The organism is Campylobacter ureolyticus ACS-301-V-Sch3b, from assembly GCF_000413435.1.
Taxonomy (GTDB): domain Bacteria; phylum Campylobacterota; class Campylobacteria; order Campylobacterales; family Campylobacteraceae; genus Campylobacter_B; species Campylobacter_B ureolyticus_A.
The window spans coordinates 71667-187009 of the sequence record NZ_KE340327.1 but is presented as its reverse complement, the minus strand read 5'-3'; the positions used below and the strand labels follow the sequence as shown (position 1 = coordinate 187009).

At 29.3% G+C, this 115343-nt stretch carries 118 protein-coding genes and 2 tRNA genes (1 of these 120 only partly in view); 54 read left to right on the top strand and 66 right to left on the bottom strand.

From position 1 onward, the window contains the following. Positions 1-1186 carry the 3' portion of a replicative DNA helicase gene (locus tag HMPREF9309_RS06105; RefSeq protein ID WP_414526229.1) on the top strand. The gene continues 215 nt to the left of window position 1, outside the view, so 1186 of the gene's 1401 nt are visible here — the last part of the coding sequence; its start codon lies off the left edge, out of view; its stop codon occupies positions 1184-1186. Between the two features lie 321 nt (positions 1187-1507). Here HMPREF9309_RS06105 and rpsR read toward each other — a convergent pair whose 3' ends face one another. From rpsR to HMPREF9309_RS06080, 5 genes are all read right to left on the bottom strand, one after another. Beyond that, positions 1508-1768: a 30S ribosomal protein S18 gene (rpsR, locus tag HMPREF9309_RS06100; protein ID WP_016647048.1), complete on the bottom strand. Its 261-nt coding sequence runs from the start codon at positions 1766-1768 to the stop codon at positions 1508-1510. Between the two features lie 24 nt (positions 1769-1792). Next, entirely contained in the window at positions 1793-2371 is a 579-nt protein-coding gene (locus tag HMPREF9309_RS06095; RefSeq protein ID WP_016647047.1) for a single-stranded DNA-binding protein, read from the bottom strand. 11 nt (positions 2372-2382) lie between these two features. Continuing rightward, the gene (rpsF, locus tag HMPREF9309_RS06090; RefSeq protein WP_016647046.1) at positions 2383-2808 is read right to left on the bottom strand and encodes a 30S ribosomal protein S6; all 426 of its coding nucleotides are present in this window, start codon (positions 2806-2808) and stop codon (positions 2383-2385) included. A 104-nt stretch (positions 2809-2912) separates the two neighbouring features. Then, a complete protein-coding gene (locus HMPREF9309_RS06085; RefSeq protein WP_016647045.1) occupies positions 2913-3893 on the bottom strand; it encodes a hypothetical protein in 981 nt (326 codons plus the stop codon). Beyond that, on the bottom strand, positions 3886-5814 hold the full coding sequence (locus HMPREF9309_RS06080) for an RNB domain-containing ribonuclease (protein ID WP_016647044.1): 1929 nt from the start codon (positions 5812-5814) through the stop codon (positions 3886-3888). Before HMPREF9309_RS06080 ends, HMPREF9309_RS06085 begins: the two co-directional genes overlap by 8 nt. A 90-nt stretch (positions 5815-5904) precedes the next feature. On the opposite strand from HMPREF9309_RS06080, the gene ilvC reads away from it, so the two are divergent. The 13 genes from ilvC (at position 5905) to HMPREF9309_RS06020 (ending at position 14112) form a co-directional block, all read left to right on the top strand. Then, complete coding sequence (gene ilvC, locus HMPREF9309_RS06075) at positions 5905-6927, top strand: ketol-acid reductoisomerase (protein ID WP_016647043.1); 1023 nt, start codon at positions 5905-5907, stop codon at positions 6925-6927. Positions 6928-6943: 16 nt separating this feature from the next. Next, the gene (locus tag HMPREF9309_RS06070) at positions 6944-8122 is read left to right on the top strand and encodes a divergent polysaccharide deacetylase family protein (RefSeq protein WP_016647042.1); all 1179 of its coding nucleotides are present in this window, start codon (positions 6944-6946) and stop codon (positions 8120-8122) included. Further along, a complete protein-coding gene (locus HMPREF9309_RS06065) occupies positions 8109-8903 on the top strand; it encodes a DNA-processing protein DprA (RefSeq protein WP_016647041.1) in 795 nt (264 codons plus the stop codon). The genes HMPREF9309_RS06070 and HMPREF9309_RS06065 overlap by 14 nt, the downstream gene beginning before the upstream one ends. A 25-nt stretch (positions 8904-8928) precedes the next feature. After that, a complete protein-coding gene (ruvX, locus tag HMPREF9309_RS06060) occupies positions 8929-9315 on the top strand; it encodes a Holliday junction resolvase RuvX (protein ID WP_016647040.1) in 387 nt (128 codons plus the stop codon). 99 nt (positions 9316-9414) lie between these two features. Continuing rightward, positions 9415-9918: a hypothetical protein gene (locus HMPREF9309_RS06055; RefSeq protein WP_016647039.1), complete on the top strand. Its 504-nt coding sequence runs from the start codon at positions 9415-9417 to the stop codon at positions 9916-9918. Continuing rightward, the gene (locus HMPREF9309_RS06050; protein ID WP_016647038.1) at positions 9918-10754 is read left to right on the top strand and encodes a Fic family protein; all 837 of its coding nucleotides are present in this window, start codon (positions 9918-9920) and stop codon (positions 10752-10754) included. The genes HMPREF9309_RS06055 and HMPREF9309_RS06050 overlap by 1 nt, the downstream gene beginning before the upstream one ends. Further along, a complete protein-coding gene (locus HMPREF9309_RS06045; protein ID WP_016647037.1) occupies positions 10751-11074 on the top strand; it encodes a hypothetical protein in 324 nt (107 codons plus the stop codon). The genes HMPREF9309_RS06050 and HMPREF9309_RS06045 overlap by 4 nt, the downstream gene beginning before the upstream one ends. Then, positions 11062-11877 carry a nucleotidyl transferase AbiEii/AbiGii toxin family protein gene (locus HMPREF9309_RS06040; protein WP_016647036.1) on the top strand — a complete coding sequence of 272 codons (816 nt, stop codon included), beginning with the start codon at positions 11062-11064 and terminating at the stop codon, positions 11875-11877. Before HMPREF9309_RS06045 ends, HMPREF9309_RS06040 begins: the two co-directional genes overlap by 13 nt. Then, positions 11874-12176, top strand: a complete 303-nt coding sequence (locus HMPREF9309_RS06035) for a hypothetical protein (protein WP_034907898.1) — start codon at positions 11874-11876, stop codon at positions 12174-12176. The genes HMPREF9309_RS06040 and HMPREF9309_RS06035 overlap by 4 nt, the downstream gene beginning before the upstream one ends. Beyond that, positions 12173-12835 carry a nucleotidyl transferase AbiEii/AbiGii toxin family protein gene (locus HMPREF9309_RS06030; RefSeq protein ID WP_016647034.1) on the top strand — a complete coding sequence of 221 codons (663 nt, stop codon included), beginning with the start codon at positions 12173-12175 and terminating at the stop codon, positions 12833-12835. The genes HMPREF9309_RS06035 and HMPREF9309_RS06030 overlap by 4 nt, the downstream gene beginning before the upstream one ends. After that, positions 12832-13008: a hypothetical protein gene (locus tag HMPREF9309_RS09160; RefSeq protein WP_016647033.1), complete on the top strand. Its 177-nt coding sequence runs from the start codon at positions 12832-12834 to the stop codon at positions 13006-13008. The genes HMPREF9309_RS06030 and HMPREF9309_RS09160 overlap by 4 nt, the downstream gene beginning before the upstream one ends. Before the next feature lie 99 nt (positions 13009-13107). Continuing rightward, on the top strand, positions 13108-13608 hold the full coding sequence (locus tag HMPREF9309_RS06025) for a hypothetical protein (protein WP_016647032.1): 501 nt from the start codon (positions 13108-13110) through the stop codon (positions 13606-13608). 18 nt (positions 13609-13626) lie between these two features. Further along, positions 13627-14112 carry a hypothetical protein gene (locus HMPREF9309_RS06020; protein WP_016647031.1) on the top strand — a complete coding sequence of 162 codons (486 nt, stop codon included), beginning with the start codon at positions 13627-13629 and terminating at the stop codon, positions 14110-14112. 4 nt (positions 14113-14116) lie between these two features. Here the strand turns inward: HMPREF9309_RS06020 and queA are convergent, their stop codons facing one another. From queA to hemW, 4 genes are read right to left on the bottom strand one after another with little or no spacing between them, the layout of a single operon-like run. Beyond that, positions 14117-15136 carry a tRNA preQ1(34) S-adenosylmethionine ribosyltransferase-isomerase QueA gene (gene queA, locus HMPREF9309_RS06015; protein WP_016647030.1) on the bottom strand — a complete coding sequence of 340 codons (1020 nt, stop codon included), beginning with the start codon at positions 15134-15136 and terminating at the stop codon, positions 14117-14119. Then, positions 15133-15867, bottom strand: a complete 735-nt coding sequence (gene tatC / locus HMPREF9309_RS06010; RefSeq protein ID WP_016647029.1) for a twin-arginine translocase subunit TatC — start codon at positions 15865-15867, stop codon at positions 15133-15135. Before tatC ends, queA begins: the two co-directional genes overlap by 4 nt. Further along, the gene (tatB, locus tag HMPREF9309_RS06005; RefSeq protein WP_016647028.1) at positions 15860-16327 is read right to left on the bottom strand and encodes a Sec-independent protein translocase protein TatB; all 468 of its coding nucleotides are present in this window, start codon (positions 16325-16327) and stop codon (positions 15860-15862) included. The genes tatC and tatB overlap by 8 nt, the downstream gene beginning before the upstream one ends. Before the next feature lie 46 nt (positions 16328-16373). Continuing rightward, positions 16374-17438: a radical SAM family heme chaperone HemW gene (hemW, locus tag HMPREF9309_RS06000; RefSeq protein ID WP_016647027.1), complete on the bottom strand. Its 1065-nt coding sequence runs from the start codon at positions 17436-17438 to the stop codon at positions 16374-16376. Positions 17439-17559: 121 nt separating this feature from the next. Here hemW and HMPREF9309_RS05995 point away from each other — a divergent pair, with 121 nt between their 5' ends. Genes HMPREF9309_RS05995 through HMPREF9309_RS05945 form a run of 11 tightly spaced genes read left to right on the top strand, consistent with a single transcriptional unit; the run spans position 17560 to position 26581 of the window. Next, complete coding sequence (locus HMPREF9309_RS05995; RefSeq protein ID WP_016647026.1) at positions 17560-18024, top strand: RNA pyrophosphohydrolase; 465 nt, start codon at positions 17560-17562, stop codon at positions 18022-18024. Further along, a complete protein-coding gene (locus tag HMPREF9309_RS05990; RefSeq protein ID WP_016647025.1) occupies positions 18024-19223 on the top strand; it encodes an aspartate kinase in 1200 nt (399 codons plus the stop codon). The genes HMPREF9309_RS05995 and HMPREF9309_RS05990 overlap by 1 nt, the downstream gene beginning before the upstream one ends. Further along, positions 19223-19765 carry a HobA family DNA replication regulator gene (locus HMPREF9309_RS05985; protein ID WP_016647024.1) on the top strand — a complete coding sequence of 181 codons (543 nt, stop codon included), beginning with the start codon at positions 19223-19225 and terminating at the stop codon, positions 19763-19765. Before HMPREF9309_RS05990 ends, HMPREF9309_RS05985 begins: the two co-directional genes overlap by 1 nt. Continuing rightward, positions 19762-20376, top strand: a complete 615-nt coding sequence (locus HMPREF9309_RS05980; RefSeq protein ID WP_016647023.1) for a DNA polymerase III subunit delta' — start codon at positions 19762-19764, stop codon at positions 20374-20376. Before HMPREF9309_RS05985 ends, HMPREF9309_RS05980 begins: the two co-directional genes overlap by 4 nt. 3 nt (positions 20377-20379) lie before the next feature. Continuing rightward, entirely contained in the window at positions 20380-21516 is a 1137-nt protein-coding gene (folP, locus tag HMPREF9309_RS05975) for a dihydropteroate synthase (protein ID WP_016647022.1), read from the top strand. Positions 21517-21538: 22 nt separating this feature from the next. Continuing rightward, complete coding sequence (ligA, locus tag HMPREF9309_RS05970; protein WP_016647021.1) at positions 21539-23488, top strand: NAD-dependent DNA ligase LigA; 1950 nt, start codon at positions 21539-21541, stop codon at positions 23486-23488. 9 nt (positions 23489-23497) lie between these two features. Beyond that, positions 23498-24196: a 23S rRNA (cytidine-2'-O)-methyltransferase TlyA gene (tlyA, locus tag HMPREF9309_RS05965; RefSeq protein WP_016647020.1), complete on the top strand. Its 699-nt coding sequence runs from the start codon at positions 23498-23500 to the stop codon at positions 24194-24196. Further along, a complete protein-coding gene (locus tag HMPREF9309_RS05960) occupies positions 24165-24698 on the top strand; it encodes a lipocalin family protein (protein ID WP_016647019.1) in 534 nt (177 codons plus the stop codon). Before tlyA ends, HMPREF9309_RS05960 begins: the two co-directional genes overlap by 32 nt. Continuing rightward, the gene (locus tag HMPREF9309_RS05955) at positions 24680-25498 is read left to right on the top strand and encodes a bifunctional riboflavin kinase/FAD synthetase (RefSeq protein WP_016647018.1); all 819 of its coding nucleotides are present in this window, start codon (positions 24680-24682) and stop codon (positions 25496-25498) included. Before HMPREF9309_RS05960 ends, HMPREF9309_RS05955 begins: the two co-directional genes overlap by 19 nt. Then, positions 25495-26202, top strand: a complete 708-nt coding sequence (gene cmoA, locus HMPREF9309_RS05950) for a carboxy-S-adenosyl-L-methionine synthase CmoA (protein ID WP_016647017.1) — start codon at positions 25495-25497, stop codon at positions 26200-26202. Before HMPREF9309_RS05955 ends, cmoA begins: the two co-directional genes overlap by 4 nt. Before the next feature lie 40 nt (positions 26203-26242). Beyond that, positions 26243-26581, top strand: a complete 339-nt coding sequence (locus HMPREF9309_RS05945; RefSeq protein ID WP_016647016.1) for a hypothetical protein — start codon at positions 26243-26245, stop codon at positions 26579-26581. A 44-nt stretch (positions 26582-26625) separates the two neighbouring features. Here HMPREF9309_RS05945 and rpsO read toward each other — a convergent pair whose 3' ends face one another. Continuing rightward, the gene (gene rpsO / locus HMPREF9309_RS05940) at positions 26626-26898 is read right to left on the bottom strand and encodes a 30S ribosomal protein S15 (protein WP_016647015.1); all 273 of its coding nucleotides are present in this window, start codon (positions 26896-26898) and stop codon (positions 26626-26628) included. A 158-nt stretch (positions 26899-27056) separates the two neighbouring features. Here rpsO and HMPREF9309_RS05935 point away from each other — a divergent pair, with 158 nt between their 5' ends. Beyond that, positions 27057-27455: an Rrf2 family transcriptional regulator gene (locus HMPREF9309_RS05935; RefSeq protein WP_016647014.1), complete on the top strand. Its 399-nt coding sequence runs from the start codon at positions 27057-27059 to the stop codon at positions 27453-27455. Then, positions 27452-28501, top strand: a complete 1050-nt coding sequence (locus HMPREF9309_RS05930) for a DHH family phosphoesterase (RefSeq protein WP_016647013.1) — start codon at positions 27452-27454, stop codon at positions 28499-28501. The genes HMPREF9309_RS05935 and HMPREF9309_RS05930 overlap by 4 nt, the downstream gene beginning before the upstream one ends. A 660-nt stretch (positions 28502-29161) precedes the next feature. Here HMPREF9309_RS05930 and hypA read toward each other — a convergent pair. The 20 genes from hypA to mltG form a co-directional block, all read right to left on the bottom strand. Then, the gene (hypA, locus tag HMPREF9309_RS05925) at positions 29162-29503 is read right to left on the bottom strand and encodes a hydrogenase maturation nickel metallochaperone HypA (protein ID WP_016647012.1); all 342 of its coding nucleotides are present in this window, start codon (positions 29501-29503) and stop codon (positions 29162-29164) included. 56 nt (positions 29504-29559) lie between these two features. After that, a complete protein-coding gene (gene hypE / locus HMPREF9309_RS05920; RefSeq protein WP_016647011.1) occupies positions 29560-30555 on the bottom strand; it encodes a hydrogenase expression/formation protein HypE in 996 nt (331 codons plus the stop codon). 13 nt (positions 30556-30568) lie between these two features. Next, positions 30569-31654, bottom strand: a complete 1086-nt coding sequence (hypD, locus tag HMPREF9309_RS05915; protein WP_016647010.1) for a hydrogenase formation protein HypD — start codon at positions 31652-31654, stop codon at positions 30569-30571. Between the two features lie 3 nt (positions 31655-31657). Beyond that, positions 31658-31942, bottom strand: coding sequence for a HypC/HybG/HupF family hydrogenase formation chaperone (locus HMPREF9309_RS05910; RefSeq protein ID WP_016647009.1), 285 nt, complete (start codon positions 31940-31942; stop codon positions 31658-31660). Then, positions 31942-32637, bottom strand: a complete 696-nt coding sequence (gene hypB / locus HMPREF9309_RS05905; protein WP_016647008.1) for a hydrogenase nickel incorporation protein HypB — start codon at positions 32635-32637, stop codon at positions 31942-31944. The genes HMPREF9309_RS05910 and hypB overlap by 1 nt, the downstream gene beginning before the upstream one ends. Continuing rightward, positions 32630-34882, bottom strand: coding sequence for a carbamoyltransferase HypF (gene hypF / locus HMPREF9309_RS05900; protein ID WP_016647007.1), 2253 nt, complete (start codon positions 34880-34882; stop codon positions 32630-32632). Before hypF ends, hypB begins: the two co-directional genes overlap by 8 nt. Then, positions 34883-36388, bottom strand: coding sequence for a hypothetical protein (locus HMPREF9309_RS05895; RefSeq protein ID WP_016647006.1), 1506 nt, complete (start codon positions 36386-36388; stop codon positions 34883-34885). Continuing rightward, entirely contained in the window at positions 36385-36933 is a 549-nt protein-coding gene (locus HMPREF9309_RS05890; protein WP_016647005.1) for a HyaD/HybD family hydrogenase maturation endopeptidase, read from the bottom strand. Before HMPREF9309_RS05890 ends, HMPREF9309_RS05895 begins: the two co-directional genes overlap by 4 nt. 1 nt (position 36934) lies before the next feature. Next, positions 36935-37618 carry a Ni/Fe-hydrogenase, b-type cytochrome subunit gene (gene cybH, locus HMPREF9309_RS05885; RefSeq protein WP_016647004.1) on the bottom strand — a complete coding sequence of 228 codons (684 nt, stop codon included), beginning with the start codon at positions 37616-37618 and terminating at the stop codon, positions 36935-36937. A gap of 12 nt (positions 37619-37630) precedes the next feature. After that, on the bottom strand, positions 37631-39349 hold the full coding sequence (locus HMPREF9309_RS05880) for a nickel-dependent hydrogenase large subunit (RefSeq protein WP_016647003.1): 1719 nt from the start codon (positions 39347-39349) through the stop codon (positions 37631-37633). Positions 39350-39351: 2 nt separating this feature from the next. Continuing rightward, complete coding sequence (locus HMPREF9309_RS05875; RefSeq protein ID WP_016647002.1) at positions 39352-40503, bottom strand: hydrogenase small subunit; 1152 nt, start codon at positions 40501-40503, stop codon at positions 39352-39354. 473 nt (positions 40504-40976) lie between these two features. Then, a complete protein-coding gene (locus tag HMPREF9309_RS05870) occupies positions 40977-41525 on the bottom strand; it encodes a 2-oxoacid:acceptor oxidoreductase family protein (RefSeq protein WP_016647001.1) in 549 nt (182 codons plus the stop codon). Then, complete coding sequence (locus HMPREF9309_RS05865) at positions 41522-42367, bottom strand: 2-oxoglutarate ferredoxin oxidoreductase subunit beta (RefSeq protein WP_016647000.1); 846 nt, start codon at positions 42365-42367, stop codon at positions 41522-41524. Before HMPREF9309_RS05865 ends, HMPREF9309_RS05870 begins: the two co-directional genes overlap by 4 nt. Next, positions 42367-43503, bottom strand: a complete 1137-nt coding sequence (locus tag HMPREF9309_RS05860) for a 2-oxoglutarate synthase subunit alpha (protein ID WP_016646999.1) — start codon at positions 43501-43503, stop codon at positions 42367-42369. The genes HMPREF9309_RS05865 and HMPREF9309_RS05860 overlap by 1 nt, the downstream gene beginning before the upstream one ends. Beyond that, entirely contained in the window at positions 43500-43805 is a 306-nt protein-coding gene (locus HMPREF9309_RS05855) for a 4Fe-4S dicluster domain-containing protein (protein WP_016646998.1), read from the bottom strand. The genes HMPREF9309_RS05860 and HMPREF9309_RS05855 overlap by 4 nt, the downstream gene beginning before the upstream one ends. Before the next feature lie 12 nt (positions 43806-43817). After that, positions 43818-44693: a succinate--CoA ligase subunit alpha gene (gene sucD / locus HMPREF9309_RS05850; protein ID WP_016646997.1), complete on the bottom strand. Its 876-nt coding sequence runs from the start codon at positions 44691-44693 to the stop codon at positions 43818-43820. After that, positions 44690-45874 carry an ADP-forming succinate--CoA ligase subunit beta gene (gene sucC, locus HMPREF9309_RS05845; RefSeq protein WP_016646996.1) on the bottom strand — a complete coding sequence of 395 codons (1185 nt, stop codon included), beginning with the start codon at positions 45872-45874 and terminating at the stop codon, positions 44690-44692. Before sucC ends, sucD begins: the two co-directional genes overlap by 4 nt. 9 nt (positions 45875-45883) lie before the next feature. Next, a complete protein-coding gene (locus tag HMPREF9309_RS05840) occupies positions 45884-46729 on the bottom strand; it encodes a lactate/malate family dehydrogenase (RefSeq protein WP_016646995.1) in 846 nt (281 codons plus the stop codon). A gap of 4 nt (positions 46730-46733) precedes the next feature. Beyond that, on the bottom strand, positions 46734-48893 hold the full coding sequence (locus HMPREF9309_RS05835; RefSeq protein ID WP_016646994.1) for an NADP-dependent isocitrate dehydrogenase: 2160 nt from the start codon (positions 48891-48893) through the stop codon (positions 46734-46736). Positions 48894-48981: 88 nt separating this feature from the next. Further along, positions 48982-49941 (bottom strand): endolytic transglycosylase MltG, encoded by a 960-nt coding sequence (gene mltG / locus HMPREF9309_RS05830; protein ID WP_034907892.1) that lies wholly within the window; start codon positions 49939-49941, stop codon positions 48982-48984. On the opposite strand from mltG, the gene HMPREF9309_RS05825 reads away from it, so the two are divergent. Next, positions 49892-52447: a YhdP family protein gene (locus tag HMPREF9309_RS05825; protein WP_016646992.1), complete on the top strand. Its 2556-nt coding sequence runs from the start codon at positions 49892-49894 to the stop codon at positions 52445-52447. The two genes, mltG and HMPREF9309_RS05825, sit on opposite strands and share 50 nt — an antisense overlap. Before the next feature lie 45 nt (positions 52448-52492). After that, the gene (locus HMPREF9309_RS05820; RefSeq protein ID WP_016646991.1) at positions 52493-53560 is read left to right on the top strand and encodes a tyrosine-type recombinase/integrase; all 1068 of its coding nucleotides are present in this window, start codon (positions 52493-52495) and stop codon (positions 53558-53560) included. Positions 53561-53680: 120 nt separating this feature from the next. Here the strand turns inward: HMPREF9309_RS05820 and HMPREF9309_RS05815 are convergent, their stop codons facing one another. Further along, on the bottom strand, positions 53681-53968 hold the full coding sequence (locus HMPREF9309_RS05815; protein ID WP_155827357.1) for a DUF3298 domain-containing protein: 288 nt from the start codon (positions 53966-53968) through the stop codon (positions 53681-53683). A 715-nt stretch (positions 53969-54683) separates the two neighbouring features. Here HMPREF9309_RS05815 and hcp point away from each other — a divergent pair. Continuing rightward, complete coding sequence (gene hcp, locus HMPREF9309_RS05805) at positions 54684-56012, top strand: hydroxylamine reductase (RefSeq protein WP_016646988.1); 1329 nt, start codon at positions 54684-54686, stop codon at positions 56010-56012. An 83-nt stretch (positions 56013-56095) separates the two neighbouring features. Here hcp and HMPREF9309_RS05800 read toward each other — a convergent pair whose 3' ends face one another. The 3 genes from HMPREF9309_RS05800 to groES form a co-directional block, all read right to left on the bottom strand. Next, positions 56096-56665: a phosphoesterase gene (locus tag HMPREF9309_RS05800; RefSeq protein ID WP_034907890.1), complete on the bottom strand. Its 570-nt coding sequence runs from the start codon at positions 56663-56665 to the stop codon at positions 56096-56098. A gap of 94 nt (positions 56666-56759) precedes the next feature. Continuing rightward, on the bottom strand, positions 56760-58400 hold the full coding sequence (gene groL, locus HMPREF9309_RS05795) for a chaperonin GroEL (RefSeq protein WP_016646986.1): 1641 nt from the start codon (positions 58398-58400) through the stop codon (positions 56760-56762). Positions 58401-58414: 14 nt separating this feature from the next. Next, the gene (gene groES / locus HMPREF9309_RS05790; RefSeq protein WP_016646985.1) at positions 58415-58684 is read right to left on the bottom strand and encodes a co-chaperone GroES; all 270 of its coding nucleotides are present in this window, start codon (positions 58682-58684) and stop codon (positions 58415-58417) included. Between the two features lie 211 nt (positions 58685-58895). Here groES and HMPREF9309_RS05785 point away from each other — a divergent pair, with 211 nt between their 5' ends. Continuing rightward, a complete protein-coding gene (locus HMPREF9309_RS05785) occupies positions 58896-61472 on the top strand; it encodes a hypothetical protein (protein ID WP_016646984.1) in 2577 nt (858 codons plus the stop codon). 85 nt (positions 61473-61557) lie between these two features. Here HMPREF9309_RS05785 and tgt read toward each other — a convergent pair whose 3' ends face one another. Beyond that, a complete protein-coding gene (tgt, locus tag HMPREF9309_RS05780; RefSeq protein WP_016646983.1) occupies positions 61558-62679 on the bottom strand; it encodes a tRNA guanosine(34) transglycosylase Tgt in 1122 nt (373 codons plus the stop codon). A 36-nt stretch (positions 62680-62715) separates the two neighbouring features. On the opposite strand from tgt, the gene HMPREF9309_RS05775 reads away from it, so the two are divergent. Genes HMPREF9309_RS05775 through mog form a run of 6 tightly spaced genes read left to right on the top strand, consistent with a single transcriptional unit; the run spans position 62716 to position 70254 of the window. Beyond that, positions 62716-64131: a hypothetical protein gene (locus tag HMPREF9309_RS05775; RefSeq protein ID WP_016646982.1), complete on the top strand. Its 1416-nt coding sequence runs from the start codon at positions 62716-62718 to the stop codon at positions 64129-64131. Positions 64132-64142: 11 nt separating this feature from the next. After that, positions 64143-65165: a 3-dehydroquinate synthase gene (gene aroB, locus HMPREF9309_RS05770; protein WP_016646981.1), complete on the top strand. Its 1023-nt coding sequence runs from the start codon at positions 64143-64145 to the stop codon at positions 65163-65165. Continuing rightward, on the top strand, positions 65162-66826 hold the full coding sequence (locus HMPREF9309_RS05765) for a mechanosensitive ion channel family protein (protein ID WP_016646980.1): 1665 nt from the start codon (positions 65162-65164) through the stop codon (positions 66824-66826). The genes aroB and HMPREF9309_RS05765 overlap by 4 nt, the downstream gene beginning before the upstream one ends. Further along, a complete protein-coding gene (gene mtaB / locus HMPREF9309_RS05760) occupies positions 66826-68070 on the top strand; it encodes a tRNA (N(6)-L-threonylcarbamoyladenosine(37)-C(2))-methylthiotransferase MtaB (protein WP_231370851.1) in 1245 nt (414 codons plus the stop codon). The genes HMPREF9309_RS05765 and mtaB overlap by 1 nt, the downstream gene beginning before the upstream one ends. Beyond that, positions 68033-69709 carry an AAA family ATPase gene (locus HMPREF9309_RS05755; protein WP_016646978.1) on the top strand — a complete coding sequence of 559 codons (1677 nt, stop codon included), beginning with the start codon at positions 68033-68035 and terminating at the stop codon, positions 69707-69709. The genes mtaB and HMPREF9309_RS05755 overlap by 38 nt, the downstream gene beginning before the upstream one ends. An 8-nt stretch (positions 69710-69717) precedes the next feature. Further along, positions 69718-70254: a molybdopterin adenylyltransferase gene (gene mog / locus HMPREF9309_RS05750; protein ID WP_016646977.1), complete on the top strand. Its 537-nt coding sequence runs from the start codon at positions 69718-69720 to the stop codon at positions 70252-70254. A gap of 94 nt (positions 70255-70348) precedes the next feature. On the opposite strand, the gene HMPREF9309_RS05745 is transcribed toward mog, so the two are convergent. The 3 genes from HMPREF9309_RS05745 to HMPREF9309_RS05735 are packed head-to-tail and all read right to left on the bottom strand — an operon-like array spanning position 70349 to position 72769. After that, positions 70349-71080 (bottom strand): arginyltransferase, encoded by a 732-nt coding sequence (locus tag HMPREF9309_RS05745; RefSeq protein WP_034907887.1) that lies wholly within the window; start codon positions 71078-71080, stop codon positions 70349-70351. 2 nt (positions 71081-71082) lie between these two features. Continuing rightward, positions 71083-71298 (bottom strand): hypothetical protein, encoded by a 216-nt coding sequence (locus tag HMPREF9309_RS05740; RefSeq protein WP_016646975.1) that lies wholly within the window; start codon positions 71296-71298, stop codon positions 71083-71085. 4 nt (positions 71299-71302) lie between these two features. Next, positions 71303-72769: an acetyl-CoA carboxylase subunit A gene (locus tag HMPREF9309_RS05735; RefSeq protein ID WP_016646974.1), complete on the bottom strand. Its 1467-nt coding sequence runs from the start codon at positions 72767-72769 to the stop codon at positions 71303-71305. A gap of 134 nt (positions 72770-72903) precedes the next feature. On the opposite strand from HMPREF9309_RS05735, the gene HMPREF9309_RS05730 reads away from it, so the two are divergent. The 4 genes from HMPREF9309_RS05730 (at position 72904) to HMPREF9309_RS05715 (ending at position 74432) form a co-directional block, all read left to right on the top strand. After that, positions 72904-72980: transfer RNA gene (locus HMPREF9309_RS05730), tRNA-Arg, on the top strand. Between the two features lie 79 nt (positions 72981-73059). Then, a complete protein-coding gene (locus HMPREF9309_RS05725) occupies positions 73060-73788 on the top strand; it encodes a YaaA family protein (RefSeq protein ID WP_016646973.1) in 729 nt (242 codons plus the stop codon). A 170-nt stretch (positions 73789-73958) separates the two neighbouring features. After that, complete coding sequence (locus tag HMPREF9309_RS05720) at positions 73959-74255, top strand: HU family DNA-binding protein (protein WP_016646972.1); 297 nt, start codon at positions 73959-73961, stop codon at positions 74253-74255. A 90-nt stretch (positions 74256-74345) separates the two neighbouring features. Continuing rightward, positions 74346-74432: transfer RNA gene (locus HMPREF9309_RS05715), tRNA-Leu, on the top strand. 106 nt (positions 74433-74538) lie between these two features. On the opposite strand, the gene HMPREF9309_RS05710 is transcribed toward HMPREF9309_RS05715, so the two are convergent. The 7 genes from HMPREF9309_RS05710 to HMPREF9309_RS05680 are packed head-to-tail and all read right to left on the bottom strand — an operon-like array spanning position 74539 to position 81291. After that, positions 74539-75561: an NnrS family protein gene (locus HMPREF9309_RS05710; RefSeq protein ID WP_016646971.1), complete on the bottom strand. Its 1023-nt coding sequence runs from the start codon at positions 75559-75561 to the stop codon at positions 74539-74541. Continuing rightward, a complete protein-coding gene (locus HMPREF9309_RS05705) occupies positions 75554-76252 on the bottom strand; it encodes an ATP-binding cassette domain-containing protein (protein ID WP_016646970.1) in 699 nt (232 codons plus the stop codon). The genes HMPREF9309_RS05710 and HMPREF9309_RS05705 overlap by 8 nt, the downstream gene beginning before the upstream one ends. Next, entirely contained in the window at positions 76249-77055 is an 807-nt protein-coding gene (locus HMPREF9309_RS05700) for an ABC transporter permease (RefSeq protein ID WP_016646969.1), read from the bottom strand. The genes HMPREF9309_RS05705 and HMPREF9309_RS05700 overlap by 4 nt, the downstream gene beginning before the upstream one ends. Then, a complete protein-coding gene (locus HMPREF9309_RS05695; protein ID WP_016646968.1) occupies positions 77052-78014 on the bottom strand; it encodes an ABC transporter substrate-binding protein in 963 nt (320 codons plus the stop codon). Before HMPREF9309_RS05695 ends, HMPREF9309_RS05700 begins: the two co-directional genes overlap by 4 nt. 10 nt (positions 78015-78024) lie before the next feature. Continuing rightward, positions 78025-79890 carry a TonB-dependent receptor gene (locus HMPREF9309_RS05690; RefSeq protein WP_016646967.1) on the bottom strand — a complete coding sequence of 622 codons (1866 nt, stop codon included), beginning with the start codon at positions 79888-79890 and terminating at the stop codon, positions 78025-78027. 15 nt (positions 79891-79905) lie between these two features. After that, complete coding sequence (locus HMPREF9309_RS05685; RefSeq protein WP_016646966.1) at positions 79906-80544, bottom strand: cupin domain-containing protein; 639 nt, start codon at positions 80542-80544, stop codon at positions 79906-79908. 3 nt (positions 80545-80547) lie between these two features. Continuing rightward, positions 80548-81291 carry a class I SAM-dependent methyltransferase gene (locus tag HMPREF9309_RS05680; protein ID WP_016646965.1) on the bottom strand — a complete coding sequence of 248 codons (744 nt, stop codon included), beginning with the start codon at positions 81289-81291 and terminating at the stop codon, positions 80548-80550. Positions 81292-81375: 84 nt separating this feature from the next. On the opposite strand from HMPREF9309_RS05680, the gene HMPREF9309_RS05675 reads away from it, so the two are divergent. Beyond that, the gene (locus HMPREF9309_RS05675; protein WP_016646964.1) at positions 81376-82011 is read left to right on the top strand and encodes a Crp/Fnr family transcriptional regulator; all 636 of its coding nucleotides are present in this window, start codon (positions 81376-81378) and stop codon (positions 82009-82011) included. Positions 82012-82020: 9 nt separating this feature from the next. Here the strand turns inward: HMPREF9309_RS05675 and HMPREF9309_RS05670 are convergent, their stop codons facing one another. Further along, complete coding sequence (locus HMPREF9309_RS05670; protein WP_016646963.1) at positions 82021-83211, bottom strand: ABC transporter permease; 1191 nt, start codon at positions 83209-83211, stop codon at positions 82021-82023. Positions 83212-83221: 10 nt separating this feature from the next. Beyond that, the gene (secA, locus tag HMPREF9309_RS05665) at positions 83222-85858 is read right to left on the bottom strand and encodes a preprotein translocase subunit SecA (RefSeq protein WP_016646962.1); all 2637 of its coding nucleotides are present in this window, start codon (positions 85856-85858) and stop codon (positions 83222-83224) included. Positions 85859-85945: 87 nt separating this feature from the next. On the opposite strand from secA, the gene lolA reads away from it, so the two are divergent. From lolA to HMPREF9309_RS05620, 9 genes are all read left to right on the top strand, one after another. After that, the gene (gene lolA, locus HMPREF9309_RS05660; RefSeq protein WP_016646961.1) at positions 85946-86467 is read left to right on the top strand and encodes a LolA-like outer membrane lipoprotein chaperone; all 522 of its coding nucleotides are present in this window, start codon (positions 85946-85948) and stop codon (positions 86465-86467) included. A gap of 69 nt (positions 86468-86536) precedes the next feature. Then, positions 86537-86965: a nickel-responsive transcriptional regulator NikR gene (nikR, locus tag HMPREF9309_RS05655; protein WP_016646960.1), complete on the top strand. Its 429-nt coding sequence runs from the start codon at positions 86537-86539 to the stop codon at positions 86963-86965. A gap of 119 nt (positions 86966-87084) precedes the next feature. Next, the gene (gene napA / locus HMPREF9309_RS05650) at positions 87085-89868 is read left to right on the top strand and encodes a nitrate reductase catalytic subunit NapA (protein WP_016646959.1); all 2784 of its coding nucleotides are present in this window, start codon (positions 87085-87087) and stop codon (positions 89866-89868) included. Between the two features lie 4 nt (positions 89869-89872). Then, positions 89873-90610, top strand: coding sequence for a ferredoxin-type protein NapG (gene napG, locus HMPREF9309_RS05645; RefSeq protein ID WP_016646958.1), 738 nt, complete (start codon positions 89873-89875; stop codon positions 90608-90610). Next, positions 90610-91392 carry a quinol dehydrogenase ferredoxin subunit NapH gene (gene napH / locus HMPREF9309_RS05640; protein WP_016646957.1) on the top strand — a complete coding sequence of 261 codons (783 nt, stop codon included), beginning with the start codon at positions 90610-90612 and terminating at the stop codon, positions 91390-91392. The genes napG and napH overlap by 1 nt, the downstream gene beginning before the upstream one ends. Further along, positions 91389-91877 carry a nitrate reductase cytochrome c-type subunit gene (locus HMPREF9309_RS05635; RefSeq protein ID WP_016646956.1) on the top strand — a complete coding sequence of 163 codons (489 nt, stop codon included), beginning with the start codon at positions 91389-91391 and terminating at the stop codon, positions 91875-91877. The genes napH and HMPREF9309_RS05635 overlap by 4 nt, the downstream gene beginning before the upstream one ends. A gap of 12 nt (positions 91878-91889) precedes the next feature. Then, a complete protein-coding gene (locus HMPREF9309_RS05630) occupies positions 91890-92327 on the top strand; it encodes a 4Fe-4S binding protein (protein ID WP_016646955.1) in 438 nt (145 codons plus the stop codon). Beyond that, positions 92324-93232: a WD40 repeat domain-containing protein gene (locus tag HMPREF9309_RS05625; protein ID WP_016646954.1), complete on the top strand. Its 909-nt coding sequence runs from the start codon at positions 92324-92326 to the stop codon at positions 93230-93232. The genes HMPREF9309_RS05630 and HMPREF9309_RS05625 overlap by 4 nt, the downstream gene beginning before the upstream one ends. Beyond that, positions 93229-93549 (top strand): chaperone NapD, encoded by a 321-nt coding sequence (locus HMPREF9309_RS05620; protein ID WP_016646953.1) that lies wholly within the window; start codon positions 93229-93231, stop codon positions 93547-93549. Before HMPREF9309_RS05625 ends, HMPREF9309_RS05620 begins: the two co-directional genes overlap by 4 nt. Here HMPREF9309_RS05620 and HMPREF9309_RS05615 read toward each other — a convergent pair whose 3' ends face one another. The 18 genes from HMPREF9309_RS05615 to HMPREF9309_RS05530 form a co-directional block, all read right to left on the bottom strand. Further along, complete coding sequence (locus HMPREF9309_RS05615; RefSeq protein ID WP_016646952.1) at positions 93550-94884, bottom strand: ATP-dependent DNA helicase; 1335 nt, start codon at positions 94882-94884, stop codon at positions 93550-93552. It abuts the gene before it with no gap. After that, entirely contained in the window at positions 94881-95894 is a 1014-nt protein-coding gene (gene murG, locus HMPREF9309_RS05610; RefSeq protein ID WP_016646951.1) for an undecaprenyldiphospho-muramoylpentapeptide beta-N-acetylglucosaminyltransferase, read from the bottom strand. Before murG ends, HMPREF9309_RS05615 begins: the two co-directional genes overlap by 4 nt. 9 nt (positions 95895-95903) lie before the next feature. Beyond that, on the bottom strand, positions 95904-97067 hold the full coding sequence (locus tag HMPREF9309_RS05605) for an FtsW/RodA/SpoVE family cell cycle protein (protein WP_016646950.1): 1164 nt from the start codon (positions 97065-97067) through the stop codon (positions 95904-95906). A 4-nt stretch (positions 97068-97071) separates the two neighbouring features. Then, entirely contained in the window at positions 97072-99213 is a 2142-nt protein-coding gene (locus HMPREF9309_RS05600; RefSeq protein WP_016646949.1) for an FtsK/SpoIIIE family DNA translocase, read from the bottom strand. A gap of 170 nt (positions 99214-99383) precedes the next feature. Beyond that, the gene (locus HMPREF9309_RS05595) at positions 99384-100631 is read right to left on the bottom strand and encodes a type II secretion system F family protein (RefSeq protein ID WP_016646948.1); all 1248 of its coding nucleotides are present in this window, start codon (positions 100629-100631) and stop codon (positions 99384-99386) included. After that, the gene (locus HMPREF9309_RS05590) at positions 100631-102391 is read right to left on the bottom strand and encodes a GspE/PulE family protein (RefSeq protein ID WP_016646947.1); all 1761 of its coding nucleotides are present in this window, start codon (positions 102389-102391) and stop codon (positions 100631-100633) included. Before HMPREF9309_RS05590 ends, HMPREF9309_RS05595 begins: the two co-directional genes overlap by 1 nt. A 7-nt stretch (positions 102392-102398) precedes the next feature. Next, on the bottom strand, positions 102399-102938 hold the full coding sequence (locus HMPREF9309_RS05585) for a hypothetical protein (RefSeq protein ID WP_016646946.1): 540 nt from the start codon (positions 102936-102938) through the stop codon (positions 102399-102401). After that, positions 102935-103777 (bottom strand): CDC27 family protein, encoded by an 843-nt coding sequence (locus HMPREF9309_RS05580; protein WP_016646945.1) that lies wholly within the window; start codon positions 103775-103777, stop codon positions 102935-102937. The genes HMPREF9309_RS05585 and HMPREF9309_RS05580 overlap by 4 nt, the downstream gene beginning before the upstream one ends. Next, positions 103770-104582, bottom strand: coding sequence for an ATP-binding protein (locus HMPREF9309_RS05575; RefSeq protein ID WP_016646944.1), 813 nt, complete (start codon positions 104580-104582; stop codon positions 103770-103772). Before HMPREF9309_RS05575 ends, HMPREF9309_RS05580 begins: the two co-directional genes overlap by 8 nt. Continuing rightward, entirely contained in the window at positions 104575-106167 is a 1593-nt protein-coding gene (gene mshL / locus HMPREF9309_RS05570; RefSeq protein WP_016646943.1) for a pilus (MSHA type) biogenesis protein MshL, read from the bottom strand. The genes HMPREF9309_RS05575 and mshL overlap by 8 nt, the downstream gene beginning before the upstream one ends. Continuing rightward, positions 106151-106540: a hypothetical protein gene (locus HMPREF9309_RS05565; protein WP_155827354.1), complete on the bottom strand. Its 390-nt coding sequence runs from the start codon at positions 106538-106540 to the stop codon at positions 106151-106153. The genes mshL and HMPREF9309_RS05565 overlap by 17 nt, the downstream gene beginning before the upstream one ends. Further along, positions 106537-107172, bottom strand: coding sequence for a type 4a pilus biogenesis protein PilO (gene pilO / locus HMPREF9309_RS05560; protein ID WP_016646941.1), 636 nt, complete (start codon positions 107170-107172; stop codon positions 106537-106539). Before pilO ends, HMPREF9309_RS05565 begins: the two co-directional genes overlap by 4 nt. Beyond that, on the bottom strand, positions 107169-108737 hold the full coding sequence (locus HMPREF9309_RS05555; RefSeq protein WP_016646940.1) for a coiled-coil domain-containing protein: 1569 nt from the start codon (positions 108735-108737) through the stop codon (positions 107169-107171). Before HMPREF9309_RS05555 ends, pilO begins: the two co-directional genes overlap by 4 nt. 75 nt (positions 108738-108812) lie before the next feature. Then, entirely contained in the window at positions 108813-109697 is an 885-nt protein-coding gene (gene era, locus HMPREF9309_RS05550; RefSeq protein WP_016646939.1) for a GTPase Era, read from the bottom strand. After that, entirely contained in the window at positions 109697-111016 is a 1320-nt protein-coding gene (gene hslU, locus HMPREF9309_RS05545) for an HslU--HslV peptidase ATPase subunit (protein ID WP_016646938.1), read from the bottom strand. The genes era and hslU overlap by 1 nt, the downstream gene beginning before the upstream one ends. Then, positions 111016-111558: an ATP-dependent protease subunit HslV gene (gene hslV, locus HMPREF9309_RS05540; protein ID WP_016646937.1), complete on the bottom strand. Its 543-nt coding sequence runs from the start codon at positions 111556-111558 to the stop codon at positions 111016-111018. Before hslV ends, hslU begins: the two co-directional genes overlap by 1 nt. Next, the gene (rplI, locus tag HMPREF9309_RS05535; RefSeq protein ID WP_016646936.1) at positions 111559-112002 is read right to left on the bottom strand and encodes a 50S ribosomal protein L9; all 444 of its coding nucleotides are present in this window, start codon (positions 112000-112002) and stop codon (positions 111559-111561) included. A 12-nt stretch (positions 112003-112014) separates the two neighbouring features. Further along, entirely contained in the window at positions 112015-113235 is a 1221-nt protein-coding gene (locus HMPREF9309_RS05530) for an argininosuccinate synthase (RefSeq protein ID WP_016646935.1), read from the bottom strand. 73 nt (positions 113236-113308) lie between these two features. Between HMPREF9309_RS05530 and HMPREF9309_RS05525 the strand changes: the two genes are divergently transcribed. The 3 genes from HMPREF9309_RS05525 to lptB are packed head-to-tail and all read left to right on the top strand — an operon-like array spanning position 113309 to position 114678. Next, on the top strand, positions 113309-113554 hold the full coding sequence (locus HMPREF9309_RS05525) for an RNA-binding S4 domain-containing protein (RefSeq protein WP_016646934.1): 246 nt from the start codon (positions 113309-113311) through the stop codon (positions 113552-113554). Then, positions 113538-113960, top strand: a complete 423-nt coding sequence (gene tsaE / locus HMPREF9309_RS05520; protein WP_016646933.1) for a tRNA (adenosine(37)-N6)-threonylcarbamoyltransferase complex ATPase subunit type 1 TsaE — start codon at positions 113538-113540, stop codon at positions 113958-113960. The genes HMPREF9309_RS05525 and tsaE overlap by 17 nt, the downstream gene beginning before the upstream one ends. Continuing rightward, positions 113953-114678: an LPS export ABC transporter ATP-binding protein gene (gene lptB, locus HMPREF9309_RS05515; RefSeq protein ID WP_016646932.1), complete on the top strand. Its 726-nt coding sequence runs from the start codon at positions 113953-113955 to the stop codon at positions 114676-114678. Before tsaE ends, lptB begins: the two co-directional genes overlap by 8 nt. A 269-nt stretch (positions 114679-114947) precedes the next feature. Here lptB and HMPREF9309_RS08785 read toward each other — a convergent pair whose 3' ends face one another. Continuing rightward, a complete protein-coding gene (locus HMPREF9309_RS08785) occupies positions 114948-115169 on the bottom strand; it encodes a DUF5698 domain-containing protein (RefSeq protein WP_051115721.1) in 222 nt (73 codons plus the stop codon). Positions 115170-115343 lie beyond the last annotated feature (174 nt).

The window sequence follows — 115343 nt, the reverse complement described above, 5'->3', positions numbered from 1 at the left end:
CAATGAGCAAATTTATAATGAAATTTTAGCAACAAATTCTATCATTGATATAGTAAAATATGCAAAGGAATTAAAAGAAAAAAGCATAAAAAGAACACTAGTTAAAATCGCTCATAAAATACCTCAAAAAGTAAATGAAGATAGCAACTCAAAAGATATGGTTGATGAGATAAGCTCTGAATTATATGCCTTAGTTGAAAATACAGGTGGTTCTGAAATAAAAGAATCTCCACAAATAGTTCATGAGCTTTTAGAAGAAATAAAAAAGCAAAAAGAAAATGAGGGTAAAGAAATCGTTGGGCTTGATACTGGCTTTAGGTATTTAAACGAATATACAAAAGGCTTTAAAGAAGGGGAGCTTATCATTATTGCTGCTCGCCCTGGTATGGGAAAAACAGCTTTTGCACTAAATGTTATACAGCATACTCTTGATATTAATGAAGGAGTTGTGTTTTTTTCACTTGAAATGCCAGCAAGCCACTTGATGATGAGAATGATAAGTGCAAAAACTTCAATACCTCTTTCAAATATCTTAACTGGAAAAATGGATGATGATGAACTTAGTCGTTTTGGTGATGCGTGTGACTATATGATGAGTAAAAAGCTTTTTGTTTACGATAACTCGTATGTAAATATCCACCAGATACGAACTCAACTTAGGAAGCTAAAATCAAAACATGAAGAAATTAGCCTTTGCGTGATTGACTATATCGGTTTGATGATGAGTAGTAGTAATTTTACTGAAAGGCACTTGCAAATTGCAGAAATTTCAAGAGGATTAAAGCTTCTTGCAAGAGAGCTTAGTATCCCAGTTATTGCACTTTCACAACTTAATAGAGGTTTAGAAAGTAGGGCAAATAAACGACCAATGTTAAGTGATTTAAGAGAAAGTGGAGCTATAGAGCAAGATGCGGATATTATTTTATTTGTTTATAGGGGTGATCACTACGCACAAATTGAAGAAGATGAAAGAAAAGAAAAATGGCTTAATGATGGCAAGGCTATTGAAAACTATGAGCCAAAATTTCAAAAAAATGCGAACGAGGAAAAAGCTGAGATAATAGTAGGAAAAAATAGAAATGGCGCTTTAGGAACTGTGGAAGTTATGTTTCAACAAAATTACACAAGATTTATTGACGCAAGTACAAATCCAATTAGTGAAACTGAGTTTAAAATATCTGAGTAATTTAAAATTTAAATAGTAAAATTTAGATAGTAAATTTTACTATTTTTTTAATGAATTTATTTATATTTAATTGTTCAATATAGTTGATAAAAAGTTATTACTGCTATAAATTTTTTTTAGATTTAAGTTTTTCATATATTTTATTTGGTTGCAATCAAAAGCTTTAAGGCACTACAAAATTTTAAAAACATATGAATTAAAAATAAATGTAGTTATTTAGCCATCAATTTTTAAATTTAGAATACAAAGAATAAAAAATTGTAAATGGTATAAGTTAAAAGATAAAATTTTCCGGTTTTAGACCGGAAAATTTAAAGTATATTAAAGAATTTCAAATGGATTTACAGCAACATTTTCTCTATCAACTATATAAGGGATAAGTGCTGCATGTCTTGCTCTTTTTATAGCTTTTTCAACCATTTCTTGATATCTTTTTGATGTTCCTGTTAGCCTTCTTGGCATAATTTTAAATCTTTCTGATAGACAATATTTTAAAAGTTGTGTATCTTTATAGTCTATAAACTCAATTTTTGCTTCTGTATATCTGCAATATTTTCTTGCATATTTTCTTTTTTCTGCCATATTTTTTCCTTTATTAATTATATTTTAAAACGGCAACTCATCGTCGCCATCCATCCCCATATCATCAATATCAACATCTGGTATATTTTCATAACTATCATCATTGAAGTTATTTTGATCTTGTTGAAAATTTTTGTTTTGAGGTGATTGTTGTTTTTGGTAAGGATTATTGTTTGGTTTGAAATTTTGCTGACGATTGCTTTGTCCGTAACCACCACTGTTTTGTTGATAGTTGTTTTGACCATATCCACTATTTTGTTGGTGAGTATTATCTTGATTTGGTGCTCCGCCAAGCATTTGCATATTTTCAACTGTTATGCTATGTTTGCTTCTGTTTTGGCCATTTTGATCTTGCCAAGTTTCAAACATAAGTCTTCCCTCGACTAAAACTTGACTACCTTTTCTAAGATATTGGTTTGCTATCTCAGCAAGTTTTCCCCAAAAAGTAATATCTATAAAGCAAACTTCTTCTTTTTTTTCGCCATTTGCTGTGTATTTTCTGTTTGTAGCTATGCCTGTTTTTCCCAAAGCAGAGCCTGTGTTTAAATATCTAAGCTCAATATCTCTTGTAAGTCTACCTACTAATATTACTTTATTAAACATAATCTATCCTTTTACTCTTGTACTTCTTCCTCTTCTTTTTGTGAGGCTTCTATATTTTCTTCAACTCTTGGTTTTCTTGGTTTTCTTGGAGCTCTTGCAGGTGAAAACTTAATACCTTTGCTTAATTTTTCCCATGCAGCAACTTCTTTTTTATTCTCATATTTAACAGTTAAAAATCTAATAACATCTTCATTGTATCTTAAATTTCTAACAAGTTCTTCGATTAGTGATGTTGGAGCTGTGAAGTATATAACAAAATAAACTCCTCTTTCGTATTTATCGATTGTATAGGCTAGTTTTCTAGCACCCATTTCGATAACAGAAGCAACTTCGCCACCATTTTTTGTAATGATTTCTTTTACAAAATCAACTCTTTCTTTTATCTCATCTTCTGTAAGCGTTGGCTTTAAGATGAATAAAACCTCGTAATGTTTCATAAATTCTCCTTATGGTTTTATAGCTTATAGACACTTTTAAAGGCTACAAGCAAGGATTGCACTAAGCAACTTATGATTTTACTAATTATTTGCTTAAAGTTTCATTATTTCTTGGATAATATCCTTTGAAATTCCAAAAGTCCAGATAAAAGAAGATAAGTTTTATTAATATTTGTCTTTGTTTTTAGGCTATATTCTGTTTTATTTATGGAAATAAACATCTCTTTAAATTTTTCAGTGCTAAATTGAAGTGCTAAAGTTTTTAGGTTGTTTTGAATTTGTATTGGTGGCAAATATCCCAAAACCTGCCTAAAATCAATTTTTCCATTTATTTTTATAAAAGTATGTATGCTAAAAATTCTAAAAATTGATGAATAAAAATAGCCTATAAGTTCACTCTCATTATAAGATCCACTTTGCGTGTAGGTAAAAAAATCATCTCTAAAATCTTTTAAGCTTATAATTTTTTCAAAAAGATCTTCAAAACTAACCTCACTTAGGCCAGAGACATTTTCTTTTACATTTTCTAAATTTAGCTCCAAATTTAAACTTTTAAATTTTTTAAGTTCAGCCACGCAAAGACTTAAATTTTCATTGTGTATTTTGTAAATTTCAAGTAACGCTAGGCTGTTTGGAAAAAGTTTTAAAATTTGAGAAATTTGAGTTAAAATTTGCAAAGCTTCGTTTTGTGAATTTGGTTTAAAAACTCTTAAAAAATTTGTTCCAAAAGCTTTTAAAAAGTCATTATTTAACCTATTGCCACATTCATAAATTTCATATAAAACATAGTTATTTTCATCTTTTTTACATTTTTCAATAATTTCTTTTATCTCTTTTGTTGATGTGGTTTTGTCATTTTTAATGTATATAATATTTTTATCACCAAACAGTGATGGCTCTAAAAAACTCATTGCCTCGTTAAAATTATACTCTTCAAAATACTGCTCTAAAACATTTTCACTATTCCATAAATTCAGTAGTTGTTTGGCACAAAATGCATTTAAAAACTCATCATTTCCTCTGATTAAAAAGAAATTTGGAGCTTTTTTTGAAGCTATTAAACTATCAAATTCTCTTTTATACATCTAGTTTTTTTACCACTCTTCCATAAATTTTAGCAGATATTATATCAGCATCGGTGATTTTAACAAGTACTTTTGTAAGAACATCGCAAGTATAATTTGTGATAAAAATCCTAGCTCCTTTTAGTTTATCATCAAGTCTTGCGGTTGTTATGTTTGTATTTTCATCAATATAACAAATAAAATTTTGCCCGATATTTTCTACTGCCCATCTAGCAAATTTACGATCTATAAAATCATACGCAACTTTATCGGCTTCTCTTTCAAGTTTATTTAAGCTAATGCAGGTTTCATCGATATTTAAAAGCAAATAGTTGATTAATTTTTCATCATTTTCTAAATCGGCTTTTAAAAGTCTGTGTAAGATAAGATCACTATAACGTCTAATTGGGCTTGTAAAATGGGTATAATCATCAAATCCAAGACCAAAATGTCCTTCAGGAAGTGGGGCGTATTCAGCTTTTTTTTGAGCTTTAATGATAAGTTTATCAACTTCTTCTCTTATTTTCATCTCATCAGCTATATTTTGTATATTTGAAACCATCTTTACTATATTTTTATCAAATTTTGCATCAATTCCAATGCTTGCTAAATCCATTAGTAAAAATTCTATTTTTTTATTATCTATTGCTGCGTGATTTCTAAAAATTCCTTTTTCTATTCTTTTGGCAGCAGCTTGATTTGCTAATAACATGCAATCTTCTATTAAATCATGGCTTGGAGTTGATGTTTCAAATCTAGTTGATTTTAAATTTCCATCTTCATCAAGTGTTATTCGAAGCTCTTTTGTGTGAAAATCAAACCCTTTTTTTAGCCTTATTTTTCTTAAATTTAAAGTTGTTTTATGTAAATTTAAAAGCATGTTTAAAATATCTTTATTTTCATATTTTTTTGTTTTTAAAATTTCATCAACTTCATCGTAGTTAAATCTTACTTTTGAGTTAATTATAGCTTTAAAAAGTTCTTCTTTTATGGCGCTAAAATTTTCGTCCAAAGTTATTTTAAAGCAAAATGCAAGACGATCTAAATTTGGTTTTAAAGAGCAGATATTTTCACTTAAATTTCTTGGCAACATTGGCACACTTTTATGTGGAAAATAGATAGAAAATCCTCTAAATTTAGCCTCTTTATCAATGGCTGAGTAGGGCGCTACATACTCGCTTACATCAGCTATTGCTACATATAAAGTTCTATTTTTACTATCAAAATAAACAGCATCATCAAAGTCTTTTGCATCAACTGGATCAATAGTGCAAAAATCTAGTTCTGTTAAATCAACTCTGTCTTTATACATAGACTTATCTACAGCATCACCATAGCTTTTAGCCTCATCTTCACAAGTGCTTGAAAAAGTATCGTTTTTATCATATAGGGCAAGTGAGATTTTTTCATCAACCCAAACATCATCTATACTTCCCAAAACTTCTACAATTTCATCAGTTTTATTATCTATTTTTAAAAGTGTTCCAAGACTTAGGCTTTTAAGTGATTTTTGTGTTGCTTTTAGCTTTGAAGTAAGCCCACTTTTTATATTTACACCTACAATTTCTTTGCCAACTTTTTTTGTGTAAACCACACTTGTTGCAAAGGCTGGCTCAATCATCATTAAAATTTTAGCTTTTTTTCTTGATTTTTTTGTTTTTAAAAGTTTTGCTAAAACTATATCTCCTTGCTTTGCACCTTGAATATCTTTATTTTCCACTAAAACATCACTGGTAAATTTTTTGTCAAATACACTAATATAGCCTGTTCCTTTTAGCGAAATATCTAGCTTTCCACAAATAAATCCATCATTTAAAAGGTAGTGATCTTTATATAAACTTACAGCATTTAACATCTTTAAATTTCTAATTAACTCTTTTTGTTTTGAGTTCAACTCATTTTTTGGAATTCCTTTTAAGAGTTGTTCTAAAAATAGTTTCAAAGTCACACCTTTTTATTAAAATTTTCATATTTTGGAACTTTTAAGTTCGTTTTTAGTATAATACCCTAATTTTTTTTAAAGGAATGTTATATGGCAATAAATGTTTATTATGACAAAGATTGTGATTTAAACCTAATCAGAAGCAAAAGAGTTGCTATGATAGGTTTTGGAAGTCAAGGTCACGCCCATGCAGAAAACCTAAGAGATAGTGGAGTTCAAGTTATAGTAGGTCTTAGAGAGGGTGGCGGAAGTTGGAAAAAAGCAGAAGCAAAAGGCTTTAAGGTTATGAGTGTTGCAGATGCTACAAAAGAAGCTGATTTCATAATGATTTTAACTCCTGATGAGCTTCAATCAGATATCTTTTACTCAGAAATCAGACCAAATTTAAACGAAGGCGATACAATTGCTTTTGGTCATGGTTTTAATATACATTTTGGTCAAATAGTTCCTCCAAAAGGTGTTGATTGCGTTATGATAGCACCAAAAGCTCCTGGTCATACCGTAAGAAGTGAGTTTATAAAAGGTGGCGGAATTCCTGATTTAATAGCTGTAGCCAAAGATGAAAGCGGTCATGCAAAAGATCTTGCATTAAGCTATGCAAGTGCAATAGGCGGGGGCAGAACTGCGATAATCGAAACAACATTTAAGGATGAAACAGAAACAGATTTATTTGGCGAACAAGCTGTTTTGTGTGGTGGTGTTACAGCTTTGATTCAAGCTGGTTTTGAGACATTGGTTGAGGCTGGATATGAGCCTGAAATGGCATACTTTGAATGTTTGCATGAGATGAAGCTTATAATTGATTTAATATATCAAGGCGGAATTGCCGATATGAGATATTCTATTTCAAATACAGCTGAATATGGTGATTATATAAGTGGTCCAAAGATCATAACAAATGAAACTAAAAAGGCTATGAAAGATATCTTAAAAAATATTCAAGATGGCTCTTTTGCAAAAGATTTTATCTTAGAAAGAAAAGCTGGATATACAAAGATGAATGCCCAAAGGCTTAATATGAAAAACTCTTTAATAGAAAAAACAGGTAAAGAGCTAAGAGATATGATGCCTTGGATATCTCAAAATAAGATTATTGATAAAGATAAAAACTAAAAAAATAGTTTAAAATTTGAAAAAAAATATCAATAAAAAAATAGGGCAAAGCATTAAAAAGCGTTTTGGAAGTAGTAAAAAATCTTCTAAAACGCAAAAAACTTCAAATCGCCCTTTCTTAGGACTTTTTATACTCTTAATAATGTGTTTTTGTGCTGGTTTTTTCACATATAAAGGTCTTGATTTTATTTTTAAAGATAGCGTTGATAAAAAAAGCGAACTTACCAATTTAGCAAACCTAGAAATTAAAGAAAGCAATAACGCAAAAAATTTAAATTTGCAAAAAAACAGATCTAATTTAGAAAATAAAAGTAAAAATTTAAAAGAAAAAAACAATTACAAAGAGGTAATTTCTGCATCTATTAACACAAATAAAGAAGATATATCTATAAACTCTAATATAAAATTAGATAATAATTTAACTGAAATTTCAAAAAATAGTTTAGATGAAAACTTTAAAAATATTAATTCAAGTGAAAAAAATAAGCAAAATACACAATATTTTACGCATAATTATACACAAATTGGAAAATTTAGAGATAAAATTCCAAAATTAGTTATTATAATTGATGATGTTGCATCATATAACCATATCAGTGAGATAAAAAAAATAAATTTAAAACTAACTCCATCTTTAATGCCAGCAAGTAGTGATTTTCCAAATACTCCAAAAATAGCTAAAAATTTGGATTTTTATATGATTCACTTGCCACTTGAAGCACTAAAATACAACTCAAATTCGATTAAAACTTTAAAAGTAAATGATAGTTTTGAAGAAATTTCAAAAGAAATTTATAAAATCAGACAAGATTTCCCAAATGCAAAATTTATAAATAACCACACAGGAAGCAAATTTACTTCCAACAAAAAGGCCGTTATAAAGCTATTAGATGTGCTTGATAAATACGGTTTTATTTTTGTTGATTCTAAAACTATATCTAACTCAAAAGTAGAAGAAGTGTTAAAATCAAAAAACCAAAAATATATTTTTAGAGATGTGTTTTTAGATAATACTCAAAATTTAAAAGATATTGAAAATGAGCTTAACAAAGCTGTCCAAATAGCTAAAAAAAGGGGTTTTGCAATAGCCATAGGTCATCCAAAAAAACAGACTTTAAAGGTTTTGAAAAACAGTGGTGATATTTTAAAAGGTGTTGAAGTTGTCTATTTAAAGGATATTTATGAAAGGTATTGATACAAAGGAGCTCTTCATTAGCTCATTAGACGAACTTAAATGCCTAAAAAAAGTAAAAAATCCACCTAATAAGCTTTTTTATAAAGGGGATTTATCACTTTTAAAAAAACGAAAAATCGCAATAGTTGGGTCTAGAAAAATGACAATTTACACTAAAAATTTAATTTTAAACCTCTCTTCTAGGCTTAAAAATATTGATTTTTGTGTAGTAAGTGGATGTGCCTTGGGATGTGATGCGGCCGCTCACAAAGGAGCTTTTCCAAATACAATAGCTATTTTTGGAAACGGTCTAAATCAAATTTATCCAAAAACAAATGAAGCTTTAATAAACCAAATTTATAACTCATCACTTGCATTAAGCGAGTATGAGCCAAATACACCGGCAAAAGGATATCAGTTTTTAGAAAGAAACCGCATAGTTGTAGGACTTTGTGAGGCTTTGATAGTTGCTCAAGCTGATTTAATAAGTGGATCACTTCAAAGTGCAAGACTTGCAAATGAGATGGGAATTCCTGTGTTTGTTTTTCCACACCGTATAAATGAAAGTAGAGGAACAAATGAACTTTTAGCAAAAAATAAAGCAAATTTAATAGATGATATTGATAAATTTGTTGCAAAATTTGGCGGTGAAATTTCAAAAAATAGCGATGATGAGCTTATAAATTTTGTAAAGTCAAACTCAAATTTTGATGAAATTTACGCTAAATTTGGCGATAAAATTTACGAATATGAGTTTGATGGAAAGATTGAAATTTTAGGCACAAAAGTGCTTGTAAAATAACAATTGTATTTAAAAAGGCTAAAAAATGATTGCTTGTATAGATGTCGGACTTAAAAGAATTGGCATTGCTCTTGGGTATAAAAATGGTGTTATAGTCCCCATAAATGCAGTTTTAAGACAAAATAGAAACCAAGCAGCAAAAGATGTAAAATATATACTTGATGAATGGAGTGTAAAAAAGCTCGTTGTTGGTATCCCGCTTGGTGGAAGTAGCGAAGATGAGATGAGAAGACGAATTAATCATTTTGTAAATTTGCTTGATTTTAATGGTGAAATTGTGTTTTTTGATGAGAGCTTTTCAAGCATTGAGGCAGGGGGGTTTGGCGTGGCAAATCATAAGAAAAAAGATGGCAAGCTTGATAGTCTTTCAGCAATGGTGATTTTACAAAGATATTTTGATAGTTTAAAATAATTAATAGTTATAATTTAATATAAATTTAAGTTGATATGGTTTTTAAGTTTGAGTGTTGTATAATTTTATACAACAAAGTAATTATATAAAGGATAGAAAATGTTTAAATTTAACAAAGCAATAGGTATTGTAAGTGATACAAACATAGAAAATATTACAAATGTTACAGGAAATAGAAGAAATATAAAAACAGATAATCATAGTAATTTAAATTTTTATATTGATGACAAAAATTATACTTTAAGCTTTATGAAGTCAAAAATAATAGACGATAAAGACAGAATAAAATTATTATATGTAAATTTACCTTTTGGAAGAAATGAAGTTTTAACTATAAGAAATTTAACTAAGAATAGAAATGATTTTAATTCGAGATTTTTAAAAATATTTTTTACAATAATATCTTTATGTATTCCAACATTTTTTTTAATTCTCATATTTTTTTTAATGTGTTCTAGTGAAGATATTAGCAAATTTTTTACTATTTTATTGTTTTTATCTATAGTTTCTTTGTTACTTATAATGTTTATTATGGCATATTCATTATTTTTTATGAAGAAAAATAAAAAATGGCTTTTAGAAGATGATTTTAAGGATAAGTAATGAAAAATATAGTTAGCTATAAAATAGACAATGAATTAGAAGAGCTTAAAAAAGAATTAGATAGCTATAGACCTTTGCCTAAGGAAACAGCTATTTCTTTAGAAAAACATTTAATGCTTCTATACAACCAAGAAAGCAATGCAATAGAGGGAAATTCTTTAACTTTGTCAGAAACTAAGGTTTTACTTGAAAGTGGCATAACTGCAAAAGGAAAGCCATTTAAAGACCACTTAGATATAATTAATCATCAAAAGGCAATAGAGTTTTTAAAAGATTTAATTAAAGAAAAAACACCATTATCAAAAAGAGATATTTTAGATTTTCATTACCTACTTTTAAAAGGAAGTGAGAATGAAAAATATGCAGGAATTTTTAGAAATGTCCCTGTTTTTATTACAGGCTCAACCCATAAAACAACTCCACCTTATTTGCTAGAAAAAGAAATGGAAGATTTATTAATTTGGCATAATGAAGCCTTAAAAGAAAATTTAAACCCTGTGATAAGAAGTGCAATCTTACATACAAAATTTGCAAGAATTCACCCCTTTATAGACGGAAATGGTAGAACAGCAAGACTGTTATTAAATACTGAATTATTAAAAGTTGGTTATCCTATGGCAATCATTAAAAAAGAGGATAGGGCTGATTATTACGAAGCTTTGGAAAATGTAGGAAACAACGAAGATTTTTCTGATATTGTGGCTTTTATACAAAAAGAAGTAAAAGAAACAGCAAAATTTATTTTAGATGTAGTAAATCAAACAAAACACAAAGAAGATGACAAAGAACAAACAACTAAAAACAGGTCAAATGATATAAGAAAGAATAGACAATGAAACAAGAAATTGCAAATAACATTTTAAAAACTTGCTATTGGGGAAATATCAATCTTACACCTGAGAGTTTATTAAAAGAAATAGACAATAAAGACTTTGCAAGAATGATTTTTAGTGCAATTTTTCAAAACTCTACCTCTTTGCTTATAGATTTGTCTATTATCAAAGATGAGTATATTGTGGAGTTTATAAAAGAAAAAGAAACTAAGTTAAAAAGCAGTAGCTTTAACCATAGATTTTTAAAAAGACGACTTGACTGCCTAATAAATTTATATATTGATAATTCACACGATATAAGGGCTAGAAATTGGAACTTTTAGATAAATATAAAGCTTTGTATAATGCTCAAGATAAAATACTTAACTTACTTGCTAAAAGTAGAATAGGTTTGTATTTAACAGGTGAAACTGCATTAAATAGATTTATTTTCAACGATTATAGATACTCAGATGATTTAGACCTTTTTACAGTAGAACAAAGTGTAAGTGCAAGAGCTGAAATCAATGACTTTGTCTCTTTTTTAAAAGAAAATGGAGTTAAATTTGATATTTTAATCGATAGTTTTGGTTTTAAAAGATTAATAACTGATGAAAATTTAAAAATAGACCTAGTTTATGACAGCACTAAGCATATTGGTAAATTTATAGAAGAAAATGGTTTTTTGATTGATAATATAGAAAATATTTTTATAAATAAATTAGACGCTAGTTATAGCAGAGATGAAATAAGAGATTATTTTGATTTATATTTGATTTTGAAAAATTTCGATATAAATTTGTATGAGGGATATAAAAATCTACAACTCAAAAGTGCAACTACATTAGAAGAAATTTGTGCCAATATGATGAGTTTTACGAAGCTTAATATTACAAAAATAAATATCCATAATTTACCAGTAAAATCAAATAAAATTTTAAATGATTTTAAGAAAAATTCACAAAGTTTTTTTAAAAATTATTTTTCACTTGAAAATATAAAATCAGAATACAACAATACAAATTCTTTAAAAGACAATTTAGAGGATATCAAAAATTTAAGCAGTGATTTTAATAAAATCTTTGAAGATGACAAAGAACAAACAACTAAAAATAAATCAAATAATATAAGAAAGAATAAACAATGAAAAAGATAGCCTTAAAAAAGAGAACTAAAATGTCTGAAAAAGAAAAAATTGAATATCTTTCTAAATATATTTGGTATGACAAAGAGTATTTAATAAAAAACAATCCCAATAAAATAATAGCTTATGCTATGAGATATGCTGATATCAATGACTATGCAGTAATTTTATCCTTAAAAGATAGATTAAAAGATGTTTTAAATAGTGCTGAAGCTGGGTGGTTTGATAAAAAAAACTGGGTATTTTGGCATACTTTTTTAAAGCTAGATATTAAGCCATTTCCTACAAGGAATATAAAATGATATATTATGAGATTCTTCCACAAGAACAAAAAGAAATATATAAAAATCTATCTTTTTTAAAAAATAAGGGATTTATTTTATTTGGTGGAACCGCTATTGCCTTACAGTTAGGACATAGACAGTCAATCGATTTTGATTTTTTTACTTCAAATAGGTTAGATGAAAAATTAAAAGATGAGATTTTAAAAAATTTAAAATCAGACACTATGTTACAAAATGAAGAAAATACTCTAGTATTTTTAAAAAACGAAGTAAAACTATCTTTTTTTGGAGATATAGATTTTGCAATCAAAGAAAATAGCTTAATTTTAGATGATGTATTGGAAGTTGCAAATTTAAAAAGCCTATTGGCTACAAAATTAAAAGCAACCTTTGATAGGGCTGAGTATAAGGACTATATAGATATAGTTGAAATCCTAAAAACAGGACAAATAACTATTGAAGAAGGAATAAATAAAATGTTTGATTTTTTTGGGACTGATTTTACAGCGTCGCAAGTTCTTAAAAATTTAACATATTTTGAAGATGGGAATCTGTATAGGCTTGAAACAAAAGACAGAGACATATTAATACAAAGTGTATTAAATTTCAAAAATAATATGTTTGAGACCGATAAAAAAGATAACAAAAACCTAAATATAAGAAAGAATAAACAATGAAAAAGATAACTTTATTAATGATTTTACCATTTTTTTTATTCGCACATTCGCCTAGTGTTTTAGAATATTTAGCAGGGGGGTTTGGCGTGGCAAATCATAAGAAAAAAGATGGCAAGCTTGATAGTCTTTCAGCAATGGTGATTTTACAAAGATATTTTGATAGTTTAAAATAATTAATAGTTATAATTTAATATAAATTTAAGTTGATATGGTTTTTAAGTTTGAGTGTTGTATAATTTTATACAACAAAGTAATTATATAAAGGATAGAAAATGTTTAAATTTAACAAAGCAATAGGTATTGTAAGTGATACAAACATAGAAAATATTACAAATGTTACAGGAAATAGAAAAAATATAAAAACAGATAATCATAGTAATTTAAATTTTTATATTGATGACAAAAATTATACTTTAAGCTTTATGAAGTCAAAAATAATAGACGATAAAGACAAAATAAAATTATTGTATGTAAATCTACCTTTTGAAAAAAATGAAGTTTTAACTATAAAAAATTTAACTAAGAGCAGAGATGATTTTTCAAGTAGATTAGCATTAATTTCAGCTTATGCTTTTTATATGTTTTTAGGTATGGCTATATTTTTTATATTTGCTTTTTTTATTTCTTTTGGTGATGGCATTTTTATAATAATTCCTATTTTATGTATATTGGTATTTCTTATATCTTTTATTATTTTAACTAAATCAATTATTTTTATGAAGAAAAATAAAAAATGGCTTTTAGAAGATGATTTTAAGGAAAATGGGCAATAAAAATTTAGGAGATAAAAAATGAAAAAAATAGTATTAATTAGTTGCTTTTTAGCATTTAGTTTATATGGTGCAAATTTGGATATAAAATCTAATTCAGAAGTTTTTAATAAAAATTTAGTAGAGATCAAAAATATAAAAGAAAGCATAAACTCTAGTAGTGGTAGAGAGGGAGCTGAACTCAATAAATATTTTCATTGGGAAATTTTGCCTAACGCTTTTAGTGATGTTATAAAAATAGATGATGATGAGGGCTTTAAATCAATGTTAAAAGTATTAAACGAGCTTAATATAGATATAAACAGCTTTTCAGAAGAAAACAGCATTTACAGCATTGCAAAAGAGATTATAGACAACAACTCAATAAATTGTATGAAAGCTCTAAAAATATCAAATTTTAACTTTAAAAACAAAGTTTTAGATAAAAATTACAATCAAGTAAGCTTGTTAGATTATGCTAGAAATAATGGAGCAAGTAAAGAGATGATTTCTTTACTTGAAAAATAGATTTTTAAAGTATCAACATCGCATCGCCATACGAGTAAAATCTATATTTCTCATCTACTGCAACTTTGTAAATTTCCATAGTCTTTTCATATCCTATAAACGCAGTTACAAGCATAATTAAAGTCGATTTAGGTAAGTGAAAATTTGTCAAAAGATAGTTTTGTCTAATTGGGCGATTTTTATAATTTAAAAACAGTTTACATTCTCCATTTAAAACATGGTTTCTAGCGTAGTCTTCTACAACTCTTGTTACTGTTGTTCCAACACCTAAAATAGGGCGATTGCTTTTTAAAATTTCAGCTGTATTGTTTGGAATATTAAAATATTCTGAATGCATAATATGTTTATTTATATCTTCAAACTCAACACCTTTAAAAGTTCCAGCTCCAACATGTAAAGTAAGATAGTAAATTTCGTGCTGTTTTCTTAAAATTTCTAACATTTCATCACTAAAATGAAGCGATGCAGTAGGGGCTGCAACAGCTCCTGAGTGTTTTGCAAAAACACTTTGATACCAAATTTCATCATCTTTGGTATCATCTCTTTTTATATATGGCGGAAGTGGGATATGACCAATTTTATTTAAAATTTCAAAAACTTCACTCAAATTTAAAATTTTATTACCACTATAAAACTCAACTATTCTACTTCCATCATCGAATATTTCAAGTACTTTTGCAATTAAATTTTCATTAAAATAAAGCTTATCAAAAGGCTTAACCTTGCCTTTTATATAAACACTAAATTTTCCATCACTTAAAGGACGATTAATTAAAAGCTCGATTTTTCCACCACTTTGTTTTGTGCCGTAAATTCTTGCTTTTATAACTTTTGTATCATTAAAGATGATGTCACATTGTGGTAAAATTTCAGGTAAATCACCAAATTTATGATGCGATATAGAGTTATTTTTCCTATCATATACTAAAAGCTTTGCTTCTTCTTTTGGCATTATCGGAGTTGTTGCTATCAGCTCATTTGGTAAATAATAATCATACGAATTTATATTATCAAGCTTATTCATTTTTTTTCATCTTCAAAAAGTGGTTTTTGTGGATTTACTGTTTTTGCTATAAAAATAGAAACACCATAAAGTAAAATTAAGGGCACTGCAAGCATAAACTGACTAAATATATCAGGTGGTGTCATAATTGCAGCAAAAATAAAAATTATAACTATTGCATATCTAAAAAATCCTGCTAAATCTTTATCTGTAATAAGCCCTATTAAAGCTAAGAAAAATGTAATAATTGGAAGTTCAAAACTAATTCCAAAAGCTAAAATAAGTTTTATAAAAAATCCTATATACTCACCAACTCTTGGAAGCGCGGTAAAGGTATCTCCACCAAAGTTTATTAAGAAATCAAACGCCGTAGGAAGTACTATAAAATAACAAAATGATGAGCCAATTAAAAACATAATAGTAGCACTTGCAACAAATGGAAGTATATATTTTTTTTCATTATCATAAAGACCTGGAGCTATAAAAAGCCAAAGTTGCCAAAAAATAACTGGCAAAGAGAGTAAAAACCCTGCAAAAAATGATACTTTCATAGCTGTAAAAAAAGCTTCTGCTGGATGAGTAAAGATAACATTGCTACTAGGAGGTAAAACTCCCTCAAGTGGAGCAAGTAAAAAATCAAGTATATTTTCCCAAAATAAAAAGCATACTACAAAGCCTACTACAACGCTCATAGCTGCTATAAATAGTCTTTTTCTAAGTTCAACTAAATGTGGGATTAAATCTTCAAACATTTTCATCCTTTTTTAAATCGCTATTTTTTTCTTCTATATTATTTTTTGTCAAATTTTCACTTTTATTATCATTTGAGTTTTCAGTTTTATTTTCAAATATATTTTCTGGCATTTTTTTAACTTCATCAATTTCATTTTTAATATCAGATAAGCTTGTTGTAACCCCTGTTTTTACTTTATTTATACCACTTTTAAGCTCTTCAAGTTCTTCAAAAGTAAGCTTTTTTTTGATATCATCTTTTGTTTTTGCGATACTTTCTTTATATTTTTTTGCATCTTCTTTAAGTTCTGCAATTCTTACTTCTTGGTCAAAACTTTGTTTTGCATCATTTATTGTTTTTCTTATAATTTTTAGATATTTGGCGATTTCAACCATTGCTTTTGGCAGTTTTTGCGGACCAAGTGCTAAAACAGCGATTATGGCAATGACTAAAATTTCAGGAAAACTTATTCCAAACATAATTTAGTCCTTTAAAAAAATAATTTGTTATTTTATCAGTTTTTCTTTAATTTAGTGTAAAACTATCATTTATAAAAAGGGCTATTTCATCAGCTAATAAATAATTTTTATTATAAAAAACTCCATTTTTTAAGAAAAGTTTATTTTCATCAACTAAAATTTGAGCTTTTTTAAGTTCAGTTTTGTTTAGCAAATTTTCATTTACCCCAACAATTGATCTAAATCCTAGAAATAGTCTTTCAAGTTTTAAATCATTATTGTTTAAACTCTCAACATCTCTAAAATTTGGATTTTTTATATATGATTTTGTATCTTTTAAGGCATAAAATCTTTTATTGTCTTTAAACCCAACACTATAAGCACCAAAACCTATATAATTTTTTCCTTGCCAATAAGCAAGATTATGTTTACAAACTCCACTTGGATTTACTTTTGCAAAATTTGAAATTTCATACTGATTAAAACCAATCTCTTCAAGTTTTTTAAATAAAAATTTTGCTAAGTTTACACTATCTTTTTGATAGCTTTTTTTATCTTCAAATTTAGTATTTTTTTCTAAAATAAGAGAATATGCGCTAATATGAGAAAGTTCTAGTTGTTTTAAATTTAAAATTTCATCTTCAAGTAGTTTTTTAGAATCAAATTTAGTTGCATAAATTAAATCTACATTTATATTCTTAAATCCAGCTAGTTTAGCGTTTTCAACAGCTTTTATAGTATCAAATTTCGTATGATTTCTTCCCAAAAAAATTAACTTCTTTTCATTAAAGCTTTGCGTTCCAAAGCTTATTCTATTTACCCCAATGTCTTTTAAATCTTTAAGCCATTTCAAATTTGCCGAGTTTGGATTTGCTTCAAATGTTATTTCACTATCATCATCCAAGAACTTCTCAAATAACTTAAAAATTTTGGCATAATAGCTTGATTTTATAACACTTGGTGTTCCACCACCTACAAAAATTGTTGAAATTTTACTTAAAGGTCTGTTTTTTATCTCAAAACTTAAAGCATTAAAATATTCATCTACTAGATTAAATTCTTTATCGCTTGAGCCAAAAGCACAATAAGGACACTTTTTAGCACAAAATGGAATATGTATATAAATGTGCAAAATTTACTCTTTTTTAAAATTTTTTTAAAAAAAATTATATAAAAATTTAGTAAATTTAGTAAATTTAACATAAATCTAAACAAACACTAGCTAAAATCTATAAAAAATTTTAGGATTGTAAATGGAAAAAAACTATAGACCTAATGTCGCAGCTATTATAATGTCATCTTTATATCCTTTTGAAATGAAATTTTTTCTAGCAAAAAGAGTTGATATAAAAGATGCTTGGCAGTTTCCACAAGGTGGAATTGACAAAGGTGAAACTCCTAAAATGGCACTTTTTAGAGAGTTAAAAGAAGAAATAGGAACTGATAAAGTGGAAATTATTGCAGAATATCCAAAATGGCTTAGTTATGATTTTCCAGAAGATGTTTTGGAAAAAATGAAACCATATAGCGGTCAAATTCAAAAATATTTCTTAGTAAGACTTAAAAAAAATGCTAAAATCAAACTAAATACCGAAATTCCCGAATTTAATGATTATAATTTTGTGAGTTTTGATGAAATTGATAAGAATGTAAGATCTTTTAAAAGAGAGTCTTATTTAAAGGTTTTAAACTATTTTAAAGATAAAGGTTATATATAATGCTAATAGTCCAAAAATATGGTGGTACAAGCGTTGGAACACTTGAAAGAATAAATTTGGTGGCTAAGAGAGTAGCCAAGAGAAAAGATGAGGGAAACGCAATTGTTGTTGTTGTTTCAGCAATGAGTGGTGTTACAAATAAATTAATTGATTATGCTGAGTTTTTTAGCAAAAATCCAAGCAGTAGAGAACTTGACATGCTTTTAAGTGCTGGAGAAAGAGTTACAAGTTCGCTTTTAGCTATTGCACTCCAAGAGCTAGGCTATAAAGCAGTAGCTTTTAGTGGAAGACAAGCAGGTTTAAAAACAGATAGTTTTCATACAAAAGCTAAAATTGAACTAATTGACCCAACCTCTATAAATGAAGCTTTAAATGATGATAAAATAGTTGTAATAGCTGGTTTTCAAGGAGTTGATAAAAACGGAGATGTAACAACTTTGGGTCGCGGGGGAAGTGATCTTTCAGCTGTTGCAATAGCTGGAGCTATAAAAGCTGATTTATGTGAAATTTATACTGATGTAGATGGTGTTTATACTACAGATCCAAGAATTGAGCCAAGGGCTAGAAAGCTAGATAAAATAACCTATGATGAGATGTTAGAGCTTGCAAGCTTAGGTGCTAAAGTTTTACAAAATAGATCAGTTGAGTTAGCAAAAAAATTAAATATAAATTTAGTTACAAGAAGTAGTTTTAATGAAAACGATGGAACACTTATAACAGGAGAGAAAAAGATGGAAGGCGCTATAATAAGCGGAATTGCACTTGATAGAAACCAAGCAAGAGTTACAATTAGAAATGTTGATGATAAACCTGGCGTTGCAGCAAAAATTTTTAAAATTCTTTCAACTCAAGAGATAAATGTTGATATGATAATCCAAAATATAGGAACTGATGGTGTTGCAAACATAGGTTTTACTGTGCCTGAAAACGAACTTAACCAAACATTAAAAGCTTTATCAAATTTAGATGATAGTTTTAGTGTAGAAAGTGATAGCAATATAGTAAAAGTTTCAATTGTTGGAATTGGCATGAAATCACATAGCGGAATTGCTGCTTTAGCTTTTGAGACTTTAGCAAAAAATGGCATAAATATACAGATGATCTCAACAAGTGAGATAAGAATTTCAATAATTGTTGAAGCAAAATATGGCGAACTTGCCGTTAGGATACTTCACGAAGCTTATGAGTTGTATAAATAATGCAAGATCTTTATAAGTGGAGCTTAACAAAAATTAGAAAAGACGCCTTGATGTCGGCGTGGATGGAGGATAGAAGAGAAGAGTGGTCTCCATTAACCGCATCAAGGATAAGATTTTTACTCGATGGAGTTGCTTTTTTAGTTTTTTGTGATGAGCAAAGAAGTTGGTTTGAAAGATATCTTTTAACAAATATTAATAAAAGTGATAATGAAAGACCAATTTTGCCGTTTTTCTCACTTCGTTCAATGTTTGCAAATTTAAATGAGATAAATACGAAAGAGGGCGTTGAACTACTTGATGATATGTTAAGCCTTGCTTTTCCAAAAGGTTATCTGTTTTTTTATATAGGTCGTGGTGGAACATCTTTTTCACAAATTGCAAAAAGCAATGAAAGTAGCTATATGTGGTTAATTGATGAGCATAGTGAAAATGCTTTTTATCTTGATGGCAAAGATGAAAATTTAGATATTAAGTTAATTCAACTTTTTAAACTTTTTAACTCAAGTATTAGTGCGGCTTTATTTGATGAGATAGTGCTTTGAATAAAATCATAATTTGTAGAGATTTTGAACTTATTAAATCAAATTTAATTAATAAATTTGGAAGAAATAATTTAAGAATATTTGAAAAAAGTGAAATTTTACTAGAAGATACAAATGCCGCAAAAGATGAAGCCTATATAGCTGAAAAAAATCAAAAAATTATAGTTTTAATAGGGCATAAATTTAGAGTTGAAGCACAAAATTCACTTCTTTTAATTTTAGAAAATACTCCTAAGAATATTGAGTTTATTTTAGTTAGTAATAGCAAAAATGTATTTTTACCAACTATTAGATCAAGGCTTATTATAGAAAATCATTTTATAAAACAAGTTTTGCCTAAAACAGGACTAAATTTTAAAAGCTTAAGCCTAAATGATATAAATAATTTTTTAAATAAACAAATAGAACTTGAAAAAGAGGGCACTCTTGATAAAATAGCCTTACAAAATTTATTTTGTGCTATTGTAAGGGAGTGTTTTGAAAGTGGAATAAAATTTAACGAAGAAGAGCTTAATCATATAAATAAACTTATGATTTTAATTAATTTAAATACTAAAACAAGAGCAGTTTTAACACCACTTTTACTTATGATAATGGATACTAGGAGATAGATTTTGAAGATATTTAAGATAGATAATAAAACAAATTTTAATAAAATTTGCAAATTTATTAAACCTGAAAAAACTGGCGAAAAACTTATGGAAAAAAAGGCAAGTTTAAGCTTTTTTTATATAAAAGATATTAAAGATCCAGCTGCAAATATATTAAAGCAAGATGCTTTAAGTATTGGCGCGGAGCTTGTTTGTCAAAGAAGTGCGATTTTAGGGCAAGGTGCTGGGAATGCACTTTTAATGGCTAATGATAAGCAACTTGCTAGTTTGGCTAAAAAAGAAGCTTTGCAAGATTTTGGTTTAAAAGATCTATCTAAATTTATAAAAAAAGATTTTATAAAACCGAAAAAACCTGAAATAATGGGTGTTGTAAATATAAATGAAGATAGTTTTAATAAAGCAAGTAGGGTAAATACAAAAACTGGAATACAAAGAATCGAAAAACAAATTAATGATGGTGCAAGCTATATTGATTTAGGGGGAGTTTCTAGTAGGCCAGGAAGTAAATATTGTGGAAGAGATGAAGAATTTAGAAGAATAAAAGATATTATTAATGAAATTTACAGACTGAATTTATATGAAAAAGCAAAATTTAGCCTTGATAGTTTTGATGAATACTGCCTTGAATATGCACTAAATCACGGTTTTACTTTTATAAATGATATAAGTGCGGATTTAAGTCTTTGTAAATTGGCAAAAAAATACAACGTAACTTATTCTTTAATGCATATGAAGGGTGATCCTACAAATATGCAAAAAGATCCTAAATATGATGATTTGATAGATGAAATTGATGAATTTTTTAAAGTTAAATTAGATGAAATTTATAGTTATGGTGTTAAAGATATTGTGCTTGATCCAGGTATTGGTTTTGGCAAAAGCGCAAGTGATAATCTTTTTTTAATCAAACATTTAGAGCATTTTTTACATTTTAATTTGCCACTTTTTGTAGGGGCAAGTAGAAAAAGTGTAATAAATTATTATTCTAAAAGCGAAGTTGATGAGCGACTTGCAGGAAGTTTATATCTGCACCTAAAGGCTTATGAAAATGGTGCAACCATAATAAGAACACATGATGTTTTTGAACATTCTCAAATGTTTAAATTACATGAAGCGATGAATAAAATATCTATTTGGTAAAAAATTATTTTTTGGTGATAACATGACAAGAGATGAGTATATAAAAGCAATTGATTTGCTTAATTTATGGGCTAGGGCATACTATACAGAAGATGCCCCTTTGGCAAGTGATGAAGAGTATGATAGTCTTTATAATAAAGTTTTAGAGTATGAATCACAAAACAAAAATGAAATTTTAGAGTATTCTCCAACACAAAAAATAGGCGGAGCTATAAGTGATGGGTTTGAAAAACTAGCTCACATTAATCAAATGTGGTCTATGGAGGATATTTTTAACGATGATGAGCTAATATCTTGGCTAAAAAGAGGTGAAAAAGCTGGATTTGAGTTTTATTGTGAGCCAAAATTTGATGGAGCAAGTCTAAATTTACTCTATGAAAATGGCATTTTAAAAAGTGCTGCAACAAGAGGTGATGGGATAATTGGCGAAGATGTAACACAAAATGCAAAAGTTATAAAAAGTATTCCATTAAAGATTGATTATACAGGAAAAATAGAGATAAGAGGTGAAGTTGTAATATCAAAAAGTGATTTTGACGAGTTAAATTTAGAGCGTTCAAAAAATGGTGAACTTCCATTGGCAAATCCTAGAAATGCAGCAGCTGGAAGCCTAAGACAACTTGATAGCAGTATCGTTGCTAAAAGAAAACTTAAATTTATTCCTTGGGATGCAGGCTATAATGAACTAGGTTTTAAAACTCATTTTGAGATTATGAGTTTTATAAGAAATCTTGGTTTTTTACAAGATAGTTTTATAAGAGTTTGTAAAACTAAAAATGAAATTGCTAAAGCTTATGATGATTTAGTCGCAAAAAGAGATGATAAAGAGATCTTAATGGATGGAATGGTCATAAGAATAAATCTGCTTTCAAAATGCCAAGAGCTTGGATATACTGTTAAATTTCCAAGATTTATGGTGGCTTATAAATTTAAAGCAGTTGAAAAAGTAACAAGACTAAAAGATATTGCTTTGCAAGTTGGAAGAAGTGGGGTGGTAACTCCAGTTGGAGTTTTGGAGCCAGTTGAAATAGATGGCGCTGTTGTAAAAAACGCAACTCTTCATAACTTTGATGAGATAAAACGCCTAGGACTTATGAAAAATGATTTTGTAAATATCATAAGAAGTGGCGATGTAATACCAAAAATAACAAGTGTTTATAAAGATAGGCGAGATGGAAGCCAGATAGAAATTTCACGCCCTACAACTTGTCCAGTTTGTGGCTCACATTTACTTGATGAGGGTGTGTTTGTAAAGTGTCAAAATCTTGATTGTAAAGCAAGAGTTATAAACTCACTTATTTATTTTGCTTCCAAAAAGTGCATGAATATAGACGGACTTGGTGAAGCTATCGTAAAAACACTTTTTGAAGAGGGAAAAATAGCAAAAATTCCAGATATTTATAATCTAAAAAAAGAAGATTTAGAAAATTTAGAAGGCTTTAAAGATAAAAAAATTGCAAATTTACTAAATGCCATTAATAGCTCTAAAAATTCTCCACTTTATCGTTTTATGACTTCTTTGGGGATTGAACATATAGGCGAAGTTGCAGCAAAAAAACTGGATGAAAGTTTTGGATTAAAGTGGATTGATGCTAAAAAAGATGATTTTTTAAATCTTGATGGCTTTGGGGAAGCAATGGCTGAGAGTTTGGTTGAGTTTATAGAAACAAATATGGAAAAAATTATAAATTTAACCAATATCATAAACCCTAAACCATCAGTTTTTGAAACTAAAAATAGTGTATTTAGTAATAAAACTGTTGTTATAACTGGAACTTTAAGTAAAAGCAGGGATTATTTTAAAGATTTACTTTTAGAAAATGGTGCAAAAGTTACAAACTCAGTTTCTAAAAAAACTGATTTTTTGCTTTGCGGAAATGAAGCTGGAAGCAAATTAGAAAACGCATTAAAACTTGGTGTTAAAGTTATAGATGAGAGTGAGTTTTTAAAGCTTTTAGAAAGTGAGTTTTAAAGAGTAAAAATGAGAGCTGATTTGTATGTAGCAAATGCTTTAAATATAAGTAGAAACAAAGCAAGTGAATTTATAAAAGATAAAAAAATTTTAATAAATGGTGAGCTTTTAGAAAAAAACAGCTTAGATATTGATAATGCAAAAGTTGAAATAATGAGTGAAATTTATGTCTCTCGTGCAGCTTTTAAGCTTAAAGAATTTCTAAAAGATACTGATTTAGATTTAAAGAATAAAACAGTTATTGATGTTGGCAGCTCTACTGGAGGTTTTATACAGATTTTACTTAAAAATGATGTTAAAAAAGTTGTTGGTGTTGATGTTGGAACAGACCAACTAGATGAAACATTAAAAAAAGATGAAAGAGTTTTTGTTTATGAAAATTTAGATATAAAAAACTTTGAAAATAAAGAAATTTTTGATATTTTAACTTGTGATATAAGTTTTATCTCATTAAATTTGGTAATTGAAAAACTATCAAAGCTTTTTACGGAGTTTGCTATAATTTTGTTTAAACCACAATTTGAAGTTGGCGTGGAGGCAAAAAGAGATAAAAAGGGCAGGGTTTTAGATGAAAAAGCTATTTTAAAAGCTATGAATAAATTTGAACTAAATGCTGCAAAACAAGGACTTATAATGCTAAAAAAAGAAAAATCAAAACTAAAAGGAAAAAATGGAAATGAAGAGTATTTTTACCTTTTTAAAAAATAGGGGTTTATTAGTATGCTTTACAGCTTTAATTTTACTAAGTGGCTGTAATAATGCAAATTTAACTACACCAAAAAGAGTTATAAAAGGGGACTTTGATATCTATAAATTTAGTGGAACTTGGTATGAAATAGCTTCTATGAATGATGCAAATTTAACAAATTCAACTATAAATTTCAGCGTATATAACAATGAGATAAAAGTTATTAAAAGCTCTACTACAAAAGATAACAAAGTTGTAAAAGATGAATATAAGGCAAGATTTGGCTTAGATGATAATAAAAGTATGATTGAGATTTCAAAATTCGGACTTGTTTATGAGCCACTATATATAGTAAAAATAGATGCCTATAAATATGCTTTAATTTATGGAAAAGATCATAAAAAACTTTATATATTATCAAGAACTAAGCAAATTCCAGCATTAATTGAGGCAATTTATTTAGAAAATGCCAAAAAAGATGGCTATAATGTTGAAGATATTAAATGGATAAATCAAAAATAAAATCTCTTGCCATTGGGCATTTTGATGGCATTCACTTAGGGCATAAAGCTCTTTTTTCACATTGCTTTGATGGTGGAGTTTTAGTCATTGAAAATGATGGATTAAAACTAACTCCTAAAAGAGAATATTTTATAAATTTACCTATTTTTTATAAAAAAATTAATGATATTAAAGATTTAAATCCAGAAGAGTTTATAAAACTTTTAAAAAATGAGTTTGTAAATTTAAAAAAAATAGTTGTTGGATATGACTTTAAATTTGGAAAAAACAGAAGTGCGGATGCTATTTTTTTAAAAAATATTTTTGATGGTGAAGTTGTTATAGTCAATGAAAAAAAGATTAATAACATTTCAATTCATAGTGAAAAAATAAGGGAATTTTTAAAAAAAGCTAATATAAAAATGGCAAATTTACTACTAGATAGAGTTTATGAGATAAAAGGAAATTTGATAAAAGGTCAAGGTTTAGGTAAAAAAGAGCTTTTTTCAACTATAAATTTAGATACAAGTAACTATTTTTTACCAAAAAATGGCGTTTATGCAACTTTTACAAATCTAAATAATAAAGACTTTAAAAGTGTTACTTTTATAGGAAATAGGCTTTCAACAGATGATAAATTTAGTGTTGAAACACATATAATAGAGCCATTTAGTGAAGACAAAATAAATGGTAAAATTACAATAAAATTTAAAGATTTTATAAGAGATAATAAAAAATTTGAAAATCTAAATGAGTTAAAATTTCAAATTTCAAAAGATATATTAAAAGCGCAAGATATTTTAAAAAAGGATGAATTATGAAAGATGAAATTTTCAAACAACCAATTTTAAAACAATTTGAATTTGATGAAAATGTTGCAAGTGTGTTTGATGATATGATAAGTAGATCGGTACCATTTTATGATGTTTCATCAAATTTAATAACTCAAATTCTAGTAAAATATCTAGATAATCAAGCTTTTATAATTGATCTTGGTTGCTCAACTGGTGCTTTGCTTTTTAAACTATTTGAAAAAAATCCAAAATTTAGACTTTGTGGAGTTGATAATTCAAAAGCTATGCAAGAAATTGCAAAAAATAAAGCAAAGGCGTATGGAAGCAAGGTTAATTTTATAGAAGCAGATGCATTAACTTTTGAGTTTAATAGTGCCAATGCTGTTATTTTAAATTACACTTTACAATTTATTCGTCCTTTAAAAAGAGTAAATTTTATAAAAAAAATATATGATGGACTAGAAGAGGGCGGAATTTTCATACTTAGTGAAAAGCTTCTTCATGAAGATAAAAAGCTATCTAAAAATATGATAGAAATTTATGAAGAATATAAAGAAAAAAATGGCTATTCAAAATATGAGATTGCTCAAAAAAGACAAGCTTTAGAAAATGTTCTTATACCTTTTAGCGAAGATGAAAATAAAAAATTATTAAAAGATGTTGGATTTAAAGTAGTAGAAACTATCTTTAAATGGGGAAACTTTGCCTCATTTATGGCGATTAAGAATTAAAAAAACAAAATTATAAATTTGCAGCCTAAGGAAAAGGCAAATGGGATTTTTTTATAAAAAATGTGAAGTTTGTGAAAATAAAATAAAAAAATGTAATTCTATGAAAGAGTATATTTTTGGAAGTGTGGAAGTAAATTGTAACAACTGCCAAACAAAATACAAGCCAAGAGCAGGAGGTCTGCTTTCTATTATATATTTTCTATATATTTGGTATATTATGCCTTTTATTAATATTTTATTTATTGTTTATGCTTTGGATAATTTTATACCTGTAAGCTTTGGTTTTGAAATTTGGTTTATAGCCATTTTTTTATATTATTTAAGTTGGCGCTTATTGATAGGTTTTTGGCCTTTAAAAGTAGATATACAAAAAGATTAGAAATGCTAAAATTTAAAAAATAGCCCAAAATAGGGCTATAAAATTTATCTATCTCTTAAACCAAGCTCAGATACAATTTTTGTATATCTATCGTAATCTTTATCTTTTAGATATTTCATAAGCTTTTTTCTTCTGCTTACAATTTTCAAAAGACCAAGTCTTGATGAGAAATCCTTAGGATTATCTTGTAAGTGAGAAGTAAGTTCTTGTATTCTAGCTGTTAAAAGTGCTATTTGAACTTCTGTTGAACCTGTATCGTTCTCTTTTTTAGCGAATTTCGCAACTATTTCTGATTTCTTTGCCGAATCCAAAGCCATAATGACCTCCTGACTGGTTAAATTAAAATAAGATTTAATGATACCAAAAAAAAATAAAATCAAGCTTATTTTATAAAAAATAATTAAAATTTGCTTATTTAAACTTATTAATAGCTAAAACTTACTAAAATAGCAATATATTTTTTTAAGGAGTTTGGATGCTTTTTACAAAAGCCAGCGAGTATGCACTGCTTTCACTTATATTTATAGCTAAAAAAGATAGTCCACAAGATGTAGATACTATATCAAAGGAGCTTGATATTTCAAAAAGCTTTTTGGCTAAAATACTGCAAAATTTGGCAAAAGCTGGAATTTTAGTTTCATATAAAGGTGCAAATGGTGGCTTTATGCTAGCAAAGCAAGATTTTAACTTAAAAGAGATAATTTCCAAAACCGAGAAGCATGCAGGAAGCGTTTTTGAGTGTTCAAAATCAAAAGATGAGTGTGAAAAAAGTGATAATTGCCAAATTTGGAATACTTTTAACACTCTTCAAAATCAAGTAGATGACTTCTTAGAAACAATTTTTTTAAAAGACATAATAAAAGAGAAAATATGAAAATTTACCATTTATCACACACAGATTTAGACGGATATGGAGCACAGTTTGTTACAAAACATTATTTTAAGGATATTTTATTTTTTAATTCTAATTATGGAAGAGAGATAGAAGTTAAATTTGAAGAGATTTTAAATTTAATAGAAAACAGTGCCAAAGTTAATGAAAATAATGAAAAAATTTATGAAAAATCAATTGTTTTAATTACAGATTTAAATTTAAGTCTACAACAGTGCGAAAAATTTGAAAATGCATTAAAAGATAAAAATTCAACTATTTTTTTACTTGATCATCATCAAACTGGACTTGAGTGCTCTAAAAAATTTCCTTGGTATTTAATGGATAGTTCAAGATGTGCAACACTAATAACTTATGATTTTTTTAGTAAATTATATGGTAAAGATGATAAGCTTTTTAAGTTTGTAAATGTTGTTAATGCTGTTGATATCTGGCTAAAAGACAATCATTGGTTTGAAATGGGTAAGGTTTGCATGGGTGTAGTAAGTGGAGCAAAAGAGATAAATAAGATAATGTTTGATGAAAATAGTAGAGAGTATATATTTTATCTTTTGGATAAATCACAAGCTTTTTTTGATCAAGATAACGGCCATATTGCGCTTGATGAGGCTTTACATAAAATAAAAAAAGAGTATTTTAAAAAACAAAATGATGACACACTTAGTAATTTGATATCTAAATTTATAGTCGAAAAGCTTAGTGCTGATAGAGAAAAATTTGAAATATCATATTTGGATAAAAAAGGCATTCTGACATATAATATCGGAAATACTTCAATCATAGGAAATGATTTTTTAGTGCAAAATCCTGATATTGACTTTTTTATAGATGTTACTTCTAAAAAAACATTGAGCTTTCGTGCAAATGGAAATGTGGATGTAAGTCAAATAGCTAAAGACTTAGTCGGTGGAGGAGGGCATGTAAATGCAAGCGGTGGATTTTATGCTGGATTTAAAGATGGCTATAACTACCAATCCATAAAAGATCAAATAACTGACTTAATTTCTAAAAAAACTTCTTTAGCTTAATTTATTAATAAAAATATTGGTAGAATTAATTTACTTTAAAATTTAGCTACCAATATTTGATCTTTTTTCCTACATACTTAATTTTAAATATCACAGCAAGCTCTAAAATCAAAAACATAATAAATAATACAAATCTATGCAGATAAATCTGTTTTAAAGCGGATTAAAAACAAAATCAAAAAATACATAAAAACATACTAAATATAAAGCTAAAAAAACTATGATAAAAAGATAAATACAAAGTAATTTTAATATTTTGTATTGAAAACTGTAATTTTCAAACTTTTATAAATTAAAATCCCCTTGCAAAATAAAACTTTGCTAAACAACGATATATAGTCATTTCCTTACTTTACTTTTTGAAAATTTAAAACTTATCCATAAATAATAATGCAATAAAATGTGTATTTTGGTTTTCAAGTTGATTTTTATGTAAAAGCATGATAAAGTGTTTTTTAAAATAAGAAAATTATAAAAAATGTAAGAATATTAATATGAAATCTAATATATGAGAAAAATATAATAAGGGCTCTGCCCTATTAATAAATTTAATGGTTGTAAAATTTTATAAATAAAAAAGAAAAAATTATAAGGATGAAAATAAGATCATTTATTGTATTAAAAAAATATCCTAGAAGTAAAAAAGCTATTAAGTCCTATTTATGACATAACCAGCTGCATTAAATACATATCTTCGCCATCAAGCACTTCAAGGTCATTTGAGCCACATTTTGGGCATAAAAACTCATTTTTATTAAGCACGCTTTCTTTTCCGCATTTATTACACTTAACAACGACATCTTGCAAATTTATAATGAGTTTTGCATCTTTACAGACTGTATCTTTTTGATAAACTTCATAAGCACTTTTTAAAAGATGTGGTTCAACACCACTTAAACGCCCTATTTTAAGATGAACTTCTTCTATTTTGTTCTTATTATTTTTTCTTAAATTTTCTTCGCAAAGTGCAACTAAATCAATTACTATTGAAAGCTCATGCATATTTTTCCTTTTAAAGTCTTATATATTTTGCAAATTTATAAATAAAAATTTCAAATTTAACAAATTCTAGGAAGTAACTCACCTTTTGGTGGTTCTAAAAATCTCTCAACTCCATAAAGTGTTTCTAAAATCACCCTATTTTCTTCATTTTCTATAACTTCTCCTATGATATTTGCATTTTTATCAAATTCGCGTAAAATTTCTAAACATTTTGGAGCCTCTTTTTCACAAACTGCCAAAACAAAAGTTCCCTCATTTGCTAAATCATACGGTTCAAAGCCTAAAATTTCACAAATCCCTTTAACTTCATCGCTTATTTTTATCGCCGATTCTTTGATCTTAATGCCAATTTTACAAAATTTCGCCCACTCGTTTAAAACCGCACTTATTCCACCTCTTGTAGCATCTCTCATCGCTAACGGTGTAATTCCAGAGTTTAGAATTTTTTCAACTATTAAATTTAGCGGCTTACAATCACTTTTAAGCTGACTTTCAAAACCAAGCTCATCTCTTGCTTGCATTATCACACTTCCATGTCTAGCGATATCAGAACTTACTAAAATTTTAGCTGGTGCTTTTAAATTTGCAGTATTAATTGGTTTTATGATCTCTCCAACACCACTTGTATTTATAAAAATACCATCGCATTTACCCTTTGGAACTACTTTTGTATCACCACAAACTATAAAAACTCCTGCTTCTTTTGCGGTTGTGCTCATTGAGTTTAAAATTTGCTTAAAGTATTTTATGCTAAAACCCTCTTCTATTATAAAGCTACAACTTAGATAAAGTGGTTTTGCTCCAACCATAGCAAGGTCATTTACAGTGCCACAAATAGCTATCTTACCGATATCTCCACCACTAAAAAATAGTGGTGTTACAACAAAACTATCAGTTGTAAAAGCTAAATTTAAAGAGTTAAATTTTAAAATTGCCGCATCGTTTGCACTTTTTAAAATTTCATTATCAAAGGCTTTGAAAATTATATCATTTATCAAAGCATTCATCTCTTCACCGCCACCACCGTGACTTAAAAGAATTTGTTCTTTCAAAATTTACTCCTATTTACCCTCTTTTGTATTTATAATAAGCCGCACATGCTCCCTCGCTTGAAACCATACAAGAACCAAGTGGGTTTTGTGGATTACAAACCTTTCCAAATACTTTACAATCAGGTGGATTTTTCAACCCCCTTAAAATTTCACCACAAATACAGGCTCTATTTTCAGGCTTGCTCTCAACACTACAATCAAAAATTTTCCTTGCATTTAAAAAATCAAACTCATCTTTTAAATCAAGTCCACTTTTTGGTATAACTCCAAGCCCTCTCCACTCAAAATCAACTTTTTTGAAATATTTATTTATTAAATTTATAGCTTTTTCATTCCCGTTTGGCTTAACAACTCGGTTATATTCGTTATAAACTTCAAATTTATTTTCATTAAATTGTTTAACTAAATTTAAAATAGAATCCATTATATCAAGTGGCTCAAATCCACTTATGGCAATTGGTTTTTTATAAGTTTTTGCAATATCTTCGTATGGTTTTGAACCAATTATAACACTTACATGACTTGGTCCTAAAAATGCATCAATTTTTACATTTTCATCATCTAAAAGAGCTTTAACTGGTGCTGGAACGGTAACATGATTTATATGAAAAAAAAGATTTTTAAGATTTAAATTTATTGCTTTTTCTATGACAACTGCACTCATTGGCGTAGTTGTTTCAAAACCAATAGCAAAAAATATCACATTTTTATCTGGATTTTTTAATGCTATATTTATCACATCAAGTGGAGAATATAAAGCTCTTATATCATGACCTTTGGCCCTTTGTTTGGCAAGAGTTGTATAACTTCCTGGCACTCTTAACATATCAGCCAATGTTGTAAAAATGGTATCTTTCATAGAGGCAAGCTTTATGGCCTCATCAATACTATGACGAGGCATAACACAAACTGGACATCCAGGGCCGTGGATAAATTTTATATTTTCTCCGACTAATTTATCAATACCAAATTTCATTATAGAGTGTGTGTGCCCACCACAAATTTCCATTATATTAAGTGGTTTTTTTGAATTTTCAATTATTAGTTTTGATAAATTTAAAATATGAGTTTTATCTCTAAAGTCGTTTATTAAATCCATTTTTTACTCTATTTTCATATTTGATAGTCCCATATCACCATCACTTTGATCAATTGTCCCATCTTCCATCTCTTTTGCAATTTTTTTATAAAACTCCAAACTTTCAAGAGCTGCTTTTGTATCTATTTTTTCCATTGCAAAGCCAACATGGATTAAAACATATTCGCCTGGTTTTACAGGCTCGCCAATAAGATCTAAACTAACACCTCTTTTAACGCCTAAAGTTTCAACTGTAGCAAAGTTGTTTTCATCTACTTCTAAAACTTTTGATGGTATGCTAAGACACATTATCTAAACTCCATTTTAAATTTCAGATAATCAAGCCATTTTTCAAAGCCCTCACCAGTAACACTGTCAAGTTCAATAATATCAGCTTTTGGATTAAGCTTTCTAACTGAGTTAATAACCTCTTTTGTATCAAAGTTAAAATATTTTTTAACACTTGATTTTGTTATGATAACTAAATCTGCAGCTCTAAACATAACAGGATATTTTTCAACTTTATCACTTCCCTCTGGTGAGCTTAAAAGTACTACATTTATGTGAGATCCAACATCATAGCTTGCAGGACAAACTAAATTTCCTACATTTTCTACAAAAACTAGATTTAAATTTTCAAGTGGCAAGTGATGAAGTCCTTCATGTACCATAACTGCATCTAGGTGACAACCCTGCCCTGTTGTGATTTGATATGCTGATGCACCTGCTTTTATGATTCTATCGGCATCACGGTTAGTTTCTAAATCTCCTTCAACAACACCTATTTTAAATTTGCTTTTTTTAATTGTATTTTCTAAAAGTGTTGTTTTTCCAGCTCCTGGACTACTCATTAAATTTATGCAAAATATCCCTTTTTCATCAAGGTGAGCTCTGTTATGGTCTGCTTCTTTGTCATTCTTAGATAAAATTTTAGATACAACTTCAACAGTTGATTTTGTATCTTCGTTATGTTTGTGACTTTCACAACCGCAATCTTTACACATAGTTTTCTCCTTTATTTAGTAAAAACCAAATCATCTGCCCTAAGGCAATTCCACTATCATTTGTAGGATAAGTTTGATTAAAATAGTATTTTATCCCATTTTCTTTAAATTTGGCTATTAAAATTTCAATTAAAATTTTATTTTGAAAAACTCCACCACTTAATATTACATCAAGTTTTTCTTTTATTGAAATTTTAATAATCAAATCCACTAAGCCATTTATAAACTTACTTATAGAAACTTTTTTATCGCTTTCTTTTAAAGCATTTAAAAAAGCATCTTTAAATATTATTTTTTCATTTTCAATTTCAAATTTATAACTTTCTTTACAACTCTTATCATAAAATTTCTCCATTATCATGCCAGCTTGTGCATCATAGCTTATCTTGCTTACTCCAAAAATAAGCGAATAAAATGCATCAAAAACTCTGCCAAGTGATGAAGTATAATATGAGTTTATCTCTTTTGTGTAAATTAAATTTAACTTTTTTTCTAATTTTGGCTCAATATTTAATAATTTTGTATCAATATCATATTTTTTAAAAATTGCATAAGCTAAGCGATAAATTTCTTTTATGCTTTTATCACCACCAAGGAGTAAAAACTCATCAAAATGGTATTTTCTACTATATTTATATCCATTAAAAATAAAAACTTCACCACCCCAAATTTTAGCGTTATCCCCATATCCTGTGCCATCAAAACAAAATCCCAAATATTGTTTATCTGAATTTTTATTTGATTTTGTTAAATCATCACTGAAATTTTCATATAAATTAGAAATCAAATGCGCATAATGATGCTGGATATTATAAATTTTATAACCTTTTTCTTTAAAATATTTTGTGTGTAAAAAGCTTGGATGTTTATCAGCTATAACTGCATCAAATTTTAAATCATAACTTTTTATAAAAAGATTAAGCATTTTTTTAAAACGCTCAAATGTTGCAACATTTTTAAGATCTCCAATATATGCAGATATAAAAATTTGAGAGTTTTTATATATAACAAATTGGTTTTTTAGTTCGCTTCCAATGGCTAAAAATGTGCCTTTGACTTTGAAATTTGTTAGAAAAATCTTTGGATTTATACCTCTACTTGTGCGAAGATAAAAAGCTTTTTCATCTATAATTTGCACTATACTATCATCGCTTGGATTTAAAATTTCTCTATCATTATCAAGCACATAATCAAAAACATTTCCAAGTTTTTTATAAAGGTTGATTTCATTTGAAATTATAGGCTCACCACTTAAATTTGCACTAGTTGCGATAATTGGGTTTTTAAAATATTCAAAAATAAGTAAATTTAGTCCAGTTGGGGCTAAAAAAATGCCAATTTTATCTAAATTTGGAGCTAAATTTGATGGAATTTTTGATGAGTTTTTAAGTTTTAAAATAACAATTGGTTTTATTTCATTTTCTAAAATTTCTGCTTCTTTTTGCGAAATTTCAGCTATTTCTAAAGCCATTTTTAAATCTTTGCACATTATAGCAAACGGTTTTTTAAGACGATGTTTTAACTCTCTTAGTTTTTGTATGGAGTTTTTGTTAAATGCGTCACAAACTAAGTGAAATCCGCCAAGTCCTTTTATGGCAAAAATAGCTCCACTAACAAGTAAATTTGCTACTTTTTTAGCTAAGTTTTCAAAATCATTTTTAACTAAAATTTTGGCTTGATTATCTTTTAGGATTAAGCTTACACCGCATTTCTCGCAGCTAATTGGTTGAGCGTGAAAACGACGATTTAGTGGATTTTCATACTCGTTTTTACAAGTTTGACACATTTTAAATTTGCTCATTGTTGTATTTGCTCTATCATAAGGAAGTTTTTTTATGATAGATTGTCTTGGTCCACAATTTGTGCAGTTTATAAAAGGATAATGAAAAAATCTACTATTTTTATCATAAAATTCACTTTTACAGTCATTGCAAATTGCAAAATCAGGTAAAATTGGGCTAAATTTAGAAGTATTTTTTGAAGATGTTATCTTAAAATCATTGTAAGAAATTCCTGAAATTTTAATTTTTATTATCTTATCTATTCTAGCAAGCGGTGGAAGATTTGTTTTTAACTCATGTTCAAAATCTAAAATGCTATTTTCATCGCCTGATAAAAAAATTTTAACACCTTGGCTATCGTTATAAACCTCGCCAAAAAGTTTATACTTTAAGGCTAAAGAATAAACAAAAGGTCTAAAGCCAACACCTTGAACTAAGCCAAAAATGCTAAATTTATAGCACATTTAAACTCCAAAATATTTACTAAATTTTACACTTTTATTTTTACTAAAAACATTTAAAATTAAATTTGAAATCAATCTTTCTTCAAATAAATCGCCAGTTAAAAAAGCATTATCAAATTCTAAATCATCACTAAAATCACTTAAAAAATAAGCCAAACTTTGAACTATACCAAAAGATAAAATTTTATCACTTACTCCAGCAAGTTTAAAACTCATAGCACTTTTTATAAGTTTTATGGTATCAAATTTGGAATTTGATATAAGATAGTCAATACTTGGACCTTTTTTTCCAATAAAATCTTTTGCATTTGTTATTAGATATGATGCATCTTTACCAAATAAAATTTTTGAAGAGACATCAAAAATAGCATAAAAACTTTGTGAGTTGTTGATTTCACCATTTGGAAAATTATATTTTTTAGTGAAATTTTCAAAAAGTTTTTTCCCTATTTCATCTTTTATTATAGCCTCTTTTATCTCATCATAGCTTTTAAATTCACTGAATTTTAAAAAATTTATCGAGTTATTGTTTTGGTAAAGAGTTACATTATCCATCCCAAATTTAGTTAAATAGATATTTAAATTTTTATCATTAAAAGAGTTATATTCATCACAAATAAGTCCAAATTTTGATAAATTAGAGTATCTGTTTTTTTCTAAGATTAGTTTTTCATTGCTACTTAAAAAAAGATTGTTATTTGTAACTAAAATTTCATCATCCAAAATAGATGCTTTAATTAAAATTTGACTTTTAACGCTTACAAAATTAATATTTTCTTCATATAACCTATCTAAAAGAGCAAATATAAAAAAATCACTTGCGGCTTTTATATCAAAGAAAGCAGGAGCATTTTCGTGATTTTTTCTAAAAACTGCATTTATCTTTAAATTTATAAGTGGTTTTTCATAGCTTGATAATGCGATTAAGCTTTTTTCATCTGCTATAAAAAGCGAACTTATACTTTTAAAGCTTGTTGGCATTAGATAATTTGCTTTAAAATTTACACCGCTTTCAAAATATAATTCATTGTTATTTCCATCTTTTAACAGTAGTGTTTTATTATGTAGCAAGTTTAAAAAACAAAATTCTAAAAGTTCTTTATAATTTTTTTCGTCTATTTTGATAAATTCATTATCTTTTAAAATAGAAATTTCACTAAAGATATTATATTCATTTTTTAAATTTTCGGTGTGATTTACATAGTTTTTTACAACACTTGGAGTTAAATTCGAAAAGCTTGAATTTGGAATTTCAATGTTTGTATTTGGCATTTCATCTACTACTTCAACTTCGCTTTTTTGTAAAAAAATAGAATTTGGTATTAAAATCATACTTTCATCGCTAAATTTTAAAAGATCTTTTTCTTCTCCTTCTACAAATAGGGTTAAAATATCGCCCTCTTTTGTGATTGAATAACTTAAAGAACTTTTTTTAGCATAAAATTCTAAAAAATAAGCTAAAAAATTATTTTTATTTGTATAGTTAAATTTAAAAGCTATTATCATATTTTATTTTTTCCTATCTCATCAAACTCATTTGCTATATCTTGAATGGTTAAATCATTGATTTTTTTTACTTCAAAACCTAAACTTTTAAAGTAATTTAAAGAAGTTTTTTCCATAACTTTAACTGAGTTTTTAAGTTCATCACTTATAGTAAAAGCTAAAGGTTCAACTCTTTTTGGAATAACACCTAAGATTTTAGTTGGTGGTAAATCGCCTGCTAATTCCATCATTTGTAAAGTTTGAAGCATTTCAACTTCATGGGCTGAACCATTCCACTTTATCATTTTTGGCATATCATCATAATTAAAAAAATAGACATCACCTACTTTGCCATCATCAGCCTCAATACAATCAACTAAAAAAATATGGTCATATTTTGCCATTATAAACATTAAAAAATTTGCTAATGTTCCACCATCCATAAAGGTTATTTCGTGTTCATTTGAGGTGAATTGATAGTTTTTTTCAAGTAATTTTACAAAATGTACTCCGATACCTTCATCGGAGTACAATACATTTCCTATTCCTAAAACTAAAATTTTCATTTTAGTGATTTTCTTCTGGAAATTTATAGCCGCTTATTACAGCGTCCATTCCGCCATTTCTACCTTTAACAGCGTTAAATACAGCCATATAAACATGAGCTGCTATAAAGATTATCAAGACATTCATACAAATATGATGAATCGCTCTTACATTTGCAAGACCACCCATCCATACTTCAACAGGTCTTAAAATATCGAAAATTGCTCCACCAAAACCATGATGATAAACATGCATATATAAAATAAGCCCTGTAAGTATCAGTAAAAAGGCTACTACATAAAACATTACATAAGCAATAAATTGCAAAGGATTATAAACCCCTCTTAAGTGTGGATGCTCATCTGTTAAATAAAGATAATATTTAATCTGTTCAAACCAAACTTTAGGGCTTAAAAAGTCTTTTATACTTACTCTTTCTATGTGGCTCATCCTATCAAATGCAAATATATAGCACTTATAAATAACAGCAGCTATCATTACAAATCCAGCAACTATGTGAACAAATCTCCATTTTGCTTGTAAAAATAGCACAGGTTCATCACTAACCATTGGGCTTTGAAATACAAAAGATATGTAATATCCGCTAATTATTAAAAGCATAATAGCAAAAAATCTAACCCAGTGACTTAAACGATATCCTATGCTAAATTCATACTCAGCCACTCTTTTATTTTCTTTTTTCATACTATTTCTCCTTTAAATATTAGGATTTACCTTATAAGCACCAAGCTCATTTCCCTTAGTATCCATCACATGAACTGCACACGCAATACATGGATCGTATGAGTGTATTTTTCTGATAATTTCAAGAGGTTGTTTTAAATCAGCTATTTTAAGACCAATCAAACAAGCTTCATAAGATCCCATTTTGCCATCTTTATCTTTTGGAGATGCATTCCAAGTTGATGGAACAACTGCTTGCCAGTTTTTAATAACACCTTTTTCAATTCTACACCAATGACTTAATGTTCCTCTTGGAACATTTCCTATATAGCGACCTTTATACTCTTTTTTGTGATCAATTTTATATTTTGCACAAGTTTCAGTATCGCCTGATTTAATATTTTCTACTAAGTTATTAAACGCCATAAGTCCGTGAGTTGCTATAGCTTTAACTTCTAGCATTCTACAAGCTGCCCTTCCCAAGGTTGATAAAACAGCTTCAACTGGAAGTCCTGCATCTTTCAAGAATTGATCAACTATAGGAACTACAAATTTATTTCCTTTTGCATAGTTTACAACTATATTTGCTAAAGGCCCAACTTGAAGTGGCTTGCCATCATATCTTGGAGCTTTGATCCAGCTATATTTACCTTTTGTGTCAAATATTTTTGTATCAACCATTTCACCTTGAGCATTTATTGTTTTTTCAGTTTTAAATCCTGTATAATTTGGCTCTTGCTCTCCTTCATAAGGGTGAAGTGCTGCATCATTTTTATACCAAGCATGGGTTGCTTCTTCTGTTATTTTGCTTTCATCAAGATCATAAACTTTTGATAAATCACCATTTAGGATAATTCCACTGCCAAATAAAAAGTCGTTTTTGCTATATTGAAACTCTTGATGAGTCCATAAATTTGGTGTTCCAACATCATTTGTAACGCTTGGCTCATTGCCATAAGCTCTTGCAGCCATAACAATATCTGAATAATATGCTCTATTTACAAAATCAGCAACTTCTTTAAATTTAGTTAGATACTCGCCAAGTCTTGCAGGGCTTAAAATATCCATAACTGAAGTAATACCACCTACTACTAAGCTTTGTGGGTGAGGTTGTTTAGCGCCAAATACTGCCATTAACTCGGCTGCTGTTCTTTGAATTCTTAAACATTCTAAATAGTGGCTTAGTCCTATTAAATTTTGCTCAGGTGTAAATCTATAAGTTGGATGACCATAATATGCGTTTGCAAATGGTCCAAGATTTCCTTTCTCAACAAATTTTCTAACTCTATCTTGAACACTTTTTAGGTGATCTGCTCCACAGGCATAAGGAGTTTCACAGTATTTAAAAGCTTCTTCTTGTGCTTTAAACACATCAGCACTTAATGCACTTACTACATCAACCCAATCAAGTGCGTGAAGTTGATAGAAATGAACACAGTGATCATGAAAAAATAAAGCATTACTCATCAAAGTTCTTGTTAAAATAGCATTTAAAGGTGGTTTTATGCCAAGTGCATCTTCAACTGCCATAACGCCAGCTTTATAATGAGAGTAAGTACAAACTCCACAAATTCTTTGCATGAATAGACCTGCATCTCTTGGATCTCTTCCTTTTACAATTGTTTCAAGACCTCTCCAAAGAGTTGATCCTGTGTAAGCTTCAGTTACGACATTATTATCATCAACTATAACTTCAACTCTTAAATGTCCTTCTATTCTAGTAATTGGATCTACTACTATTCTTTCGCTCATTATTACTCTCCTTTATTTTTCTTAAATGAACCAACTGCTGCGTGAGCTGCAATGGCAACTCCTGCAACTGCTAAAACACCTATTCCTATTTTATCAGCTGTTGCATCTGCTCCAAGTCCGCCAAAAACACTTTTATATAATCTATCTGCTAAAGGCTCTTCAAATGGCCCCATTGTATCCCAAAAGTCAGGCTCTGAACAACCTATACAGCCATGTCCTGCTTGTATCGGCCAAGAAGTATGAGAGTTAAATCTTTCTTGTGAACAGTTGTTAAATGTGTATGGTCCTTTACAGCCTACTTTATATAGGCAATATCCATCTTTTGCTCCTTGATCGCCAAAGTGCTGTACAAACTCACCAGCATCAAATCTTCCTCTTCTTTCGCAAAGATCATGAATTCTAAGTCTATATGCCCATTTTGGTCTATTGTATGAATCAAGTGCAGGAAGTGTTCCAAATAATATATAGTTTAATACGTTTCCAACTATATTTTTCTCACTTGGAGGACAGCCAGGTACATTTATAACTGGTTGATTAACTATCTTACTAAGAGCTTGAGAGTTTGTTGGGTTAGGATAAGCTGCTTGAATACCACCAAAGCTTGAACAGGTTCCAATCGCAAAAATAGCTGCGGCATTTTTACAAGCTATCCTACAATGTTCTGCTCCAGTTGTTCCGTGTGGTCCAACTGTTAAAAAATACTCACTTGTTCCAGCAGGAATTCCGCCCTCAACCATCAAAATATATTGACCTTTGTACTTTTCTATGGCTTGCTCTAAATTTTCTTCAGCTTGCCAACCACTTGCTGACATTATAGTCTCATGATATTCAAGTGAAATATAATCGAATATTAAACTATCAATACTTGGTGTTGCTGTTCTTAATAAACTTTCACTACAGCCTGTACATTCAGCCATGTGTAACCAAATAACAGGAAGTCTATCTGCTAGCTCAGCTGCTTTTGAAACTGCAGGTATAAAAGCACTACTAAGACCAAGAGTTGCTGTCATAGCTCCAGCCCATTTCATAAAATCTCTTCTTGAAAGACCATTTTCTTCAAGAGTTTGTATGATAGAGCCTTCCTTCATTTTAGGCAATTTTTCAACTTCATTAAGCCTTAAAGTTATTTTTTCTAATAACTTATCCTTTACCATCACATCTCCTTTTTCTTAAAATATGTTCGGTTTTTAAATCCTTACAATTCTACAACAATTTAAAAGAATTTGCCTTAAATGATAAAATTAAATTCTATTTTTAAATATAAATTAATCTTTGCTCTAAGAAAAAACTTATATTTTTCTTAAGTTAAATCTTTAAATTTTGCATATTTTATATGAATTTTTGTAAAATTTGATAAATTTAACCATATATATTTAGTAATATTTATAAGAAAAATATATTATAGTGATAAATTAGAAACTTTTAAAGAAATCAGTTGAGGAAGTTATAGAAGTTATTTTTAAGGGAAGATAAGTTCTTCCCTTAAAATATTTTAAAACTTATAATTAAGTCCTAAATTAAATACTTGGTTATTGTATTTATCTCTAAACTCTCCTCCATAAACAGCGTTTATTTCAAAATTTTGAGTTTAAGTGTTGAAATTCAAAGCATTTAAATCAAATATAATTTAATTTTTCAATAGCTCATTTGCTGCTTTTAGTCCTAAATCATAAGCTTTTATGTTTGCTTCTTTTACTTTTTCAGGCACACTTCTTAACATCTCATTTCTAACGAGTTCTTTATCCATAACTTTTGTAAAGCCAACCGCAATCCCAAGAGCTACAACACTTTGAGTTATTACATTTCCAACTTCATCTTTTGCAATTGAAATAATAGGAATTTCATAAATTTTCCATTTTTTCCTATCTTCATCGCTTGGGCTTACCAAATTTGGCTCTACTACAATAACTGCGCCTTTTTTTACATCATTTTTAAAACTGTTAAAGCTAACTTGTGCTGTTGCTATCATAAAGTCTATATCATCAGCATATGGATATAAAATCTCATCATCACTTAGTATAATATCAACTTTTGTAGGACCACCCCTAACTTGAGAGGTATAAGTTGATGCCTTTACACCAAAGCCACCTGCTTTTATCTTTGCAGCTGCTAAAATCTCACCTGCTAGTATAACTCCTTGTCCACCAACTCCCACGAATCTAAGTTTTGTTGTCATACTATCTCCTTAAAGTCAATCTTAGTTTTATTTTGTGCGGCCTCTATAACCTTAGCATAGGCTTTTGTATATTCAAGGTGAGAATTATCTTCGTGTAAAACTCCAAGTGGAAAAAGCCCTACTTTTTCTTCATCGTTTAATTTATCATATTTTATTTTATTTACTGTTATGTTTTCAATCCACTTTATCATATCAGTAGCTTGTGCCATTTTGTTTTTTCTACCTAAATTTATATGGCAATTTGAAAAAATATCGAAAAAAGCATACCCATCATGGCTAAAACCTTTTACTAAAAGTTTAACTAAGGCATCTGCATTTATTATCGTCTGTCTTGCTACAAATGTCGCCCCTGCTCCAATTAATAAATCAGTTGCATTAAAACTTGGATCTATATTTCCTCTTTGCGCAGTAACTGTCCAAAAGCCCTTTGGTGTTGTTGGAGAGGTTTGAGAATTTGTAAGACCATAAATAAAATTATTTATTAAAATATGTTTAATACCTATATTTCTTCTTGCAGCGTGAATTGTGTGGTTTCCACCAATTGCAAGACCATCTCCATCACCTGTTACAACAATAACATTTTTAGTTGGATTAGCTAGTTTTATACCTGTTGCATAAGCTAATGCTCTACCATGCGTTGTATGAACTGTATTGCAATTTATATACGAGCTCATTCTTCCACTGCATCCTATGCCACTTACTACACAAACATCATCTAAATCCCAACCCATAGCATCAATAGCTCTTATAATAGCCTTTAAAATCACACCATCGCCACATCCCCAGCACCAAAGAGTTGGAAGCTTATCGGTTCGTAGATATTTATCATAATTAAATGCCATTATTTCACTCCTTTGATTTCTTTTACTTTTTTAATAATTTCATTTGGACTTATTGGTCTTCCATTTGCTTTAAAAAGTGTGTGTAAATCATCTCTTAAACCACATTTTTGAATTTCTCCAAAATATTGTCCTAAATTTAACTCAACTACTAAGATATTTTTAAATTTATCACAAATTTCTTTTATTTTTTTCTTACTGCTTGGCCATAAGGTTAAAGGTCTAAAAAGCCCAACCTTAATACCTTCTTTATTTAAAATTTCAATGGCACTTTTAACTGCTAAATTTACACTTCCATAAGCTATTATACAAATTTCAGCATTTTCTAAGTTAAACTCTTCAAATTCACAAATTTCATCTTTATGCAAATTTATCTTATTAAAAAGTCTTTTAATATTATAATCAACTATCTCGCCATTTTCAGTTGGAAATCCTGTATTTCCGTGATGAAGTCCTGTGATGTGATAACGATAACCTTTAAAAAAAGGATTTAAAACAGCAGGTTTATCAATATCTGCTTTATATGGCAAATAGTTGTTTTTTTCACCTTTAAACTCATCTCTTTTATATATTTTTATATCTTTAATATCTGGTAAAACAGCCTTTGCTTGCATGTGACCAAGTGTTTCATCAAGAAGTAAAAAAACAGGTGTCATAAATTTAAAAGCTAAATTAAAAGCTTTTATTGTAAAAGTATAGACTTCTTCTAAGCTTCCTGGTATTAAAGTTATGCTTTGATAATCTCCATGAGTTGGACTTTTAGCTTGTAAAATATCACCTTGTGATACCCTAGTTGGAAGACCAGTTGATGGACCTCCTCTCATAACATTTACAATAACAAGAGGAATTTCAGCTATAAACGCAAGACCGATTTGTTCTGATTTTAAAGAAATTCCAGGACCACTGCTTGCCGTCATTGCTTTTGCTCCACTCATAGAAGCTCCAAGCGCAACTGAAATGCCAGAAATTTCATCTTCCATTTGAATAAAAGTTCCACCAACTTCTGGAAGCCTTACACTCATTTCATGAGCTATCTCACTAGATGGAGTTATTGGATATCCACCAAAGAATTTACAGCCACAATCAATTGCAGCTTTTGCCACTAGAGCATTGCCAGTTGAGATAACTTCCACACTCATAATTCATCCTTTATTTTCATAAAATTATTTTCTTTAATAGCTTGTGAAAGTGCTCTTGCTTCTGGTGTAAGTTTTGCAAATTTAAAACCTTTATCAGCCACAAAAATAGCAAAATCAGGACAATGTGTTTCACAATCCCTGCAACCAATACAGGTTTTGTCATTTAATACTTCTATCATCATACCTTGAATAGCCTTTGGCTCATATCTCATAGCCAAAGTCCCACTTGGGCAGTAGCTTACACAGATATTACAAGCTTTACATCTACTCTCATCAACCCAAACAGCTTTTAAATTTTCCATATTTTTTCCTTTTTAGCCTAATACTTCTTTTAATTTTCTGCCAATATGAGCAGGGCTTTGCACTACATGAACACCAGCTTTTTCTAAAGACTGCATTTTTCCTTTTGCAGTTGAATTATAATCACTTACTATAGCACCTGCATGCCCCATTCTTTTACCTTTTGGAGCTGTAACACCAGCTATAAAGGCAACAACTGGTTTTGAAATTTTATCCTTTATGGTTTTTGCAGCTTCTATTTCTAAAATACCTCCAATTTCACCTATTAAAACAATTGCTTTTGTATCATCATCTTTTTCAAACATCTCTAAAAGCTCACTAAATCCAAGTCCTATAACCCTATCTCCACCTATGCCAATAGCTGTTGAGATGCCATATCCCTCATCTAAAATTTGCTTTGCACCCTCATAGGTTAATGTTCCTGACTTTGAGATTAAACCTATATTTAAATTTGATTTTTTAAAAATATCTCCAGGCATAATTCCAAGCTTGCATTCATCTGCACTTATAATGCCAGGTGAGTTTGGACCTATTATTTGCATGCCACATTTATTTGCAAAATTTTTTGCCTTTATTATGTCATTTAATGGGGCATGTTCTGTGATAACAATACATAGTTTAATGCCAGCATTTGCAGCTTCTATAATGGCATTAGCCACAAACATAGCAGGAACAAATATAAGTGAAACACTAGCATTTGTTTTTTCAACAGCTTCTTTAACAGTGTTAAAAACAGGAAGTCCAAGATGGGTAACTCCACCTTTAAATGGAGTTACTCCGCCAACTATTAAAGTGCCATATTCAAGGCATTTTTGTGAGTGAAATGTAGCCTCTTTGCCTGTAAAGCCTTGAACAATAACTTTTGTAGATTTATCAATTAAAATACTCATTTGATATCCTTGTTAGACTCTTTTGAAAGTTTTACAGACAAAATAGCACCATCTTCTAAATTTTTTACAGGAATTAAATTTAAAATATTTGCTTTTTTTAAAATATACTCTGCTTCTTTTGCGTTTGTTCCATCAAGTCTTATAACAATTGGAATTTTAGGATTTATTAAATTTATTGCCTCTATTATGCCATTTGCAATCCTATCACATCTTACAATGCCTCCAAAAATATTTATAAAAATCACCTTTACAAACTCATCTTTTAGAATAATTTCAAATGCTTTTGCCACAGTATGAGAGCTTGCAAGTCCTCCAACATCTAAAAAATTTGCAGGTTTTCCGCCAGCAAAATTAATCGCATCCATTGTCCCCATAGCTAAACCTGCACCATTTACCATACATCCTATATTGCCATCTAGTTTTACATAGCTTAAAGAGTGTTTTTTAGCCTCTATCTCGGCACTATCTTCTTCATCCAAATCCCTTAAAACTAAAATTTCAGGATGTCTAAAAAGTGCACTATCATCAAAGCTCATTTTTGCATCAAGTACTAAAAACTCATCATCTTCATCTAGGATTAATGGATTTGTTTCTATCAAAACAGCATCTTTTTGCATATAAAGATCATAAATTTTAGTTAAAATATCGTGAAATTTGGTATATTTATCCTTATCAAAACCTAAGAATGATGAAATCTCTAAAATATGAAAATCCATAAGACCGATTTGTGGATCAATAAAAATAGCCTTTATAAGCTCTGGGTTTGAGCTTGATATCTCTTCTATGCTTATTCCACCACTTGAGCTTGCTATTAAACAAAGTTTTTGAGAGTCACGATTAAACGAAAGGCTTAAATAAAACTCTTTTTTTATTTTACAGCCCTTTTCAATATATATTTTATTTACAACTTTGCCATTTTTTCCAGTTTGTGGAGTGATTAAGGTCATTTTAATCATATTTTTTGCATATTGCTCAACTTCATCTAAGCTTTTAGCTATTTTAACTCCACCTCCAAGTCCTCTTCCACCTGCATGAATTTGAGCTTTTATAGCCCAAATTTCACCACCTAGTTTTTTAGCATTATTAACAGCTTCTAAACTTGTTAATGCAAGTAATCCATCGGCTGTTTTTATACCAAATTCTTTGCAAAGTGCTTTTGCTTGATACTCATGGATATTCATTAAATTCCCTTATAAGCTCTTTTTTAATTTTATAAAATTTGAAGTATCAACACTTTTATAAACTTCATTTTCTACTATTTTTTCAACACCTTTTTTACTAAGTTTTATCTCTTTTCCAAAACATATCTCATTATCATCCAAAACAGAGGCAATAACATTTCCTCCATTTTTAATAGCTTTTATCATCTTAACAACAGCTGCTGCTGGTGCATAATATGCAGATGTGCCTAATAGTTTTGTTATATTTGCTCCGGCATTTATCGTTTCATCTTTTATAGTTTGAAATTCATCTTTAGTTACATCTTGGCTAGTTTGAATTATCATCTCATCATTATGCATTCCAAAAACATTTATTTTTGCACTGGTTGGAGAAATATTTTTAAGCTTTGCTAAATTTAACTTTGCTCTTGCACTATCTAACTCTCCTGCCATTCCTATGATTTTATTTTTATTAAAGCCACTATTTTTATAACATGCATAAACCATTAAATCAAGTGGATTTGTGACAACTATAATAATAGCATTTGGAGAAAACTCAGCTATTTTTTTTGAAGTTTCCCCTACTATTGAGGCATTTATTTTAGCCAACTCTTCTCTGCTTTGCCCTTCTTTTCTAGTAATTCCAGCTGTTATAACAACAATATCAAAATCTTTTAATTTACTATAATCAAGCGTAGAGTTTATTTTGATATTTTTATCTAAAATCACACTTAAAGTACTTAAATCAAGCATTTTACCAAGTGCGAGTTTTTCATTTATATCAATTAGTAAAATTTCACTTGCTAAATCTTGTGAAATTAACAAAGAAGCTATATTTGAGCCGATATTCCCAGCTCCGATTATTCCTATTTTCATACAATTATCCTATTATTTTATTTAAAGTTTTACTTGGTCTTAAAATTTCTTCAGCTTTTTTAGGATCAAATTTATAATACCCTCCTAAATCAGCACCTTTTCCTTGAACTTTTAAAAGTTCATCATTTATTATTTTTTCATTTTCTTTTAACTCTTTTGCTAAAATTTCAAATTCTTTTTTCAAATCAGTTTTTAAAAGCTCATCTGCAAAATATAAAGCTAAATAAAAATGACTATTTCTAGTATCAGGTTCTCCTACTTTTCTTTTTGGGGATTTATCATTTTCTAAAAATTTACAAATCGCATCATCAAGCGCAGCACCAAGTATTTTGGCTTTTGGTTTATCTAGATATTTTAAACTCTGTGCCAAAGCCATAAATTCCCCTAAGCTATCCCATCTAAGGTGATTTTCATTTAAAAGTTGTTCTGCGTGTTTTGGTGCTGAGCCACCAGCTCCTGTTTCAAACATGCCACCACCATTTAAAAGTGGTACTATTGAAAGCATTTTTGCACTTGTGCCAAGTTCTAATATAGGATAAAGGTCAGTTAAATAATCTCTTAAAACATTTCCAGTTACGCTAATCGCATCTTTTCCACTTCTAATAATTTCATTTGTTTTTATGAGTGCGTCTTTTGGTGCTAAAATTTCGTACTCTTTACTGTCTTTAACTTCATTTTTTATAATTTTTATTAAGTTATTATCGTGGGCTCTGTTTTTATCAAGCCAAAAAATAGGTTTAATATCTTTTTCTTTTGCTAAATCAAAAGCTATTTTTATCCAGTTTTTTATAGCCTCATCTTTAACAGTTGTCATTCTAAAAATATCGCCTTTTTTAACTTCAAACTCAAAATATTTCTCTTTTTTATCAAAAACTTCTATTTTTCCATCTTCTTCTATAACAAAAGTTTTATCATGACTTCCGTATTCTTCAGCTTTTTTAGCCATTAGCCCAACATTTGTAACACTTCCTATAATACTTGGATCAAGTGATCCATTTTTCTTTAAGTCATTTAGCATGCTTTCATAAACTACAGCATAAGTTTTATCAGGAATTACAGCTAAGCACTCTTTTAACTCACCATTTTTATCCCACATTTTACCACTATTTCGCAACATTGCAGGAATTGATGCATCAATTATAACATCGCTTGGAACATGTAAATTTGTAATTCCTTTATCGCTATCAACCATTGCCAAATTTGGTCTAGTTTTATAAATTTCATCAAATTTAGATAAAATTTCATCTTTTAATTTTGAGTTTTCAAGTCTTTCAAATAGATCTTTTAGTCCGTTGTTTTCATTTATTCCAAGTTTTTCAAACTCAAGTTTATACTCATTAAAAACTACTTTAAAAAATTCTTTTACAAAATGTCCAAAAATCACTGGATCACTTACTTTCATCATTGTAGCTTTTAAATGAACTGAGTATAAAAGATTGTTTTGTAGAGCATAATCTAAACTTTTTTCAATAAATTTATCAAGTTCTTTTGCACTCATAAAAGTTGCATCAACTACTTCATTTTTTGAAATTCTTAAATCATTTTTTAAAATTTTTTCTTTTTTGTTATCGGCTGTAAATTTAATGGTTAAAGTTGTATCATTTTTAAATACAGTAGATTTTTCATTTGAGTAAAAATCTCCTTTATCCATATAAAAAATTTCAGTTTTTACATTTTTATTCCAAATGCCATTATTATGTGGATGAGTTTTAGCATAGTTTTTTACTGCTTTTGCAGCTGTTCTTATGCTATTTCCTTGTCTTAAAACAGGATTTACAGCGCTTCCTAAAACTTTTAAATATTTTTCTTTTATAGTTTTTTCTTCATCGTTTTTTGGCTCATTTACAAAATTTGGAACATTAAAACCTTTTTCTTGAAGCTCTTTTATGCAAGCATTAAGTTGCGGGATAGAAGCTGAAATATTTGGAAGTTTTATAATATTTGCGTTTTTATCTTCTGTTAATTTTCCTAAAAATTTTAAATCATCATTAATATTTAAATTTAACTCATCACTAAAAGCTGCTAGAACTCGCCCTGCAAGAGAAATGTCAACCATTTCTATGCTAACACCTGCTTTACTTAAAAAATTTTCAATTATTGGGTATAGTGAAAAAGTTGCTAAAGCTGGTGCTTCATCGGTATAGGTATAAACAATATCACTCATTCTTACTCCTTTTTTATTTTTATTATCATTTTACCAAATTTATCATAAAGTTAAAATAATAAATTTGTAATAAATTTTATCTTAAACATTACTTTAGATTTCTTTGTATATTAACTTGTTTTAAATGCTCACCATGCGTTTTTGTAAAAATATGTTTATTAGTCCTTTTATCACGCATAAAATACAAATACTCGGTTTTTGCCGGATTTATAGCCGCATCAATTGCCTCAATACTAACCATACAAACAATCGGTGGAAGCCCATCATTTAAATAAGTATTAAATTTACTCTCATCATTTCTTATCCTATCAGGAGTGATTTTTATATGTGAAAATTTACCATAATTAAGAGTTCCATCCATTTGAAGTCTCATGCCTTTATCAAGGCGGTTGTCAATAACTGAGCTAACTATTTTCATCTCATCTTTATTTGCTGCTTCTTTTTGTATAACTGAAGCTTTTGCCAATATATTTTTCCATTCATTGGATTCTATATTTTTATAATACTCTTTTTTATAGTTATTAATTAAATTTTTGTGTATTTTAAGTGAGTTTTTAACTAAAACTGAAATTAACTCTTTTTCATCATAGCCTTTTGCTAAATGATATGTTTCAGGGATTAAAAAACCCTCATAAAATGGGGCAGTTTTATTGTATTCAAGCTCTAATTTATTAAAATCAAGATTTTCTTTTTTTGCGATTTCTTGTAAAAAAACCACAGTTGTTTCGCCTGGAATTATTATGATATCACTCATAACAGGCTTTGCGGTAGTTAACTTATAAAAAAGATCTATTTTAGTTAAATTTTTATCTCCAAGATCTAAATATCCGCTTTTTACAGTTCCAATAAATTCTAAAATTTTAGGATCAAATTTAGTTACATTTAAATTTTGCTGTGATAGATTTGATATAATTTTGGTAGCACTTCCTTTTGGGATAAAAATTTCACCTTTAAAGGAGGTTTTGGCTGTTAAATCTGTCAAAATAGCAAGGATAAAGATGAGAATTATATCAAAAATAGCAAAAATTACTCTAACGATCGTAGTCATTTTAGCAATAATCCTTTCAGTGTTTTTTGTCATATTAAAAAACGGGATAAATATAGGAAATATCGACCGCGATAATATACATATCGAAAGATTATATATAAAATTTGATAAAAAGCTTATAATAAATGCAAAAAACTTAAAAATAAAAAAGAATTTAAATAAAAATGATGAAAAAAAAGAGTTTAGTGCTTTAGATTTAGATAAAATTTTTAGTTATATTGTCTATTTAAATAGATTTTTTGAAGAGATTAATTTAGAAAATGTTGAGATTGGAAACAACAACATAACTGCACTTTTTAAAGACAATATTTTTTATTTTGATACTGAGTTTTTAAAAATAGATATAGAAATAATACCTAAAGAAAATAGTTATGATATCGCAATAAGCGAGCTTTCTTTTAAGGATTTTGATTTAGTTATAGCAGGAAGCGGATATATAAATTTACTGAATAAATCATACAACTTTGATGGATTTTTTTTAACACATGAAATAAATGGAAAGCTTGATTTTAGTATAAAAAATGGACTTTTAAAATATGAGATAAAAAGCGCAACCGCAACTAGCATTAAAAATTTTATGGATGAGCTTGGTTTTAAAACCGGGATGGATCAACACTTAAAAGATTGGATTTATGGAAAAATAATAGCAAAGTATTATGATATCAAATATCTAAATGGGATGATTGATATAGTAAATTTGGACTATAAACTAAATAAAATGAATGGTTTTGCAAAGGCTTATGATCTAAATGTAACATTTAATGAAAAACTTCCAAGTGCTGTTGTAAAAAGCGCTGATATAGCGCTTGAAAATGGAAATATCTATTTTGATTTATTTGAACCTACTTACCAAAACAAAGATTTAAATGGATCAAAAGTTGATATTTTAAATATAATGGATGGAACAACAAAAATTATAGTCGATATAAAAACCAATAGTTTGGTTGATAATGAAGTTTTAAATTTATTAAAAGCTTATGATATCAATCTGCCAATTTTACAACAAAATGGCGATAGCAAAACAGAGGTTTTACTACATATTCAAGCCCATCCTCACAAGCTTAATGTTTTGACAAATTCAGTTTTAAAAAACAGTGATATTTTAATATCAGGGGCTAAATTTAATGTCCAAAATTTAGAAGTTTTAATAAAAAATTCTCAAATTGACCTAAACGCTTCAAATATTTCTAATAAAGAGCTTTTTAAAGCTTCAAATTTAAAAGGTAAAATCGATACAAAAGACTCAAAAGCTAACCTCATTGCAAATTTTGAAGAGGTTTTTATAAATGATATTTTTAAAAGAAAAAATTTTAGTTCTGATTTAAAATTAGATTTTTCAAAACCAGCAGTTTTGCTTGAAATACCTGAGCTAAATACAAAAATCAAATTTGATAAAACAAATGAAATTGAAGTTAATAGCTTAAAAGACTTGATTCAATATTCTAAAATCCTTACTGATTTAGGTTTTAAAAATGGCAATTTAGTAGTAAATACAAAAGATTTTAAAGACTATAAAATAGATATAAAAGACACTATTTTTGATCTGCCTTTATACAAAAAAGATGGAAGTAAATATGATAGTGATGAAATTTATATCAATTATAAAAATGGTGAAATTTATGCAAATACAAGTTATTTAAACTTTAAACAAAGCAAAAAAGATATGTATTTGGATATAAACGGGCTTGATTTTGAGTTAAAATATGATAAAAACAGTTCATCGCAAACTAACTTTCCAAAAATAAATATAAGCGGAAAAAATTCTGATATTATTTTAAAAGATATAAATAAAACTTTAAATTTAAGTAGCTTCAAAGGAAATTTAGACAACAAAAATATAAAATTTGATGCAAATTTGGTCCCACAAGGAAATCTAACTCTTCAAATAACACCTGAAATTTTATCTGCAACTGGACTTAATCTAAACTCTCAAAGTTTAAATAATTTTTTAAAATCAAAAAGCTTTGAAGGTGGGGAATTTAATATAAAAGTTTTTGGAAAAAGCATTGATGAGTTTAGAGGTGAAATTTTAATGAATGATACATATTTAACAGATTTGGTTTTATATCAGCGACTTTTATCTTTTTTAGATAGCATTCCATCGCTTTTAAAGCTAAAAACACCAGATTTTAACAACAAAGGTTTTAATGTAAAAAGAGGTAAAGTTCTTTTTATAAAAAAAGGTGATATTATTTATGTGCAAGCTATGGATTTTAAAGGCTCAACTGCTGATATGGGTGGAGTTGGAACGATAAATTTAAAAACAAAAGAGATTGATTTAGATATTGAGGTAAAATACTTAAAAGATGCAAGTTCAATTATTGCAAGCATTCCTTTGGTAAATCAAATAATTCTTGGAAAAGATCGCTCTATTTCAACAGTTGTTAAGATAAGAGGAACTCTTGATAGTCCTAATTACTCAAATAAAGTTTTACAAGATGCCCTACTTTCACCACTTAATATTATTAAAAATACACTCGAGCTTCCTTTTACTTTATTTGAGTAGAAAATGGTATAATTTTTAATATAAAATTTTTCAAAAGGACCAAATTTGAAATATAAGCTTGATTATAAAGACAGTGTTGAAAACTCGCTAATTTTTTGGCTTTGCAAATTTGTAAGATATAAATTAAGTTCTCTTTCGAATAAAGAATTAAAAGATCCAAAAGCTTTAAATAGTGTAAATTTACGCCTTATAAAAGGAGTTGAAAATTTTAAAGAACTTGATGGTCTTGTAAAAGAAGCAAGAAATGCAGGAATTGCAGGAGTAAATACATATTTTAATCCATTAAAAAAGGTTGCAAAAGCCATAATTTATTATGAAATAAATAGTTTAAAAGAGATAAATGAGGAGTTTTTAAGTGAAATTTTAGCTAGCGTTACAGGTGGGCTTAGTGATGCAACTAAGAAAAATTATAGGATTGCAGTAATTAATTTTTTTACATATTTAGATAAACAAAATGAAGAAAATGGGACTTCTCACAACTACGGAATTGAGTTAAAAAACTGGGGTGGGGTAAGTGGAAATGCTGGACAAAAACTACCTGAATACATGAGTGAAGATGAGGTAAAAGAGTTTTTAGAAGCAATTGAAGAGAGTGACTTTAAGGCAAATGACCATAGAAATAAATTAATTATAAAAATAATAATTTTTACAGGAATTAGAGTAAGTGAAGCTATAAATTTAAAAGAAAAAGATTTTAGCGAAGATGGGGATTTATATGTGATACGAATACGAGGAAAAGGAAATAAATATAGGATTGTCATGATAAAAAAACATCTAATTGAAGAACACTTAATAAATTTAAAGACAAATTACCTAAATAAAGATGGATATTTGTTTGTAAATGGAAAAGGAAAACCGCTAACTCAGGCATATATCAGCCGTATCGTAGAGCAAATTTTATTTAAAGCTGGGATTAGAAAAGCTAAAAATGGCGCTCATATGCTTCGTCATACTTTTGCAACCATGCTTTATAAAAAACAAAAAGATTTAGTTTTAGTCCAAGAGGCTTTAGGACATGCTAGTTTAAATACTTCTAGAATTTACACACATTTTAGTAGTGATAAACTAAGACTTGCTGCAAAAGTAGCCGATGATTTATCGAAAATAGAATGAAATTTTAGTAAAATTTAAGCTGGGCAGAAGTTAAAATGAAGCATAAAAGCTGTTTTGGGTTAAACTAAGTAAAATTTAACCCAAATTTTATAGTTAGATTTAAAGTTTTAATATATAAATTTATAAAAACAAATTTGTGTCTTTAAACTCATCTTTTAAAAACTCACTTATCTCATCAAATGTAAAAAATGCCTCAAGGCTTCCAAAAGAGTATGGAGCGACTCCATAAGGTGCATAGACAAAAGCTATACCATAAGGATTTAGCTTAAAATTTTCAGTTATTTTAAATTCATTTTCTTCTATGTAAGCATTTTCTTTAACTTTATCCCAAATTTTAAGTCTAAGTTTTTCATTTTTTACTAAAATTTCGTCAAGCGTGATTTTTTTTACCTCTGTAAAATGTCTCATAATTAAGCGAATACATACCATGAGCAACCACCACTATAAATATAAAAAAAGTTTTTAAAAACACTAAAATTATCATTAGTGTAATAAATTCCCACTTTTTTTTCTGTTTCATAGGTAAAAGGAAAATTATCTGATAAATCGCTACCAAATTCATTTAAAAAATAATCAAGCTCTTTTTTATAACTGCTTTTTAACTCATTTTCAATAGTTTTTTATCACCTTGAAATAATAAATTTTTGCTATATTTAATTTTACATTACTACCATTGTCAAAAATGGAATTTAAGGCTAAAAAATTAAACTTTTTATATAATTTTAAAGATTGTAAAACGCCTCTTTTTTCAAAAATCAATCCATCATAAACAAAATTTATATTTATTTTTTCATCATCGTCATATATCAAATTTACTTCCGAGCCCTTAAAATTTTCAGCATTAAAAAAATGCTCTTTATTATCGTAGAAAATATGACCTTTTGTAGAATTTTCATCTGAATTTAGATAAATTTGAACTTTATCATTTTTATAAACAAAACTCGCTTAATCTTTTATCTCCAAACTAAATAAAACTACAACCAAACAAAACAGCCATATAAAAGCTCTCATAAATTCTCCTTTTTAGAAAACAAATTATTTGTAACTAAATTTTTGATTTCAGTCAATGACTTAGCAAAAATTTTACTATATTATTGTCTAATTTTATTTAAAAGGAGAAAAGATGAGCGGTTTAGAAATGTTTTGTCATCAATGTGAAATGAGTGCTCCAAATGGCTGTGGCTCAAAAGGTCAAAGCAAAGGTACCTGTGGTAAAAATAGTACATTAGCAAATTTGCAAGATATGATGATTTTTGGATTAAAAGGAATGAGTGCATATCGTCACCACGCAAACGAACTTGGTGCAAATACAAGCGAAGTTGATAAAATCATAGCCGATACGCTTTATTTTACCTTGACAAATTCAAATTTTAATTTTGATGAGCATATCAAACAACTTTTAAAAGTTGGTGAGGCAGGAGTTAAAATAATGGATATATTAAGCCAAGCTCATACCAATGCTTTTGGCATTCCATCACCTGTTAAAATCACACAAAACAAAGCTTGTGGAAAAGCTATTTTAGTAAGCGGACACAACCTTTTTGCCTTAAAAAAATTGCTTGATGCTACTAAAAATAAAGGTATAAATATCTACACCCACTCTGAAATGCTGCCAGCTCACGCTTATCCAGAGCTTAAAAAATATCCACATTTAAAGGGGAATATCGGCAAGGCGTGGTTTGATCAAACAAAACTTTTTAATGAGTTTAAAGGTGCGATTTTGATGACAACAAATTGCATAGTTCCACTTAGAAAAAGTTGCGAGTATAAAGATAGACTTTTTGGTTATAGTATCGCTGGAACAGATGGAATTAGGCATATTGAAAATGATGATTTTACACCACTAATTAATAAAGCTTTAGAATGTGATGATATAAGTGGCTTTCAAAGCGATGCTACTTTGGTAACTGGTGGGCATTATAAGAGCATTTTAAATATGTCCGATGAAATTTTAAAAGCTGTAACTTCTGGTAAGATTAGAAGATTTTTTGTAATTGCAGGATGTGATGCACCTGGAAATGATAGAAATTACTATAGAGATTTGGCTCTAAGTCTGCCAAAAGACTGCGTAATTTTAACATCAAGTTGTGGCAAATTTAGATTTAATGATGTTGATTTTGGCTTAATAGAAGGCACAAAAATTCCAAGATATATTGATTTAGGGCAGTGCAACGACAGCAACGGTGCCGTTAAAATCGCAACAGCACTAAGCGAGGCGACAGGAATAGCTATAAACGATCTTCCAATTTCCATAGTTTTGATGTGGATGGAACAAAAAGCAGTTATTATTTTAATTGCGTTATTGTATTTAGGCGTTAAAAATATCCATATAGGACCAAGTTTACCTGAGTTTATAAATGACGAAATACTTGATTTTTTAGTGAAAAATTTCAATCTATCTTTAATAAGTGGTGATGCCAAAGCAGACCTAGTTAAATTTTTGAAAAACTAATAGTATAGTTTAAATTTAGAATAATACATAATATAATGCGTAAATTTATACGCATTATATCTTTGTGAATTTGTAATTTTGTTTTACTGATTTATCTTTTTTATAATTGTTTTAATTAAATTTTTTCTATCATCTAAATTCTGATTTATTGAGCAAAGTTTTGATGAGTGGTGATTTTCTAAAGTTTTTACATCTTTTACAAACTCAATTACATCATAAACACTTAAAATTTTACCATGTAAATCATACCCCACATTTAACGCCCTACCCTTTATATTTGCCAAATTATCATGTAAATGTCCATAAAGTAAAACACTTCCATGATCTTTTTTATCCCATTCTAAAATTGGATAATGAAATAAAATAAAATTTTTAAATAAGTCTTTATTTTTATTTATTAAATTATCGTGATTTCCAAGGACTAAACTGTGTTTGCCATTAAGTCTTGTTAAAATTTGCTCTGTTTTTTCCACACTGTTATAAAATGAAAAATCACCTAAATTATAAATTTCATCATCAGGCGTTACAGTTTTATTCCATAAATATACGAGATAATCATCCATCTCATCAACGCTTTGAAAATTCCTAAAATTTGGACAATACTTCATTATATTTTTATGCCCAAGATGTAAATCTGAAGTAAAATAAATCAAAATAAAACCATTAAAATAAGAATAAAAGAAGTAGCGGTGCAAGAGTAAAACTCTCGCACCAAATAAGAAAAATAGGTTATTTGAGTAGTTAAAACTACATCATTCCACCCATTCCTCCCATTCCGCCACCCATGCCGCTCATATCTGGCATTGCTGGTTTATCTTCTTTTATATCACTAATTGTAGCCTCTGTTGTTAGAAGCATACTTGCAACACTTACTGCATTTTGAAGTGCAATTCTTGATACTTTAACAGGATCAATAATTCCTTCTTCAAACATATTTACATATTTTCCGCTAACTGCATCAAAGCCTAATTCATTATCTTTTGAATTCATAATCTCATGTGATACTACACCTGCGTCAAATCCAGCATTTGAAGCAATTTGTCTAAGTGGAGATACCAAAGCTCTTTTTACAATATCAGCTCCGATTTTTTCATCACCACAAAGATTTAAGTTTACTTTTTTACTTGCACAAACAAGTGCTGCTCCACCGCCTATTACTATACCTTCTTCAGCAGCAGCTTTTGTAGCATTTAGTGCATCATCAACTCTATCTTTTTTCTCTTTCATTTCAGTTTCAGTTGCAGCACCTACTTTTATAACAGCCACACCACCACTTAATTTTGCAAGTCTTTCTTCAAGTTTTTCTTTATCATAATCACTTGTTGTTTCTATTATTTGTGCTTTTATTTGAGCTATTCTTGCATTAATTGCAGCTTTATCACCTTTTCCATTTACAATAGTTGTGTTATCTTTATCTATATTTATGCTTTCTGCTTCGCCTAAATCCTCTAAAGTTACACTATCAAGTGTTCTTCCAAGCTCTTCACTTACTACATTTCCACCTGTTAAAATAGCAATATCCTCAAGCATTGCTTTTCTTCTATCACCAAATCCAGGAGCTTTAACAGCTGATATATTTAACACACCTCTTAGTTTATTAACAACTAAAGTAGCTAAAGCTTCACCTTCAATATCCTCAGCAATAATTAAAAGAGGTTTTCCACTTTGTTGAACTTTTTCAAGAACTGGTAACAAATCTTTTAAATTTGTAATTTTTTTATCAAATAATAAAATATAAGGACTGCTTAACTCAACTGTCATTTTTTCAGCATTTGTAACAAAATAAGGACTTAAATATCCTCTATCAAATTGCATTCCCTCAACTACATTTAGCTCATCATCTATTGATTTTGCCTCTTCAACGGTTATAACACCATCTTTTCCAACTTTTTCCATTGCATCAGCAATTAAATTTCCTATTTTTTCATCTGAATTTGCTGAAATTGTTGCAACTTGAGTAATTTCTTTTTTACCTTTAACAGGTTTTGAAATTTTCTTAAGCTCTTCTATAATTGCAGCAGCTTCTTTATCCATTCCTCTTTTTACTTCAATTGGATTAGCTCCAGCAGTTATGTTTCTCAATCCCTCTTTAAAGATTGCATGGGCTAAAACAGTAGCTGTTGTTGTACCATCACCTGCTTCATCGTTTGTTTTATTAGCAACCTCTTTTACTAAGCTTGCACCCATATTTTCCAATGTATCGCTTAGTTCAACTTCTTTTGCAACACTTACACCATCTTTTGTAATAGCTGGAGCACCAAAAGATTTTTGAATTAAAACATTTCTTCCTCTTGGTCCCATTGTAACTTTAACAGCGTCGTTTAATTTTTTTACACCTTCATAAAGTCTGTTTCTTGCATCATCTGAGTAAATTATATCTTTTGCCATTATTTATCCTTTATCTATTTAATTATTCCAAGAACATCTTCTAAATTTAAAACTAAATATTTTTCATCATTAAGAGCAATTTCGCTTCCTGAATATTTAGAAAAAACAACTTTATCGCCAACTTTTATAGCTTTGCACTCTTCATCGCATCCAACAGCGATAACTTCGCCACTTGATGGCTTTTCTTTGCTTGCATTATCTGGTATAATAATACCTGTAGCAGTTGTTTTTGTCTCCTCTTCGCGTTTAACTAAAACACGTTTTCCTAATGGTTGAAAATTCATTTTTTCCCTTTCTTATGTTATATTTTTTAGCACTCTAAGTTTTAAAGTGATGAAATTATAATCAATTTTTTAAAACATGTCAATACTTATCTACATTTTTATCATAATATTTTAGTCTTTGACACTCAGCTTTTTATATAAAAACAACTTAACTAATTCTTTACCAAAATAAGATATAATTTTAATATTTAATTTTAAAAAGGAGTAAAGTATGAAGTTACTCAAATATTTGGGTATTTTTTTAATACTTATCGTAGCTGTTTTATACGGCTTATTGTTTACAGGTTTTGGTAATAACTTAGTAAAACCTTATATTGAAAAAACTGTAAAGGATAAATCGGGATTTGATTTAGAGCTTACAAAATTTGATCTAAATTTTAAAAGCCTTGATATAAGTGCTATTGTAAATGGCGAAATAAATGCTGATGTTAAAGGTAAATATTCGCTTTTTTCACAAAGTTTTGATTTAGACTACAATGTTGATATTCAAAATTTAAATAGTTTTAAAGTTAATCTTGATGAGCCTATGGGTTTAAATGGTCAAATTAGAGGAAAAATGAAAGATTTTAGCGCAAATGGTGTTGGCAAAATACTTGATAGTGATGTTAGATTTTTAGCTGTTTTAAAAGACCTTAAGCCTTTTGATGTTGATTTGGATGCAAAAGGGCTAAATGTGCAAAAAGCTATGAAGCTAGCTAATCAACCAGCTTTTTTAATTGGAAAGATAAACGCAGTTGCAAATATACAAAACGGTTTTGGTGAGGCAAATATCACATCAAATGATTTAGCAATCAATAAAGATGGCTTAAAAGATAAAAACATCACAATTCCAAACAATATCGCACTAGATCTAAACTCAGATATTACTTTAAAAGATAATATCATTACAGCAAGTTCAAATTTAAACTCAAAATTAGCAAATATAGAGGCAAAAGAGACTAAATTTAATCTAGATAATAAAAATTTAGAAAGTGATTTTAGCCTTGATATTTTGGATTTGGCAAATTTAGAACCATTCACAAAGCAAAAACTTAATGGAAATTTAAAAGTTGATGGTTTTACAAAAGTTGTTGATAACAAGCCTGAGTTTGTAAAGTTTAATTTAGTTGGATTTGGCGGAGAAGTTAATGCAAACTTGCAAGATAAAATTTTAGATGCAAAGATAAACTCAATTAAAATCGCTGAATTAATGGGGGTTGCCTCAATGCCAAAAGCTATAAGCGGTTTAATAAATGGTGAAATAAAAATAAATGATGTTTATGATTTTAACAATATTCAAGGAAGTACAATTTTAAATGTAATAGATGGTAAAATAAATCCAGTAGAGCTTAAAAAAATGACTAATTTAGATTTTCCACAAAATAATAATTTTGAAATTGCATCAAAAACTTTAATAGAAAATGGAATTGTAAACTCAGTTTCAAATTTAGCATCAAATTTATTTAAAATCGATAATTTAAAAGCTATTTATAATTTAAAGGAAAAAGACTTAAAGGCAGATTTTAAGGCTAGTGTTGATGATTTAAGCAAGTTAAAGGAATTTACGAAGCAAACTTTAAAAGGAAATTTAAAAGCTAGTGGTGATGTTAGCATGAAAAACAATGCCTTAAAAGGTCTAAATTTAAATGTTAATACCTTAGGTGGAGAGATAAAAGCCAGTTCAAACGGTTTAAATTTAAACGCTGATGTTAATAACTTAAAGCTAAATGATATATTTGCTTTAATCGGTCAAAATCCTCTTGCAAGTGGAGATTTAAAAGCTAAAATTAACCTTTCAAGCATTGATATAAAAAATTTAAACGGAACTGCTAATATAAATTTATCAAATAGTATATTAAATGATAAAGAACTAAGCAAAATGCTAAATAAAGAGTTTCCAAAAAATATAAAATTAAATGCAAACTCTGATATAAACATAGCAAATTCCATAGCAAATTTTAACGCAGTTATCAACTCAGACTTAGCAAATTTAAAAAAGCTAAATGGAAACTTTGATATAAATAAAAACTCTTTAAATGCAAATTATGAGGCTTTTGTAAATGACTTATCAAAACTAGCTTTTGTTACTGGAAAAAAGATGGTAGGAAGTGTTGGTTTAAATGGTGAAATTAAAAAAGATGCTAAAAATCTAGTTGCAACTGCAAACTCTGATCTTTTTGATGGAAAATTTAAAGCAAATTTAACAAATGAAAATTTAAAAGCAACTTTTGATAAATTTAAAATTGAAAAACTAACTCACATGCTTGATTTTGGTGAATTTTATGAGGGAATTGGCGATTTGGTATTTAACTATAATACATTGGCTCAAAAAGGAGATTTTAATGTTGATATAAATGAAGGTCGCCTAACTCCAAGCAAGCTAACAACAGCCATAAGCATAGCAACTCAAAAAGATATCACAAAAGAAATCTTTAATAACTCTTATGTAAAAGGTGTCATAAATCAAGGTTTAGTTGAGTTTAAATCCCAAATGAAAGCTCCTAAAATGGATTTAAATGTAACAAAAGGAACTCTTGATACAAAAACATCAAAAATAAATATCCCTGTTTTAATGAATATTGAAAAAACAGATATTTCTGCTGATGTTACAGGAACTACAAAAGATCCAAAAGTAAATGTTAGCTCAAAATATTTAGAGCAAAAACTTGAAAAAGTCTTGGATAAGGGGCTTGATAAGCTTTTAGGTGGCAAAAAAGACAATACTAATAATAATTTAAATAGCAATGAAAATAGCCAAGAAGATTCATTAAAAGATGGGGTTAAAAATCTTTTAAAAGGCTTTTTCTAAAACAAAAAAAGGCAGAGAAAAAACTCTGCCTTTAAAAACTCTAATTTTAAATTTTTTATTTTTAAATTTTAAGAATTTATAAAATTTACAAACTTCTTAAACTATAAAACTCTTTTTTAAACTCGCTAAATTTTCCTTTTAAAATTGCTTCTCTAGCATCTTTTACCAAATTTAAATAATAATGTAAATTATGAAGCGTAGCAAGACGGTAAAAAGTAAGTTCTTTTGAGCGATAAAGATGGTTTAAATATGCACGGCTGTAGTTTTTGCAAGTATGGCAATTGCATGTTTTATCAACTGGCTCATGGTCATTTATAAATTTAGCACCTTTTATATTTATTTTTCCAAAACTTGTAAATAAAGTCCCATTTCTTGCATTTCTTGATGGCATAACACAATCAAACATATCAACGCCTCTTTCTATGTTTTCTACTAAATCCTCAGGCGTTCCTACTCCCATTAAATATCTTGGTCTATTTTTATCAATAAATGGCATGACTCCTTCAACCGTATCATACATCTCCTCATTGCTTTCTCCAACGCTAAGTCCGCCAATAGCAAGTCCGTCAAATTCCATTTCACATAACTTTTGAGCACAAAATTTTCTTGCCTCATAATCAGTTCCTCCTTGGACAATTCCAAAAAGATTTTGACCTATACCAACTCCTTTGTTTTGGTTTAATTTATGATAATCAATGGCTTCTTTTGCCCATTTAATGGTTCTTTTAATACTTTCATCAACTCTTTTTTTAGTTGCTGGAAGTCCTACTAAATCATCTAAAATCATCATAATATCGCTTCCTAAATCATATTGAGTATCAAGAACTGATTTAGGAGTAAAATAGTGCTTACTTCCATCAATATGAGATCTAAACTTGATCCCATTTTCATCTGGTTTTGAAATATCACTTAAACTAAAAGCTTGAAATCCACCACTATCTGTTAAAAAACTTCTATTAAATTTAGTAAAACCATGAAGTCCACCAAAATTTTTTACTATTTTTGAACCTGGGCGAAGATACATGTGATAGGTATTTGCTAAAATTATTTTAGCATCTAAAGTTTGCATTAGATCAAATGCATCTAAGCTTTTTACTGCTCCAACAGTGCCAACTGGCATAAAAATAGGAGTTTGTATAGTGCTATGAGCTGTTTTTATCGTGCAAGCCCTAGCATTGCCATCTATTTTATCTATATTAAATTCCATTTTGCTATAATATCCTTTTAAATTTTGGAGTAAAGAATGAAAAATATTTTAATCATTGCTGATGGCATTTTAGCTAAATATTTCTTAGAAACTATCATAGAGCTTAAAACATTAAAGCACAAATATACGATAATAAGCTACAAGGATATTACAATAAGCCAAAAGCTAAAAGGCGAGAATATAACAATTCAAAGATTTGATCCAACAAGCTATGAAAAATTAAGGCTTGGTATACATGAAAAATTTGATATTTTTATGGTTATAATGGATGAAAAAATTGATACTTTTAGCGTGTATCAAAATTTAAGAAAAATAGATAAAAATAAAGAAATTTATCTTTTAGATCAATGGGGACTTTTAGATGAAATAGATGATGATAGTCACACTAAAATAATAGATGCTTTATCAATTCTTTCTTCAAGACTTATTGGCTATCTTCCAGATCACCCTATTTTAGCCGATAGTATAGGACTTGGAAAAGGTGAAATAATGGAAGTTAAAGTTCCAATAGGAAGCTCTTTTTCATATAAAAAAATTGGACTTTTTAGCACTCAAAAAGAGTTTAAAATACCGATGATTTATAGGCATAATAAAGCCATTACAGCACAATTTGGCACTATGATTTTTCCAAATGACACGCTACTTGTTGTAGGTGAGCCAAGTGTATTGCAAGATGTTTATAAAGCCATAAAAGAGTCAAAAGGCCAGTTTCCATCTCCTTTTGGAATAAATTTTTACTTAATAATTGATATGATAAATTTATGCCAAGATGATTTTGAAAAAATAATTAAAAATGTAAAATATCTAAACGAATCAGTCACAAATCACAAACTTTATATAAGGGTTATAAACCCTACTTTAACAAAAATGTTTGAAGAGATAAAAAAACTTGATGATGATGAAAGTTGTGAAATTTTAATAGAGTATTCAAAAAATAGCCCAGAAATTATGAAAAGCGATATTGTAAAACATAAAGTTGGTATGGTTATTTCAGATAATGCATTTTTCGAAAAACATAAAAAAAGCTTGTATGAGCTAAAAGTTCCTGTTTTAACACTTGGAAAAGGGGACGTGAAAGATCTTAAAAAAGGTGTTGTTTTAATGAGTGATAAAAGCAATGCAAGTGAAGCAAGTGTTGTTTTTGATCTTTGCGGGCAGCTTGGACTTGATGTTTATCTGCATTATTATGCGCAAGAAAAAAATCAAGAGTTAATAGCTAGATATAAAGACTTAGCAGAACTTTTCAAAAAAGAACTTTTTATAATAGAAGATGATGCGCAAAATCCATTTTTAAAATTAAAAAATGAAGAAAATTTCTTGCATTTTGTCCCATTTAATGATAAAGTTTTACATAGGAAACCAACCTCTGTTTTTAGCAAGGATTTAGATGAATTATATTTTGCAATAAGTCAAAATTATCAGCTTTTCATCCCGGATTTTTATGAAATTTAAAAGGTAAAAAAGTGGCAATTAATATAGATTTAAAAGAAAAAAGTTATAAAATTTTTATAAATGAACTAGATGAGATAAATTTAAAAGGCAAAGTAGCAATCATTACAAACCAAACAGTTGCTGGACTTTGGCTAAAAGATCTGCTTCCAAAGATAAAATGCGATAACTTGCACATAATTTCAATTCCTGATGGTGAAGAGTATAAAAATTTTAAAACTTTAAATGATATTTTAGAGCAACTCTTTATAGCAAAACTTGATAGAAAAAGTACACTTATATCATTTGGCGGAGGTGTAGTAAGCGATATAACTGGCTTTGCAGCAAGTATTTATGAAAGAGGAATAAATTTTATAAATATCCCAACTACACTTTTAGCCCAAATTGATGCAAGCGTTGGCGGAAAAACAGGCATTAATAATAAATTTGGTAAAAATCTAATTGGTTCATTTCATCAGCCAATTGCAGTTTATTGTGAAGAAAGATATTTATCAACACTTCCAAAAAGGGAATTTAATGCTGGAATTAGTGAAGCTATAAAAATGGCTATTACATTTGATAAAAATTTATTTGATTATTTTACAAAAGATGAGCTAGACTTAAGCTATATAATTAAAAAATGTAACGAAATAAAAGCAAAAGTTGTAAGCCTTGATGAAAAAGAAAGTGGCATAAGAGCAGTTTTAAATTATGGTCACACATTTGCTCACGCTATAGAAAATGAAACAAATTATAAAAAATATCTTCATGGTGAAGCTGTGGCAATTGGTATGAATATGGCAAATCACTTAGCCTTTAAACTTGGTTTAATTAGCATAGATGAGTTAAATTTGATTAAAAAAACTTTGATGAAATTTAACCTTCCTATTAGCTATAAAATAGAAGATGAAAATCTTTTTTATAATTTATTTTTCTTAGATAAAAAGACTAATCTTGGAAAGATAAAATTTATACTTCCAAAAAGTATTGGAAATTTTATCATAAAAGATGATATCAAAAAAGATATTGTTTTAGAAGTTTTAAAAGAGTTTAAATGAGAGTTTTATTTTTATTATTCATAAGTTTTGTAGCTATTTTTGCTGATGTAAATAAAACTGAAAATAGCTTGGATATAAATTTGTCAAATTTGAACCTGGCTCAAACAAAAGAGGCAAATATTACTAAAAATATCATTGAAAATTTGCAAAAAGATGTAAAAAACATAGATGAAACTATAAAAGATAATATTTGGCTTACTCAGTATCAAAATCATCTAAGCTATCAAAAACTCATAAAAGAGAGAGATGAGCTTGAAAGACAGATTAAAAATATAAAAAATAAAGATAAACGAGAAACTATGCTTGATGATATTAAAATTTATGATGAACAAATTTTATTATTAAGCGAATTTGAAAGCATGCCTTTTTCTAGGCTTCTTGAAACAAAAGACATACCTGAGTATAAAAAAATAACAACTCCTTTTACTATTTTATCAGGACTTTCATATATAAAACAGTTAAACTCAGAAAAATATGAGTATAGATCTAAACTTGATCAAATCATGATTTTAGTAGAAAAACTAAAAGAAAAAAATGATATTTTAATGACAATAAATTCATATATTCCAAATGATGAAAATATAACTAAAAGTTTAAGTGAGTTAAATTTTACAATAACTGAGTTTAAATCAGCAAAAAATCTTGGAAAAACAACGTATGATGTTTATGGAAAAAGGATAGATGATAGAATAAATTTAGTAAGATCTGATATTAAAATCCAACTTAAAAGAGCTTTTAGTATCGCAGGTTGGATTATTTTTATACTTCTTTTATCTTTTATATTGAAATTTATAGTTAAAAAATCAATCAAAGACAACGAACGATCATATACGGCAAATAAATTTATAAATTTCTTAAATTTTACCTTAATTATTTTAATTTTAATTTTTGCATATATTGATAATGTTTCTTACTTAGTAACAGTTTTAGGTTTTGCATCAGCTGGTCTTGCGATTGCCATGAAAGATATGTTTATGAGTATGCTTGGCTGGGGCGTTATAATGATAGGTGGAACATTTAGAGTTGGCGATAGAATAAAAGCAAGAAAGGCAAATGGTGAAATTTATGTTGGAGATATCATAGATATTTCGCTTCTTAGAATGACAATTTATGAAGATGTTACAATGACTACAAGAGAAAATAGAAGAGCTGGAAGAATTATCTTTGTACCAAATAATTATATTTTTACTGAACTAATATCAAACTACACTCACAGCGGCATGAAAACAGTTTGGGATGGCATTGATATACTTCTTACTTTTGATAGCAACTATAAAAAAGCAACCTACATAGTTAAAAATATAGCTAGACAATACTCAAAAGGCTATACAGATATAGCAAAAAAACAGATGAATAAATTAAGAACTCAATATAGTATAAAAAGTCCAAGTGTTGAACCAAGAATATTTCATTTTTTTGAACCGTATGGTATTTTAATAAGTATTTGGTATATGACTGATTCTTACGCTACTTTAGGACTTAGAAGCACAATTTCTGGTGAAATTTTAGAAGCCTTTGAAAAAGAAGATGATATTAAAATAGCATATCCAACTCAAACATTACTTTTTAGAAAAGAAGATCTTTTAGAAAGTAAAAAAGAGATGATAAAAAAAGCCTTAAATGAAGAACTTAAAAATAAAGAACTTAGTGATAAAGGATAATAAATTTGAAAATTTACTTTAAAACTTTTGGTTGCAGAACAAATATCTATGATAGTGAAGTGATGAAAAACTCACTTAAAAATCATGAAATTTGCGACGATGAAACAAAAGCTGATGTAATAGTAGTAAATTCTTGCACTGTTACCAATGGTGCAGATAGCGATGTAAGAAATTATATAAATAGAGCTAATAAAAATGGCAAAAAAGTTTTTTTAACAGGCTGTGGTGCGATAAATAGAGGAAAAGAACTTTTTGATAATGGAAAAGTTTTTGGGGTTTTTGGATCTTCAAAAAAAGAAAATATCACTGAAATCATAGAAAAAAATGTCAAATTTATAGATCTTGGGGATATAAATAAAAGTCAAAATAGTATAGTAAAAAATTTTAAAAAATATACAAAAGCTTTTGTTAAAATACAAGAAGGTTGTGATTTTAACTGCAGTTACTGTATAATTCCAAGTGTTAGAGGACATGCTAGAAGCAAAGATGAGTCTATAATATTAAAAGAAGTTTTAAATTTAGCAAATAATGGTTTTAGTGAAATTGTCCTAACAGGAACAAATATCGGAAGTTACGGCAAAGACACAAAAACAAGTCTTGCAAAACTTCTTAAAAAATTAAGCCAAATAAATGGCATCAAAAGAATAAGACTTGGGAGTTTAGAGCCATCGCAAATAGATGATGAGTTTAAAGAGCTTTTAAATGAGAAGTGGCTTGAAAAACATCTTCATATTGCACTTCAGCACACATCAGAAACTATGCTAAAAATTATGCGAAGAAGAAATAAAGCTTTTAAAGATATAGAGCTTTTTAATGAACTTGCTAGCAAAGGATATGCCCTAGGAACTGATTTTATCGTAGGTCATCCAGGAGAAAGTGATAAAATTTGGCTTGAAGCTTTAAATAACTTTAAAAACTTTCCATTAACACATATTCACGCTTTTATCTACTCACCAAGAGATGATACACACTCAGCAACTTTAAAAATAGATGTTGATGGAAAAACAGCAAAAGAAAGATTAAAAACTTTACAAGATATCGTAGAGCAAAATAACTTTGAGTTTAGAAAAAAACACTATAATGAATTAGATGTTTTAGTTGAACAAAAAAATGGAGATTTTTTCACTGGCTTTGATGAATACTACAATAAAATTTACATAAAAAGCGATAAAGATCTTACCCATAACTGGATAAAGGTAAAAAAATATGAGATTGAAAAAAGAGGAAATTTTACGAATTTTTAAGTTAAATAAACTAAATATTACACTGATATTTTTGTTTATTTTAATAGGACTTTTAAGTTTTGTCTATTTTAGAAATGGACCTGTTTATTTAAATTTTAACGAATACAACCAAATTTTAAATAGTAACAAAATTCAAAAAGCAAACATTGATGGCAATAAAATATATTTAAAATTTGATGGCAAAAAATATGTAGTATTAAAAGAGGCTGTAAATTTAAAAGAACTTTATGAAAAAACAAGAATTTATCAAAAAGATGAAACTTCATTTTTATCACAGATGATAGTTTTATTTTTAATATCTTTTTTATTTATTATCATTCTAGACTTTTATCTTAGACAAAAAAAATCTTTAAAAACTCAACTTAAAAAAGCCGAAGCAAATGATAATATAGACTTTTCTAATAGTTTTAAACCTGCTATTTCAAATGTAACTTTAGATGATGTTGCTGGTATTAGCGAAGTTAAAGATGAAATCGTTGAAATAGTTGATTTTTTAAAAAATCCTAAAATTTATAAAAATCTTGGTATAAATTTACCAAAAGGACTTTTAATGGCAGGTCCTCCAGGAGTTGGAAAAACGCTAATAGCAAAAGCAATCGCTGGTGAAGCTGGAGTGCCATTTTATTATGAAAGTGGAGCAAATTTTTCACAAATGTATGTTGGAGTTGGTGCAAAAAAAGTAAGAGAACTTTTTGCAAATGCTAAAAGTAATGCTCCATCAATTATTTTTATAGATGAAATTGATGCTATCGGAAAAAGTAGAGGCGAAGGTAGAAATGATGAAAGAGAAGCTACTTTAAATCAGCTTTTAACCGAAATGGATGGCTTTATTGAAAACTCCGGCGTTATTGTAATAGGCGCAACCAATAAAATAGAAATGATTGATGATGCGCTTTTAAGACCTGGGCGATTTGATAGAAGAGTTTTTATTTCACTGCCAAACTACAAAGATAGAATTGAAATTTTAAAAATTTATTTAAGAGGCAAGAAATTTGATCTTGATTTAAGTAAATTATCAAGGATAAGTGTAGGTTTTAGCGGTGCTGGACTTGCTACTTTTGTAAATGAAGCTATGATTAACGCATTAAAAAGAAAAAGCGAAATTTTAGAATTTGATGACTTTGTAAAAACAAAAAATAAAGTTTTATTTGGAAAGAAAAAAGAGTTAATTTTAAGCGAAAAAGAAAAAGAAATTCAAGCTCTTTATCAAGCTGCAAAAGCAATTAGTGCATATTGGTTTGGTGTAGAGTTTGAAAAAATAAACTTGCTAGAAGATGATTTTTTAAAAGATGATGAAGAAATAGTTTCAAAAAGTATCTTAGAAAACAGACTAAAAGTTTATTTAAGTGGCGTAAATGCTCTTAAAATTTATAAAAATGATAGTTTTAATAACTCAAAATCTGACATTAAAAAAGCACTTGAACTTTCTCATAAGATGATTTTTGAATATTCTATGGGTGAGTTTATTGTGCCAAATCAAAATGAAATTTTAAATATTTTAAATAAAAATGAAAAAGAGATTAAAGAGTTTTTAAGTACCATGCAAAAGCCTTTATTTGAGATAACTAAACATCTTTTTGCATTTGAGACTATCTCAAAAGAGATAATAAGAGATATTTTAAAAGAAAATAACAATTAAGGAAAAAAATGATAAGAGTAGGAATTTTAACTCTTAGTGATAGAGCTAGCAAAGGCGAATATAAAGATATCTCAGGAAATGCCATAAAAGAAATTTTACAAGAGTGGATAACTAATGAGATTGAGTTTTTTTATGAAGTCATACCTGATGATTTTGAGTTGATAAAATCAAATTTGATTAAATTTTGTGATAAGTTAAATTGTGATTTAATTTTTACAACAGGTGGCACTGGTCCAGCCTTAAGAGATGTTACACCTGAGGCAACAGAAGCGATTTGTGATAAAATACTGCCTGGTTTTGGAGAATTAATGAGAATGGAAAGTTTAAAATTTGTCCCAACAGCAATACTTTCAAGACAAACAGCAGGAGTAAGAAACAGAAGTTTTATTTTAAATCTTCCAGGTCAGCCAAAGGCGATAAAAGAGTGCTTAGAGCCTGTTTTTCCTGCTATTCCATACTGCGTTGATTTAATAGGTGGAAATTATATAAAAACAGATGAGTCAAAAATGAAAGTTTTTCGACCAAAAAGTGCAATTAAAAAATAATACTAAATAGTAAGCTTAAAAAACTTACTATTTATTTTTAAATTAAAATTTCAAATACTAACATTTCTAAAAATTTATTATATAAAAAAATATTTTAAATTTTAAACTCTTCCCAAATTGTCTCTTTGTCAAAATCTACATATTCTTTTAATTTTTCTTGTGGTAAAAAGTCCTTTTTATACTCTAAACTTTGACAATTTTTTACATAATATCCTAGATAAATCCACCTTAAATTTAGTTTTTTAGCTATTTCTATCTCATTTAATAGTGAAAATTTACCAAGACTTAAATTTAAATATTCTGGATCGTAATAACAATAAACTGAGCTCAACCCATCATCTGTCACATCAACTAAATCCACACAGATGAGCTTACCATTTTCATCATAATATGATATTTCCTTGCCAAAATCCAAATATCCTAAAATGTATAAATCATAATATTTATAAACATCTATATCATAATATTTCCACTCTCTTTGAAGGCTTTTAAATTTGTGAAATTTTTTGAAAAGCTCCACTCTTTCCTCATCTGCAAAAGGCGTGTGATAAGAAAATCTTATATGTTGATTTTTTCTTATCACCCTTCTTTGGCTTTTGCTTGGCTTAAATTTAAAAGCATCTACTCTAACACTTATGCACTCATTGCAATTTGCACAAATTGGTTTTTGAAAATATCTTCCAAATCGCCTATATCCACGCTTTACTAAAATTGAATTAAGAGATTTATTACACCCTTTAATGTACAAATACTCAGTCCTACTAGGTCTATCTCCCAAATATGGACATAAGCTTTCTAAAGAGCAAAAAGGAGTGATATTTATCAAATTTAAATCTTTTTTATATTTTCATCTTTTGTATATTCTAAAAACTCATTTTGAAGTCTTTTGACTCTTTGTTTAATGCTTTCTTTATCAAATTCAACTTTAAATTCATCATCTTCTGATTTTATTTTTTCTGCTGTTTCTTTTGCATTTTGTTTAAAAGCTTCATTTTTAAGCATATCTTTTTTTATATTTTTTAAATCATCAAAAAAATCATTCATATTTTTATTTTTCCTCTTCTTTTAAATCCTCTTCAAAACGCTTAACAGCCTCAATTATAACCATACTTAAGTCATCTTCTTTTTTAAACTTGTTCTTTTTATTTTTATAAATTTGCATTTTTTCTAAAAGCATTGGAAGATTTTTATCAGTGTATGATGTATCAAAAAATCCTCTTCTAAACTCTCTACTTTGACTAATTGCAAGAAGTAAAGGAAGTGTTGTTGTAACGCCTTCTATACTAAATTCATCCAAAGCTCTTTCAAATTTATTAACAACCAAATCAAAACTTGTACCACTTACAATAAGTTTTGCCAAAAGCGAATCATAATAAGGAGGAATATTGTAATCTCTATATAAATGACTATCAACCCTAACAGAAGGTCCCAAGGCAGGATAATATCCAGTTACTTTTCCAAGAGCTGGAGTAAAGTTTTTTGAGGCATCCTCTGCTACAATTCTAGCCTCTATACAAAATCCTTGAGCTTTTATATCACTTTGCTCAAGATCAAGTATCTCACCAGCTGCAGCCCTTATCTGTCTTACTATAAGATCAACCCCGGTAATTTCTTCTGTTATGCCGTGTTCTACTTGAATTCTAGTATTCATCTCCATAAAATAGAAATTATTATAATCATCTAATAAAAACTCAACAGTTCCAACATTTGTATAATTTACAGCTTTTGCAGCAGCAACTGCTGTAACACCCATAGTTTTTCTTAAATTTTCACTTACTGTTGGACTTGGTGCAACTTCTATTATTTTTTGATGACGACGCTGAATAGAACAATCTCTTTCCATTAAATGAATTATGTTGCCATAATTATCACCTAAAATTTGAAACTCAATATGGCGAGGGTTTATGATAAGTTTTTCCATAAAAACTTCATCACTATTAAAAAATGCTTTTGCCTCTCTTTTACAATCTTCTAAAAGTCTTTCTAAATCCTCTTCTTTATGAACCTCTCTAATACCTCTTCCACCACCGCCACCGCTTGCTTTTAAAATAACTGGATAGCCTATTTGTTGAGCATATCTTTTTATGGTTTCAATATTTTCATTGTTTAACTTTTCAGTACCTGGCACAACTGGAATACCATTTTTTTTCATTAAATATCTAGCTATGTTTTTATTACCCATTTTTCTAATAATATCTGGCTTTGGTCCAATAAAAATAAGTCCCGCATCTTCAACAGCTTTTGCAAATTCATAGTTTTCACTTAAAAAACCATATCCTGGATGTATCGCATCTGCACCACAGTGTTTTGCAACTTCAACTATCCTTTGAGGATCTAAATATCCCTCAAGTGGATGCTCGCCAACTTCATAAGCCTCTGAGGCTATCCTTACGTGTAATGATGAAAAATCAGGCTTTGTATAAATAGCAACACTTTTAATATGTAAATCTCTACATGCTCTAATAACTCTAACAGCTATCTCTCCACGGTTTGCAATAAGAATTTTATGTATCATAATCCAACCTTTTTAAATTTGACACTATATATTAGTAAAAAAAGATTAAAAATATGATAAATTTAGTGATTTTTCTGAATTTTGCTTATTTTAAGTTAAGATTGTGTAAAATACAAACTCTTTTAATTATTTGTGCGCCCTTAGCTCAGCTGGATAGAGCATTTGATTGCGGTTCAAAAGGTCAGAGGTTCGAATCTTCTAGGGCGTACCATTTTATTAGTAAAACCCCATTGAATGCACTTTTAAAGACTTATAAATTTCAAAATTAAATCACTATATAAGGAAACATAATGAAAATCTTATTTTCACCAAGTGAGTCAAAAAACCAAAAAAAAGGAAGCCAGAGTGTTGGAAATTTTATTTTTCCAAATTTAAATGATAAAAGAAAATTTGTTTTAGAAAAATATGAAAATTATATAAATTCTTTAAATATCAATGAATTATCTCAATTTTTTGGCTTAAAAGATGAAAATTTGATAAAGCATTATAAAAGCTCATTTAAAGAAAAAAATGGAATAAAAGCTATTTTAAGATATAGCGGAGTTGCATATAAATCGCTTGATTATGAAAATTTAGAAAATAAACATTATATTGATGAAAATGTGTTAATTTTTTCAAATTTGTTTGGCATTATAAAAGCTAGCGATATTTTACCCGACTATAAGCTAAAACAAGGTGCAAAATTACCAAATTTAAACATTGAAAAATTTTATAAAGATAACTTTTCAAGTAATTTAGACGAATATCTAAAAGATGATGAAATTTTAGATTTAAGAGCTTCGTTTTATGAGAAATTTTACACTATAAAAAAACCTTTTTTTACACTTAAATTTATAAAAAATGGCAAAGTTGTAAGCCATTATGCAAAGCATTACCGAGGTTTAATCTTAAAAGAAATGGCAAAAAATAATATTAAAAGTGTTGATGAGTTTAAAAATATAAATATAAATGAGTTGATTTTATTAGAAATTCAAGAGATAAAAAACAAACAAGAATTTATTTTTGAAATTAAAAACTAAGCTATATTTAAGCTTATAAAAACCGTATTTAGATAAAAATAACACAAATATTGCCTTAAATTCACTCAAATTTGCCTATAAAGTGCAAATTTAGATAAAAAAACATTGTTTTTTTTATAAAAGTATTGTAAAATGGTTCTTACAAAACATCTTATTAAAAGGATAATTCTATGAAAAAAGCAGAATTTATTGATTTAGTTGCTAAAAAAGCAGATATGACAAAAAAAGATACTTCAATTGCACTTGATGCAATACTTGAAGGTATTAAAGAGTGCTTAGTAAAAGGTGATTCAATAAGCTTTATAGGCTTTGGATCTTTTGATGTTGCTGTTAGAGCTGCAAGAGAAGGTAAAGTTCCTGGAACTAACAAAACTTACAAATCACCAGCTACAAATGTTGTTAAATTCAAAGTTGGTAAACAACTTAAAGATGCAGTTGCTGCTTCTAAAAAAGCAAAGAAAAAATAATTTTTTTAGGATGCCTTAAATTTGGCATCCTTTTTTCTACATTTTAAATAATCTTTAAAATATTTTTTGATACAATGGTGCCTTTTAAATGCCCGAGTGGTGAAATTGGTAGACGCACCAGACTCAAAATCTGGCGGAGGCAACTCCGTGCCGGTTCAATTCCGGCCTCGGGCACCACTTTTTAACGATATTCACTTAAATTTAGCTATCTGATTTTTAGTTATACAGTTAGTTATACAATTTTGATTTAATAAAACTGCTCTTACCAATACAACTTCTGCTTTCATTTAATATTTTTAAGGTTTGTTATGCAGATAAGTAGGCTTGTAATAAGCAAGAGAGCTTGTAGGTATAAAAAGTTTCCCAAGATAGCGCTCAAAAAGAGAGCTAAAAAGCTAAATTTAGTTGAGTTTGTAAAGCTTAACTCTTCTTTACTATGCAAAAGAGAGGTGACATTAAAGATAAAAAGAAGCATAGCCACAACTGATGAGAGATATAAAAAATCTATCATCCACACTCTAAAGTTAGCCAAAAACAGCTCACAAACTCCAAGCCCAAAGTAACCTATCGCCATAAAAAGTGTTATTAAAAAATAGATAAAAACATATGCCTTTTTAAGTAAAATGAGATAAAAAAGCTCACGCAATTTGGCAAAAACAACCAGTCCAACAGCTATGGCAAAATAGCCTGAAACACTTTTGTCATATAAAAAAGCTATCATATATAAAAAGATAAAAAAGATAGCTAGGTTTTTATCGATAAAGTTTGGTATAAAAACTGCATCTTTTATCTCTTTTAATGCCTTGTTTGCGATGACTAAGCTAATCTTAAAGCCAACAATCAAAAGTAAAATTAAGTTTAAATGTAAAAAAAGCTCACTAAATTTCTCATCATAGTTTAAAAAGAGCAAAACTTCAACCAAAAAAAAGCTAAAAAGGCTAAAAGCTATGCTAATGTTTGCTAAATTGCCATCTCTTATCATCAAAAATAGTGCAACAATAGCAAAACTAAGCCAAAAGACTCCAAGTAACAAATATGATAAATTAAGTGCAAAAAAAGATAAAAACAAAGCTAACAAAATGGCAAAATAAAAGGTTATTTTCACTAAAAATAGGGATTTTGTGTAGTTATGCCACGACTTTAAGGCAGTTAGCAAAAAGCCGCTATATGCAAAAGCTGGTGCAATATGCAAAAAGATAAATTTATAGATATCCATCTTTGCCAAGGCAAAACAGACCCCTAGCATCATAGCAACGCAAGATGAGATATAAAATAGTCTCATTGAGTTATTAAAATATCTAGTCATAGTAGATTGTTTCCTTAAATTCGCTATTGATAACGTTTTGTATAAAAGTCATCTCTCTGTTTTTAAGACTTTGCTCAATCTCTAAAATTTTATAAACTTTCATTCCTTTTTTGGTCAAAAAGTTGATTTTATGGCTAAGCAAAACAGCTTCATACCTATCATGAGTTACCAAAATGCAAGATAGCTCTTTTTTCTCTACTTTTTGGATTATTAAATTTACTAGCAAATTTTTTAAGTCCATATCAAGTCCGCTAAATGGCTCATCAAGAAGCATTAAATCAGGCTTTGATAGATATGCTCTCATAAAAGCAACTCTTTTTGCCATGCCGCCACTTAACTCATTTGGATATTTGTAAAGATCTCTTTTTTGAAAACCGACCATTTTTAAGTGATAATATATCTCATCATCACCAACATCGCTTGCACACAATCTGATATTTTCTAAAACATTTAAGTTGTTTAAGAGGCGATTTTCTTGAAAAAGATAGGTGGTTTTTTCAAATTGGTTTATTATCTCACCTTTTTTAGGCTTTTCTAACTGGCTAATTAGCCTTAAAAGCGTCGTCTTTCCACAACCTGAAGCTCCAAAAAGAGTATAAATTTCTCCACTTTTCATTTGAAAATTAAAATCTTTTATAATTATTTCATTTAAAATATCATATCTTAAATTTCTAACTTCAATCATCTTCATTTTAGCTCTTTTTGCCACGGTATTAGGATTATTGAGAGTGGCTTAATAACTAGATACTCGATAAAGGCGCTAAAGAGTAGGATTATTAGGACAAATGCCATTGTATCTACACTATCTAGCATAACTCTTGCATCGGCTATCTTCGCCCCTATGCCGCTATTTGAGCCCAAAAGTTCTGCCATAATTGTTATCTTAACAGCAACAGCAACAGCAAGGCTTAAACTAGACAAAATGTATGGCAAAAGATGTGGCACATAGAGAAACTTAAGCTTTTTTAAAAAGCCCAATTTATAAGCCTTAAAGACTTCAGCGCTCTCTTTGCTTATGCTAACAACGCCCAAAAGTGTGTTTGCAAATGTTAGTGGCGTTGTTACCAAAATAGTTGTAAAAAGCGTGCTAACATCGCCAAACCCAAACCAAAAAAGTGCCATTACTATCCAAACAATTGGTGGCATTGAGAGCAAAATAGAGATTATTGGTCTTAAAAAGACTCTCATAGTTTTAAAGCAACCTGCAATTAAGCCAAGAGTTATGCCAATTATCGATGAGATAAAAAATCCCAAGAAAAAACGATAAAATGTCACATCTATCTCATTTTCTTTGAAATTTAAGATAAGAAAATAGGCTCTTTTAAATGCCTTTTCGGGACTTGGAAGTAAAAATTCATTTAAATTTAAGCTAACAAACTTCCAAACCCCTATCAAGACAAAAATAACTCCGATACTTAAAAATCCGCTATAAAGATAGTCAAATACCCTTATAATTGGATGGCGATCTTTTGCTATGCCATCTATTTTTATCATATAAAAAAGCTCTTATCTGGCAGTTTTGAGCCGATTAGCTTTGGATTGAACTCCATGATGATTTCAAAAAATTTCATCGCTTCATCTTTGATATCTCTTGCTCTAGTTACACTTAAATTTGCACTTTCTAAGCTTTGAGCAATCGCTGGAATAGGCGCTGGTAGGTAATTTGAGCCAATGTTTGCAGCGCTTTGTTTGTTACTCATAATCCACTTTAGCGCATCTTCCAAGTCGCTTTGCAAGATATCAAACAGAGCTCTGTTTTTATCATAATAATCCACATCTACAATAATGCCTGCTTGCGGAATTAGCGGCTTTGTCTTAAAGGCTTCACCCCAAAAATCCAGAAAATCAAATGCTTTGTAGATGGAAAGGCCTCTCTGCTTACCTCTAAGAATAGTTACACTTGCCATTGGTTCTGGCAAAAAAGTCGCATCATAATCTTTTGTCAAAAAGTGCGTAACAGCCTCTGGTGGCGTCGCTGTATAAGAGATATCTATCTTGGAGATATCGATATTTAACTTTCTAAAAAGCGCCCTAAAGACAATATCTGGCATATCGTTTTTAAAGGGCATTATGAGCTTTTTGCCGATCAGATCCTCTGGAGCTTTTACACTCTTGTCTTTTACCATAAGACTATTTATGCCATTTGTTAGGTTGTTAAACATCGCGACATTTTGCCCTTGATTTCTTAAATTTACAGCTACATTTGAAGGGCTCATCATCACTTTAAATTTACCGCTTGCAACGCCTGCTCTAAGTTGATCTGGGTTTTTCCAAATTTCTAAGCTTGTACTAACTTCTCTATTTATCTTGCCTTGCAAAAGCCCAACCGCTATAACTATGCTTGGAAGTGCAGGTGCACCATAAATAGTAAAACTCTCTTTGGCAAATAAATTTGGTGCAAACATAGTTGCCATCAAAGCCGAACTAGTGGTTAAAAACTCTCTTCTTTTCATAAAATATCCTTTAAAAACTTGCGTGAAAACTCATATAAAAGACTCTTCCTGGAGCATTTATAGTCGCACTATCCAAAGCCTCAACATGCTCACCTGTAATAAACTCAGCATACTCTCTATCAAAGAGATTATTTACGCCCAACCTAAGGCCAAATTTATCTTTGACATTAACTCCGGCGTAGAGATCAAGAGTGGTAAAATCGCTATTTTTGCTATCAATCCCAAGCCCTGTTTTTTTGTCAAAATCGCCTCTATTTTGCTTTGCAACATATCTAATAGCAGAGCCTATATTGTAGCTACCAAAAGTTGTATAATCCATATAATCCAAATTTAAAAGCGCTTCAAAGGGGCGGATTTGATAGAGCGCTCTTTTGTCATCATCGTTTTGTCCATATTTATAAGTAAGATTTAGTGAAGTGGCAAAATTTGGAGTGAAATTTAACTTTGTATATAAGTTTGTACTATATATGGTCGCATCAACATTTCTAGTAACGATACCGCCATTTTTGGCAACAACTCCGCTCTGACCTCTTGCTCTATCAAAAATAATCAAGTCCTTTACCTTGTCTGCCATAACGTATCCGCCAAAGTTTAGTCCAACTCTATTTAATGAGTCTAAATAACTTTTATAAAATTTACTTTTGACATCGAAGCTAAATTTGATGAAGTTGTGAATCTCAGGCTCTAAGTGCGGATTGCTAATCTTGGAGTTTTGTGGCATTGCTGGAGCAAAAAGCGCTGAAAATCTCTCTGGATTGCTAGGAAGTCTTGAAATCCTAGCTAACTCAACACTATAGCTTTCCAAATTCAAAGGCCTAAAATCATATTTAAATTTCACGTTAAAGAGATTTTGTTTTATGCTACCATCAAAATCAACTCCATAAGTTTGTCTCCATAAAGCCTTTGGGCTTGGAAAAAAAGTGCCACTAACTCTGGGATTTGGTATCATTGCGTCAAATTTCTTTGCCTTAGCGTCGTTGTGGATATATTCAAAACCTAAAGAAAACTTATGATTTTGGCTTGGCTCATAGCTTGTAGAGTTGTAAATTTTATATGTTTTTTGCACAACATCTGGAAAGCGATATCCATTTAAAACATCCCTATTTGGAGTCTTTAGATATCTTTTTGCGATGTGATCATCATAGGCAAAGCTGCCTCCAAAACTGTTGTGAAAACTATCTAAATCTCTCTCATAACTAAGTAAAAATTCATAAATATCGCGTCCTACATCAACAAAAACTTTATTTTTAGCTGCCTTTCTTAAAGAAAAGTTGTTGGACTCTCTTTTTAGATGAATATGGCTTAAGTCAAAAAGAACTGTATTGCTTAAATCCTGCTCGCCAACTCTTGTCTTAAATTTGGTGATATATCTTTCTGTTTTGATGGCGTCTGCTGGGTTGTGCGGCTGTTTGTCATCATCGATATTATCATGTATAAAAACCAACCTATGCTCCAAAAACTCATTTGGTAGATAGCCTAAAATAACAGCTTGATTAAATCTCTCATATCCAAACCAAACTCTGTTGCCGCCGCCATCTTTGTAGCTATTTGCCTTTGTATGGTTGATGTTTAAATTTGTATAGAAGTTGCCACCGCGGTATTTAAAAAGCGCTGAATTGTAAAAACTTTTTCCATAAACTCCCGAACTTATATGAAACTTATCTAAATTTCTATAAACCAAACTTGAAGTGGAAAAATAGTCTTGGCGATTTGGACGATCAAATTGATTTTCCACCATATAACCTTGCGCTATATTTGGCGCTATGGGCTTTGGCGGCGAAAAGCTCTTTAACGGGCCAACTTGAGTTGTGCTGGCTAAATTCTCAGCCATCAAAATAGAACTAAGCGTTAGTGATAGTAAAACTGCTCTTTTCATAGCTAAACTCATAATTTAGTCTATAACCAAAACTAACATCATCTTAAATTTCGTTATGGCTGTTACATTGTGTTTGATATTTTTAGGAAACACGATTTGCTCTTGCTCTCCTATCTCAAACTCCTCATCCCCAACCATAACTTTGGCTCTGCCCTCCAAAGGCACAACCAATGCATCTCCTGGCGCAGAGTGAGGCTTTAGTCCCTCATTGGCGTCAAAAGACATAAGCATCATTTTCATATTTTTTGTGCTAGCAATATCCAAATTTGAGATGGCGCCATCTACATAATCAATCATATTTTTAAGTTCAATGACTCTACCTTTTTCTAAATTTTTCATCTTTTCCTCCGTTAAATTTATCGTAATTTCTAAAAAAATAGTCTCTTTGATAGCCTCTATACAAAATGGCTCCATAGGAAGACAGACCAAACTATCGCCAACCTTAAGGCGCTTTTTTGCTATCAAAACCTCGCCCTCTAAGATGAGATAAAATTTATACTCAAAATAGAGCTCTGTGCTAATATCTGTCTTTTCATCCATATAAAAAAGAGAGATATCAAATTTGGAGCTAAGTCTTTTAGAGATAGTTTGGTGCTTTACATGAGGCAGCTGTTTTGTTAGGCTAATTTTTTTGCCAATAGCTAAATTTCTCATACTTTATATCTTTTTTGAAACAATTGCTATGTAGTTTATGCTCTTGTTGCTTGTAGCTTTTAGCATTTTGGAAAACTGCTCTTTGTTCTCCTCTTTTTGTGCATTTTTATAAAACTTAGCAGCATTTATGGCACCCTCATCTTTGATAATTGTCTCTTTATCTAGCAAAAGAAACCTACCCATTTTAAAACTTTGCACCTTAAAACCATTTGACTCAAACAACGAAAACCAATCCTCTTTTGTAAGTGGATAGGTGTTTATATTGACAGCTTGTGAGAGCTCTTTTTTTATAGAACTATCTACTATTGCGATGTCGTGAGTTAGCAAAAGTCCGTCTTGCTTTAAAACTCTGTGATATTCCAAAACAGCTCTTTTTTTGTCGTTTGGATTTAACATAGTAAGCATTGCTTCATTGATGACGATATCAAAGGTCGCATCTGGAAATTTTAGATCTTTAGCGTCCATATTAAAAACTTCAATCTCCTTTTCAAAGCCCAATAAATTTAAGTTTTGTCTGCACTCCTGCAACGCTTCATCGTCCAAATCTATGGCCTTTACATCGCACTTATACTCATTATATATGCCAATTATGTTGTCTGCGTGGTTGCAGCCTACTTCTAAAATTTTGCTGCTTGGCTGAATGTTTGCCTCATTTAAAAGCCACTTTGTAGTAACTCCGCCACCTGGTCTAAGTTTGGTTCTGCCTAAATTTTTCATAAAAGTATGACCCAAAATTCTACTACTCATCTCTATCCTTTCAAATTAAATTTGGTATAATTATAATAAACTTGATAACAATTATTAGTTGCTATAGCAACAAAAGGCTAAAATATGATAGAATTTTTTAAAAATTCCTCTCTATTTACTGGAATTGATGAAAATGAGATCAAAAAAATCCTAAATTGCATAGAGTATAGAATTTTTACTTTTGATAAAAATATCTATTTGTATGATCTAAGCCAAGGCTTTAAGGCACTGCTTCTAAAAGATGGCGTTGTTGATATCATCTCTTTGGAAAAAAGGGAGATAATTGACGATAGGCTTATGGCTGGGGATAGTTTGGTCTATGACTTTGGCAAAAGTGATAAGCGGTTTTTAAGGACAAAGAGAAAATCTACTTTGATCTCTATGGATATTGGGACAATTTTTGATGAAAATAAAAGAAACTGCCAACACAAAACTATCTTTATGCAAAACCTAATAAAAGATCTAAATAAATTTATGAGTCATCTCTCATTTAAGCTAAATATCTACTCGAAAACACATCTTAGAGAGAGGATTTTACTCTTTTTAAACAGCGAAAGGGAGAAAACTGGTTCAAATTTGATAAAACCCATTTTCAATCAAGAAGACCTAGCAAAATACCTATCTTGCAATAGATCTGCACTTTCAAGAGAGTTTTATCTCATGGAAAAAGAGGGTATTATAAAGATAAAAAATAGAGAAATTTGGCTTAATGAGAGTTAAATTTCAAAGCTATTCATTTCTTAAAGTTTGCAAAACATCGATTTTTGTAGCTTTTTTAGCTGGATAATATGATGAAACAACCACTATGAAAATAGCTCCAACTACTATCATAAAAAGATCTAAACTTGATAATTCAAGTGGTAATTTTGAGCTTCCATAGACATCTGCTGGTAAATTTACTATATCAAAGCTTCCAAGCAGCCAAATACCAAGCAAGCCTAAGATAAGACCAAAGATAATCCCTCCACCACCAATCACCATTCCAAGTCCAAAAAATGTATTTTTAATCTCTTTTTTCGTTGTGCCAAGGCTTAATAAAAGTGCAATTTCTTGACGGCGGTTCATAACTGTCATTAAAAGTGAACTTACGATATTTAAGCTGGCAACTAAAATAATAAGCATTAAGACTATAAATAAAGCTCTTTTTTCTAAGGCTAAAGCTGAAAAAAAGTTTCCATTTTGCTCCCACCATCCAACTATATGCATAGTATCTGGAAGAACTTCTTTAATACGATCTTTATCTTTAAACGGCTCTTTTGAATATATGTGAATTCCATCAAACCCGCCATTTTGATCTCCTAAAATTTTAGCTAAATCATAAATATCAGAATATAGATAAGCTTTATCATAGGCAATAAGTCCAGAAGTAAAATCAGCCCTAACTTCAAAGCGTTTCATCTTTGGTATCATACTAAATCCACCTGGATCTGTTTTTGTGAAAATAATAGTTGTTTTATCACCATTTTTTAGATAAAACTCATCTTTTAATCCACTTCCTATCATAATACCAAAGCCACTTAAATTTGCATCTTTAATACCATCTTTTACAACAGAGTTTATCTCTTTTTCATCATCTATATTAACGCCAAATATCATTGCGCCTTCTAGTTTATTATCAGATTTTACGATAACTTGCGATGAAATATAAGGGCTAAATTTAATATCTGGAAAAGCCTTTTTTAAATTATTTACATCGTTATTTGTAATGCCACCTTTAAAATGACTAAATATAGTTAATGGATAATTCATGGTAAAGAGTTTTCTCTCAAACTCTTTATCAAAACCATTCATTATGGCCATGGCGACTATTAAAACCATTAGTCCAACTCCAACACCTAAAAAAGCTAAAATAGCGCAAAGCGTAATAAATGGCTGACTTTTGTCAAATCTAAGATATTTAAAAATAAGATATTTTACCACTTAAAGAGCCCTATTTTGCAAACTCACCTTTTTTAGGACCACTTTTTCCACAACAATCTTTATATTTTTTACCACTTCCGCAAGGGCAAGGCTCATTTCTCCTTGGTTTTTTAGGAACTCTTATTGGAGTATTTGGCAAAGGTTGATCATTGGCATTTTCAGCTTCTTTGTTTGTTTTCATAGCTCTTTGAAGCTCAGCCATAGCTCTTTGTTGAGCTAGTTCTCTTGCTCTTTCTTCTGCTTCAATTTCTTCTTTTGTTTTAAATCTAATGCCTTGCAAAGCTCTTATGCTATCGGTTTTTAGTCTTAAAACAAGCTCTAAGAAAAGATTGTAACTTTCTTTTTTATATTCGGTTAATGGATCTTTTTGATTATATCCACGAAGTCCAATTCCTGTTTTTAAAATATCCATTTGATAAAGATGCTCTCTCCAATCTCTATCTACAACTTGAAGATAAATTTGTTTTTCAATTGCCTTTTTTTGCTCATCATCTATAACTTTCATTCTCTCATCATACGCATCTTTTAATTTTTTAACAATATAATCTTTTGCCTCGTTTACGCTTGAAAATTCTTTTAATTCTTCACTAGTAAAGTTTTCACCAATTTCATTTCTTAAAGTAGCTATTAAAGGCTCGTAGTTTATATCATCTTTATCCATTCCATCAAAAATTTCAGCATTTTCAAAGAGATAATCAACATATTCAACTCTATTTGAGTTAATTTTTTCACTTAAATCATAATTTGGATCTAAAAGCTCATTTCTATAAACATAAATCGTTTTTCTTTGCTCATTTGCCACATCATCATATTCAAGAACATATTTTCTACTTTCAAAATGAAGATTTTCAACCTTTTTTTGTGCGTTTTCAACAGCTCTTGTAACCATTCTACTTTCTATGCTTTCACCCTCTTTTATACCAAGGCGTTCCATTATATTTTTTATCTTATCACTTCCAAAAATTCTTAGTAAATTATCTTCTAAACTTAAGAAAAATCTACTCTCGCCTGGATCTCCTTGTCTTCCTGCTCTACCACGAAGCTGATTATCAATTCTTCTACTTTCGTGTCTTTCAGTTCCTATTATATATAATCCTCCAAGAGCTTTTACTTCATCATTTATTTTGATATCAACACCACGACCTGCCATATTTGTAGCAACTGTTACAGCTCCTTTTGCACCAGCGTCTGCTATAATTTCAGCTTCTTTTTCGTGATTTTTTGCATTTAATACTGAATGAGGAATTTTTGCGTTTTGTAAAAGTTTATGTAAAACTTCACTTTTTTCAATTGAAGCAGTTCCTACTAAAACAGGCTGACCTTTTGCATTTGCCCTTTTTATCTCTTCAATAACTGCATTAAATTTTTCTCTTTCACTTTTATATATAAGATCGTTTTGATCTATTCTAATAACTGGAACATTTGTTGGGATTGATATAACATCAAGTCCATAAATTTGACTAAATTCGGTTGCTTCTGTTTGAGCAGTTCCTGTCATACCTGCGATTTTTTCATAAAGTCTAAAATAGTTTTGAAAAGTAATATCTGCTAAAGTTTGGCTTTCTTCTTGGATTTTAACACCCTCTTTTGCCTCTAAAGCCTGGTGAAGCCCCTCGCTAAAACGCCTTCCCTCACTTAATCTTCCTGTAAATTCATCAACAATAACAACTTGGTTATCTCTAACCACATAATGAACATCTTTTTCAAAAAGATAATTTGCTTTTAAAGCTTGGTCTAAATAATGGCTCAAAACCGCATTTTCAAGACTATATAAGTTGTCAACCCCAAAAAGCTTTTCAGCTTTTGAAATTCCTTCTTCTGTTGGTAAAATAGTTCTATTTTTCTCATCAACTATAAAATCTCCTGTTGGTTTGTCTTGTGGAGTTTGGGCTGGTTTTCCTTTGGTTAGTTTTAAAGCAACTTCGTTTGCTTTTATGTATCCATCAAGAGTTTTATTTGTAGGACCTGAAATAATTAAAGGTGTTCTTGCCTCATCTATTAAAATACTATCAACTTCATCCACAATTACAAAATTATGTTCTCTTTGGACTTTATCTTCAAATCTAAATTTCATATTATCTCTAAGATAGTCAAATCCAAACTCATTATTCGTTCCATAGGTTATATCGCAGTCATAAGCAGCTTTTCTTTTTTCATCATCATACTCACCACTTACTATAACTCCTACGCTAAAACCTAAAAACTCGTATAAAACTCCCATATCTCTGGCATCTCTTTTTGCCAAATAGTCATTTACAGTTACTACATGAACGCCTTTTTTTGTCATTGCATTTAAAACTACTGGTAAAGTTGCAACTAAAGTCTTTCCCTCACCTGTCTTCATCTCAGCAATATTTCCATCATGAAGAACCATTCCACCAATTAACTGCACATCAAAATGACGCATATTTAAAACTCTTTTGCTTGCTTCTCTTGTAATTGCAAATGTATCGTTTAAAACTTCATCTAAACTTTTTCCATTTGCAACTTCATCTTTTAAAGCATTAAAGCTTGCTTTTAACTCATCGTCACTTAATTTTTCATATTTTTCTTCAAGAGCGTTTATCTCTTTTGCTCTTTTTGCATAAGTTTTAACTATACGATCATTTTTTGTTCCAAAAATTTTACTAAATATATTTTTTGACATTTATAAACCTTACAAATAATTTAACTTTACATTTTAACATATATTAATTTAAACTAGCTAGAATTTTTAAAAATTTAAGGACAAAATATGAAAAAAATCTATTTTTTAACAGCATTTTTGCTTTTTTTAACAAATTTTGCTTTTGCAAACCCATTGGAATTTAAAACTTTACAAAGTGATTTTATACAAACTATACAAAATAATGAAAATAAAATTGAATATAGTGGAAATTTTATTTCAACAACAAACAACGCTTTATGGTCTTACAAAACTCCAAATTTAAAAGATATATATTTTAATTACGAAAAAGTTGTTATTATAGAGCCTGATTTAGAGCAAGCAATAGTTACAAATTTAAAAGATGTCCCAAATTTAATGAATATTATAAAAGATGCCAATAAAATAGATAGTAATGTATATGAGGCAAAATTTGATGGAGTTAAGTACAGATTAAATTTTAAAAATGATCTTTTAGATGAAATTTCTTACACTGATAAACTTGATAATCATATAAAAATAAAATTTAAAAATCTTAAAAAAGATGAATTTGTCGATGAAAATTTACTTACACCTATAATTCCTGCAAATTTTGATCTTATAACTAAATAATATTAATAAAACTTTAAAAGAAATTATTATATTATATTTTATATTAAAAATATTATAAAAAGGATAGTTATGGAAAATATAATAAGATTTAGTGTGTCATTACCTGAAAATTTACTTAATAGTCTTGATGAAAAAATAAATTCTCAAGGATATGCTTCAAGAAGTGAATTTGTAAGAGACCTAATAAGAGAAAAAATTGTAAAAGATTCTTGGGAAGATAAAAATATAGATGATGAAAATGCTGAACTAATAGCAGTTTTAGCAATAATTTATGATCATCATCAAACCGATTTAGTAACAAAAAAAATATCAATAGAACATGATGCAAATGTCAATATAATATGCACAAACCACATACACTTAGATCATAGCAACTGTTTAGAAACTTCTGTTTTAAGAGGAAATATAAAAAAAATAGAGGATTTTAAAAACAAAATTTCAGGTCTAAAAGGTGTCAAATTTACAAATTTAATAAAAGCTGGTGTTCCTCAAAGCTAACAATAAACAAAGTAATAATATAAGAATTAAAATATTAATTGAGCTAAATCAATTGCAAAATAACATTTTTTTGATAAAATACTAGAATCATAATTAATCAATGCAAGGAGGATTAATCAATGAATAGAAGAGATTTTATCAAAAGTGCTGCAGCAGCCTCGGCCTGTTCTGCTATTGGCATAAGTGTTCCATCTTCTTTATCAGCTAAATCAAACGAAGCTGAAAAATCATGGAGATGGGATAAGGCAGTTTGTCGGTTTTGTGGAACTGGATGCGGGATTATGGTAGCTACAAAAGATGGAAAAATAGTAGCTGTAAAAGGCGATCCTAAAGCTCCAGTAAATAGAGGCTTAAACTGCATAAAAGGTTATTTTAACGCTAAAATTATGTATGGCGAAGACCGCTTGACAAAACCACTTTTAAGAATGAATGAAAAAGGTGAGTTTGATAAAAAAGGTAAATTTGCCCCTGTTAGCTGGCAAAGAGCCTTTGATGAGATGGAAAAGCAGTTTAAAAAAACATATAATGAGCTTGGACCTACAGGAATTGGTGTTTTTGGGAGTGGTCAATACACAATCCAAGAAGGCTATGTCGCTTCAAAACTTATAAAAGGTGGATTTAGAAGTAATAACCTCGATCCAAACGCAAGACACTGTATGGCAAGTGCGGTTGTTGGCTTTATGCAGACTTTTGGAATTGATGAACCATCAGGCTGTTTTGATGATATCGAGCTAACTGATACTATTGTTTGCTGGGGTGCAAATATGGCTGAAATGCACCCAATTTTGTGGGCAAGAGTAAGCGATAGAAAATTAAGCGATCCAGAAAATGTCAGAGTTGTAAATTTAAGCACCTATTCAACTAGAACTTCAAATTTGGCAGATATTGAGATTATTTTTAGACCATCAACTGATCTTGCTATTTGGAACTACATCGCAAGAGAGCTTGTTTATAATCATCCTGATTTAATAGATATGGATTTTGTTAAAAATCACTGCACATTTGCAACAGGACCTGTAGATATTGGTTATGGCTTAAGAGAAGATATAAACCATCCAAAATACAAAAAAAGTGAGCTTGATACCGCTGCAAAACAAAAAAGCAAGATTGTAAGCGACTTTGAAGCAGAGAGTTTAAAATATCTTGGATATAAATCAGGCGATATTTTAGAGATGAAAAATACAAAATCAGCTGGAAAACACTGGGCGATAAGTTTTGAAGATTTTAAAAAAGCGCTTGCTCCATATACTCTTGAATATACTGCAAAAATTGCAAAAGGCGATGAAAATGAAGATACCCAGGAGTTTAAAGCAAAACTTAAGGCACTAGCTGATTTATATATAGAAAAACAGAGAAAAGTTGTTAGCTTTTGGACTATGGGATTTAACCAACACACAAGAGGAACTTGGGTAAATGAACAAAGCTATATGGTGCACTTTCTGCTCGGAAAGCAAGCAAAACCTGGAAATGGGGCATTTTCTTTAACAGGTCAGCCAAGTGCGTGCGGAACAGCAAGAGAGGTTGGAACATTTTGTCATAGACTTCCTGCTGATATGGTTGTTGCAAATCCAAAACACAGAGCTATTACTGAAAAAATTTGGAAACTACCAAATGGCACTATTAATCCAAAAAATGGCTCACATTTTGTAAAAATTATGAGAGATTTAGAAGATGGCAAAATTAAATTTGCTTGGGTGCAGGTAAATAACCCTTGGCAAAATACCGCAAATGCAAACCATTGGATAAAAGCAGCAAGAGAGATGGATAATTTTATCGTAGTAAGTGAAGTTTATCCTGGAATTTCAGCAAAAGTAGCAGATCTAATACTTCCAACAGCAATGATTTATGAAAAATGGGGTTCTTATGGCAATGCTGAAAGAAGAACTCAACATTGGCGCCAGCAAGTTATTCCAGTAGGCGATGCTATGAGTGATACTTGGCAAATGCTTGAGTTTTCAAAACGATTTACCTTAAAAGATGTTTGGGGTGAAAAAAAGATAGATGAAAAACTCACTCTTCCAAATGTTTTAGAAGAGGCTAAAAAAATGGGCTACAAAGAAAGTGATACGCTATTTGATGTGCTTTTTGCAAATGATGAGTGGAAAAAATTTAGCAAAGATGACAAAATCATGGGCAAGTTTGACAACTCAGAAGTAAATGGCGATAGCAGAAATGTAGTTGGAAGCGATGGAAAAGAGTTTAAAGGATATGGCTTTTTTGTTCAAAAAGCAATTTGGGAAGAGTACCGCAAATTTGGACTAGGTCATGGACATGATTTGGCTGATTTTGATACATATCACAAAGTTAGGGGCTTGAGATGGCCAGTTGTTGATGGCAAAGAAACTCAATGGAGATTTAATACACTTTATGATCCTTATGCTAAAAAAGAAGCACCACAAAGTGATTTTGCATTTTATGGAAACAAAGGTGCAAAACTAAGTGCTGGAGATTTAGCAAAGGCAAAAGATGATGAAAAGGTTGATATAAACAACAAAGGTAAAATTTTCTTCCGCCCTTATATGGATCCACCTGAGATTCCAAATAAAGAGTATCCATTTTGGTTATGCACTGGAAGAGTTTTAGAGCATTGGCATAGCGGAACGATGACAATGAGAGTTCCTGAGCTTTACAAAGCAGTTCCTGAAGCAATGTGCTATATGAGCGAGTTAGATGCTGGAAAGCTAAATTTGATGCAAAATGACGTAGTTTGGATAGAAAGTAGGCGTGGAAAAGTTAAGGCAAGAGTTGATTTAAGAGGACGAAACAAACCGCCTGTTGGACTAGTCTATGTTCCTTGGTTTGATGAAAATGTCTTTATAAATAAAGTTTGTCTTGATGCGACCTGCCCTTTATCAAACGAAACTGATTATAAAAAATGTGCAGTAAAGATTTATAAGGCGTAGATTTATGACAAGAAGAGAGGTGTTAAAAATAGCTTGTCTGTTTAGTGCTGGCGGGATTTTATGGAGCATTCCTAAAAACACAGAAGCTAAATTTTTCTTAAGACCACCTGGTGCAAAAGATGAAAAAAGCTTTGTGGCAAGTTGCATAAAGTGCGGACTTTGCGTGGAAGCCTGTCCATACGACACACTTAAACTTAGCACTATTTTTGACAACACCTCTATTTCAACGCCCTATTTTATACCAAGAAAAATTCCATGTTATATGTGTGAAGATATCCCTTGTGCTGCTATTTGCCCAACATCTGCACTTGATATAAAGTCTTTGCAAAAAGATGGTTTGCTAGATGTAAATTTGATGAGATCTGGTGTTGCGGTTGTGGATATGAAAAGTTGTGTTGCCTACTTTGGAATTCAATGCGATGCCTGTTATAGAGCCTGTCCGCTTATAGATAGGGCTTTATATCTAGAATACAAAAGAAATGATAGAACGGCAAAACATGCATTTTTACTTCCAGTTGTTGATGGCGATATTTGCACGGGATGTGGGATGTGCGAGAAAGTTTGTATTACTAAAAAAGCTGCTATTAGCGTAGTTAGAAGAGAGTTTGTGCTTGGCAAGATGAATGATAACTATGTAATTGGCTGGGAAAAAAATGGCGATAAAAAGCTAAAAGATGCCAACACAAAGATAAAGCTTGATAAAACAAAAGCGCTTGATTATCTAAATAACGAGGAGTTTTAATGAAAATAAACAATCTTAGAAGAGTTGTTCAATTTTTGGTTTTAGCTCTTTTTATGCTTGGAAATTTAGAAATTTTAAATATTTTAAAGGGAAATTTAAGTAGCTCTATTTTATTTGGTAAAATTTCACTAAGTGACCCATTTGCAGTGCTTCAAATTTACCTAGCAACTTTCAATGTTTCATTTGTTGCAATAAGTGGCGCTTTAATCGTTGCTTTATTTTATAGTTTGATAGCTCCAAGGCTCTTTTGTTCGTGGGTTTGCCCTGTTAATCTCATAACAGATTTTGCCTACTTTATAAGAAAAAAACTTAAAATTAGAGGCGGTTATCTGAGCTTAAATGCAAATTTTAGATACTATTTTTTAGCTTTGAGTTTGATAGCTAGTTTTGTTTTGGGCGTGCCAGCTTTTGAAAATATAAGTTTTGTAGGGGTTATTCAAAGGGGATTAATTTATCTAAATTTCACCTTTTTAAATGTTGCTTTTTTGCTTTTTGTTTTTGATCTTTTTGTAGCAAAAAGAGGAGTTTGCTCTAAAATTTGCCCACTTGGTGCATTTTACGCACTACTTTCAAAACTCTCACTAATAAGAGTAAAACATAGTTTTAAAAACTGCACAAAATGCATGGACTGCATTAAGGTTTGCCCAGAAGATGGCATTTTAAAAGATATTTCAAAAAAAGATTTTTTTATTAGTAGTAGCTGTATAAGCTGCGGTCGTTGCGTAGATGTTTGCGCCCACGATGCATTAAATTTCGGTATTATAAAAAAGGATAAAAAATGAGAAAAATTATACTATTTTTCATCTGTGTTGTCTTTGCTTTTAGCCAACAAGATGGCCTAAGAAAGGCTGGTTTAACGAGCGAAGAGAATTTAGTTTTGCAAGATTTTGCCTACAGCAGTGATGCGCCTGGAACTTCAACTAGATTTGATAGATCTTTTGAAAACTCACCACCACTTATACCACATGATCTAGATGGACTTTTGCCAATTACACTAGAGCTTAATATGTGCACAACCTGCCATATGCCTGAGTTTGCAAAAGATATTGGCTCAACTGCCATACCAAAATCTCATCTTGTGGATTTAAGAACTGGCAAGGATTTGCACGGAGAACTTGATATGACTAGATACAACTGCGTTCAATGTCACGTGCCACAATCAAATGCAAAAACTGTGGTAAATAATAAATTTGAAGCAGTTTTTAGAGACAAAGTTTTAAAACATGGCTCAAACCTACTTGATGTGCTAAATCAAGGCGTTGAGTAAAAGGACAAAAAGGTGCTAAAAAGATTTCAAAAGACTATTTATCCGCCCTATTTTAGCGGTAAATTTGAATGTTTGGAATGCGAGGCACCTTGTGTTACTTCATGTGATAAAAATCTAATTAAGCTTAAAGAGAATTTTGTCTATTTTGAGCCAAATGAGTTTGGATGTGATTTTTGTAAAAAATGTGCAATTGCTTGTCAAGAAAATCAAAAAAACACTCTAAATTTAGACTTTAGCGCCAAAATAAATGCAGTTGCAAAGATAGAGATAACATCTTGCCTTGCTTGGAATGATACGATGTGCTATAACTGCTATGAAGTTTGCAAATTTAGAGCAATTGAGTATTTTGGAGTCTTTAAGCCAACTATCAATGAAAACTGCGTTGGATGTGGCGAGTGCGTAGGTGCTTGCTTTAATGAAGCACTTAGTTTAAAAGGAGTTGCTTTTTGAGAGTTTTTATAACTATTTTACTTTTATTTAACTTTATTTTTGCAGCAGAGTTTTTAGGTGAGATTAAAACTAACTATCCTGTTACAAATTTGCTTTTAAAAAATAAAAATTTATACATCTCAACCGATAGTGGCGAAGTTTTGGTCTATGATGTGGAGCAAAATAAGACTATAAAAACCATAAATTTGCCTCAAATTTCATCATATTTTGAGACAAAATCGCCAAAAGTCTTTAGCACAGATGCGCTTAATGATAAGATTTTGATTTTAAGTGAGGATGATTATTATAAAAGAGCGATATTTATCTATGAAAATGGAGCTCTAAACAAAATAAAATTAGACAATGAAAGTGTTAAAAAGGCTCTTTTTATAAATGAAAATTTGATAGTTTATGCAAGTTTGAGTAGTGAGATCTCATTTTTTGACCTAAACAAAAAAGAGGTGATTTTTGAGTATAAATTTTCTACTTCATCACTTGGCGATATTGAAATTTTAGATGATATTTTGATAGTTGGGTGCGAAAGTGGTGAAATTTACAAATTTTTACTAGGTGAAAATAGAGTTTTGGATACTATTTTGGCTCATAAAGATAATATCTACGATCTTTACATAAATGGCAAAGATGAGTTTATAAGCGGTTCGGCTGATAAAAATGCTGTTTTTTATAAAGATGGAAATTTAAAAAGCTTTCAAGCTAAATTTTTAGTCTATGCTGTTGGAATGAGTGATAGATATCTAGCTTTTATGAGTGATGAAAATAGCGATATATCGGTATTTGATAAGAGTTTTAAAAAAGTTGATTTTATAAAAACAGATCAAAGCACACTAAATGCAATTATCATCTATAAAGATCTTATTTTTTCATCAGCTTATGAAAAAAATATTAAAATTTGGAGGATAGAGTGAATATTTCAAGTTTAGTTGTAAATTTAATAGATAAAAATGGTCTGAATTTAGCCATAGAAAATCTAAATAAAATCAAAAATTGTGAAGTCATAGCTCATCAAAACAGCCAAATCGTTGTTGTTTTGGAGTGTGAAAGCTTTGATGAACAGATAAAAACATTTAAAAAAATTGAGAGTTTAGAAAATGTAAAAGAGGCTTGCGTGGTCTATAGCTACGAAGATAGCAATCTTTCTTTAAAACAAGATTTTATTGATGAAGTCCTAAACAAGGAGCTAAAAGCTGGAGCGATAAAATACAACGGGAATGTCAAAGTATAATCACTCATATTTTAAAAAGTCGGTTTTTTCATAAAACTCATCAACATCTTTATGGCTTTTGATAACTCTGTTTAAATATGAGTTGAAATTCTCGCTTTTTTTATAAACTATCTTTAAATTGTTAGGCTCAATTGCTCTTGAAAGTGCAACATAGAGCTGTCCTTCGGCAAAAATATGCGTTAAATCGCAAGTTAGCCGCTCAATGCTCATACCTTGAGATTTGTGGATAGTTATGGCATAAGCAAGGCGAAGTGGAAACTGAGAAAAACTGGCTATGACGCTATATTTAAGCTCATCATCTTCATTTACATACTTGCCAAAATCATAGCTATTTGGCTTTACTTCGACTAATTCACCGCTGTTTTTTTCTACTAAGATCCCTGAAATTTCATCGTCATCTAAAAAAACGTCTTTTATAACGCCCTGCTCGCCGTTGTAAAACTCACTATCATCGATGATATTTTTATATTTATTGATAGTAAAAATCACCTTTGCGCCGATTTTAAACTCAAAAGTAGTCGCAACATTTAGGTTATTTAGCCACGTATCAATCCTATCTTTATGAACTAAGTTATCATTTATGATAGTTTTGCCGCTATGTTTTAGAAGTGGGGAACAAAGCTTTTCAAGCATGAAAGCATTTAATTCGTTTGCCTCTTTGTTTCTTCCAAAAAGCACCGTTTCATCGCTATTTGGAGCAAATTTGGCCGCCAAAAAGCTATATAGATATCTAGCATCTTCAACGCCAATCTTTCCAACTCTTATCTTTGATAAAACATTAAAAAATTCTAAATTTTTAGTTCTTTTTGGCTTAATTAATTCTATATTTTTAAATTTCATCATCTCCCACGCATAAGAGCCAAAGGCATAGACACTTTTTTGAAAAAGATCTAAGTTTTGCTCTTTTATGATTGGAGGTAGCTGATAAAAGTCACCAACTACTAAAACTCTGCCTTTGTAGGCCAAATTTACAAGCCTTAAGTAGATCATCTCGAACAAATCAGCCGAAACCATCGAAATCTCATCAATGATAATAAGCTCTGTTTTATCTAAAATATTTTTTAAGTTTTTAAGCTTTTCTTTGGCTTTTGAGCCTTTGTCATACTGGCTTAACTCATTTTTGTTTTTGCAAATCCCAAATCCAAAAAATGAATGAAGTGTAAGACCGCCGATATTTACAGCGCTAATCCCAGTACTTCCCAAAGAGACAACACCTAAACTCTCATCCCTATAGTGCTTTATTATTTTAGAAACTGTATAGCTTTTGCCAACACCAGCACCGCCTGTCAAAAAAATATTGTCAGTTTTTAAAAAATTTATTAACTCATCTATCATTTTTTTATCTTTTTAATCATATCATCAACTATCTCTTTACAACCATTTTCTTTGGTTAATTCTTTTAAATTTAAACTTGTTTTTTCTAAATCATAATTAAAAATTTCAGTTAAAATTTCTTCTTTTAAAACTCTATCTTGTCTAATTATTTTTGTATTATTACCTAGAAATTTAGCGTTATAAAACTGATGATCATTTGCAGCATAGGGAAAAGGTATAAAAATAGCTGGTAGATTATTAGCACAAAGTTCCCACAAAGAGCTTGCCCCACTTCGGCTAATACAAAGATCTGCTTTATTCATCAAATTTGGCATATCGTTACTAAAATCAACTACCAAAGCATCAATTTTATTTTCATCATAAAAAGCTTTTATTTTATCAAATTCTTTTTTTCCGCATTGGTGAATAATTTTTATATTTTTACTATGCAAATCATTGGCTAAATTTAAAGCCAAACTATTTATAAAACTTGCTCCTTGTGAGCCACCCATAAATAAAATTGTTTTTAAATTTTTTCTAATTCTAGACGCTTTAAAAAACTCTAAATTTATAGGATAATTAAAATTTGGTTTTTCATAAGATGAATAAAAAGCTTTTGAAAAAGGTTTTAAAAGTTTGTTTAGCTTTCCTGTAAAGGCATTTTGCTCATGGATAAAAAGAGGAATTTTAAATAAAACTGCCCAAAAAGAAGCCGGTGCAGCACTATATCCACCTACACTAAATACGGCTTTTATATTTTTATTTTTTAAAATTTTTCTAACTTCAAAAATTTGAGTTATTATATTAAATAAAGAAAATATTTTTTTAAAACCTTTTTTATTTACAACTCCACTACTTTTTAGAAAATATTTTTCATGAAAAATATCACTATTTTCAAACCAGCTTTTATCTTGACCATTGCTTGAGCCTATAAAAATAGTTTTAACACCACGGTTTTTTAACTCACAAGCTATTACTTTAGCAATTATTAAATGCCCGCCAGTTCCACCACCTGTTACAACTATGCACATTTTTAGCCTTTAATTTTTACTTCTTTTTGATATCATTAAAATACATCCAATGGCTACTGAACTTCCTAAAAGTTGACTTCCACCATAACTTAAAAATGGAACCGCAATGCCTTTTACAGGTGTTATTGATGTAATACCGTATGAGTTTATCATAAATGAAAATAAAAACATAAATCCTATACCTGAGGAAAACAGATAATAAACCTGGTTTGATGTATTAGAAGCTGTTTGAAAAATCCTAAGTAAAAGCGCATAAAAAAGAATAACTATGATTAAAATTCCAAAAAAACCAACCTCTTCTGAAATTCCTGCTAAAACAAAATCAGTATGAACCTCGCTTAAAAATCCTAATTTAAAGGTTCCAAGCCCAATTCCTTCGCCAAAAAATCCACCATTATTTATAGCATTTAATGAGTGAGAAATTTGATACGGGGTTTGAGCATCATCTATATATAATTTATTTCCCATTTCTGATGGTAAAAATGATATTACAACATCTTGTATTCCACTCCACCAAGAGTGAATTCTGCTAATTCTGTGCTGGCTTGAAGTAATTAGTAAAAAACCAGCCAAAGCAAAAAAACTTAATATTAATCCTATTATTTTTCTACTAACGCCAGCTAAAACTATCATTGCAAATAAAACAGAAGCTAATACTACAACTTGTCCAAAATCGTTTTGAATAGAGCCAATTATTAAAATAACTATACCAAAAACAACTACATAAGGAAATAAAATGCCAATTTCTTTCAAAAAAGGCTTTTTAACCCCATCAATTTTTCTAGTAAAGCTCCAAGCTAAAAAATAGATAAATCCTATCTTAAAAAGCTCAACAGGAGCAAAAGAAAAACCAGGTAGTTTTATCCATCTAGCCGCTCCATTTACCTCTCTAACTAACGATGAGGGCATAAAAGGCATAGCAAGCATTAAACAAAACATAGCTAAAAAAAATATATAAATGCAAACAAAGGTTAAAATTTTTTCAGGATTAAGCTTAGATAAAGTCCACATTAAAAAAATACTTATAATTCCTATGCTAAGCTGTCTGATAAAAAAATGTGTATTATCATAATCATATAGTAAAACGCTAAAAACACCAAGAGAGAGTGAAAATATAATGCCTACTGCAATTAAAAAAGATGCTATAAAAAATAAAAATTTATCAGATTTCAAAATCTCACCTTATAATATCTCTTTGACCCTTGGCATTAATTTCACTTAAAACTCCCATGGCTTCGAGTTGCTCAATAATAGTCGCTGCTCTGTTATAGCCTATTTTAAGCCTTCTTTGAAGATAGCTAATAGAAGTTTTTTCATCTGTTAAAATTATCTCTTTTGCTTCTTCATAAAGTTCATCAAGCTCAATATCATCAATTTTTTGTTTGTTTTCTTCACTGCTAGTTTCTTCTAAAAACTTATCATCATAAATAGCTGGACCTTGGGATTTCAAAAACTCTACTACTTTTAAAATTTCTTCTTCAGTTGCAAAAGGTGCATGAAGTCTAATAAGTCCAGTGTTTGATGGAGGGGTAAAAAGCATATCTCCTCGCCCTAATAAACTATCAGCCCCCATTTGATCTAAAATGACTTTACTATCTATTTTTTGCCCTACTCTAAAGCTAATTCTTGAAGGAAGATTTGCTTTAATTAAACCTGTTACAACATTTACACTTGGGCGCTGTGTTGCAACTATTAGATGAATTCCACTTGCTCTTGCCATTTGAGCTAAACGAGCAATGTAAAACTCAACATCTTTGCCACTTGTCATCATTAAATCTGCAAGCTCATCTATTATGACAACTATATAAGGCAAAGTTTCAAAATTATTTTTAATGGCTTTTTGATTATAGCTTTCTATATTTTTAGTGCTAGTTTGTGCCATAATTTTATATCGTCTTTCCATTTCACTTACTAAATTTGATAAAGCAATTAAAGCTTTTTTTGAATCTGTTATAACAGGAGTTAAAAGATGCGGTATGTCATTATAGATGCTAAATTCAAGCATTTTAGGATCTATCATAATCAATCTTAAAGTTTTTGGTGAGTTTTTATAAAGCAAACTTAAAAGCATTGAGTTTATACCAACACTTTTTCCACTTCCAGTAGTTCCTGCAATTAGTAAATGAGGAAGTTTTTTAAGATCTGTTATAAAAGGCTGTCCAACTATATCTTTGCCAAGTGCAATGGTAAGAGGACTTGAGGCTTTTTTGAAAATTTCACTTTGTAAAATTTCTTTTAAATAAATAGTTTCAATATTTTTATTTGGAATTTCAATACCAACTACATCTTTTCCTGGAATTGGGGCTTGAATCCTTATGGTTTTTGCCTTTAAGGCCATTGCCAAATCATCTTCTAAATTTAAAATTTTACTAACTTTTACATTTGCAGCTGGTCTAAACTCAAAGGTTGTAACAACTGGACCTGAGTAAGTCCTAACAACATCACCATCTATTTTAAATCTTCTAAGCTTATCAAGAAGATCATAAATTTTTTGATCGATTTCTTCCTCATCTATATTTTTTGATATCTTTGGAGGATCGTTTAAAAAATCTAAACTTGGGAGTTTAAAATCAACTACTTTAATACTTTCACCTTTGTCTAATTGATCTAATAGTTTTTTATTTTCAGCAACTTCTTTTAAATGCTCAACTTTGTTTAAATTTTTAGGTTTTTTTGAAAAATTTTTATTTTCACTTGAAATTTCTGGCTCTAAGATAGTGGTTTTTAAATTTATGGGCTCTAAATTTAAAGTCTTTCCTTTTTCATTTGTTTGTTCTGTTTTATTTAAGATTGAATTTTCTTTTGTTGTTTTGCTATCTTCTTTTTCTAAAGTTAAATCTATTTCTTGATTGTCTTTTTCTAAAATTTCATTTTCTTTTGGCCTGTCTATATCATCTAGAATTTCATCATTTTCTTGTTTTGAGTTTATCATAATTTCTAGATGTTTTTTTGGTGTTATGAATGATTTTTTAATAATAGTTGTTATTTTTTCTTCAAATATTAAAACAAGCGATAAAACAAACATCATTACTATAAAAACCCACATTCCAGCACTTCCAATCATATCTTTTAAAGATATAACTATTGCCTGTCCAATAAGTCCTTTATTTGTAGAAAAAATAGTCGCTTGAGCTATTAAAATAGTAAAAAATAGCAAACTTAATCCACTAATTAACTCAACTAATCTTGCGGTAAAATTTTTAATGTTTTTAAAAGAAAAATAAATAAGAATAATTAATATAATAGGATAAATATAAGCAAAATATCCAAAAATATAGATATTATACTTTCCTAAAAATGCTCCTAAACTACCTACCATGTGAGAATTTAAAGAAATAGTTGAAATTTCCAAAAAAACAGATAAAGCTGCCAGAATAATAAAAATAATCTCTCTTAAAATAGCAAAATCCTTTTAAAAAAATAAGATACTATTTTAACAAAATAATCTTTTAAAATGGTTGAATTTGGGTAAAATTTACCCAAATTATTTTAGTTTTTAACAGCGCTTCCCAAATCCCACATAGGCATAAATATACCAAGAGCAAGAAGCAATACCATACAAGCCATAAAAAATAGTAAAAGTGGTTCTATATAGCTTGAAATATTATCTATAATATCGTTAAATTTCATTTTATAATAATCAGCGACATTTTTAAGCATAGTATCCAAACTACCGCTTTGTTCACCCGCGCTAATCATCTGTATAAGCATGCTTTCAAAAATTTCAGTGTTTCTAAAAGCATCAGTTAAGCTTACACCTTGCTGAACTGCAACTTTAACAGTTCCAAGTTTTACTTTTAAAGTTTGGTTATCAACCATTTTATTTGCTGTATCAAGTGAGTCAGCTATTGGAATACCAGCTCTTACAAGTTCTGTAAAAATAAGAGTAAATCTTGACATTGTTGAGAAAAATATGATTTTTCCAAACAGATAAACTTTTAAAATATACTTATCCCAACCTTTTTTAAACTCGTCATTGTTTCTAAGCATATATCTTATGCCAAATATTGTAGCTATCAATCCACCTAAAACATACAAGCCATAATTGCTTAAAACACTTTCAATAGAAAAAAGAATTCTTGTAGGAAGTGGAAGTTTTGCACCTAACTCATCAAAAATTTCTTTAAATTTAGGCACAACAAAAAGCATTAAAACAACAAATGCAACAGCTAATGCTATTAAAATAGTGATAGGATAACGCATAGCTTTTTTAAACTTTTGTCTATTATCCCATAATTCTTGCATCATTTCTGATAATTTTGTCAATGCTTCAGCCATATTACCAGTGCTTTCACCAAGGCTTACCATAGCTATAAAAACATCACCAAGCTCGTGTTTAAATTTATTAGATGCTTCAGTTAAGCTAAGACCTGAGTTTAAATCATCACTCATAGAAGTAAAAATTTCTTTTAATCTTTGATCTTCTGTTGAATTTGCAACTTCCTTAATACTATCGTGAATTGAAATTCCAGCTGTTGTCATAACTGCAAGTTGTCTAACAGAAGCAACCATAAGTGGAATTTTTATCTTACCACCAACCCCTAAAAGCCTAGTAATATTTGCGGCTAAGTCATTTAAGCCAATATTAGCAGGAGCATTTTTTGTCTCTCCAACTTTTAGAATAGTTCCACTTCTTTGTCTTTTTGCTATGTTTTGAGCTGATGCTTTATTATCAGCCTTAACAAACATTTTTTGTCTCTTACCATCTTTCACATATTCAACTTCAAAATTTTTCATTACTCTTTAGCCACCCTATAAACTTCTTCTACACTTGTAACGCCCCTTGCCGCCCTTAAAATAGCGTCGTGGAACATATCAATAAAGCCTTCATCATAGGCAACTTTACTCATTTCTTCTTTTGTAGCACCTGATGCTATTAAACTTTGTAATTTTTCACTAATAGTCAGAACCTCACTTATCATTTCTCTTCCAACATATCCACTACCTGCACACTCTTCGCATCCAGTTGCCTTATAAAAAGAATAGTTTTCTGGTAAATATTTTTCTATTTTATCTAACATACTCTTTGGCAAAGTAACAGGTTGTTTGCATTTAGGACAAAGTTTTCTAATAAGTCTTTGAGCCTCAATTGCTGTAATTGCACCACTTATTAAATATGGCTCAATACCCATATCAACCATTCTTGGTATTGAACTAACAGCATCATTTGTATGAAGTGTTGAAAATACCAAGTGACCAGTTAAGGCTGACTGAATAGCAATCCTAAGAGTTTCTTGATCTCTAATCTCACCTATCATTATAACATCAGGGTCTTGTCTTAAAATAGATCTAAGTGCACTAGCAAATGTAAGACCTGCTTTTTCATTAACATGAACTTGTTGAATCATATTTAGCTGATACTCAACCGGATCTTCAACTGTAATAATTTTAGTCGTAACATTCTTCATATCATTAAGTGCAGCATACAAAGTAGTTGTTTTACCACTACCTGTAGGACCAGTAACCAAAATAATGCCATAAGGTGCATGCATTGCAGCATTAAATTTCTTCAAATTTTCAGGATGCATACCAAGCTTATCAAGACTTATTAAAACTTTAGATTTATCCAAAATTCTCATAACTGTAGATTCACCATTTACAATAGGTAAAGTTGAGATACGAAAATCATATTCTTTCTCACCAACAGTTAAAGAAAACCTACCATCTTGAGGTTTTCTTTTCTCTGCTATATCCATATTAGATAAAAGTTTCAACCTTGAAACAAGTGGAGGATAAATATCTCTATCAAATATAAAAATTTCATTAAGCATGCCATCAATTCTAGTTCTTACTATACAGTTTGTCTCAGTTGGCTCGATATGAATATCACTACCTTTTAGCTTGATTGATTGTTTTACAATAGTTTCTATTAGATTTAAAATACCAGAGCTATTACTACTATCTACAGCTTCTTCACCAACACTACTAAGCTCTTTTCTAATATCAGCAACAATACCCTTAATGCTTTCAGCAAGCTCAACTTTTGATAGGTATCTATCTATTTGTTCTGGATCGCTTATAACTACCTTTAAAAGCTTTCTATTAAAAAGTGCTTGAACCCTATCTTGAGCATTTATATCAAATGGCTCTTTTAAAGCTACATAAATATTTAAATCATCTTCTTTTATAGGTAAAGCCTTAAACCTTTTAAGCTGGTTTAATGAAACTCTTTCAGAAATTCTATAGTCTATATCGATTTCATTTAAATTAATATAAACCATATTAAATTTTTTGGCAAAATTTTCTAAAAAAGTTTGTTTATTAATAAAAAACTTTTCTTCAATTTCCTCAAGAGTTATTTTGTCTTTTCTATAAATATCAGCAAGAAGAAAAGATAAGTCAGTATCACTTACATAATTATCACCTATTAAAACCTCACCTAATGTAAGGCCTATGTCCATTTTTTCAGCGATTTCTTCTCTTGCATCTGGGGATATAATTTGCTGCTGAATTAATACATTTATAATATGATTTTCAAGTTGTTCTGCTGTGCTCATAAACTATTCACCAATATTTTTTTATAGAGCTTAATTTATCATTTTCATAAATAGCTATAACAAGTTGTTTAACACCGTTTTCATCATTTACTAAAAGATCACAATAGCTCTTATCGCCTAAAGCCATCCTATAGGCTTCACCATTTTTTTGATAATCACCAGTTACATATTTATCAAACACTATTGATAAAATATAATTAACTTTAGGGGTTCTAATATAGCTTATATCAACCCCATCTACTAAGGCTAAGTATAACATTTTTTTTTGAAAAAGTATAGTTGAATATAAAGATGCGTTTTCTCTTGATTCTTTTGTTTTATAGAGCATAACCATGGGAATTATTAACTCATTTATTTTATCCATTTTTAAACATGCATTTGCATAAATATTAGCGATTGATTCATCTTGAGTTTTTGCAAAAAAATCCCTGACACTTTGTGAGCAAATTCTATTATAACTCCCAGCATCATTCCAATTTTTTATATCATATACATCAATAGCAAAAATAAAGCTTAAAAAAACATGTAAAAAAATCAAAGCTCTCATCTTAAATCACCATTTTTCATCTGTTTAATTGTGGCTATAACTTCTGGATTAGAAACTCTTGAGTTGAAATTTTCAAGAGCTATTAAAGCATCTTGCTTATTGCCTTTTTTATAATTTGCTTTTGCAAAAATTATCCAACTTTTTGCGCTATCTTTATCTATTTCATTTGATATTAATGCCCATTTAATAGCTTCATCATATCTTTTATTATCATAAGCATTTTGAGCAAGCTTTAAAGAATATAGTATGTCATTGCTTGCATAAAATTTCTCTTCGAGGGAATTTTTATTTACTCTTAAAGGAGAAGTTTTTATAATAACTCTCCCTTTTTTAGGAGTGTTTTCAACTTTGGTATAACTTCTATTAGAAACCGTTTGTGGAGGCGTTGGAGGATTTCCAAAGTCAATTATTTCATCTTTAGGTATTGAAGAAAAGGTCTTTTCTTCTTTAAAAATAGTTGGTTTTTCTTGCTCATAAGTGTTATTTAATATAAAACCACCAGCATCAACACTAGAGTTTATTCCTATATTATTAAAATTTAATTCACCCCTTGTATCGCTAGACTCTTTTTTATTAAAACTGTTATTTTTTTCAACTTCTATGTTTTTTACATTGGGCAAAGTTTCAGTTTTTACTGAAGCTTGTGCAGTTTTTACTTCAATATTGTCTTTTTTATTAGAAAATACAAGCCAAAATATTAAGCCTAAAAAAACTGATGCAGCCAAAAAAGCTATAACAACTGATTTTTTAAAACTTAAATTTTTAGATAATTTTCCTCTATTTTTATTATATTCATTCCATTTTTCTTCTAATTCTGTAATTTCAAAATGTTCAAGCATTTATAAGTCCTACACTAATAGCAGCCATTTCAATGATTTTATTACTAAATCCTGATGCATTAACTTCTGTTGGTTTATTTACTTCATAATATTCACAAATTTCGTAAATTTTAAATAAAAGCTTATTTAAATTCCTTAAATTTCCATCAGTTAGATGATAAATTAAATTAAAATTATCATCATTATACTGATAATAATAAGCATGAAAGTTATGAAATAAAAGTTTTTTTTCAATATAAAGTTTTAATTCACTTAAGGTTGAATTAGGAAGCTCTATACTTGACCAAATTCTAGTTTTAAAATAGTCTTTTGCCAAAGCATCTTCTTCATCTGTTTTATGCACTGTAAAAAGAAATTTAAAAAGCCTACTATCAGCCATAAGACGAATTTTTTCTATTAAAACTGGTGGGTATAACTGAGCTTCATCAAGCAGTATTACTACCTGCTCGCCAGTATTTAAATCGCTGTTTTTATAAATACGCATGAAGCTTTCATAGCTATCTACAAGCTCTTTTGGTTCCTCATTAAAAATTTGTAAATACATCTCATGAAAAAACTCTTTTTCATTAAAAAAAGGTTGTGGAAAAAAAACTACTTTTACCCTATCTTCTAAATCTTCTTTAATTTTATAAAGTAAAAAAGTCTTTCCAGTTCCCGGCTTACCATAAAAAAGAATAAGCTTTAGCGGTTTTTGTAAAGCACTTAAAATTTTATGATACGCAAGATTTGATTTGTCGAGATTGACAAAATCTTTAATATTATCATTCTCGACAAAAATATCCTTAATTAGAGTAAAATTATTCATATGTATAAAGCGATTTTGAATAACCTAGCTCTTTTAAAGAATCAGCCATATTAATACTTGTATTATCCATTAATCTTGGAGTTATAATAAATACAAGCTCTGTTGTTGATAAAACATCAGCTGTGCTTTTAAATAAATTTCCAAGTAGTGGAATTTCACTTAAAACCGGAACATTATTATTTTGCTTATCTTTGCTTTGAGCTATCATACCACCCAAAATAACAGTATCACCGTCATTTACAGTTATAACAGTTGATACCTTCTTTTCTTTTGTATCTGGTGCTATCTGTCTTGGCAATGGATTTCCTAATGTATCTTCAATTCTAATATTATCTTTTGAATATTTTAAAGCACTAAGGCTAGGATTAATTCTAAGCATTATTTTATTTTGATCTGATATTTCAGGAGTGATATTTAATAAAATTCCTATAAATGTAGAATACATTTTTCTATTTTCAGAAACTGTAGTAGATGAGTCAGACGAATTTTTAGATTCAATTAAAATATAGTTAATAACGTCACCAACTGTAATAATCGCTTGCTGATTATTTAAAGTCATTACTTTAGGATTTGATATAACTTTGGTTTTACCTTTTTGCTCTAGGAAATTTATAGCTCCTGCAATATTAAAGTTTAAATTTGCACCAATACTCCAACCAGAACCAGTACTTACAGCACGCTTTAAACTAGATGATTTTAAAGAAGATGCCACTAAAGTCATTTTATCACCTGTATCTGAATTTATAGCATCTTTTGCCTCACCAACGACATAGCTTCCTGCATTACCAGCTCTGTATCTACTAGGTGTATCAGGATTACCACCCATATACGTATCAAACCCTATTTTAAACTGAGACCAATCAATACCAGTGGTATAACTATTACTTAACTGAACTTCAACGATAGTTACATCTAGCATAACTTGTCTTTTTAGTCTTCTTTGGAGCTCTTTTATATACTCATCAACCCTTTTTAATTGTGCTTTAGTAGCTGTTACAGTTACTAAACCTGCGTTTTGATTTATAATAGGAGGAATAGCTTGATATTTTTCTGCTCCACTATTTAAAATATAAGTTATCTCTTCAGCAACATTTGCCCAAAAATCAAATTTTTCAGTAGTTCTTATAGCATTTTCATCTAGCAATTCGCTATTTCTTTCAGCATCAAACTCTTTTGGAGATGAATCTGTGGAAGCCTTTAAGATAGCAGTACCCTCTCTAATGCTTGTTATATAATCAATTTTAAAAGTTTTAGTTTGTAAAGCTGAAACCATAAGAGCTTGATTGTTAAACTCATATCCTAAGTTGTTTTCATTTATTAAAATATTAAAAACCTCTCTTAGTGATAGATTTTTAATACTAACACCAGCTAACTCTTTCTTTAAGGCCTCTGCTGCAATAGCATCTTTAGCAACTATACTAAAATTACATGTATCGGAAAGTTGAGTTAATATATCACTTAAAGTTACAGTATCTGTAATGGAGATATTAAAAGCTCTCTTATCGCAAGTAGAAGCATTTAACCCTGTTGATAAACCCAAAGCTAAAATCAGTGATAAAGCTAATTTTTTAGTTAATTTTGACATTTTTATTTCCTTGTTTTAGTTTTAATTCTAAGCTTTTCTTTTCATTTTCAATAATAACACTTTTTTCATTAATTTTCTTTATTTCAAAAGTGCCTATACTATCGCCTATTTTATACCAATCTTTATTTATTCTAACCCTATCAGCAATAATTGCATTTAGTTCTTTTCCAACTAAATCAGTATCTTTTATATCATCTGATATGGTACTTTTAAACTCTTCAACTGGAAAGGGACTTTTTAAAGATAAAATATCCTTGTCACTAAGCCCAGCTCTCTTTTGACTCAAGGCATTAAATTTATCCTCATACGCTGACATATCAGGAGCCGCATAAACTCCAGCTGCAAAAACAGCTAATATTAATATTTTTTTCATTGATATTTCATCCCCCATACAGAAATCTCAATATTACCGCCAATTAAATTTGGCGATGTTGAGTTTATATCCATTCCATTTAAATCAACAACCATTTCTGACTCTTCTATGGAATTTATATATTTTAAAACATTATGAAAGCCACCTTCCATATTGACAGAGACATCAAGCATAGGCTGAACCTCTTTTTCAACAACTTTTAAATTCTTACTTTCCAATGAGAAAACTTTTATATTATTTTCTTTAGCAGCACTTGTTAAAAAATCTAAAAATTTAGCCCAATTTTTCTCATTATATGTAATATAAGAAAGCTCTCTTAGCTTATTATCAAAATACTCATTTTGAGCTTGAACATATTTAAGATTATCATCTTCTTGTTTTAATGTGTTTTGATATTGGGCAATTGTAGTGTCGTTATTACTCATAAGATATCTATTTACTTCATCTAGCTTTTTTTCAACACTATCTAAAGCACTTTGTTTTGCATCAAAATAGTCTTGTGCAGGCCCAAAAGCAAGCAAATATCCAAATAACATCACAACAACAGCCAACCCCAAATTTATCATTTGAACTTCGTTTTGCTGTTTGGATAACAGTGCGTTATCAATTTTATCTAAATAATTTTCTTTCATTTTTTCATCTCCACACTGACATTACTTTCATAAGCAATTGTTTGATTATTCTCATCCAAAAGTATAAGTTTTGTATCAACATTGTAGCCTTTTGTATTGCTTATAGCTTTTAAAAGCTCAGTCATTTTTTTCTCAGTTTCAGTTCTTACCTCAAATGTTAAGTTCTCATCTATGTTATGAATAGCTACTAGTTCACCACTTTGCTTATTTATCATGTTTGTCATATCAAATATAGCTTTACTTTTCATAGGGTATTCGACTTTTTTATTATACATGGCTGTTAAAAGATCAGATCTTTCTTTTAAAATTTTCTGTTCAGCTGCAATTTCTTCTCTTTTTTTGTTTATTTGATCTTGTAAACTTGCCAAAGTAGTTTCAATTCTTTTTTTCTCTTTATCTTTTTGAGCATATTCAATTTCCTTTTTCTCAGTTAGCTTTTGATTATAAAAACCATGTGCATACTGATATGCAGGATATGCAAGAATTGCTATTAACGCAGCAACTCCAACACCAATTAGCTTTCCAACAGGTCTTTGAGCTAGTGGTGGTGGTCTTAAAAATGTAGAATAGTTATACTCATCATCTTTATTTATAAGATACTCTTTTGCTGTAAGCATCATTAAAATATCAAGCTGAGTTAAATCTTCAAAATCTTTTTGATTTATTGCTATATTAAAATCAAAAGGTTTTGGCTCTACTCCAAGTCTTTCGGTGATAAATTCTTCACTTCCTTTAATGTTTCCTATATCAGTACTGAAAAAAACATTATCAAGAGATATCTTATTTACTTTTGTTATACTTGTTAATATATCACTTATATATAAAAATACCTCATCAAAAATTTGTATTAAATTATCATTATCTATTGCATTTTCACTAATTAGACCATCTTTTGATAGCATTGAATAAAAATCTTTTATATCAACTCTATCACCGCTTAACTCTACAAATTTATCCCAAATAAATTTCAAGTTATATCTAAGAGATCTTGAATCCAAATATTTTCCATTTTGATAGATAACTAAAAATGCATCTTCTTCTTGAAAGTAAATAAAACAATCCACTGTGTTGGATGGAAGTATATTTCTTTTATATAGTGAATACATCAAAAATGGTGCTTTTGCAACATAGTCAATATATTTTGTATTCTCAGCTATATATGAAAGATCACTTCTTAAAATAGAGTTATTTACAACAAAAACATTATACACTCTATTGTCATTATCGCTCATATCTGATTCAAGATAGGTTATCTTAAAATCATCATCTGGATTTAATGACAAATCCTCATAAGTTTTAATAGTGATTGCATCAATTACTTCATCATCTGGTGTAGATCTACTAACTTCTACAGTAGTTGTTAGAATATCTTTGTATGGTAAATAAGTTATATAAAACTCATTTTTAGCACCTTTTTTGATGCGCTCATAGTGAAAAACTTCGTTGCCAGCAAAACCAAAAGTTTGTTCATTTACTCTATCGATTGTAACGATAGTTGTTGAACCTTTTTCTGCTTTTTGCTTTTTCTTTTTGACTTTCGTCTCTTTACTTTTTAACTTTAGCATAACACAACTTTCTTTAATAAATTTTATTTACTAACACTTTGGACTTCTATAGTTTAAACAAATTTCTTTTAAAAGTCAATATATAAAATGCTTTCTGATTAACATTTCATTTGAATTCCAGCCTTTTTTTACAACAACTTCTAAATTTAAATAAATTTTTAACTTAGAAAAATCTGAAATCAGCTTTTTTGCTTTTATTCCTATTCTTTTTATTGTAAGCCCATCTTTTCCAATTAATATCTTTTTATGAGAATTATTATCTGTAATAATTTGGGCATAAACTGAAATTAAATTATCCTTTTCAATAACTTTTTCAACTAATACATCACTGCAATAAGGCACTTCACTGCTAACACTTTCAAAAATAGACTCTAGTATTAAATCTCTATAAATATCCTTTGATATAGTTGGACTTAAAAGTTCAGGGTCATAATAATACTCATGAAATGGTAAGTATTTGCAAATTTCATCTAAAAGAGGTTTTCTACAAATTGGTTTTTTAATAGAAGTTGGGACTAATGCCAAAAATTTATCATCAAATTTAGAATACTCTATTATTTTTTTAGCTAATTTTTCATCGCTTGTTTCATCTATTTTTGTTAAAACTAATATATGCTTAACAGTATCAAATTTAAGTAAAAACTCTTCATAATTTAATATATCATCATGCACACTAGCTAAAAATAGCACCAAATCAGCATCTCCTACTGAATTTAGTGCTATTTCAATCATAGTTTTATTCATAACTTTTGAGCTTTTATGAAGACCTGGTGTGTCAATAAAAATAATTTGATTGTCATCATTCATAACAATTGCATTAATTTTTCTTCGTGTTGCATTTTGCTTATGCGATACCAAAGAAAGTTTTTCGCCAAGTAAAAAATTTAAAAGACTACTTTTTCCAGCATTTGTTCTGCCAATAAGTGCAACAAAACCACTTTTTTTCATATTATCTGGCATTATAAAATATACCTTGCCAAATCCTCGCTTTGAGATATTTCCCCTAGTTTTTCTTTTACTAGCTCAGCTCCTACTTCAACGCTTTTTCCAGCGTATTTATCAGCTTCAAAACTTATATCTTCAAGTACTTTTTCTATGATAGTATGAAGTCTTCTGGCTCCAATATCTTCTATTTTTTCATTTGTTTGTGCCGCAATTTTAGCAATTTCTTTTATGCCATCATCGCTAAATTTAAGATCAACTTTTTCTGTTTTTAAAAGAGCAATATATTGTTTTAAAAGTGAATTTTTAGGTTTAGTTAAAATTTCGTACAAAGCATTTTCATCTAAGCTATCTAGCTCAACTCTTAATGGAAATCTTCCTTGAAGTTCTGGTATTAAATCACTTGGCTTACTCATATGAAATGCTCCAGCAGCAATAAATAAAATATGATCAGTATTTAAAACACCATATTTTGTACTAACGCTTGAGCCTTCAACTATTGGAAGTAAATCTCTTTGAACGCCCTCTTTACTAGGATCTTGTCTTGAGTTATTTTTAGCCGAAACTGCAACTTTATCAATCTCATCTATAAAAATTATGCCATTATTTGAAGCCCTATTCATAGCTTCTGTTTTTATGGCTTCCATATCTAAAACCTTGCTACTAGCTTCATTTTTTAAAACTGATTTTGCATCTTTGATTTTTAAATTTTTCTTAACTTTTTTACTAGCAACTCCAATAATTTTAATAAAACTATCTTGCATATTTTGCATTTCTGGTGGTAAATTTGGATTTGACTCAAGTGAATTTTCCATAACTTCTATTTCTATATTAAGCTCATCTAAAGAGCCACTTAAAAGCTTTTCTTTCATTTTTTCATAGCTTTTTTCATAATCACTTAATTTTTCTTCACTTGCACCTTTTGGAAGTGGAGGAAGAAGTTTTTTAAGTATCTCATTTTGGACATATTCATCTATTTTGTCACTATTTTTTTCTATTTCTTCATTTTTTACTAAATTTACAGCTGCATTTGCAAGATCCCTTACCATGCTTTCAACATCGCGTCCCACAAAGCCAACTTCAGTGTATTTGCTAGCTTCAACCTTTATAAAAGGAAGTCCAAAAAGCTTTGAAAGTCGCCTAGCAATCTCTGTTTTTCCAACGCCTGTTGAGCCTATCATTAAGATATTTTTAGGAATGATCTCATTTCTCATCTCATCTTCTAGTTGCATTCTTCTATATCTATTTCTAAGTGCGACGGCAATTACCTTTTTAGCCTCTTTTTGTCCGATTATATACTCATCAAGTTTTGTTACTATTTGTCTTGGTGTAAACATTATTTATCCTCTATTGAGTAAGTTTTTATGTTTTGATTTGTATAGATACAAATTTCACCTGCGATTTTTAAACTCTCTTTTACAAGTTCAGTTTCATTTAAATTTGAAAACCCATCTAAAGCTCTAGCAGCTGATAGTGCGTAATTTCCACCACTTCCAATAGCAGCAATCTTACCATCATCTGGCTCAACCACATCACCCATTCCACTTAGTAGAAAAAGATGTTTTCTATCTAAAACTAGCATCATTGCTTCAAGTTTCCTTAAGTATTTATCTTTTCTCCACTCTTTACTAAAATCAATAGCCGCTCTTAAAAGATCACCTTTTACAGAATCAAGACACTTTTCAAACATATCAAAAAGATTAAAAGCATCAGCTGTGCTTCCTGCAAAACCAGCCAATACTGAACCATCTTTTCCAATTTTTCTAATTTTTACAGCACTGCCTTTTAAAACTGTATTTCCAAAGGTAACTTGTCCATCGCCACCAATAACTGAGGCGTTTTTGCCTTTATAGGCTAGTATAGTAGTTGCTTCAAACATTTATTCGCCAACTACTTCTATTTCAAATTTAGCTGTTATGCCATGCTTAAATTTAGCTTCTGCGTCAAATACCCCAATATGCTTTATAGTGTCAAATTCTAAAATTTTCTTATCTATTTCAATATTTTTTTGCTCTTTTAAGGCATTTGCAACTTCATCTTTTGTAACTGAACCAAACAAAGCTCCACCCTCGCCAACAGGTTTTTTTATACTTACTCTAACTTTAGCCAACTCTTTTTTTAAATCTTTAAAGCCAGAAATTTGATCTTCTAATTCTTGTGCTTCTCTTTTTTTAGCAGCTTCATACTGTCTTAAAACTTCGTTTGTTGCTATTTTGGCATAACCTCTTGCAACTAAAAAATTATGCCCATATCCATCTTTTACCTCTTTTATTTCACCAGCTTTTCCTAAGCTTTTTACATCTTTTATAAGTAATACTTTCATCTCTATCCTTTATTATATTTTTCTTCCATTTTTACCTGCAATTATAAATCTTAACGCATTTAGTTTTATAAAGCCCTCGGCATCTTTTTGGTTATAGACATTATCGGCTTCAAATGTGCTAAAACTAGCGTTAAATAGACTATCTTTTTTGCTACTTCTTCCAAGTACGATAACATTTCCTTTATAAAGCTCAAGTCTAACCTTGCCATTTACATGCTTTTGGCTCTCATCGATCAAAGCTTGAAGCATAACTCTTTCTGGGCTAAACCAAAAACCATTATAAATAAGCTCTGCATATTTTGGCATAATCTCATCTTTTAAGTGAGCCGCACCTCTATCAAGCGTTAAGCTCTCAATTGCTCTGTGAGCTTTAAGCATAATTGTTCCGCCTGGAGTTTCATAACAACCTCTACTTTTCATACCAACATAGCGATTTTCAACCAAATCAAGTCGTCCAATGCCGTGTTTTGCACCAAACTTATTTAACTCATTTAGCATATTTGCAGGAGTTAAACTCTTGCCATTTAATGCAACAGGATCGCCATGTTTATACTCTATTTCTATGATTTCACTCTCATTTGGAGCATCTTTTGGATCTGTTGTCCATCGCCACATATCAGGCTCTGGAGAGTTGTTTGGATCTTCTAGTATTAGTCCCTCATAAGAGATGTGAAGCAAATTTGCATCCATAGAATAAGGTGATTTTCCCTTTTTTTGCTCTATTTTTATGCCATTTTTATGTGCAAAATCAAGCAGTTTTTCACGGCTATTTAAACTCCACTCTCTCCAAGGTGCAATTACTTTAATATCAGGATTAAGTGCGTATGCTCCAAGTTCAAATCTAACTTGATCGTTTCCTTTGCCTGTGGCTCCGTGGCTTATAGCATCAGCTCCTGTTTTTGCTGCAATTTCAACAAGATGTTTTGCTATCAAAGGTCTAGCAATTGATGTTCCAAGTAGATATTCGCCCTCATAAACAGCATTTACTCTAAACATAGGGAAAACAAACTCTTTTACAAACTCCTCTTTTAAATCAAGCGTAAAAATATTTTCTTCCTTAATGCCAAGCTTTAGTGCTTTTTCTTTGATTGGCTTTAAATCCTCATTTTGGCCGATATCTGCGGTAAAAGTCACAACTTCGCACTTATACTCATCTTCAAGCCATTTTAAAATCACACTTGTATCAAGACCACCTGAATAGGCTAAAACTACCTTTTTAACATCTTTTTTCATAAATTTAACCTTTTTATAAAATTTTAAGGATAATTTTACCTAAATTTCATTAAAAAAAGGTAAAATGCCACTCATGAGAATAGATAAATTTTTAAATGCAGTAAATTTAACAAAGCGAAGAGCAGTTAGTGAAGATATGTGTAAAAGTGGCGTAGTAAGCATAAATGAAGTAGTATGTAAACCTGCAAAAGAGCTGAAAATTGGCGATATTATCACATTAAAATTCCTAAATGGTGAGAAAAAATATGAGGTTTTAGACTTCCCAACTACAAAAAATACACCAAAAAGCGATCAAACAAAATATGTCAAAGAAGTGTGAGAGTTTTATTTTAGGAATTAATGAACTTATAAATTTGGTTCAAAAACTCCCAAAAAATGGCATTATAATTTTAAAAGGAAATTTAGCAAGTGGCAAAACAACTCTAGTTAAAGAAATAGCTAAATTTCATGGATTTAATGGAGTTGTAAATTCTCCAACTTTTAGCATCATGCAAAACTATAAATGTCAAAATTTAGAAATTTTTCACTACGATATTTATCAAAATGGAGTTAAAAGCTTAACTCAAAACGGACTTTTTGAAAATTTTTTTGAAGATGGGCTTCATTTAGTTGAATGGGGAGATGAAAATTTAGAAAATTATTTTCAAAAATTTGAGCTTAATTATTGCACTATTGAAATAAAAAATTTAAAAAATAAAAGAGAATATAAGGTAAATTATGCATAGGCTTGAAGCTATAAATCTTAAAAAAACTATAAAGAAAACTAATATAATAAAAAACGTTTCACTAAGTGTGGAAAGTGGTGAAATTATTGGACTTTTAGGACCAAATGGTGCTGGAAAAACAACAAGCTTTTATATGATATGTGGGCTTATAAAACCAACTAGTGGAGATATAAAGCTTGATGATAAAATAATTACAAAAGTTCCACTTCATAAAAGAGCTTTACAAGGAATTGGATATTTACCACAAGAAAGTAGTGTCTTTAAAGAATTAAGCGTTGAAGAAAACTTACTTTTAGCCGCAGAAGTTAGTATAAAAGATAAAATTAAAGCCAGTCAAAAAGTAGATGAAATGCTAGAACTTTTAAATATAACTGCTATAAAAGACAGACTTGGAGTAAGCTTAAGCGGTGGAGAAAGAAGGCGTTGTGAGATAGCAAGAAGTTTAGTTATAACTCCTAAATTTTTACTACTAGATGAACCTTTTGCTGGAGTTGATCCTATAGCTGTGGCAGACATCCAAAATATAGTTAAAAATTTAAAAAAACTAAATATTGGTATTTTAATAACTGACCATAATGTCCGCGAAACATTGGCAATTTGCGATAGAGCGTATGTAATGAAAGATGGCGAAATTCTAGCTGGTGGAAGTAGCGATGAAGTGGCAAATGATGAAAATGTGCGAAAGTACTACCTTGGAGAAGAGTTTAAGTTTTTTTAAACTCTTAGCTGTCATCTTCGAGTAAATTTTTATCTCTTCTTATTCTTCTTATTTTTCTTTTAACATCATAAGTTACAGGTACATTTGCAATGCCAGGATTTGCATATCTCATATCGCTTATTGTATAAGCTGCCCATGGGTTGTGCCTTTTTAATAAGCGGTATAATATTTTTAATCTCTTTTCTTTTTATAATAGTTACCATAATACTTACAAAACCATCATTTCCTATAGCTGAAGTTTCAGTAACCCACTTGATCTCTTAAAACTTTTATAAGTCTATGGCATCAGTTTTAGTAACAAGAGTTACCATAACATGACCAAGGGCTATTTTATTTTCTATGATTATGCCTGAAAAAGTTCCAAGAGAAAAGCCAAGTGCATAGGCAACATAGTTTTGCCACTGATCAAGGTGCTGCATAATAGATGTAATTGCCAAAAGCCAGATTAAAGTTTCAAAAAAGCCTAAAACTGGAGCTAGAAATTGAAACAAAAATAATTCTAACTGTGCTCATCGTAACATCAATAATCCTAGCTAAGCAAATTAAAACTGGCATACCAAAAGTTACAAACCACTCACTTGCAAAAATAGTCATTTATCCTATTTAAAATTTATTATCATATTTTAACCATATTTCATTAATAATCTATTTTAATATTGATTTTT

Coding starts and splice junctions, on each gene's coding strand:
- mshL (WP_016646943.1), bottom strand. CDS start 106,167: ATGTCAAAATTAACTAAAAAATTAGCTTTATCACTGATTTTAGCTTTG.
- HMPREF9309_RS05595 (WP_016646948.1), bottom strand. CDS start 100,631: ATGAAAAATTTTGAAGTTGAATATGTGAAAGATGGTAAGAGACAAAAA.
- HMPREF9309_RS05555 (WP_016646940.1), bottom strand. CDS start 108,737: ATGCTAAAGTTAAAAAGTAAAGAGACGAAAGTCAAAAAGAAAAAGCAA.
- HMPREF9309_RS05815 (WP_155827357.1), bottom strand. CDS start 53,968: ATGAGACATTTTACAGAGGTAAAAAAAATCACGCTTGACGAAATTTTA.
- HMPREF9309_RS05740 (WP_016646975.1), bottom strand. CDS start 71,298: ATGAATGATTTTTTTGATGATTTAAAAAATATAAAAAAAGATATGCTT.
- HMPREF9309_RS05765 (WP_016646980.1), top strand. CDS start 65,162: ATGAGAGTTTTATTTTTATTATTCATAAGTTTTGTAGCTATTTTTGCT.
- hslU (WP_016646938.1), bottom strand. CDS start 111,016: ATGTTTACACCAAGACAAATAGTAACAAAACTTGATGAGTATATAATC.
- HMPREF9309_RS05705 (WP_016646970.1), bottom strand. CDS start 76,252: ATGAAGATGATTGAAGTTAGAAATTTAAGATATGATATTTTAAATGAA.
- ilvC (WP_016647043.1), top strand. CDS start 5,905: ATGGCAATAAATGTTTATTATGACAAAGATTGTGATTTAAACCTAATC.
- HMPREF9309_RS05720 (WP_016646972.1), top strand. CDS start 73,959: ATGAAAAAAGCAGAATTTATTGATTTAGTTGCTAAAAAAGCAGATATG.
- HMPREF9309_RS09160 (WP_016647033.1), top strand. CDS start 12,832: ATGAAAAAGATAACTTTATTAATGATTTTACCATTTTTTTTATTCGCA.
- HMPREF9309_RS06045 (WP_016647037.1), top strand. CDS start 10,751: ATGAAACAAGAAATTGCAAATAACATTTTAAAAACTTGCTATTGGGGA.
- murG (WP_016646951.1), bottom strand. CDS start 95,894: ATGTGCATAGTTGTAACAGGTGGTGGAACTGGCGGGCATTTAATAATT.
- era (WP_016646939.1), bottom strand. CDS start 109,697: ATGCCAGATAATATGAAAAAAAGTGGTTTTGTTGCACTTATTGGCAGA.
- ligA (WP_016647021.1), top strand. CDS start 21,539: ATGACAAGAGATGAGTATATAAAAGCAATTGATTTGCTTAATTTATGG.
- HMPREF9309_RS05855 (WP_016646998.1), bottom strand. CDS start 43,805: ATGGAAAATTTAAAAGCTGTTTGGGTTGATGAGAGTAGATGTAAAGCT.
- HMPREF9309_RS05525 (WP_016646934.1), top strand. CDS start 113,309: ATGAGAATAGATAAATTTTTAAATGCAGTAAATTTAACAAAGCGAAGA.
- hypA (WP_016647012.1), bottom strand. CDS start 29,503: ATGCATGAGCTTTCAATAGTAATTGATTTAGTTGCACTTTGCGAAGAA.
- HMPREF9309_RS05615 (WP_016646952.1), bottom strand. CDS start 94,884: ATGATAGATGAGTTAATAAATTTTTTAAAAACTGACAATATTTTTTTG.
- HMPREF9309_RS05875 (WP_016647002.1), bottom strand. CDS start 40,503: ATGGTAAAGGATAAGTTATTAGAAAAAATAACTTTAAGGCTTAATGAA.
- napH (WP_016646957.1), top strand. CDS start 90,610: ATGAAAATAAACAATCTTAGAAGAGTTGTTCAATTTTTGGTTTTAGCT.
- HMPREF9309_RS05785 (WP_016646984.1), top strand. CDS start 58,896: ATGAAGTTACTCAAATATTTGGGTATTTTTTTAATACTTATCGTAGCT.
- HMPREF9309_RS05590 (WP_016646947.1), bottom strand. CDS start 102,391: ATGAGCACAGCAGAACAACTTGAAAATCATATTATAAATGTATTAATT.
- HMPREF9309_RS05575 (WP_016646944.1), bottom strand. CDS start 104,582: ATGAATAATTTTACTCTAATTAAGGATATTTTTGTCGAGAATGATAAT.
- HMPREF9309_RS06050 (WP_016647038.1), top strand. CDS start 9,918: ATGAAAAATATAGTTAGCTATAAAATAGACAATGAATTAGAAGAGCTT.
- hcp (WP_016646988.1), top strand. CDS start 54,684: ATGAGCGGTTTAGAAATGTTTTGTCATCAATGTGAAATGAGTGCTCCA.
- HMPREF9309_RS05675 (WP_016646964.1), top strand. CDS start 81,376: ATGATAGAATTTTTTAAAAATTCCTCTCTATTTACTGGAATTGATGAA.
- rpsF (WP_016647046.1), bottom strand. CDS start 2,808: ATGAAACATTACGAGGTTTTATTCATCTTAAAGCCAACGCTTACAGAA.
- HMPREF9309_RS05955 (WP_016647018.1), top strand. CDS start 24,680: ATGGATAAATCAAAAATAAAATCTCTTGCCATTGGGCATTTTGATGGC.
- HMPREF9309_RS05860 (WP_016646999.1), bottom strand. CDS start 43,503: ATGAGTGTGGAAGTTATCTCAACTGGCAATGCTCTAGTGGCAAAAGCT.
- HMPREF9309_RS05685 (WP_016646966.1), bottom strand. CDS start 80,544: ATGAGAAATTTAGCTATTGGCAAAAAAATTAGCCTAACAAAACAGCTG.
- tatB (WP_016647028.1), bottom strand. CDS start 16,327: ATGTTTGGAATAAGTTTTCCTGAAATTTTAGTCATTGCCATAATCGCT.
- HMPREF9309_RS06085 (WP_016647045.1), bottom strand. CDS start 3,893: ATGTATAAAAGAGAATTTGATAGTTTAATAGCTTCAAAAAAAGCTCCA.
- tsaE (WP_016646933.1), top strand. CDS start 113,538: ATGTCAAAGAAGTGTGAGAGTTTTATTTTAGGAATTAATGAACTTATA.
- HMPREF9309_RS05700 (WP_016646969.1), bottom strand. CDS start 77,055: ATGATAAAAATAGATGGCATAGCAAAAGATCGCCATCCAATTATAAGG.
- napG (WP_016646958.1), top strand. CDS start 89,873: ATGACAAGAAGAGAGGTGTTAAAAATAGCTTGTCTGTTTAGTGCTGGC.
- rpsR (WP_016647048.1), bottom strand. CDS start 1,768: ATGGCAGAAAAAAGAAAATATGCAAGAAAATATTGCAGATATACAGAA.
- HMPREF9309_RS05985 (WP_016647024.1), top strand. CDS start 19,223: ATGCAAGATCTTTATAAGTGGAGCTTAACAAAAATTAGAAAAGACGCC.
- HMPREF9309_RS06035 (WP_034907898.1), top strand. CDS start 11,874: ATGAAAAAGATAGCCTTAAAAAAGAGAACTAAAATGTCTGAAAAAGAA.
- HMPREF9309_RS06055 (WP_016647039.1), top strand. CDS start 9,415: ATGTTTAAATTTAACAAAGCAATAGGTATTGTAAGTGATACAAACATA.
- HMPREF9309_RS06025 (WP_016647032.1), top strand. CDS start 13,108: ATGTTTAAATTTAACAAAGCAATAGGTATTGTAAGTGATACAAACATA.
- HMPREF9309_RS05635 (WP_016646956.1), top strand. CDS start 91,389: ATGAGAAAAATTATACTATTTTTCATCTGTGTTGTCTTTGCTTTTAGC.
- HMPREF9309_RS05960 (WP_016647019.1), top strand. CDS start 24,165: ATGAAGAGTATTTTTACCTTTTTAAAAAATAGGGGTTTATTAGTATGC.
- sucD (WP_016646997.1), bottom strand. CDS start 44,693: ATGAGTATTTTAATTGATAAATCTACAAAAGTTATTGTTCAAGGCTTT.
- HMPREF9309_RS05600 (WP_016646949.1), bottom strand. CDS start 99,213: ATGGTAGGTAGTTTAGGAGCATTTTTAGGAAAGTATAATATCTATATT.
- HMPREF9309_RS05775 (WP_016646982.1), top strand. CDS start 62,716: ATGAAAAATATTTTAATCATTGCTGATGGCATTTTAGCTAAATATTTC.
- HMPREF9309_RS05835 (WP_016646994.1), bottom strand. CDS start 48,893: ATGAGTGATATTGTTTATACCTATACCGATGAAGCACCAGCTTTAGCA.
- HMPREF9309_RS05710 (WP_016646971.1), bottom strand. CDS start 75,561: ATGACTAGATATTTTAATAACTCAATGAGACTATTTTATATCTCATCT.
- HMPREF9309_RS06065 (WP_016647041.1), top strand. CDS start 8,109: ATGAAAGGTATTGATACAAAGGAGCTCTTCATTAGCTCATTAGACGAA.
- HMPREF9309_RS05935 (WP_016647014.1), top strand. CDS start 27,057: ATGCTTTTTACAAAAGCCAGCGAGTATGCACTGCTTTCACTTATATTT.
- HMPREF9309_RS05565 (WP_155827354.1), bottom strand. CDS start 106,540: ATGAAAAAAATATTAATATTAGCTGTTTTTGCAGCTGGAGTTTATGCG.
- cybH (WP_016647004.1), bottom strand. CDS start 37,618: ATGAAAAAAGAAAATAAAAGAGTGGCTGAGTATGAATTTAGCATAGGA.
- queA (WP_016647030.1), bottom strand. CDS start 15,136: ATGAATAAGCTTGATAATATAAATTCGTATGATTATTATTTACCAAAT.
- HMPREF9309_RS05735 (WP_016646974.1), bottom strand. CDS start 72,769: ATGATACATAAAATTCTTATTGCAAACCGTGGAGAGATAGCTGTTAGA.
- secA (WP_016646962.1), bottom strand. CDS start 85,858: ATGTCAAAAAATATATTTAGTAAAATTTTTGGAACAAAAAATGATCGT.
- mog (WP_016646977.1), top strand. CDS start 69,718: ATGATAAGAGTAGGAATTTTAACTCTTAGTGATAGAGCTAGCAAAGGC.
- rpsO (WP_016647015.1), bottom strand. CDS start 26,898: ATGGCTTTGGATTCGGCAAAGAAATCAGAAATAGTTGCGAAATTCGCT.
- HMPREF9309_RS05825 (WP_016646992.1), top strand. CDS start 49,892: ATGAGAATTATATCAAAAATAGCAAAAATTACTCTAACGATCGTAGTC.
- HMPREF9309_RS05895 (WP_016647006.1), bottom strand. CDS start 36,388: ATGATAATAGCTTTTAAATTTAACTATACAAATAAAAATAATTTTTTA.
- groL (WP_016646986.1), bottom strand. CDS start 58,400: ATGGCAAAAGATATAATTTACTCAGATGATGCAAGAAACAGACTTTAT.
- HMPREF9309_RS05840 (WP_016646995.1), bottom strand. CDS start 46,729: ATGAAAATAGGAATAATCGGAGCTGGGAATATCGGCTCAAATATAGCT.
- HMPREF9309_RS05755 (WP_016646978.1), top strand. CDS start 68,033: ATGAGATTGAAAAAAGAGGAAATTTTACGAATTTTTAAGTTAAATAAA.
- HMPREF9309_RS05995 (WP_016647026.1), top strand. CDS start 17,560: ATGGAAAAAAACTATAGACCTAATGTCGCAGCTATTATAATGTCATCT.
- hslV (WP_016646937.1), bottom strand. CDS start 111,558: ATGTTTGAAGCAACTACTATACTAGCCTATAAAGGCAAAAACGCCTCA.
- HMPREF9309_RS05990 (WP_016647025.1), top strand. CDS start 18,024: ATGCTAATAGTCCAAAAATATGGTGGTACAAGCGTTGGAACACTTGAA.
- hypF (WP_016647007.1), bottom strand. CDS start 34,882: ATGTGCTATAAATTTAGCATTTTTGGCTTAGTTCAAGGTGTTGGCTTT.
- HMPREF9309_RS05930 (WP_016647013.1), top strand. CDS start 27,452: ATGAAAATTTACCATTTATCACACACAGATTTAGACGGATATGGAGCA.
- HMPREF9309_RS05695 (WP_016646968.1), bottom strand. CDS start 78,014: ATGAAAAGAAGAGAGTTTTTAACCACTAGTTCGGCTTTGATGGCAACT.
- hypD (WP_016647010.1), bottom strand. CDS start 31,654: ATGGATTTAATAAACGACTTTAGAGATAAAACTCATATTTTAAATTTA.
- HMPREF9309_RS05945 (WP_016647016.1), top strand. CDS start 26,243: ATGGGATTTTTTTATAAAAAATGTGAAGTTTGTGAAAATAAAATAAAA.
- HMPREF9309_RS05680 (WP_016646965.1), bottom strand. CDS start 81,291: ATGAGTAGTAGAATTTTGGGTCATACTTTTATGAAAAATTTAGGCAGA.
- pilO (WP_016646941.1), bottom strand. CDS start 107,172: ATGAAAGAAAATTATTTAGATAAAATTGATAACGCACTGTTATCCAAA.
- HMPREF9309_RS06095 (WP_016647047.1), bottom strand. CDS start 2,371: ATGTTTAATAAAGTAATATTAGTAGGTAGACTTACAAGAGATATTGAG.
- napA (WP_016646959.1), top strand. CDS start 87,085: ATGAATAGAAGAGATTTTATCAAAAGTGCTGCAGCAGCCTCGGCCTGT.
- HMPREF9309_RS05890 (WP_016647005.1), bottom strand. CDS start 36,933: ATGAAAATTTTAGTTTTAGGAATAGGAAATGTATTGTACTCCGATGAA.
- lolA (WP_016646961.1), top strand. CDS start 85,946: ATGAAAAAAATCTATTTTTTAACAGCATTTTTGCTTTTTTTAACAAAT.
- HMPREF9309_RS05725 (WP_016646973.1), top strand. CDS start 73,060: ATGAAAATCTTATTTTCACCAAGTGAGTCAAAAAACCAAAAAAAAGGA.
- tatC (WP_016647029.1), bottom strand. CDS start 15,867: ATGTTTGAAGATTTAATCCCACATTTAGTTGAACTTAGAAAAAGACTA.
- HMPREF9309_RS06030 (WP_016647034.1), top strand. CDS start 12,173: ATGATATATTATGAGATTCTTCCACAAGAACAAAAAGAAATATATAAA.
- HMPREF9309_RS05870 (WP_016647001.1), bottom strand. CDS start 41,525: ATGACAACAAAACTTAGATTCGTGGGAGTTGGTGGACAAGGAGTTATA.
- HMPREF9309_RS05910 (WP_016647009.1), bottom strand. CDS start 31,942: ATGTGTCTTAGCATACCATCAAAAGTTTTAGAAGTAGATGAAAACAAC.
- ruvX (WP_016647040.1), top strand. CDS start 8,929: ATGATTGCTTGTATAGATGTCGGACTTAAAAGAATTGGCATTGCTCTT.
- rplI (WP_016646936.1), bottom strand. CDS start 112,002: ATGAAAGTATTACTTATAAAAGATGTAAAAAGCTTAGGAAAAGCTGGT.
- sucC (WP_016646996.1), bottom strand. CDS start 45,874: ATGAATATCCATGAGTATCAAGCAAAAGCACTTTGCAAAGAATTTGGT.
- tlyA (WP_016647020.1), top strand. CDS start 23,498: ATGAGAGCTGATTTGTATGTAGCAAATGCTTTAAATATAAGTAGAAAC.
- tgt (WP_016646983.1), bottom strand. CDS start 62,679: ATGGAATTTAATATAGATAAAATAGATGGCAATGCTAGGGCTTGCACG.
- HMPREF9309_RS05530 (WP_016646935.1), bottom strand. CDS start 113,235: ATGAAAAAAGATGTTAAAAAGGTAGTTTTAGCCTATTCAGGTGGTCTT.
- nikR (WP_016646960.1), top strand. CDS start 86,537: ATGGAAAATATAATAAGATTTAGTGTGTCATTACCTGAAAATTTACTT.
- HMPREF9309_RS05690 (WP_016646967.1), bottom strand. CDS start 79,890: ATGAAAAGAGCAGTTTTACTATCACTAACGCTTAGTTCTATTTTGATG.
- HMPREF9309_RS06020 (WP_016647031.1), top strand. CDS start 13,627: ATGAAAAAAATAGTATTAATTAGTTGCTTTTTAGCATTTAGTTTATAT.
- HMPREF9309_RS05865 (WP_016647000.1), bottom strand. CDS start 42,367: ATGGCATTTAATTATGATAAATATCTACGAACCGATAAGCTTCCAACT.
- groES (WP_016646985.1), bottom strand. CDS start 58,684: ATGAATTTTCAACCATTAGGAAAACGTGTTTTAGTTAAACGCGAAGAG.
- cmoA (WP_016647017.1), top strand. CDS start 25,495: ATGAAAGATGAAATTTTCAAACAACCAATTTTAAAACAATTTGAATTT.
- mltG (WP_034907892.1), bottom strand. CDS start 49,941: ATGACTACGATCGTTAGAGTAATTTTTGCTATTTTTGATATAATTCTC.
- HMPREF9309_RS05580 (WP_016646945.1), bottom strand. CDS start 103,777: ATGCTTGAACATTTTGAAATTACAGAATTAGAAGAAAAATGGAATGAA.
- lptB (WP_016646932.1), top strand. CDS start 113,953: ATGCATAGGCTTGAAGCTATAAATCTTAAAAAAACTATAAAGAAAACT.
- HMPREF9309_RS05880 (WP_016647003.1), bottom strand. CDS start 39,349: ATGAGCGAAAGAATAGTAGTAGATCCAATTACTAGAATAGAAGGACAT.
- hypB (WP_016647008.1), bottom strand. CDS start 32,637: ATGTGTAAAGATTGCGGTTGTGAAAGTCACAAACATAACGAAGATACA.
- HMPREF9309_RS05585 (WP_016646946.1), bottom strand. CDS start 102,938: ATGAGAGCTTTGATTTTTTTACATGTTTTTTTAAGCTTTATTTTTGCT.